Annotated in this window: 95 protein-coding genes and 3 pseudogenes; 50 read left to right on the forward strand and 48 right to left on the reverse strand. The window is 66.2% G+C overall.

What is annotated here, in order from left to right; translation table 11 throughout:
* Positions 1 to 550: 550 nt before the first annotated feature.
* The 5 genes from AC1DN0_RS28555 (at position 551) to AC1DN0_RS28575 (ending at position 3,789) form a co-directional block, all read left to right on the forward strand.
* Complete coding sequence (locus tag AC1DN0_RS28555; protein WP_441636391.1) at positions 551 to 922, forward strand: MBL fold metallo-hydrolase; 372 nt, start codon at positions 551 to 553, stop codon at positions 920 to 922.
* Positions 922 to 2,217: a F390 synthetase-related protein gene (locus AC1DN0_RS28560; RefSeq protein WP_477146183.1), complete on the forward strand. Its 1,296-nt coding sequence runs from the start codon at positions 922 to 924 to the stop codon at positions 2,215 to 2,217. Before AC1DN0_RS28555 ends, AC1DN0_RS28560 begins: the two co-directional genes overlap by 1 nt.
* 87 nt (positions 2,218 to 2,304) lie before the next feature.
* Positions 2,305 to 2,445, forward strand: a complete 141-nt coding sequence (locus tag AC1DN0_RS28565; RefSeq protein ID WP_441636395.1) for a hypothetical protein — start codon at positions 2,305 to 2,307, stop codon at positions 2,443 to 2,445.
* Between the two features lie 353 nt (positions 2,446 to 2,798).
* Positions 2,799 to 3,047: a hypothetical protein gene (locus AC1DN0_RS28570; RefSeq protein ID WP_441636397.1), complete on the forward strand. Its 249-nt coding sequence runs from the start codon at positions 2,799 to 2,801 to the stop codon at positions 3,045 to 3,047.
* A gap of 16 nt (positions 3,048 to 3,063) precedes the next feature.
* Positions 3,064 to 3,789, forward strand: a complete 726-nt coding sequence (locus AC1DN0_RS28575; RefSeq protein WP_441636399.1) for a response regulator transcription factor — start codon at positions 3,064 to 3,066, stop codon at positions 3,787 to 3,789.
* Between the two features lie 21 nt (positions 3,790 to 3,810).
* On the opposite strand, the gene AC1DN0_RS28580 is transcribed toward AC1DN0_RS28575, so the two are convergent.
* Positions 3,811 to 5,631, reverse strand: coding sequence for a phosphodiesterase (locus AC1DN0_RS28580; RefSeq protein WP_441636401.1), 1,821 nt, complete (start codon positions 5,629 to 5,631; stop codon positions 3,811 to 3,813).
* A gap of 269 nt (positions 5,632 to 5,900) precedes the next feature.
* Between AC1DN0_RS28580 and AC1DN0_RS28585 the strand changes: the two genes are divergently transcribed.
* From AC1DN0_RS28585 to AC1DN0_RS28600, 4 genes are read left to right on the forward strand one after another with little or no spacing between them, the layout of a single operon-like run.
* Positions 5,901 to 7,505 carry a methyl-accepting chemotaxis protein gene (locus AC1DN0_RS28585; protein WP_441636403.1) on the forward strand — a complete coding sequence of 535 codons (1,605 nt, stop codon included), beginning with the start codon at positions 5,901 to 5,903 and terminating at the stop codon, positions 7,503 to 7,505.
* Positions 7,506 to 7,542: 37 nt separating this feature from the next.
* A complete protein-coding gene (locus AC1DN0_RS28590) occupies positions 7,543 to 7,680 on the forward strand; it encodes a hypothetical protein (RefSeq protein ID WP_441636405.1) in 138 nt (45 codons plus the stop codon).
* Positions 7,677 to 9,230 carry a class I adenylate-forming enzyme family protein gene (locus tag AC1DN0_RS28595; RefSeq protein ID WP_441636407.1) on the forward strand — a complete coding sequence of 518 codons (1,554 nt, stop codon included), beginning with the start codon at positions 7,677 to 7,679 and terminating at the stop codon, positions 9,228 to 9,230. Before AC1DN0_RS28590 ends, AC1DN0_RS28595 begins: the two co-directional genes overlap by 4 nt.
* Positions 9,231 to 9,261: 31 nt before the next feature.
* On the forward strand, positions 9,262 to 10,080 hold the full coding sequence (locus AC1DN0_RS28600; protein ID WP_441636409.1) for an IclR family transcriptional regulator: 819 nt from the start codon (positions 9,262 to 9,264) through the stop codon (positions 10,078 to 10,080).
* Positions 10,081 to 10,137: 57 nt separating this feature from the next.
* Here AC1DN0_RS28600 and AC1DN0_RS28605 read toward each other — a convergent pair whose 3' ends face one another.
* From AC1DN0_RS28605 to AC1DN0_RS28620, 4 genes are all read right to left on the reverse strand, one after another.
* Entirely contained in the window at positions 10,138 to 11,211 is a 1,074-nt protein-coding gene (locus AC1DN0_RS28605) for an Ldh family oxidoreductase (RefSeq protein WP_441636411.1), read from the reverse strand.
* Positions 11,212 to 11,253: 42 nt separating this feature from the next.
* Positions 11,254 to 12,246 carry a Bug family tripartite tricarboxylate transporter substrate binding protein gene (locus AC1DN0_RS28610; RefSeq protein WP_035861276.1) on the reverse strand — a complete coding sequence of 331 codons (993 nt, stop codon included), beginning with the start codon at positions 12,244 to 12,246 and terminating at the stop codon, positions 11,254 to 11,256.
* 64 nt (positions 12,247 to 12,310) lie between these two features.
* Positions 12,311 to 13,735, reverse strand: coding sequence for an FAD-binding oxidoreductase (locus AC1DN0_RS28615; protein ID WP_441636414.1), 1,425 nt, complete (start codon positions 13,733 to 13,735; stop codon positions 12,311 to 12,313).
* A 76-nt stretch (positions 13,736 to 13,811) separates the two neighbouring features.
* A complete protein-coding gene (locus AC1DN0_RS28620; protein WP_477111210.1) occupies positions 13,812 to 15,512 on the reverse strand; it encodes a thiamine pyrophosphate-binding protein in 1,701 nt (566 codons plus the stop codon).
* A 314-nt stretch (positions 15,513 to 15,826) separates the two neighbouring features.
* On the opposite strand from AC1DN0_RS28620, the gene AC1DN0_RS28625 reads away from it, so the two are divergent.
* The 8 genes and pseudogenes from AC1DN0_RS28625 to AC1DN0_RS28660 all read left to right on the forward strand — a co-directional run bounded on the left by AC1DN0_RS28625 (position 15,827) and on the right by AC1DN0_RS28660 (position 23,205).
* The gene (locus AC1DN0_RS28625; RefSeq protein WP_477144187.1) at positions 15,827 to 16,861 is read left to right on the forward strand and encodes a Bug family tripartite tricarboxylate transporter substrate binding protein; all 1,035 of its coding nucleotides are present in this window, start codon (positions 15,827 to 15,829) and stop codon (positions 16,859 to 16,861) included.
* Between the two features lie 109 nt (positions 16,862 to 16,970).
* Entirely contained in the window at positions 16,971 to 18,065 is a 1,095-nt protein-coding gene (locus AC1DN0_RS28630) for a malate/lactate/ureidoglycolate dehydrogenase (RefSeq protein ID WP_441636085.1), read from the forward strand.
* Between the two features lie 47 nt (positions 18,066 to 18,112).
* Complete coding sequence (locus AC1DN0_RS28635; protein ID WP_441636083.1) at positions 18,113 to 18,487, forward strand: 5-carboxymethyl-2-hydroxymuconate Delta-isomerase; 375 nt, start codon at positions 18,113 to 18,115, stop codon at positions 18,485 to 18,487.
* A gap of 134 nt (positions 18,488 to 18,621) precedes the next feature.
* Complete coding sequence (locus tag AC1DN0_RS28640; RefSeq protein ID WP_477146184.1) at positions 18,622 to 20,160, forward strand: UxaA family hydrolase; 1,539 nt, start codon at positions 18,622 to 18,624, stop codon at positions 20,158 to 20,160.
* 57 nt (positions 20,161 to 20,217) lie between these two features.
* On the forward strand, positions 20,218 to 21,009 hold the full coding sequence (gene garL / locus AC1DN0_RS28645) for a 2-dehydro-3-deoxyglucarate aldolase (protein ID WP_477146185.1): 792 nt from the start codon (positions 20,218 to 20,220) through the stop codon (positions 21,007 to 21,009).
* 47 nt (positions 21,010 to 21,056) lie between these two features.
* Positions 21,057 to 21,983 (forward strand): annotated as a pseudogene (locus AC1DN0_RS28650) (2-hydroxy-3-oxopropionate reductase); the annotation flags it as partial.
* A gap of 19 nt (positions 21,984 to 22,002) precedes the next feature.
* Complete coding sequence (locus tag AC1DN0_RS28655; RefSeq protein WP_035861286.1) at positions 22,003 to 22,938, forward strand: LysR family transcriptional regulator; 936 nt, start codon at positions 22,003 to 22,005, stop codon at positions 22,936 to 22,938.
* 24 nt (positions 22,939 to 22,962) lie between these two features.
* The gene (locus AC1DN0_RS28660) at positions 22,963 to 23,205 is read left to right on the forward strand and encodes a hypothetical protein (protein ID WP_441636077.1); all 243 of its coding nucleotides are present in this window, start codon (positions 22,963 to 22,965) and stop codon (positions 23,203 to 23,205) included.
* A 119-nt stretch (positions 23,206 to 23,324) separates the two neighbouring features.
* Here the strand turns inward: AC1DN0_RS28660 and AC1DN0_RS28665 are convergent, their stop codons facing one another.
* Both AC1DN0_RS28665 and AC1DN0_RS28670 read right to left on the reverse strand, forming a co-directional pair.
* Positions 23,325 to 24,710, reverse strand: coding sequence for an FAD-binding oxidoreductase (locus AC1DN0_RS28665; protein WP_477146186.1), 1,386 nt, complete (start codon positions 24,708 to 24,710; stop codon positions 23,325 to 23,327).
* A 558-nt stretch (positions 24,711 to 25,268) separates the two neighbouring features.
* Positions 25,269 to 26,168 carry a LysR family transcriptional regulator gene (locus tag AC1DN0_RS28670; protein ID WP_441636073.1) on the reverse strand — a complete coding sequence of 300 codons (900 nt, stop codon included), beginning with the start codon at positions 26,166 to 26,168 and terminating at the stop codon, positions 25,269 to 25,271.
* Positions 26,169 to 26,319: 151 nt separating this feature from the next.
* Here AC1DN0_RS28670 and AC1DN0_RS28675 point away from each other — a divergent pair, with 151 nt between their 5' ends.
* Positions 26,320 to 27,351, forward strand: coding sequence for an NAD(P)H-quinone oxidoreductase (locus AC1DN0_RS28675; protein ID WP_441636071.1), 1,032 nt, complete (start codon positions 26,320 to 26,322; stop codon positions 27,349 to 27,351).
* Between the two features lie 175 nt (positions 27,352 to 27,526).
* Here AC1DN0_RS28675 and garD read toward each other — a convergent pair whose 3' ends face one another.
* Together garD and AC1DN0_RS28685 are read right to left on the reverse strand one after the other, a co-directional pair.
* Positions 27,527 to 29,146, reverse strand: coding sequence for a galactarate dehydratase (garD, locus tag AC1DN0_RS28680; RefSeq protein ID WP_477146187.1), 1,620 nt, complete (start codon positions 29,144 to 29,146; stop codon positions 27,527 to 27,529).
* Positions 29,147 to 29,203: 57 nt separating this feature from the next.
* Positions 29,204 to 30,559, reverse strand: a complete 1,356-nt coding sequence (locus tag AC1DN0_RS28685) for an MFS transporter (RefSeq protein ID WP_441636067.1) — start codon at positions 30,557 to 30,559, stop codon at positions 29,204 to 29,206.
* 463 nt (positions 30,560 to 31,022) lie between these two features.
* Between AC1DN0_RS28685 and kdgD the strand changes: the two genes are divergently transcribed.
* Positions 31,023 to 31,937 (forward strand): 5-dehydro-4-deoxyglucarate dehydratase, encoded by a 915-nt coding sequence (kdgD, locus tag AC1DN0_RS28690; protein WP_441636065.1) that lies wholly within the window; start codon positions 31,023 to 31,025, stop codon positions 31,935 to 31,937.
* A gap of 321 nt (positions 31,938 to 32,258) precedes the next feature.
* Here kdgD and AC1DN0_RS28695 read toward each other — a convergent pair whose 3' ends face one another.
* A complete protein-coding gene (locus AC1DN0_RS28695) occupies positions 32,259 to 33,221 on the reverse strand; it encodes a LysR family transcriptional regulator (protein ID WP_441636723.1) in 963 nt (320 codons plus the stop codon).
* 100 nt (positions 33,222 to 33,321) lie between these two features.
* Between AC1DN0_RS28695 and AC1DN0_RS28700 the strand changes: the two genes are divergently transcribed.
* From AC1DN0_RS28700 to AC1DN0_RS28715, 4 genes are all read left to right on the forward strand, one after another.
* Positions 33,322 to 34,590, forward strand: coding sequence for a CaiB/BaiF CoA transferase family protein (locus tag AC1DN0_RS28700; RefSeq protein ID WP_477102075.1), 1,269 nt, complete (start codon positions 33,322 to 33,324; stop codon positions 34,588 to 34,590).
* Complete coding sequence (locus AC1DN0_RS28705) at positions 34,590 to 35,621, forward strand: NADPH:quinone oxidoreductase family protein (RefSeq protein WP_441636725.1); 1,032 nt, start codon at positions 34,590 to 34,592, stop codon at positions 35,619 to 35,621. The genes AC1DN0_RS28700 and AC1DN0_RS28705 overlap by 1 nt, the downstream gene beginning before the upstream one ends.
* Positions 35,597 to 36,643 (forward strand): tripartite tricarboxylate transporter substrate binding protein, encoded by a 1,047-nt coding sequence (locus AC1DN0_RS28710; protein ID WP_477146188.1) that lies wholly within the window; start codon positions 35,597 to 35,599, stop codon positions 36,641 to 36,643. Before AC1DN0_RS28705 ends, AC1DN0_RS28710 begins: the two co-directional genes overlap by 25 nt.
* A 91-nt stretch (positions 36,644 to 36,734) precedes the next feature.
* Positions 36,735 to 37,421, forward strand: a complete 687-nt coding sequence (locus AC1DN0_RS28715) for a helix-turn-helix domain-containing protein (RefSeq protein WP_477146189.1) — start codon at positions 36,735 to 36,737, stop codon at positions 37,419 to 37,421.
* A 9-nt stretch (positions 37,422 to 37,430) separates the two neighbouring features.
* Here AC1DN0_RS28715 and AC1DN0_RS28720 read toward each other — a convergent pair whose 3' ends face one another.
* From AC1DN0_RS28720 to AC1DN0_RS28745, 6 genes are all read right to left on the reverse strand, one after another.
* Positions 37,431 to 39,020 (reverse strand): FMN-binding glutamate synthase family protein, encoded by a 1,590-nt coding sequence (locus tag AC1DN0_RS28720; RefSeq protein ID WP_477146190.1) that lies wholly within the window; start codon positions 39,018 to 39,020, stop codon positions 37,431 to 37,433.
* 91 nt (positions 39,021 to 39,111) lie between these two features.
* Positions 39,112 to 40,086 (reverse strand): alpha/beta hydrolase, encoded by a 975-nt coding sequence (locus AC1DN0_RS28725; protein WP_441636713.1) that lies wholly within the window; start codon positions 40,084 to 40,086, stop codon positions 39,112 to 39,114.
* Between the two features lie 154 nt (positions 40,087 to 40,240).
* On the reverse strand, positions 40,241 to 40,708 hold the full coding sequence (locus tag AC1DN0_RS28730; RefSeq protein WP_035861317.1) for an HU family DNA-binding protein: 468 nt from the start codon (positions 40,706 to 40,708) through the stop codon (positions 40,241 to 40,243).
* Positions 40,709 to 41,010: 302 nt separating this feature from the next.
* The gene (locus tag AC1DN0_RS28735; protein WP_441636711.1) at positions 41,011 to 42,693 is read right to left on the reverse strand and encodes a class I adenylate-forming enzyme family protein; all 1,683 of its coding nucleotides are present in this window, start codon (positions 42,691 to 42,693) and stop codon (positions 41,011 to 41,013) included.
* A gap of 117 nt (positions 42,694 to 42,810) precedes the next feature.
* Positions 42,811 to 43,773 (reverse strand): cyclase family protein, encoded by a 963-nt coding sequence (locus AC1DN0_RS28740; protein ID WP_441636709.1) that lies wholly within the window; start codon positions 43,771 to 43,773, stop codon positions 42,811 to 42,813.
* A gap of 198 nt (positions 43,774 to 43,971) precedes the next feature.
* Positions 43,972 to 44,214 carry a hypothetical protein gene (locus tag AC1DN0_RS28745; RefSeq protein WP_441636707.1) on the reverse strand — a complete coding sequence of 81 codons (243 nt, stop codon included), beginning with the start codon at positions 44,212 to 44,214 and terminating at the stop codon, positions 43,972 to 43,974.
* A gap of 172 nt (positions 44,215 to 44,386) precedes the next feature.
* Here AC1DN0_RS28745 and AC1DN0_RS28750 point away from each other — a divergent pair, with 172 nt between their 5' ends.
* From AC1DN0_RS28750 to AC1DN0_RS28760, 3 genes are read left to right on the forward strand one after another with little or no spacing between them, the layout of a single operon-like run.
* A complete protein-coding gene (locus tag AC1DN0_RS28750) occupies positions 44,387 to 44,782 on the forward strand; it encodes a PepSY domain-containing protein (RefSeq protein WP_447430857.1) in 396 nt (131 codons plus the stop codon).
* A 5-nt stretch (positions 44,783 to 44,787) separates the two neighbouring features.
* Positions 44,788 to 45,453 (forward strand): response regulator transcription factor, encoded by a 666-nt coding sequence (locus AC1DN0_RS28755; protein WP_441637713.1) that lies wholly within the window; start codon positions 44,788 to 44,790, stop codon positions 45,451 to 45,453.
* A gap of 3 nt (positions 45,454 to 45,456) precedes the next feature.
* The gene (locus AC1DN0_RS28760; RefSeq protein ID WP_477111211.1) at positions 45,457 to 46,785 is read left to right on the forward strand and encodes a sensor histidine kinase; all 1,329 of its coding nucleotides are present in this window, start codon (positions 45,457 to 45,459) and stop codon (positions 46,783 to 46,785) included.
* Positions 46,786 to 46,803: 18 nt separating this feature from the next.
* Here AC1DN0_RS28760 and AC1DN0_RS28765 read toward each other — a convergent pair whose 3' ends face one another.
* Positions 46,804 to 47,823, reverse strand: coding sequence for a DUF1338 domain-containing protein (locus tag AC1DN0_RS28765; protein ID WP_441627729.1), 1,020 nt, complete (start codon positions 47,821 to 47,823; stop codon positions 46,804 to 46,806).
* Positions 47,824 to 47,957: 134 nt separating this feature from the next.
* Between AC1DN0_RS28765 and AC1DN0_RS28770 the strand changes: the two genes are divergently transcribed.
* Entirely contained in the window at positions 47,958 to 48,887 is a 930-nt protein-coding gene (locus tag AC1DN0_RS28770) for a LysR substrate-binding domain-containing protein (RefSeq protein ID WP_477146191.1), read from the forward strand.
* Here AC1DN0_RS28770 and AC1DN0_RS28775 read toward each other — a convergent pair.
* Complete coding sequence (locus AC1DN0_RS28775) at positions 48,868 to 49,365, reverse strand: Mpo1 family 2-hydroxy fatty acid dioxygenase (RefSeq protein ID WP_441627733.1); 498 nt, start codon at positions 49,363 to 49,365, stop codon at positions 48,868 to 48,870. The two genes, AC1DN0_RS28770 and AC1DN0_RS28775, sit on opposite strands and share 20 nt — an antisense overlap.
* A gap of 139 nt (positions 49,366 to 49,504) precedes the next feature.
* Between AC1DN0_RS28775 and AC1DN0_RS28780 the strand changes: the two genes are divergently transcribed.
* Positions 49,505 to 50,215 carry a Crp/Fnr family transcriptional regulator gene (locus tag AC1DN0_RS28780; protein ID WP_441627735.1) on the forward strand — a complete coding sequence of 237 codons (711 nt, stop codon included), beginning with the start codon at positions 49,505 to 49,507 and terminating at the stop codon, positions 50,213 to 50,215.
* Between the two features lie 66 nt (positions 50,216 to 50,281).
* The gene (locus AC1DN0_RS28785) at positions 50,282 to 51,139 is read left to right on the forward strand and encodes an arylamine N-acetyltransferase family protein (protein ID WP_477102082.1); all 858 of its coding nucleotides are present in this window, start codon (positions 50,282 to 50,284) and stop codon (positions 51,137 to 51,139) included.
* 17 nt (positions 51,140 to 51,156) lie between these two features.
* Here AC1DN0_RS28785 and AC1DN0_RS28790 read toward each other — a convergent pair whose 3' ends face one another.
* A complete protein-coding gene (locus AC1DN0_RS28790) occupies positions 51,157 to 51,930 on the reverse strand; it encodes a TraB/GumN family protein (RefSeq protein WP_441627739.1) in 774 nt (257 codons plus the stop codon).
* A 368-nt stretch (positions 51,931 to 52,298) separates the two neighbouring features.
* Here AC1DN0_RS28790 and AC1DN0_RS28795 point away from each other — a divergent pair, with 368 nt between their 5' ends.
* From AC1DN0_RS28795 to AC1DN0_RS28805, 3 genes are all read left to right on the forward strand, one after another.
* Complete coding sequence (locus tag AC1DN0_RS28795) at positions 52,299 to 53,063, forward strand: SDR family oxidoreductase (RefSeq protein ID WP_035861350.1); 765 nt, start codon at positions 52,299 to 52,301, stop codon at positions 53,061 to 53,063.
* A gap of 187 nt (positions 53,064 to 53,250) precedes the next feature.
* Positions 53,251 to 54,999: a class I adenylate-forming enzyme family protein gene (locus AC1DN0_RS28800; RefSeq protein ID WP_441627741.1), complete on the forward strand. Its 1,749-nt coding sequence runs from the start codon at positions 53,251 to 53,253 to the stop codon at positions 54,997 to 54,999.
* Between the two features lie 172 nt (positions 55,000 to 55,171).
* A complete protein-coding gene (locus tag AC1DN0_RS28805; RefSeq protein WP_441627743.1) occupies positions 55,172 to 55,978 on the forward strand; it encodes an acid phosphatase in 807 nt (268 codons plus the stop codon).
* A gap of 47 nt (positions 55,979 to 56,025) precedes the next feature.
* Here AC1DN0_RS28805 and AC1DN0_RS28810 read toward each other — a convergent pair whose 3' ends face one another.
* The 4 genes from AC1DN0_RS28810 to AC1DN0_RS28825 all read right to left on the reverse strand — a co-directional run bounded on the left by AC1DN0_RS28810 (position 56,026) and on the right by AC1DN0_RS28825 (position 58,264).
* Positions 56,026 to 56,784, reverse strand: a complete 759-nt coding sequence (locus tag AC1DN0_RS28810) for an SDR family oxidoreductase (RefSeq protein ID WP_441627745.1) — start codon at positions 56,782 to 56,784, stop codon at positions 56,026 to 56,028.
* A gap of 34 nt (positions 56,785 to 56,818) precedes the next feature.
* The gene (locus AC1DN0_RS28815; RefSeq protein ID WP_156177204.1) at positions 56,819 to 57,289 is read right to left on the reverse strand and encodes a CreA family protein; all 471 of its coding nucleotides are present in this window, start codon (positions 57,287 to 57,289) and stop codon (positions 56,819 to 56,821) included.
* A 16-nt stretch (positions 57,290 to 57,305) separates the two neighbouring features.
* Positions 57,306 to 57,791 carry an acyl-CoA thioesterase gene (locus tag AC1DN0_RS28820; protein WP_035861498.1) on the reverse strand — a complete coding sequence of 162 codons (486 nt, stop codon included), beginning with the start codon at positions 57,789 to 57,791 and terminating at the stop codon, positions 57,306 to 57,308.
* A 191-nt stretch (positions 57,792 to 57,982) separates the two neighbouring features.
* Entirely contained in the window at positions 57,983 to 58,264 is a 282-nt protein-coding gene (locus AC1DN0_RS28825; RefSeq protein WP_017226623.1) for an HU family DNA-binding protein, read from the reverse strand.
* A gap of 599 nt (positions 58,265 to 58,863) precedes the next feature.
* Here AC1DN0_RS28825 and AC1DN0_RS28830 point away from each other — a divergent pair.
* A complete protein-coding gene (locus tag AC1DN0_RS28830; RefSeq protein WP_045239764.1) occupies positions 58,864 to 60,066 on the forward strand; it encodes an ammonium transporter in 1,203 nt (400 codons plus the stop codon).
* A 232-nt stretch (positions 60,067 to 60,298) separates the two neighbouring features.
* Entirely contained in the window at positions 60,299 to 61,129 is an 831-nt protein-coding gene (locus AC1DN0_RS28835) for a mechanosensitive ion channel family protein (RefSeq protein ID WP_441627749.1), read from the forward strand.
* A gap of 67 nt (positions 61,130 to 61,196) precedes the next feature.
* On the opposite strand, the gene AC1DN0_RS28840 is transcribed toward AC1DN0_RS28835, so the two are convergent.
* Positions 61,197 to 62,417 carry a Bcr/CflA family multidrug efflux MFS transporter gene (locus tag AC1DN0_RS28840; protein ID WP_441627751.1) on the reverse strand — a complete coding sequence of 407 codons (1,221 nt, stop codon included), beginning with the start codon at positions 62,415 to 62,417 and terminating at the stop codon, positions 61,197 to 61,199.
* A 379-nt stretch (positions 62,418 to 62,796) separates the two neighbouring features.
* Between AC1DN0_RS28840 and AC1DN0_RS28845 the strand changes: the two genes are divergently transcribed.
* On the forward strand, positions 62,797 to 63,372 hold the full coding sequence (locus AC1DN0_RS28845; protein WP_035861368.1) for a hypothetical protein: 576 nt from the start codon (positions 62,797 to 62,799) through the stop codon (positions 63,370 to 63,372).
* Positions 63,373 to 63,455: 83 nt separating this feature from the next.
* Here the strand turns inward: AC1DN0_RS28845 and mdoH are convergent, their stop codons facing one another.
* The 6 genes from mdoH to AC1DN0_RS28875 all read right to left on the reverse strand — a co-directional run bounded on the left by mdoH (position 63,456) and on the right by AC1DN0_RS28875 (position 71,382).
* The gene (gene mdoH / locus AC1DN0_RS28850; RefSeq protein ID WP_441627753.1) at positions 63,456 to 66,005 is read right to left on the reverse strand and encodes a glucans biosynthesis glucosyltransferase MdoH; all 2,550 of its coding nucleotides are present in this window, start codon (positions 66,003 to 66,005) and stop codon (positions 63,456 to 63,458) included.
* A complete protein-coding gene (locus AC1DN0_RS28855) occupies positions 65,978 to 67,561 on the reverse strand; it encodes a glucan biosynthesis protein G (protein ID WP_477146192.1) in 1,584 nt (527 codons plus the stop codon). The genes mdoH and AC1DN0_RS28855 overlap by 28 nt, the downstream gene beginning before the upstream one ends.
* A 914-nt stretch (positions 67,562 to 68,475) precedes the next feature.
* Entirely contained in the window at positions 68,476 to 68,661 is a 186-nt protein-coding gene (locus AC1DN0_RS28860; protein ID WP_441627757.1) for a hypothetical protein, read from the reverse strand.
* A 173-nt stretch (positions 68,662 to 68,834) separates the two neighbouring features.
* The gene (locus tag AC1DN0_RS28865; RefSeq protein WP_441627759.1) at positions 68,835 to 69,386 is read right to left on the reverse strand and encodes a surface-adhesin E family protein; all 552 of its coding nucleotides are present in this window, start codon (positions 69,384 to 69,386) and stop codon (positions 68,835 to 68,837) included.
* 300 nt (positions 69,387 to 69,686) lie between these two features.
* Positions 69,687 to 70,598 (reverse strand): helix-turn-helix domain-containing protein, encoded by a 912-nt coding sequence (locus tag AC1DN0_RS28870; RefSeq protein WP_477146193.1) that lies wholly within the window; start codon positions 70,596 to 70,598, stop codon positions 69,687 to 69,689.
* 58 nt (positions 70,599 to 70,656) lie between these two features.
* Positions 70,657 to 71,382: a GntR family transcriptional regulator gene (locus tag AC1DN0_RS28875; RefSeq protein ID WP_441627761.1), complete on the reverse strand. Its 726-nt coding sequence runs from the start codon at positions 71,380 to 71,382 to the stop codon at positions 70,657 to 70,659.
* 208 nt (positions 71,383 to 71,590) lie between these two features.
* On the opposite strand from AC1DN0_RS28875, the gene AC1DN0_RS28880 reads away from it, so the two are divergent.
* Together AC1DN0_RS28880 and AC1DN0_RS28885 are read left to right on the forward strand one after the other, a co-directional pair.
* The gene (locus AC1DN0_RS28880) at positions 71,591 to 73,285 is read left to right on the forward strand and encodes a thiamine pyrophosphate-binding protein (protein WP_477146194.1); all 1,695 of its coding nucleotides are present in this window, start codon (positions 71,591 to 71,593) and stop codon (positions 73,283 to 73,285) included.
* 97 nt (positions 73,286 to 73,382) lie between these two features.
* Positions 73,383 to 74,381: a tripartite tricarboxylate transporter substrate binding protein gene (locus AC1DN0_RS28885; RefSeq protein WP_441627765.1), complete on the forward strand. Its 999-nt coding sequence runs from the start codon at positions 73,383 to 73,385 to the stop codon at positions 74,379 to 74,381.
* Between the two features lie 29 nt (positions 74,382 to 74,410).
* Here the strand turns inward: AC1DN0_RS28885 and AC1DN0_RS28890 are convergent, their stop codons facing one another.
* The 4 genes from AC1DN0_RS28890 to AC1DN0_RS28905 all read right to left on the reverse strand — a co-directional run bounded on the left by AC1DN0_RS28890 (position 74,411) and on the right by AC1DN0_RS28905 (position 81,847).
* Positions 74,411 to 76,432, reverse strand: coding sequence for a sigma-54-dependent Fis family transcriptional regulator (locus AC1DN0_RS28890; RefSeq protein ID WP_441627767.1), 2,022 nt, complete (start codon positions 76,430 to 76,432; stop codon positions 74,411 to 74,413).
* 367 nt (positions 76,433 to 76,799) lie between these two features.
* Positions 76,800 to 77,306: an acetone carboxylase subunit gamma gene (locus AC1DN0_RS28895; protein ID WP_477146195.1), complete on the reverse strand. Its 507-nt coding sequence runs from the start codon at positions 77,304 to 77,306 to the stop codon at positions 76,800 to 76,802.
* Positions 77,307 to 77,366: 60 nt separating this feature from the next.
* Positions 77,367 to 79,691 carry a hydantoinase B/oxoprolinase family protein gene (locus AC1DN0_RS28900; RefSeq protein ID WP_441627771.1) on the reverse strand — a complete coding sequence of 775 codons (2,325 nt, stop codon included), beginning with the start codon at positions 79,689 to 79,691 and terminating at the stop codon, positions 77,367 to 77,369.
* Between the two features lie 11 nt (positions 79,692 to 79,702).
* Positions 79,703 to 81,847, reverse strand: a complete 2,145-nt coding sequence (locus tag AC1DN0_RS28905) for a hydantoinase/oxoprolinase family protein (protein ID WP_441627773.1) — start codon at positions 81,845 to 81,847, stop codon at positions 79,703 to 79,705.
* A 392-nt stretch (positions 81,848 to 82,239) separates the two neighbouring features.
* On the opposite strand from AC1DN0_RS28905, the gene AC1DN0_RS28910 reads away from it, so the two are divergent.
* The 3 genes from AC1DN0_RS28910 (at position 82,240) to AC1DN0_RS28920 (ending at position 85,421) form a co-directional block, all read left to right on the forward strand.
* The gene (locus AC1DN0_RS28910; RefSeq protein ID WP_441627775.1) at positions 82,240 to 83,553 is read left to right on the forward strand and encodes a hemolysin family protein; all 1,314 of its coding nucleotides are present in this window, start codon (positions 82,240 to 82,242) and stop codon (positions 83,551 to 83,553) included.
* A gap of 250 nt (positions 83,554 to 83,803) precedes the next feature.
* Positions 83,804 to 85,132, forward strand: coding sequence for a GGDEF domain-containing protein (locus tag AC1DN0_RS28915; RefSeq protein ID WP_441627777.1), 1,329 nt, complete (start codon positions 83,804 to 83,806; stop codon positions 85,130 to 85,132).
* Positions 85,133 to 85,289: 157 nt separating this feature from the next.
* The gene (locus tag AC1DN0_RS28920; RefSeq protein ID WP_035861400.1) at positions 85,290 to 85,421 is read left to right on the forward strand and encodes an entericidin A/B family lipoprotein; all 132 of its coding nucleotides are present in this window, start codon (positions 85,290 to 85,292) and stop codon (positions 85,419 to 85,421) included.
* Positions 85,422 to 85,534: 113 nt separating this feature from the next.
* Here the strand turns inward: AC1DN0_RS28920 and AC1DN0_RS28925 are convergent, their stop codons facing one another.
* The 4 genes from AC1DN0_RS28925 to AC1DN0_RS28940 all read right to left on the reverse strand — a co-directional run bounded on the left by AC1DN0_RS28925 (position 85,535) and on the right by AC1DN0_RS28940 (position 90,303).
* Positions 85,535 to 87,193 carry a phospholipase D family protein gene (locus AC1DN0_RS28925; protein WP_441627779.1) on the reverse strand — a complete coding sequence of 553 codons (1,659 nt, stop codon included), beginning with the start codon at positions 87,191 to 87,193 and terminating at the stop codon, positions 85,535 to 85,537.
* Between the two features lie 86 nt (positions 87,194 to 87,279).
* A complete protein-coding gene (gene eda / locus AC1DN0_RS28930; RefSeq protein ID WP_441627781.1) occupies positions 87,280 to 87,924 on the reverse strand; it encodes a bifunctional 4-hydroxy-2-oxoglutarate aldolase/2-dehydro-3-deoxy-phosphogluconate aldolase in 645 nt (214 codons plus the stop codon).
* A gap of 102 nt (positions 87,925 to 88,026) precedes the next feature.
* The gene (locus AC1DN0_RS28935) at positions 88,027 to 88,962 is read right to left on the reverse strand and encodes a sugar kinase (protein ID WP_441627783.1); all 936 of its coding nucleotides are present in this window, start codon (positions 88,960 to 88,962) and stop codon (positions 88,027 to 88,029) included.
* 72 nt (positions 88,963 to 89,034) lie between these two features.
* A complete protein-coding gene (locus AC1DN0_RS28940) occupies positions 89,035 to 90,303 on the reverse strand; it encodes an amino acid deaminase (protein ID WP_441627785.1) in 1,269 nt (422 codons plus the stop codon).
* Between the two features lie 149 nt (positions 90,304 to 90,452).
* On the opposite strand from AC1DN0_RS28940, the gene AC1DN0_RS28945 reads away from it, so the two are divergent.
* The 8 genes from AC1DN0_RS28945 to AC1DN0_RS28980 all read left to right on the forward strand — a co-directional run bounded on the left by AC1DN0_RS28945 (position 90,453) and on the right by AC1DN0_RS28980 (position 97,377).
* Complete coding sequence (locus AC1DN0_RS28945; RefSeq protein WP_441627878.1) at positions 90,453 to 91,358, forward strand: MurR/RpiR family transcriptional regulator; 906 nt, start codon at positions 90,453 to 90,455, stop codon at positions 91,356 to 91,358.
* A gap of 2 nt (positions 91,359 to 91,360) precedes the next feature.
* Positions 91,361 to 92,854 (forward strand): N-acyl-D-amino-acid deacylase family protein, encoded by a 1,494-nt coding sequence (locus AC1DN0_RS28950; RefSeq protein WP_441627787.1) that lies wholly within the window; start codon positions 91,361 to 91,363, stop codon positions 92,852 to 92,854.
* Positions 92,855 to 92,957: 103 nt separating this feature from the next.
* The gene (locus AC1DN0_RS28955; protein WP_035861414.1) at positions 92,958 to 93,350 is read left to right on the forward strand and encodes a RidA family protein; all 393 of its coding nucleotides are present in this window, start codon (positions 92,958 to 92,960) and stop codon (positions 93,348 to 93,350) included.
* Positions 93,351 to 93,467: 117 nt separating this feature from the next.
* Positions 93,468 to 94,829: a GntP family permease gene (locus AC1DN0_RS28960; protein WP_035861417.1), complete on the forward strand. Its 1,362-nt coding sequence runs from the start codon at positions 93,468 to 93,470 to the stop codon at positions 94,827 to 94,829.
* Positions 94,830 to 95,083: 254 nt separating this feature from the next.
* Positions 95,084 to 95,413, forward strand: a complete 330-nt coding sequence (locus AC1DN0_RS28965) for a hypothetical protein (RefSeq protein ID WP_035861420.1) — start codon at positions 95,084 to 95,086, stop codon at positions 95,411 to 95,413.
* Between the two features lie 414 nt (positions 95,414 to 95,827).
* Entirely contained in the window at positions 95,828 to 95,998 is a 171-nt protein-coding gene (locus tag AC1DN0_RS28970; RefSeq protein ID WP_441627790.1) for a hypothetical protein, read from the forward strand.
* Positions 95,999 to 96,346: 348 nt separating this feature from the next.
* Positions 96,347 to 96,796, forward strand: a complete 450-nt coding sequence (locus AC1DN0_RS28975; RefSeq protein ID WP_441627792.1) for an HU family DNA-binding protein — start codon at positions 96,347 to 96,349, stop codon at positions 96,794 to 96,796.
* 83 nt (positions 96,797 to 96,879) lie between these two features.
* Positions 96,880 to 97,377, forward strand: coding sequence for an SRPBCC family protein (locus tag AC1DN0_RS28980; RefSeq protein WP_441627794.1), 498 nt, complete (start codon positions 96,880 to 96,882; stop codon positions 97,375 to 97,377).
* 40 nt (positions 97,378 to 97,417) lie between these two features.
* On the opposite strand, the gene AC1DN0_RS28985 is transcribed toward AC1DN0_RS28980, so the two are convergent.
* The 8 genes and pseudogenes from AC1DN0_RS28985 to AC1DN0_RS29020 form a co-directional block, all read right to left on the reverse strand.
* Positions 97,418 to 97,855 carry a universal stress protein gene (locus tag AC1DN0_RS28985; protein ID WP_441627796.1) on the reverse strand — a complete coding sequence of 146 codons (438 nt, stop codon included), beginning with the start codon at positions 97,853 to 97,855 and terminating at the stop codon, positions 97,418 to 97,420.
* 511 nt (positions 97,856 to 98,366) lie between these two features.
* Entirely contained in the window at positions 98,367 to 98,570 is a 204-nt protein-coding gene (locus AC1DN0_RS28990) for a hypothetical protein (RefSeq protein WP_441627798.1), read from the reverse strand.
* A 2-nt stretch (positions 98,571 to 98,572) separates the two neighbouring features.
* A complete protein-coding gene (locus tag AC1DN0_RS28995; protein WP_441627800.1) occupies positions 98,573 to 98,785 on the reverse strand; it encodes a hypothetical protein in 213 nt (70 codons plus the stop codon).
* A 44-nt stretch (positions 98,786 to 98,829) separates the two neighbouring features.
* Positions 98,830 to 99,036 (reverse strand): hypothetical protein, encoded by a 207-nt coding sequence (locus tag AC1DN0_RS29000; protein WP_441627802.1) that lies wholly within the window; start codon positions 99,034 to 99,036, stop codon positions 98,830 to 98,832.
* Positions 99,037 to 99,388: 352 nt separating this feature from the next.
* Complete coding sequence (locus AC1DN0_RS29005; protein WP_441627804.1) at positions 99,389 to 100,021, reverse strand: phosphoribosyltransferase; 633 nt, start codon at positions 100,019 to 100,021, stop codon at positions 99,389 to 99,391.
* Positions 100,018 to 100,716, reverse strand: coding sequence for a dienelactone hydrolase family protein (locus tag AC1DN0_RS29010; RefSeq protein ID WP_441627880.1), 699 nt, complete (start codon positions 100,714 to 100,716; stop codon positions 100,018 to 100,020). The genes AC1DN0_RS29005 and AC1DN0_RS29010 overlap by 4 nt, the downstream gene beginning before the upstream one ends.
* 44 nt (positions 100,717 to 100,760) lie before the next feature.
* The gene (locus AC1DN0_RS29015) at positions 100,761 to 101,072 is read right to left on the reverse strand and encodes a nitroreductase family protein (protein WP_441627882.1); all 312 of its coding nucleotides are present in this window, start codon (positions 101,070 to 101,072) and stop codon (positions 100,761 to 100,763) included.
* Between the two features lie 85 nt (positions 101,073 to 101,157).
* A pseudogene (locus tag AC1DN0_RS29020) lies at positions 101,158 to 101,394 on the reverse strand (nitroreductase family protein); the annotation flags it as partial.
* 534 nt (positions 101,395 to 101,928) lie between these two features.
* On the opposite strand from AC1DN0_RS29020, the gene AC1DN0_RS29025 reads away from it, so the two are divergent.
* Together AC1DN0_RS29025 and AC1DN0_RS29030 are read left to right on the forward strand one after the other, a co-directional pair.
* Entirely contained in the window at positions 101,929 to 103,473 is a 1,545-nt protein-coding gene (locus AC1DN0_RS29025; protein WP_441627806.1) for a methyl-accepting chemotaxis protein, read from the forward strand.
* 198 nt (positions 103,474 to 103,671) lie between these two features.
* On the forward strand, positions 103,672 to 104,847 hold the full coding sequence (locus AC1DN0_RS29030) for an ABC transporter substrate-binding protein (protein ID WP_477102100.1): 1,176 nt from the start codon (positions 103,672 to 103,674) through the stop codon (positions 104,845 to 104,847).
* Here the strand turns inward: AC1DN0_RS29030 and AC1DN0_RS29035 are convergent.
* Together AC1DN0_RS29035 and AC1DN0_RS29040 are read right to left on the reverse strand one after the other, a co-directional pair.
* Positions 104,828 to 105,445: a DUF6869 domain-containing protein gene (locus tag AC1DN0_RS29035; RefSeq protein ID WP_441627810.1), complete on the reverse strand. Its 618-nt coding sequence runs from the start codon at positions 105,443 to 105,445 to the stop codon at positions 104,828 to 104,830. The two genes, AC1DN0_RS29030 and AC1DN0_RS29035, sit on opposite strands and share 20 nt — an antisense overlap.
* Before the next feature lie 135 nt (positions 105,446 to 105,580).
* A pseudogene (locus AC1DN0_RS29040) lies at positions 105,581 to 105,721 on the reverse strand (ABC transporter ATP-binding protein); the annotation flags it as partial.

The following is a 105,721-nucleotide window of genomic DNA, read 5'->3' on the forward strand; positions in this document are numbered from 1 at the left end:
CGCATCGCCTTAAGGCGATACTCAAACATGGGTCCCTCTTTTCCGCTCTTTTCGCCGGATCCCGAGGCGCCCCATACGGCCTGGTACACCTTCACGGCTCGCTTCGCATCGCGGGTCGGTGTTTGCCGCCCCACGGGCGGTAAACACGGCTACACCAAATCGGGAGTTTGACGACGTTGCAGGGCCCTGGAATTTGAGGGCTTAAACTTCCTGTCTCCTGTCTCCTGTCTCCTGTCGCTATCCGCGACTAGGGGGCCGCGAGAGCTAGTCCGCCAAAAGCAATGACTGGTCGCCGTCTGCCGCGCTTGCGGGGGAGGTGAAACTGCCTTTGATTTCAGGCCTTTGAGCCGTTGCCGTGAAGTCAAATTCCTGCATTTGCCGCCAAAAGCCATCCCCTCGCCGCCGACTCATTACAATACGCACCTCCAATCACATCCATCACCTGCGCGATTTTCCCGATACACGGTTTTACTGCTCCGGCGCCGGATGGCAATCCACGCGCTCGCTGCGCGGTATCGGCGCGCTGCGCCGGGGCTTCGTACCGGGACTGATGCCGGCGGATTTCGAGCAACGCGTTGGCTTTGTCGAGGTCTTCGGGCGCCAGCCGCTGCCCGCGGCGCTGACGCCGTTCCACCAGGGCTATGCCTTGCCGGACAGCGCCGGCGAAGTCTTCCTGGTGGAACTGCCAGGACATGCCGCCGGCCATCTCGGCGCCTTCGTGCACACGCCTGAAGGCTGGGTGCTGCTGGCCTCGGACGCGGCATGGTCGCCGACCAGCTACCGGGAACTGATCGGTCCGTCGCCGATTGCCAACCTGATCATGGAGAACCCACGGACCTACCATGCCACGCTCAGGCAATTGCATGCCCTGCATCGCAACGGACAGGTGGAAATCCGGCTGACTCATGAGGGGGCGCTCTGATGCAGTTGCCACGCATGCTCGGGGCCTACTGGCACGCGCGCCGGTTGCGCTTTGCCGGCCGCGCCGAACTGGAGGCGCACCAGACCCGGCAGATGACCCGTTTCCGCCAGCGCGTGCTGGTCCGCAGCCCCTATTTCGCGCCCTGGCTTTCGCGGCCGATGCAGGACTGGCCACGCATGGACAAGGCTGTGCTGATGGCCAACTTCGACCGGATCAACACCGCCGGACTACGCCTTGACGATGTCCTGGCGTGCGCCCGGCGCGCCGAGGCATCGCGCGATTTCAGTCCCACCTTGCAGGGCTATAGCGTGGGGCTGTCCTCCGGCACCTCCGGCGGCCGTGGCGCCTTTGTGGTGAGCCGGCCGGAACAGGCGCAATGGGCCGGCACCCTGCTGGCCAGGCTGCTGCCGCGCGGGCTGCTGGCGGGCGAGCGCGTGGCGCTGTTCCTGCGCACCAACAGCAACCTCTACACCGCGGTGCGCAATCCCTGGCTCTCGTTCGCGTTTTTCGACCTGTTCACGCCGTTCGAGGACCATCTTGCGCGGCTGGAGCGCTATGCGCCCACCATCGTCGTGGCGCCCGCGCAGGTGCTGCGGGCTCTCGCGCTGGCGCGGCAGGCGGGCCGTAGCGCGCTGCGGCCGGCACGCGTCGTTTCGGTAGCCGAAGTGCTGGAAGACCGCGACCGCGCCTTGCTGGCCAGCGTGTTCGGCGAGCCCGGCGAGGTCTATCAGGCCACAGAGGGTTTTCTCGGCGTGACTTGTGCCCACGGCACGCTGCACCTCAACGAGGAGTTTGTCCATGTCGAGCCGGAATGGCTGGATCACGAACGCTTCGTTCCCATCGTGACTGACTTCACCCGCACCACCCAGCCCATCGTCCGCTACCGGCTCGACGATGTGCTGGTACGGCGCRCCGGCGCTTGTCCGTGCGGCAGCCCAGCGCTGGCGCTGGCCCGCATCGAAGGCCGCTGCGACGACATGCTGGTACTGCCGGGCAGGAACGGGGAGCCGGTCAAGGTCTTTGCCGACGTGCTGTCGCGTGCCTTCGCACAGGCCTTGCCGCTGGCCGCGGACTACCGGCTGCGCCAGACCGGGTCGAACGCGCTATCCCTTTATGCCGAGGGCGGCAGCGTCGTGGAAGCGGCCTGCCGCTCACGGCTGGAGACGGTGCTTGCGGAGCTTGGGGTCGCCGTTGTCGGGCTGGACTGGCAATACGACGCCGCGCCGCCACCCGCCGATTTCACCACCAAGCGCTGCCGCATCGTGCGTCTGCGCTCGGTCACGCACGACGCATGAATAACGGCATGCACGGAGCGGCCGCGCCGGCTTCGGCATGGTGGTGCTGCCGGCAAGGATGCGGGGAATCCCGCGCGGCGCCGGCCCATGCCGGACCTCCTGATCGGCCTGGCCGGCCCACTGCTGGAACCCCGCCCCGATTGGCTCGGCGCCCTTCTTTACCTGGGCTTGCTGTTGCATGGCATGGCCACCCTGCCCCGATCGCTGCTGCGCGCGCAAGCGCGCTGAGCTCGCCCCCGGCAACTGTCACCCGTTGGCCGTCTGCCACGGCACTGTCCAAAAATTAGGCAGACCGATACATAACCGCCACTATTGGGCGAACGCGACGCACCGGACTTGGTTATCCACACAAACTGTGGATAACGCGATCTGGCAATTGTGGACAAATTGTGTACGTGCGTCGCAGCAATCCGCGCTGCGTTTGCGCGGCCATGCGCAATGCCGGGAGACGTTGGGATCACGCCAATCCCGCATCGGGAAGCGTGCGCGAGAGCTTGTGGATTCACGCTGCATGGGCTTTACCCCCTTCATTTAGGACGGGTCCGATTTTATTGGCGCCATGCCGCCAGTAAACTCCCGACATGCTTTTCGCCGCCGCATTCCTTCCCACCAACATCCATGCCTTGCAGGCGATGGGGCGCGCGTATGCCGAAATGCCAGGCGAACTCGACGAGCGTATCGCTTTGCTCGAGTCCGGGCTATTGGCCTCGGCGACCGGGATCGGGCACCTGAAGCGTCAGGTCGCCAAGCTGCGCCTGGAAGAACTTCTCTTCGACCAGGCGCAGGCCGCGCCTGAGGCGGACCGGTTCGCCACCATCAAACCTGCATAACGCTTATGACACTTCTATGAAGATCGCACTGCTAGCGGACCTATCGGTTCAGGCCAAGGCCTTTGCAGACTCCCTGTCGCGCGCCGGCGTCTATTGCCACACCTACCACGCAAGCCAGGAACTCTTCCACGGCATCGACCAGTCCGGATACGACGTCCTGCTGATCGACCACGAACTGGCGGACATGCCCGCCGTGGATGCCGTGCGCGCGGTACGTGGCGCCTGGCGCTGCGAGGTGCCCGTCATGGTGCTATCCAGCCGGCGAGACGAAGACTCCGTCGTCAATACCCTGCAGGCCGGCGCCGATGACTACATGATCCGCCCCCTGCGCTCACGGGAACTRGTGGCCCGGCTGTATGCGCTGCAGCGCCGCACTGCCTCGCGCGGGCAATCGCTTGACCGTGTCGTCAAGGTCGGCCCTTACGCACTGGATTGCCTCTCGCACCAGGCCGTATTCCAGGGCCGGCGGCTGCCGATGACGCCCAAGGAGTTCGATCTCGCCTCGCTGCTGTTTTCCAATGTAGGACGCGTCCTATCGCACACGCATATCGAGCTGGCGATATGGGGCTACCCGCTGCCGCCGTCGTCGCGCGCGCTGGCGAGCCTGGTTTCGCGCCTGCGCCGCACGCTGCGGCTCTGTCCCCGCAACGGCCTGGTCCTCACCGTGATCTATGCCCAGGGCTATCGCCTCGATCAAACCGGTCCGGGCCTGGCCGCGCCGAGCCCTCAAGGGTTCGGCTGACCGCTGCCGCGGCGGCGCCCGTCAGGTCCCCGGCCGGCTGCTTGGCATCAGGTCGCGCAGGTCGATCACGGCAAAACCGCTGGCGGCCTTCTTGGCTTCGCGCTTGGCCATAGCCGCGGCCGCGCCGATATGGCTGCTGCCCAGGCGGGGCAGCCCGGCAATACCTTCCAGCACCCGTGGCCCGACCCGCACCGCGCCAGCAGCCATCGACACGGCGGGGAAGAACACGGCCTGCCCGCCGCGATCTTCGCCATGGATGCCGCCTGCCGCGCGGTCGGCGTCGTCGTACATCTCGCGTGACGCACGATTGAAACGCGCAATCGCCGAGCACGTGCGTTCCGCCCAGTCGGGGCTCTGGTACAGCACCAGGAAATCGTCTCCTCCCACATGGCCCAGGAAATCTCGCGTGGGATCGCAAGTTTGCGTGAGGATGGCGGCCGCTCCCTTCAGCATTTCGTCGCCCTTCCAGTAGCCGTACTGGTCGTTGTAGGGCTTGAAATGGTTGAGGTCCACATAACAGGCATGGAACTCCGCGCCCGCTTCGATCAGGCGATCGATATGGCGGTTCAGGGGCATGTTGCCCGGCAGGAAGGTCAGCGGGTTGGCGTAGCGCGCCGCCTTCATGCGGATCTCGGTCACCGCGCGGATCAGGTCGGCGCCGGTGCCAAGGCCGGCGTAGCGCCCCCGCTCGGTGATGATGAAGCCGTCGGCCAGCGGACGCTGGTCCTCGCCCGACAGCGCCTGCGCCATTTCCTCGATGCTCGCGCTCAAGTCGAAACAGAGCGGCGCGCGATTGGCCATGCCGATGCAGGCTTTCCTGCCATACAGCTCCCGATGGAACGGCACCGCGAAGCGGTCGATGAAGTAGTGCCGGTTGACGATGGCCAGCGGTGTGTCGTCCTCGCTCACCACCGCCACCGCATGCAGTCCCGCATGCGCATGAAACAGCGCCAGCAGTTCATTGTTGCTGGTGGCCGGGCTCACGGCGGGAGCGGACCGCAGCAGCTTGCCCGCCGACACCCCGGGATGCGCCGAACGCACGGCCTGCGGAAACACGGCGATCTGCCTGGACACCAGCGCCTGGCGGGCCTGCTGCCCGACTTCCCGCAGCGGCTGCGGCTCCGGCCGTCCGAGGTAATAACCCTGGCCGAAGGGCACGCCCAGGTCGCGCAGCACCGCCAGTTCGTCGGCGTCCTCGATGCCTTCGGCGATTACCGCGCCCCCCATTGCCTTCACCAGGGCCAGCAGCGTGCGCACGACCTCGAGCCGGCGCGAGCAGGTGCCGATACCGCGCACCAGCGACTTGTCCAGCTTGGTGAAGTGCGGTGCGAGAAGAATCAGCCGGTCGAGATTGGCGTGGCCGGTGCCGAAATCGTCCAGCGCGCATTGCATGCCCAACGCATGCAGCACAGCCATGGCCTGGCCAAAGCGCTCGGCGTCCTCGATGGGCGTCTGCTCGGTGACCTCGATCACCACCCGTTCCGGCGCGATGCTGTCCGCTATCAGGGTCCGCATCGCGCGGCCGTCTTCGGCCAGCAGGTAGCGCAGCGCCATGGTGCTGAAGTTGAGGAACAGCTTGCCGCGCAAGCCGCGCGCCAGGCAGCTGGCTAGTCCGGTGCGCGCCGCCTGCAATTCGATCTGGACGGTTTCGGCCTCGTTGCGGGCGAGACGGAACAAAGCGTCCGGCATGGCCAGCGGCGAGTTGGACGGGCCGCGAACCAATGCCTCATAGCCCAGGATCTCGCCAGTGCTGAAGGCGACGATAGGCTGGAAGACGGCGTGCAGCGGCGGCAAACGCAGCCGCGGCACGGGCGCGCCGGCCAGGGGAGAGGCAAATTGCATGGACGGAGTGAACGTGACGTGGGGAAAGCGCGGCGCCAGGCGCGAAAAGCCGGTGAGCCAAAGTGACTCGCCCTCTATTTCATGTCAGGAATGTGTCGCCCGGATGACAAAATCGATTACCCCCTCGCGCGGCCGGGATGTCATGGATGCGTCACAGATGCCGGCCAGCATGCGGGGAAAATCCAATTCATGCCGTCGCCCGCCGCAAGCGCGGGATGGCGGTACCCCAGGGTCAGCAAGTGGGCCGCCTGGTCCATCGGAGTCTCAACGTGTCGCAAACCATCAAACTCAGTTTTCCACGCCGCACGGGCTGGCGCATCCCGTCCTGGCTGGGCCGGCTTCCGCTTGCCGCGCGCATGTGCGCCGCGTTCGCGCTGGTCTATGTGTTTGGTGCCGTGGTCGGGCTGACGGGCATCTTCAGTCTGGTTTCGGTCAAGCAGATGACAGATACGCTTTACCAGCGGGATATGCAGGGCGCCATCGCCGCGGAACGCGCGCAATCGGCGCTGGCCCGGCTTGGCCGTGCCCAGCTGGCGCTGACCATGGCCACCAGCGGCAGCGAGCGCGATGGCGCGGTGGCCGATATCGATAGCGCTCTCGGTGGCCTCGACCAGGCCCTGTCGATCGTTCGCAACGCGGCGCCCGCGCAGGCTCAGGCGTTGCAGCAGGAGCGCGACAGTGCCGCGGCAATGCTGCGGGATTACGTCGCCCTGCTGCGCAAGCAGCCGCTCGATGCGTTGCAGTTCGACAGTTCGGTCTCGGTCGATGGTCATTTCCTGGGCGAACAGCTGCAAAAGCTGGCCGAGCTGGTCGAAGTCACCCGCAAGCAGCAGGAGCGGCAGGCCGCCGATACGGTCGCCACGGTGGCCGCCAGCCAGTTGCGGGCCCAGGCCGTGATGGCGGCCATGCTGGTGGCGAGCCTGGCGGCGGCGGCCGCGCTGGCCTGGTTTGCTTCGCGCCTGCTGCTCTCGGAGCTGGGCGGCGAACCGGCCGACGCGGCCAAGGTGGCGAGCCGCATCGCCTCGGGGGATTTGCAGCAGCCGGTGCGCGTGCGGGCGGGCGACGAGCACAGCCTGATGTGCCTGCTGGCACGCATGCGCGACCAGTTGGCCGGCGTACTGGAAGGCATCCAACTTTCCGGCGCCGAAATCGCCGCGGCCAGCGAAGGCATTGCCCATGGCAACCAGGATCTGTCCCGCCGCACCGCACTGCAGGTTGCGGCGCTGGCCGCCGCCGCCGACAGCGTGGCGCGCCTTACCGCGCTGGTCGGGCAGGCCCACGCACAGGCCACCGAATCCAGCGCGATGGCGCTCCGGGCACGCGAAGCCACCGACCGTGGCATGGCGGTGGTCGGCCAGATGAGCGGCGCCATGGAGGCGGTGAACCAGCACTCGCGCAGCATCACGGAAATGGTCGAGGTGATCGAGAGCATCGCCTTCCAGACCAATATCCTGGCGCTCAATGCTGCCGTGGAAGCCGCGCGCGCGGGCGAGGCCGGGCGCGGCTTCGCGGTCGTGGCCCAGGAAGTGCGCGGGCTGGCGCAGCGCAGCGCAACCTCCGCGCGCGAAATTCGCGCCACCATTGGCCACGCGGGCGAGGAGATCGCCCGCGGGGCGCGCCTGAGCGGGCAAGTGGTCAGCGCAATGGGCGGCATCGAGCAGGCGGTGGCTCAAAGCCATGCGCTGGCCGAGCGGCTGTGCGGCGTGGCGGACGAACAGGCACGCGGCATCCGCTCGGTCGGAGAGGCCGTGGCCCAGCTCGACCAGACCACCCGGCAGAACGCCGAACTCGTGGAAGCCGTCACGGCGCAGGCCGCCAGCCTGGATCAACAAGCGGCCGGGCTGGCGGCCGGGGTGGCTCGCTTCCGGTTCTGAGGGTGGCTATCAGGCGGCGGTCAGCGTAGCAGGTGTCATGGCAATCGAACTGCAGTTCTGCAATGCAGAACTGCAGTTCCACCCTGCAGTTGACGCGCAAGGCGATCGGTGGGAATATCCGGCGATCGAACAATCCGGCGGCCCACGCCGGAAGCCTTACACGGAGACTGTATGAGTCGCACTCCCATGCCCGGCGCGCACGCGCCGGCTGCCGCCCCCTCCTCCTCGTTTACCCGCCTGCACCAGACCTTTGGCCCCTGGGTCCAGAGCCATCCCGAGCGCGTGGCGCTGATGGATGCCGAGCGGTCGCTGCGCTACGGCGAACTGGACGGCGCCATTGCCGAGACTGCCCGCGCCCTTGCGGCCCAGGGCGTGCGCGGCGGCGATCGCGTGGTGCTGGTGACGGAGAACAGCGTGGGCTGCGCGGTGCTGATCCTGGCGCTGAGCGCACTCGATGCATGGGCCGTGCCGGTCAACGCCCGCCTGTCCGCCCGCGAGATCGACAACATCGTCGAGCATTGCGGGGCGCGCATCGCGCTGTACCTCGACAGCGCCCATCCCGAAGCGCGCGAGCACGGCCTGGCACGCGGCGCACAGCCGGCCGAATGGCCGCACGTGGGCCGCCTGCTGCTGGGCGCGACCGACCAGGCCGCCGTGGCCGAGCCGGTGGAAGCGGCGGCGCGCGACCAGGTCGCGGCGCTGATCTACACCACGGGCACCACCGGCGCCGCCAAGGCCGTGATGCTGACGCATGCCAACCTGATGTTCATTGGGCGCTCCAACCGGCTGCAGGCGCGCGTGCAGCCGGGTGACCGGGTCTACGGCGTGCTGCCGATCTCGCATGTCTATGGGCTGTCGGTGCTGCTGGTCGGCCCGCTCTCGAACGGCGCCACCGTCTATTACGAGCCGCGCTTCCGCCCGGAAAAACTCGCGCACGCGCTGGTCACGGAGCAACTCACCGTGCTGCACGGCGTGCCCGCCATGTACGCCAAGCTGATCGAATGGAGCCGCGCCCAGGCCACGCCGCTGCAGGCGCCCGCGCTGCGCATGGCGCAATCCGGCGGCGCGCCGCTGACGGCCTCGCTCAAGGCCGCCTTCGAAGCCAGCTTCGGAATCATCCTGCACAACGGCTACGGCATGACCGAAACCTCGCCCACGGTCTGCCAGACCCGGGTGGAAGCCCCGCGCACGGACTGCTCGGTGGGCCCGGTCGTGCCTGACGTAGAGATCCGCCTGGGCGAGCCGCTGCCCGACGGCAGCGGCGAACTGCAGGTGCGCGGCCCCAATGTGATGAAGGGCTATTACCGCCGCCCCGACCTGACGGCGCAGGTGATCGATGCCGACGGCTGGCTGCATACCGGCGACCTGGCCCGCATCGACGCGGACGGCGCGGTGTCCATCGTGGGCCGCTCCAAGGAAATCATCATCCATTCCGGCTTTAACGTGTACCCCGAGGAAGTCGAGCAATCGATCAACGCCTACCCGGCCGTGCTGCAGTCCGCGGTGGTCGGGCGCGCGGTGGAAGGCAATGAGGAGGTCATCGCCTTTATCGAAGTGCGCGACGGCATGGAAGTGGACCAGGCCGCTCTGCGCGCTTTCCTGCGCGAGCGTCTGTCGCCCTACAAGATGCCAGCCGAGGTCAGGGTCGTGGCCCACTTGCCGGCCGCGCCGTCGGGCAAGATCCTCAAGGCCAGGCTGCGCGAGCTGCTGGCCAGCGCGGGCTGAAGCACAACCCTGACGCCGCCGAGGCCACCGCATGTCCGAACCGCAGAGCGAACCGCAGACCGACGAGGCGCACCAGCACAAGGAAGACCGGCATTTCGTGACCGCGCTGGCGCGCGGCCTGGACGTGCTGGCCTGCTTCCGCAGCTTCGAGACGCGCCTGGGCAATGCCGAGCTGGCGCAACGCTGCGGCCTGCCCAAGTCGACCGTGTCGCGCCTTACGCATACGCTGACCGAGCTTGGCTACCTGCGGCCGGACCCGGAGCAGCTCAAGTACCAGCTCGGCAGTTCGGCGCTGGCGCTGGCGCCTGCGGCGCAGCGCGGCGTCGACGTGCTCGCCGTGGTGCGGCCGTATATGCAGGAGCTGGCCGACCTGTCACAGGGCGTGACTTCACTGATCGTGCGCGACCGCGCGCAGATGCTGATCTACGAGAATTGCCAGTCCGAGTCATACCTGACGTTGCGGGTAGCGGTCGGCACGCGGATTTCCGGCCTGACCTCGGCTGCCGGGCGCGCCTATCTGGAGGCCCTGCCCGCTGGCGAACAACGCCAGGCCCTCGCTGCCTTCCGGCACCAGGACGGGATGGATGCCGCCAGTGCCGAGGCCATCGTCGCGCGCAGCCGCGCGGACGTACTGCGCCTGGGTTGCACCACATCCTTCGGCGAATGGCTGCCAGACATCAACTCGATCGCCGCCGCCTTCCGCCCCGGCCCGGCGCTGCCGCCGATGACGCTGTCCTGCAGCGGCCCGACGGCCATCCTGCCAGCCACGCAATTGCTCGAGAAGGTGCGCCCGCGACTGGTCGAGCGCATTCGCGAGATCGAATCGGTGCTGCGCGCACAGGACCGCTAAGCCACGGCCCCGGCGTTGCCTTGGCTGTCCTCCATCCCAGGCAGCCGCCCGCCCGCATCAAGCCAACGGCGCGGGTGCCGCCATGCCGTATTTTTCCAGCCACGGCGCCAGCTGCGGCAGGATGACGGGGTTGAGCGCCACGCCATCGCGCAACTGGCGCGCCTTGCGCTCCAGCGCGCCCTGCCCTGGCAACCGTACGCGCTTCACACCGGGCCGCGGCGGGTTGCCGGTACAGGCGCGCGCCACCCAGCCCATCTGGGTGGCGAAGGCCTCCTCGCCGGCAAAGGCTGCCGGATCCAGGATCTGCAGGAACACGGTATTGCCCCAGCGCTTGCCTGGATCGTCGCGGCCATGGCCCGTCAACCCGGCGGTCAGCGCTTCCACCATCAGCGACAGCGCAAAGCCCTTGTGGCCGGCATCGAGTCCGCCCAGGGGCAGGATCGAACCCGAGTGCGGCGGGAACAGCACCGCCGGATCGTCGCTGGCATTGCCGTGTTCGTCGATCAGCCACTGGTGCGGCAGCCGCTTGCCTTCCTTGTACAAGCGGCCGGTCAGGCCATTGGTGGTGATGGAAGTGGAGACATCGATCAGCACCGGGCCCTCCGGCGTGGGAAATCCCACCGCCAGCGGGCTGGGGGAAAACACCGGGCGCATACCGCCAAAGGGCGCCACGGTGGCCGCGCCGGGCGCCGAGGAAAACAGCAGCATGACGAAGCCGGCCTTGGTTGCCCGTTCCAGGTAAGCCGCCAGGCAGGCGATATGGTGGGAGCGGCGGATCGTGACCGTACCGGTGCCGTAGTCGCGTGCCCGGGCCATCGCGGTTTCCATGGCGCGCAGCGTCAGCCACGGCCCTGGCAGGCGCTTGCCGTCCCAGGTGGCCACGGCGGCGCGATTGGCCAGCACCTCGTAGTCTTCCCTGACCGCCATGCTGCCGCTTTCGATCTCGGCCAGGTAGGTAGGCAGCAATTGCAGGCCATGCGTATCGTGGCCCATCAGGTCGCCTTCGACCAGGATGTCCGCCACGTCGGCGGCTCGCTCGGCGGGCATGCCCGCGCGCTCGAACATGGCCTGCGCCATGCTGCGCAGCGCAGCGGCATCATGGCGCGCAATGGCTGTGGATTGGCTTTGCATAGTGGCTCCGTCAGGTCGGGCGTGCCGGGCACGCCTCTGGTTTTACTCGTTGACCGATACGCCGGCGGCCTTGACCACCTTTTCCCAGCGCACCTTCTCGGCCAGGGCGAAGGACTGGAATTCGGTGCTGGGCCTGGGATCGGGCTCGGCGCCGGCATTGACCAGCTGCTCGCGGAACTCGGGCCGGCGCATGGCTGCCATCACGGCGTCGCTGACCTTCGCCACGATCTCGCGCGGCGTGCCGGCCGGGGCGAACAGGCCGAACCAGGAGCCGGTGACAAAGCCCGGCAGGCCGGCCTCTTCCATGGTAGGCACGTCAGGCAGCGCGGCCATGCGTCTGGCGCCGGTGACCGCAAGCGCCTTGAGCTTGCCGGACTTGACGAACGGCAGCGAGGTCGGCGCGTTATCGAACATGATCTGCACCTGGCCGCCCATCAGGTCCGTCACCGCCAGCGCGCTGCCCTTGTATGGCACGTGCACCATCGCGGTTCCTGTCATCACCTTGTACAGCTCGCCCGAAAGGTGGATCGAGCTGCCCGCGCCCGACGAGGCAAAGGTGGCGCGTCCGTTCTCGCTCTTCACGAACTGCGTAAGCTCCTTGACGTTGCGGGCCGGCACCGAGGGATTGACCACCAGGATGTTCGGCACCGAAGCGACCATCGCCACGGCCGTGAAATCCTTCGCCGTATCGTAAGGCATCTTGCGATAGAAACTGGCGTTGATGGCGTTGGTACCGACCGTGCCCATCAGCAGCGTGTAGCCGTCCGGCGCGGACTTGGCGACAATGTCGGCGCCGATATTGCCCGAAGCGCCGGGGCGGTTCTCCACCACTACGGGCTGGCCCAGCGCCTTCTGCAGGTCGCGCCCGATCAGGCGGGCCACGATATCGGTATTGCCGCCGGCGGCAAACGGCACCACCACGCGGATCGGCCTGGAGGGATAGGTATCCGCCTGCGCGGGCAACGCCGCGCAGGCGGTGGCCGCAGCCAGTGCCGCCAGCAGCGCGCGGCGCGAAGGCTTGAAGCTTTGATGCATGGTTGTCTCCTTTGTGGTTCTTGTAGTGGCCATGCTGCCGGCCCCAGGATCATGCGAAGTGCGCTCAATGAGACGGATCCGGCAGCAGCCGCCCCGGATTCATCAGCCCGTGCGGGTCCAGGGCGTGCTTGATTTTCTGCATCAGCGCCATTTCCACGGCGGATTTGTAGTGCGCGTTCTTGTCGACCTTGAGCTGGCCGATGCCATGCTCGGCCGAGATCGAGCCGCGCGCGCGGTGCACCGCCTCGTACACCAGCGCGCTGATCGCCGCGCCGTTGGCCCGCACGAACTCCGGCTGCGGCATGCCCTGCGGCGCGCTGACGTTGTAGTGCAGGTTGCCGTCGCCGAGGTGGCCGAAGGCCAGCACGCGCGCGCCCGGATGCGCGGCCACGATGGCGGCGCTGGTGTGGGCGATGAACTCGCCGATGGCCGAGATCGGCACCGAGATATCGTGCTTGAGGTTGTCGCCCTCTTGCGACTGGGCCTCGGGCAGGTGATGCCGGATCCGCCACAGGCCATCGGACTGCGCCAGCGAAGCGGCAATGGCTGCATCGGCCACGATGCCGGCCTCGAAGGCCTCCTCCATCAACTCGCCGAAGGCTTGCGTGGCATGGGCTTCGCTGTGCGGGTCGCTGCTTTCCAGCAGGACGTACCAGGGATGCGCCTGGTCGAACGGCGCGCGGCAGTCCGGGAAATGGCGTGCCACCAGTGCCACGCACACGCCGCTCATCAGTTCGAACGCGGTCAGCGTGGCAGCCAGCCGGCGCTGCGCGAGTTCCAGCAGGCGCAGCGCCGCATGCGGGTTGCTCACCGCGGCCAGCGCGGTCATGCGCGCGGCCGGCCGGGGGAATAGCTTGAGGGTAGCGGCGGTAATCACGCCCAGGGTGCCCTCGGCGCCGATAAAGAGCTGCTTCAGGTCGTAACCGGTGTTGTCTTTACGCAGGCCACGCAGGCCGTCCCAGGTCTCGCCGTCGGGCGTGACCACTTCCAGGCCCAGGCATAACTCGCGCGTATTGCCATAGCGCAGCACCTGCACCCCGCCCGCGTTGCTGGCGAGGTTGCCGCCGATGGTGCAACTGCCCTCCGCGCCCAGCGACAGCGGATACAGGCGCCCCGCCTCCTGCGCCGCCTGCTGGACGGCGGCCAGGATGCAGCCGGCCTCGGCGGTCAGCGTGTTATTGAGCGGATCGATCTCGCGGATGCGGTTCAGCCGCGCCGTGGAGAGCACCAGCGCGCGCCCGCCGCCATCGGGAATGGCGCCGCCCACCATGCCGGTATTGCCGCCTTGCGGCACCAGCGGCACCCGCCGCGCCGCGCACCAGCGCACGATCGCAGCCACATCCCCGGTGGTGTCCGGCTGCGCCACCGCGAGCGCGCGGCCGGTCCAGCTGCGGCGCCAGTCGGTGAGGAACGGGGCTGTGTCCTCGGGCGCGGTCAGCAAGCGGCCGGCAAACCGGCTGCGCAGGTCGGCCAGCGTGGCATCGGTCATGGCGTGTCTCCTGTTTTTGTCTTATGTGGGGTGTCTTCTCGTACTGGCAGTGCCAATGGCAGTGCTAATGGCGGTGCTAATCGGCGATGCGCATCGCCGGCGTGATCTGGCGCGGATCCGTCACCAGTTCCAGCAACGCAGGCTTGCCCGCCGCCTGTGCCCGCGCGAAGGCCGCGGCAAAGTCCTCCGTCTGCGTCACGCGTTCGGCCCAGGCCCCGCACGACTGCGCCATCGCCACGAAATCCGGGCTCGGGATCGCCGTGCCGCTGACGCGGCCCGGATAGCGCTTTTCCTGGTGCATGCGGATGGTGCCGTACATGCCGTTGTTGACCACCACCACGATCAGGTTGACGCCGTACTGCGCGGCGGTGGCCAGTTCCTGCGGATACATCAGGAAACAGCCGTCGCCGGCGAAGCACACCACGGTGCGCCGCGGGTCGCGCAGCTTGGCGGCAACCGCCGCGGGCAGGCCGTAGCCCATGGCGCCGCAAGTCGGCGCCAGCTCGGTGCGCGGCTGGCGGTAGGCGTAGAAGCGATGGAGCCAGACGGTGTAGTTGCCCGCGCCGTTACTCAGCACGGCGTCGTCGGGCAAGACGCGGTCCAGGTGCGCAATCACCGCGCCCATGTCCACGCCCGTGAGCTGCGGGTGCGGCCTGGCCGGCATGGCGAAGGCGGTATGCGCGGCGCGCGCGGCGCTGGTCCATTCGCCCCAGCGCACGGCGGCGGGCGGCGTCAGCGCGGCCAGCATGGCGGCGCCGGGTTCGATGCCCGCATGGATGGCCAGCTCGGGCTGGTACACGCGGCCAAGCTCGGCGCTGTCGGCATGCAGGTGGATCAGGCGCTGGCGCGGGCGCGGCACTTCCAGCAAGGTGTAGCCATCGGTGGCGATGTCGCCCAGCCGCGTGCCGAAGGCCAGGATCAGGTCGGCGTCGCGCACGCGCTCCGCCAGCGCGGGATTGACGCCAAGGCTGAGGTGGCCGACGTAGTGCGGGTCGCGGTTGTCGAACACATCCTGGCGGCGGAAGGCGCATGCCACCGGCAGGTTCCAGCGCTGCACGAAGGCGGTGAAATCGGCCGCCGCGCGCGCGCTCCAGTTGGCGCCGCCGGCGATCACCAGCGGACGCTGCGCGCCGGCCAGCGCCACGGCCAGCGCTGCCGCGTCGGCCGCGTGCGGCGCGGCCTCCACCGGGCAATAACATCCTGTATCGGCCACTTCGCACAGGCCATCCAGCACGTCCTCCGGCAGCGAGATCACCACGGGACCGGGCCGGCCGGAGGTAGCGCACTGGAAGGCGCGGGCTACCAGTTCGGGGATGCGGGCCGGATCCTCGATCTCCACCACCCATTTGGCGATGGAGCCGAACATGGCGCCATAGTCCACCTCCTGGAAAGCCTCGCGCCCCTTGTGGCCGCGTGCGATCTGGCCGACGAAGAGCAGCATCGGCGTGGAATCCTGGGCGGCGATATGCACCCCGATGCTGGCGTGGGTGGCGCCCGGCCCGCGGGTGACGAAGCAGATGCCGGGGCGCCCGGTGAGCTTGCCGTCGGCCTCGGCCATATTGGCCGCCGCGCCCTCGTGCTTGCACACGATCAGGTCGATGGCGGGCTGGTCATGCAAGGCGTCCAGCACGTCGAGGAAGCTCTCGCCCGGCACGCAGAAGATGCGCTCGGCGCCATGGATGCGCAGGGCGTCCACCAGCACGTGGCCACCGGAACGGGCCAGCCTGGCGGGCGATGACGGGGAAAGCGCGGTGGCTGCAACGGATTGGCTGGTCATGATGATACGGAATGGTGCGGTGCAATCGGACAGATGCCGGGCGCTGCCTTGGCACGAGCGCATCGGAAAGCGTCCGGCGAATCCGGAAAAGCCGGGACTGCATGGATTGTTATGCCGCGAGTGCCTTGTGCGCCTGGCATACGCCGCATTTCTGCTATGCGTAAAACGCAAGGCTGCGCTTGCCGGGCGCGTGTAGATTGTTGCCAGGCGATCTCGCCCTGCCCCCGCGTCCCTTGCCCATGCATGGCGGTGCGGCGAGGCAGCGGAAAGGAAGATGGCTTCGACAAAAACGATCAGGAGACCCAGATATGCCCATGCGCCCGCAACCCGGCCAGTCACTCCAGCCTTCCCGCCGCTTCGCCAGGCTTTGGACCTGCGCACTGGCCGCACTTACCGCGCTGGGCACCCTGGCCAGCGTCCTGCCGGCGTATGCGCAGGACGCGTGGCCGACCAGGCCGGTCAACTACGTCGTGCCCTTCGCCGCGGGCGGCACCACTGACGTGCTGGGGCGCCTGATCGGCCAGCGCCTGTCGCAGATGATCGGCCAGCCGGTGGTGGTGGAAAACCGGGCCGGCGCGGGCGGCAATATCGGCTCGGACTACGTGGCCAAGGCGGCGCCTGACGGCTACACCCTGGTGGGCGGCACCATCAGCTCGCACGCGATCAATGTGAGCCTGTACCCGAAGATGCCCTACGACCCGATCAGGAATTTCCAGCCGGTGGCCCTGATCGGCACACTGCCCAACCTGCTGGTGGTCAATGCCAACAGCCCGTGGAAGAACGTGCAGGACGTGATTGCGGCGGCCAGGGCCAAGCCCGGTACGGTCTCCTTCGGCTCGGCGGGTAATGGCACCTCGCAGCACCTCGCCGGCGAATTGTTCGCCAACATGGCAGGCGTCAAGCTGCTCCATGTGCCATTCAAAGGCAGCAGCCCGGCAGTGCAGGCGCTACTGGGCAACCAGGTGGACGTGCTGTTCGAAAACAGCGTGGCCGCCATGCCGATGATCCAGTCCGGCAAATTCCGCGCCCTGGCCACCACCGCCGCCAAGCGCGCGCGTGAGTTGCCGGACGTGCCAACGGTGGCCGAGGCCGGCGGGCCGAAACTGCAGGGCTACGAGATTGTTTCCTGGCAAGCCGTGTTCGCCCCCGCCGGCACGCCCGCGCCCATCGTCAACCGCCTTGCCACCGACATAGGCAAGATCATCCAGGAACCCGACATGCGCGCCCGCCTCGCCGCGCTGGGGATCGAGCCGTCCGGCGCGGGCCCGGCCGAACTGGGCGCTTTCCAGAAGAGCGAAGTGGCCAAATGGGCGCAACTGATCAAGACCGCGAATATCCGGCCGGAATGACGCCAGCGCATGGCTCGCGTGCCTTGCCGGGTACCCAAGCGGGGCCCGGCGGCTTATGATGGCCAATTGATTTTGCCTGTGACCCCTTCCCTCTTCCCCCCCGAAGCCCATGAGTGAACACCGCATTCCGACCGCCGCCCTCCACCAGTGGGTAGTCGATCTCTGGCTCGCCGCCGGTTCCGACGCGCGCGAGGCCCGCCTCACCGCCGATCACCTGGTCGGCGCCAACCTGTCCGGCCACGATTCCCACGGCGTCGGCATGATCCCCAAGTACGTGCTGTCCTGGCTGGGCGAGCAGCTCCAGCTGAACCAGCACGTGAGCGTGGTGCACGAGGCCGGCGGCATCCTGAGCCTGGACGGCAACCGCGGCATGGGCCAGGCGGTGACCGAGGAGGCCATGGGCCTGGCGATCGAACGCGCGCGCGAGCACGGCGTATGCGTGCTGGGCCTGCGCCGCTCGCACCATCTGGGCCGGGTCGGGCACTGGGCCGAGCAGGCCACCGCGGCCGGCATGATCTCCATCCACTTCGTCAACGTGTTGTCCAAGCCGATCGTGGCCCCGCACGGAGGCTACGAGGCCCGCTATGGCACCAACCCGTTCACCATCGGCGTGCCGGTGGCCGGCGCCGAGCCGCTGGTGATGGACTTCGCCACCAGTGCGATCGCGCTGGGCAAGGTGCGCGTGGCCAACAACAAGGGCGTGCCGGTGCCGCCGGGCTGCCTGCTGGATGCGCAAGGCCAGCCCACCGACGACCCCGCCGTGATGTTCCCGCCCGCAGGCGATCCGCAAGGCGCGCTGCGCGCCTTCGGCGAGCACAAGGGCTATGTGCTGGCGGTCATGTGCGAACTGCTGGGCGCTGCCGTGACGGGCGGCCACACCATCCGCCCGGAGACCCTGACCCACGAGCATGCGGTCTGGAACAATATGCTGGCCATCGTGTTCGACCCGGCGCGCCTGGGCAGCAGCACCACCTTTGGCCATGAGGTGCAGGCCTTCGTCGACTGGCTGCGGTCCTCGCAACTGCAGCCCGGCACCGATGCCATCCTCCTGCCCGGCGAGCCCGAGCGCGCATGGCGCCGCGCCCGCGCGGCGTTCATGCCCGTGGACAGCGGAACGCTCGCCCAGCTCGACGATGCCGCGGCACGCGTGCAGGCCGCGCGAGGGAAATCGCCCGGCCCGCTATCGCGGCTGGCGGTGGACTGATCCGCCCTGTTCCGGGCGATAAACCGACAACCCAAGGCCTAGCCACCATGCCGCACCTAATTATCGAAATCACCGAAAACACGCGCCTGACCTGCTCGCAGGAGGAACTGCTGGACGAAGCCAATGCCGCGTTGCTGGCATCCGGCCAGTTCAACGAACCCGACATCAAGTCGCGCTGCATTACGCTGACTTCCTTCCGCCAGGGCACCGAAGCACGCGAACGCGCCTTCGTGCATGCGCGCCTGCACATCCTGGACGGCCGCGAACTGGCGGTGCGCCAGGCGCTCAGCAAGGCGGTCTGCGACGTCATCGCCGAAGCCGTACGGCCGGGCGACGCCGAAGACAGCGTGCAGGTCAGCGTGGAAGTCGTGGAGATGGAACGCGCCAGCTTTGCCAAGCAGATCGTCAGCGGCGCACGCTGAGGCTGCGCCAGGGCCGCCGCGGCGGCCCGCCGGGAACCGGCAACAACGATGGCCTCGACGCCTGCCGCACCAGCGGCGGGCGGCAACGAAAGGCCACGCCATATCCAATCGCGAAGAAGCCCCCAGGAGATAACGTGTCCGCTACCCAACCCGCCGCCCCGGTGATCCGCCTGCACGCGCAGGACAACGTACTGATCGCGCGTACCGAACTCAGCATCGGCACGCCAGTGCCCGGCGAGGCGTTCAGCATCCGCAGCCAGGTGCCGGCCGGGTACAAGATCGCGGCGCGCGCCATCGCCAGGGGCGAGCCCATCCTCAAGTACAACACCACGATCGGCTTTGCCGGTGCCGACATTGCGCCGGGCGCGCTGGTATCCGGACACAATATCGAGTTCCGCGAGTTCGACCGCGACTACGCCCATGCGCGCGACTTCGTGCCGGTAGCGCTGCTGCCCGAAGCGGAACGAGCCACCTTCGACGGCATCGTGCGCGAGGATGGCCGCGTGGCCACGCGCAACTTTATCGGCGTGGTCGCCACCGTCAACTGCTCGGCCACCGTGGTGCACAAGATCGCCGAATGGTTCACGCCCGAGCGGCTGGCCGACTATCCCAACGTGGACGGCGTGGTGGCCTTCGCCCACAGCACCGGCTGCGGCATGGAGATGAGCGGCGAGCCGATGGCCATGCTGCAGCGGACCCTGGCCGGCTATATGCGCCACCCCAACCTGGCAGCCGTGCTGGTGGTCGGGCTGGGCTGCGAACGCAACCAGATCAATGCGCTGCTGAAGGCCGAAGGACTGGAGCCCGGGCCCCGGCTGCATGCGTTCACCATGCAGGACACCGGCGGCACCCGCAAGACCATCGCCGCCGGCGTGGCCGCGGTGCAGGCACTGCTGCCGGATGCCAACCGGGCCGTACGCCAGCCGGTGCCGGCCAGCCACATCAGCATCGGCCTGCAATGCGGCGGTTCGGACAGCTTTTCGTCGATCACGGCCAACCCGGCGCTGGGCGCGGCCATGGACATCCTGGTGCGCCACGGCGGCACGGCCATCCTGTCGGAAACGCCGGAGATCTATGGCGTCGAGCACACGCTGACGCGCCGCGCGGCCAGCCGCGAGGTGGGCGAGAAGCTGGTCGAGCGCATCCGCTGGTGGAAGGATAGCTACGCCGCCGGCCGCGATGTGCAGATCAATGGCCGCGTCAGCCCCGGCAACCAGGCCGGCGGGCTGGCCAATATCTTCGAGAAATCACTGGGGTCGTCGATGAAGGGCGGCACCGGCCCGCTGATGGGCGTGTATCGCTACGCCGAACCGATCACGCAAAAGGGCTTCGTCTTCATGGACTCGCCCGGTTTCGACCCTGTATCGGCCACCGGGCAGATCGCCAGCGGCGCCAACCTGATCTGCTTCACCACCGGGCGCGGCTCCATGTTCGGCRCCAAGCCGGTGCCATCGCTCAAGCTCGCCACCAACTCGCCGATGTACCAGCGCCTGGAAGAAGACATGGACATCAATTGCGGCGAGATCCTCGACGGTACCGCTACCATCCAGAGCATGGGCGAACACATCTTCGCGCGGATCCTGGCGGCGGCCTCCGGCCAGCGCACCAAGAGCGAGTTGCTCGGCCTGGGCGACCATGAGTTCGCGCCGTGGCAGATCGGCATCACCGGCTGACGCAGCCCCCATCCGCTATCGCGCGCCGCGCCTCAATAAACAGGAACACTAAACGACATGTCAACGCTGCCGAATTCGAACTTGCCCTCCCCGCTGCCCAACCGCTTCCGTGCCGACATCCTCGCGCGCAAGCGCGTGATCGGCTGCTGGTGCTCGCTGGGCAATCCCACTACCACCGAGATCCTCGGCCTGGCCGGCTTCGACTGGCTGCTGCTCGACGGCGAGCACTCGCCCAACGATGTGCTCACCTTTATTCCGCAGCTGATGGCGCTGCAAGGCAGCGTGAGCGCGCCTGTGGTGCGCCCGCCGGTAAACGATCCGGTGGTGATGAAGCGCCTGCTGGACATCGGTTTCTATAATTTCCTGATTCCCTTTGTCGAAAGCGCCGAACAGGCCGGGCGCGCCGTCAGCGCCACCCRCTACCCGCCGGCCGGTGTGCGCGGCGTGTCGATGGTCCAGCGCAGTAACCGCTACGGCACCGTGCCGGAGTACTTCAGCCAGATCAACGACAATATCTGCGTGCTGGTACAGATCGAAAGCCGGAAAGGCGTCGATGCCGCCGATGCCATCTGCGCCGTGGAAGGCGTGGACGGCATCTTTATCGGCCCGTCGGACCTGGCTGCAGCCTGCGGCCATCTCGGCAACCCCAACCATCCCGAGGTGCAGGCGCAGGTGGCGCGCATCTTTGACGCCGCCAATCGAGCGGGCRAGGCGGTCGGCACGCTGACGCCGGTGGAAGCCGATGCGCGCCGCTACCTGGATATGGGCGCGAGCTTCGTGGCGGTGGGCCTGGACCAGAATATCTTCCGCAGCGCCACGCAGGCGCTGCGCGATCGCTTCGCCGGCTAGGCGCGGCATCCGCCCGAAGCCGCGCCGCGCGCGGCCCCAACGTACGACAGACGACAGACGAGGGGACTGACATGAGCAAGATCGGATTTATCGGACTGGGCGTGATGGGCACGCCCATGGCGCAACACCTGCTGGCCGGCGGCAATACGCTCTATGTCCACTCCCGCAGCGGGCCGCCAAAGGCCCTGCTCGATGCCGGCGCCCAGGCCTGCGCCAATGCCACCGAAGTGGCGCGGCAGAGCGATGTGATCTTCCTGATRCTGCCCGACACGCCCGACGTGGAGCGCGTGCTGTTTGGTGAAAACGGCGTGGCGCAAGGCCTCTCCAAAGGCAAGGTCGTGGTCGACATGAGTTCCATTTCTCCGATAGAAACGCGCGTCTTCGCCGGAAGAATCGAAGCGCTCGGCTGCGACTACGTGGACGGCCCCGTCTCCGGCGGCGAAGTCGGCGCCAGGGCCGCCACGCTGTCGATCATGGCCGGCGGCAAGCAGACCGTGTTCGACCGCGTGCTGCCGTTGCTGCAACTGATGGGCAAGAACATCACGCTGGTGGGCGGCGTGGGCGACGGGCAGGTGGCCAAGGTGGCGAACCAGGTGATCGTCGCGCTGACCATCGAGGCCGTGGGCGAGGCCCTGGTGCTGGCCGCCAAGGCAGGCGCCGACCCGGCCCGCGTGCGCGAAGCGCTGATGGGCGGCTTTGCCAGCTCGCGCATCCTGGAAGTGCATGGCGAGCGGATGATCAAGCGCACCTTCGATCCGGGCTTCCGCATCGAACTGCACCAGAAGGACCTCAACCTGGCGCTGTCGACCGCGCACAAGCTGGGCGTGAGCCTGCCGAATACCGCCTCGTGCCAGCAACTGTTCAATGTGTGCGGCGCGCTTGGCGGCGCCAGATGGGACCATTCCGGCCTGGTGCGGGCGCTGGAACACATGTCCGGGCACGCCATCGGCGACAAGCCCGCCGCCAAGGCCTGAACTTGCCCGCACACACCGCATGACCGCGCTCAACTCCGAGGACCTCGCCTGCTTCGTCTGCGTCGCCAACACGCAAAGCATCTCGCGCGCGGCGCTTGAAATGGGCGCGGACCAGTCCACCGTCAGCCGACAGATCGCCCGGCTGGAAGCGGCGCTGGACACCCGCCTGTTCCACCGCAGCGGGCGCGGCGTGGTGCTGACCGAAGCCGGCCAGACCCTGATCGTCTACGCGCGCCAGGTAGCGGCCACGCTGGCGGAAGCGCGCGAAGCCATTCGCGCGTCGTCGGCGCAGGGTCCGGCGCAGTTGGTGATCGCGGCGCAGCCTACCATTGCCAACACTGCGTTCGCCAGCATCGGCACCGCGCTCAAGCAGCGCTTTCCCGCCACCAGGGTTCGCTTTGTCGAAGGGTTGGCGAGCCCGTTGCTGGCCTGGCTGGCGGCGGGCGAGATCGACGTCGCTCTGCTCTATCTGCCCGAGCAGCAAGGCGCGCTGAAGGTCGACATCCTGCTGGAAGAAGACCTGACCCTGGTCACGCCAACCTCGTGGAGCCATCTCGGCCCCACCTTTCCGGTGCGCCGGCTGGGCGAAGTGCCGCTGATCCTGCCCAGCACCGGACACGGCCTGCGCGTACTGGCCGAGTCGCTGGCGGCCAGGGCCGGCACGAGCCTGCAACTGGCGCTGGAATGCGATGCCTCCAATACCGTATCGATGCGGCTGGTGGAAGATGGCTGCGGCGCCACCCTGCTGCCCTTTGCCGCGGTGGCCGACCGCGTGGCGCAAGGTCGGTTGCATTCGGCGCGGCTGGTGGATCCGGTGGTGACGCGGCAGGTGGCGCTTGCCACCGCGCGAAACCGCACGCCGGTGCCTGAGTTGTGGGACATCATGCAGACGGTCAGGCAGTCGGTGCGGAATATCGTGATGTCGGGGGCGTGGCCGGGGGCGCGGTTGATTTGACCGGCATCAAAGCCCGCCAAGGCCATGGGCAATGCCAAACGCGAGGAGACTATCCATGAACGCCGACCAATTCCGTACCATCCAGGCTCCGAGTACCTCGAGCACCCCGAGGCCGCCTCGGTCGCGCTGCGCGATGCGCGCGTGCTCGTGGAAGGCGACCTCGATTTCCGCGGCACGCTTGGCGTGAGCAAGGAAACTGCCGTGGGTTTTCAGGCGATCCGGCTGCGTCTTGAACTGGATACGGACGCTCCGGTCGAGCAGGTCTAGACCCTGCTGCGCCTGACGGAGCGCTACTGCGTCGTCTGCCAGACGCAGGCCCGCGGAACCCCTTTGGCGGTCGGCCATGCTGTCGGCGGCGAGCCGGCGGCAAGGCCAGGTTCCCCCCGCTACGCAGGCTTGATGTTCTGGTTGTGGCGGAACAGGTTGTCGGGATCGTACCTGCGCTTGACGTCGGCCAGCCGCGCGTAGTTCGGCCCGTAGGCCGCGCCAACGCGATCGCCCTCTTCCTGCGTCAGGAAGTTGACGTACACCGAGCCCTGCGCGTACGGCGCCGCCGCCTGGAAGACCTCGCGCGACCAGGCGATGCAGGCATCGTCGTCGGCCGGGTCGGTCCAGCGTCCGTGCACGTTCATGACGAAGTTGRCATCGCGGCTGGGATAGGCCGTGGCATCCACCGCCACCCGGTTGGTCTGGCCGCCCAGCGAGCCGATGAATATCTCTGTGTGCGGGGAAGGCAGCTTGTTGATGTAGTCCGTCAGCAGCGTGATCAGGCCGTCGTCGAGCCCGGCGAAGTTGTGCGATTTCCAGTAATTGCGGGCGCCGGGCGTCAGCAAGGGATCGAACGCCTGCTGCCACGCGGTGAATGGCATGGGCCCTACGTGCTCGCCGTAGGGCGTGCCCAGTTTCCGCAGGGGCTCGGCCAGTCGCGGCCCGTCCGCCACCGGCCCGATATAGCAGATAGCCAGCGCCACGATGGGCTTCCCATGCGCTTCGGGCGGGAGGAACGGCAGGGGCGGCGCCAGCCGCATCACGGCCCAGACGGTCAGTTCGTCCGGCATGCCGGCGAAACGGTCGCGCAGTGCCTGCAAGACCGTAGCTGCCTGTGACAAGGGATAAACGATCAGGCCACCGAACACTTCCGGGCCGACCGGATGCAGCGCGAACTCGAACAGCGTGACCACGCCAAAATTGCCGCCGCCGCCGCGGATGGCCCAGAACAGGTCGGCATGCTCGGAGGCGCTGGCGCGCACCAGCTTGCCGTCGGCGGTGACGACCTGCGCCCCGACGAGGTTGTCGACCGACAAACCGTACTTCCGGCTGATCCAGCCAAAGCCGCCGCCCAGCGTCAGGCCGGCCACACCGGTAGTCGAGTTGATGCCCAGCGGCGTGGCGAGGCCAAAGGCCTGGGCCTCGTGGTCGAAATCGCCAAGCGTCGCGCCAGGCTCGACATAGGCGCGCAGCGCGGTAGGGTCGATTCGCACCGACTTCATGGCAGACAGGTCCAGCGTGATCCCGCCCTCGCATATCGCCAGGCCGCCGATATTATGGCCACCGGCGCGTACCGAGAGCAGCAGGCCGTTGTCTCGCGCGAACGCCACGGTATGCATGACATCGGCTGCGCCCGCGCTTTGGACGAYGAGCCCGGGGCGCCGGTCAATCATGGCGTTCCAGATGCTGCGGGCCTCGTCATAGCCCGCATCGCCAGGCTGCAGCGCCTGGCCTCTCAATTTCGACTTCAAGCCTTCGACCAGCTCGCTGGACAGATCAGCCATGATGCACCTCGCGACGGAATCCCCGGCTACGGGTTCGGCCGCGTTACCGGCAAGGTGCCACAAAGCACGGCTTGATCCGTCTCCGGCGTCATGTCTCCAGGGAGGACGGCATGGCGGACTGAAGGGGGAAAAGCGGCTGCCGGCTGGCTTGAGGAAGGCTGGGAGGGGCCGAATCCTTCCTCATTTAAGGTTGATCCCCGGGTAATGTAAAGCAACCGGGACACTGGTCCCGATAGTCGCTTCTCGCTTCGACGATCACACTTGCGCAGGAGAAGCGTATCGCCGCATTCGACGCGCCAGCGAGCGGCAACAAGTACTCGCAACAGCACATCATCGAAGTTGGCGACGTGCCTGGCACAAGCTGCGGCTGTTCGAGTTAGTGCGCAGTGATGGCGGTAAAGATCAGGCAATTGAGGTCGTCGGCCTCAAAGAGGCCGTTATCCGTGGCACCAGCGACCTGACCGACTTGAATGGGCCCGGCTGCGGCTCGCATTGAACGGCTGACATTCCGCATAAATCGGCCGCTCGGGCAGGTAGCGCGACACGCAGCAGCCGCAGCTAAGTCGTGCGCGACCATTTTGTGTGGGTTGTGTGATCTTCGAACGCGGAGACGATGCCGTCAATCATTGCTGTGATGCGCGCGGTATGCCGAAGGTCTTGATGCGTGACGAGCCAGATTTCGTAGACCGCCCCACGTGCGGGTTCCGGCCATACCTGCACGAGGCCGTCGTGTTCAGCCAGATGGATCGGAAGCTCACCGATGCCGAGGCCTGCCTTTACCGCGGTACGCAGCATGAGGCTGGAATTGAAGGTCGATACGATGCGCCCCGCGTGTATCGGTTCGCCAGCAAGCGTCGGTGATCGATTACCGGTCCAGTTTCCCTGATAGCAGACAAGATCGTGGCCCGCGAAGGCGGAGCCAGCAGCGGGCTTGCCGTGGCGCTCGAGATAAGCATTCGATGCAAAGAGCGCCATGGGCCAGCGAGCCAGGCGCCGCGCGACTAGATCGGGATTTTCCGGCCTGACTGACCGGACCGCGATATCCGCTTCACGCTTTGCCAGATTTAGCATGCGCGTCGACGTGTCCAGCAGGATGCGCACTTCGGGATGCGCAGCATGCAGGCGTTCGATGGCGGGAAGCAGGAATTCGAGCGCAATCGAGTCGGTGCTGGTGACTCTTACGTCCCCCGCAAGCCGTGTATCCGTGCCTTGAGTTCGTCTGACGAGTTCGTGTGCGGAGTGTTCCATTTTCTCCGCCGATCTCAACGCGGCCTCGCCTGCGGCGGTCAACGCGTAACCCCCAGAGGTGCGCAGGAAGAGCGTTGCACGTAGGGCATGCTCTAGTGCCGCGATCCGTCTGCCGACCGTCGCCTGATCGAGGTTGAGCGTCCTGGCCGCTCCACGGAGCGTTTTTTCGCGCTCCACCGCGAGAAACACTCGCGCGTCATCCCAGTTCATCGTGCCGCCCTCATGATGCAAATTTGCATCTGTCAGATTGAATAATGCTGCACATATTCATCAGCGTCGAGGCCTAAACTGAACGCAAGAGTTCCTCGTTCAATGATCCGCCCGGATCAATCGAGCCTCATCTATAGAAGGATTGGTATCCATGTCTGCTTCAACTTATCATGTGCCGCCGTCCATGACGGCCGTTGAGATCAAACAGCCCGGCGGTCCTGAGGTCCTGGTTCCGACCATGCGCGCGGTGCCGATGCCGGCCGCCGATCAGGTTCTGATCCGCATCCACGCAGCTGCCGTGAACGGTCCAGACGTTTTCCAGCGCAAAGGGCTGTATGATCCGCCCCCCGGCGCTTCGGACATTCCAGGGCTGGAAGTGGCAGGTCAAGTGGTTGCCGTTGGCCCCGACGTGTCCCAATTCCGGATCGGCGAACTGGTGTGTGCATTGATTCCCGGTGGGGGCTACGCAGAATATGCAGTCGCGCACGCCTGCAACACGATGCATATCCCCAAAGGCCTGACGTTGGTGGAAGCGGGGGCAATGCCCGAAACGTTCATGACGGTATGGCTGAACCTGTTCCAGCGCGGCAAGCTGGTTGCCGGCGAATCGGTGTTGATCCATGGCGGCGCGTCAGGTATCGGTACCACGGCGACCATGCTGGCGAAGGCTTTCGGCGCAGCGAAAATCATCACGACAGTTGGCTCGCAGGCGCATCGGGAGGCAAGCCTGGAGCTAGGTGCAGACCTCGCGATAGATTACCGCGAGGAAGATTTCGTCACCGAGGCGAAGCGGTTTACCGATGGAAGAGGCGTCGACGTGATCCTCGACATCATTGCCGGCGACTACGTGGCTAGAAACTATGACGCCGCAGCCATGGACGGACGGATCCTCCAGGTGGGCGTGATCAAGGGGCCGGCGAAGGATCTCAACGTCTTGCCGATGTTGACGAAGCGTCTGACGCATATGGGCTCGACATTGCGATCGCGCACATCCGCGGACAAGGCGGCCATCATCAATGAACTGGAGCGGCAGGTCTGGCCGCACATCGAGAGCGGCAAGATCAAGCCGGTTGTCTACAAGACCTTTGCGCTTGCCGACGCTCGCGGCGCTCACGAACTGATCGATTCCGGCACACACTTTGGGAAGATTGTCCTTACGACAGGTGCCGATCTCATTGGCTGAAGCCTGGCTTGCCGGTTTCAGGCCACTAACACGGGATTGAAGTGAGTCCAATGGCACAAAAATAAAGCAAATCGCTGGGTTTCGAGTCATAAAGCGAATCGACCGAATTGCCCAGCGAATTGGTTTGGCTGACAGATAGCCGCCGCCCGCCCGGATGTCCCGGAGCGCCCTTCGCTCAGGTCACTGGCGCCGGATTGAACAGCGCCAGCGAATTGTGCAGTTTATGGTGTTCGGCCCAGGTCTTCTTGCGGCCGCTCGCTACATCCAGCATCAGCCGGAACAGCTCCCAGCCCACGTCCTCGATGGTGGCTTCGCCAGTGGCGATGCGGCCCGCATTCACGTCCATCAGGTCGTGCCAGCGGCGTGCGAGATCGCTGCGGGTGGCGACTTTGATCACCGGCACTTCGGCCAGGCCGTACGGCGTGCCGCGGCCGGTGGTGAACACATGCAGGTTCATGCCCGCGGCCAGTTGCAGGGTGCCGCAGATAAAGTCGCTGGCCGGCGTGGCGGCGTAGATCAGACCCTTCTGCCTGAGCTTTTCACCGGGTGAGAGCACGCCGGTGATGGCGGTGCTGCCCGACTTGACGATCGAGCCCATCGCCTTCTCGACGATATTGGACAAACCGCCCTTCTTGTTGCCCGGCGTGGTATTGGCGCTGCGGTCGACGCGGCCTTTTTCCAGGTAGCGGTCGTACCAGTCCATCTCGCGGATCATCGCCTGCGCCACTTCCGGCGTGGCGGCACGCGCGGTGAGCTGGTCGATGCCGTCGCGCACCTCGGTGACTTCCGAGAACATCACGGTGGCGCCCGCGCGCACCAGCAGGTCCGTGGCAAACCCCACGGCGGGATTGGCGGTCACGCCGGAGAATGCATCGCTGCCACCGCATTGCACGCCAACCACCAGTTCGGAGGCCGGGCAGGTTTCGCGGCGGCGCTGGTCGAGCCTGGCCAGATGGGTGTGCGCCATGGCCATGATGGCGTCGATCATGCTCTCGAAGCCCACATGCTGGTCGTCCTGCAGGCACACCACGCCAACCTCCACGCTGCCCGCGCCGGTCTGTACCGRCATGGTGCCGGGCGGCATCAGGCGTTCGGGCTGCAGTTTCTCGCAACCCAGGCTCACCATCATCGCGGTGCCGCCGAAGTTGGGGTTGAGGGCGATATTGCGCAGCGTGCGGATCGGCACGATGGCATCCGGCGCATCGATGGCCACGCCGCAGCCATAGGTATGCTCCAGGCCCACCACGTCATCCACATTGGGGTACTTCGGCAGCAACTCGGCCTTGATGCGGCGCACGGCATGCTCCACCACGCCCGACACGCATTGCACGGTCGTGGTGATGGCGAGGATGTTGCGGGTGCCGACGGAGCCATCCGGATTGCGGAAACCTTCGAAGGTGTAGCCYTCCAGCGGCGGCAGCGGCGCCGTCACGCGGGTGCCGATGGGCAAGTCGTCCAGTCCGGGCGCCACCGGCATCTCGATCACTCGCTCATTGACCCAGCTTCCCCTTGGCAGGTCATGCAGCGCATAACCGATCACCACGTTGTAGCGCACCACCGCATCGCCGGCCGCCAGGTCCGCCAGCGCCACCTTGTGGCCCTGGGGTACCCGCTCGCGCAGCGTCAGTCCGCAGGGAAACACGGTTCCCGCCGGCAGGCCGCCATCGTTGGCGACGATGGCCACGTTATCCAGCTCATGGATGCGGATATACAGCGGGGTGCCTTGCGCCTGCGTGCCAGGCTGCGAACCGGCGGACTGCCCTACTTGCTCTACTTTGATATCGATAACCGACATGTTCTCTTTCCTTGCGAAACGCTTCCGGTAGCCTGGCCACGCAACACGGCATGGCCATCAGGGATGCTTGAGTTCTACGCGCTTGATTTCCTTGACGATCACCAGGTAGCTGATCACTGTCACCAGCGCGTTGGCGCCGACGAACACCAGCGCGCCATTGAAGGAACCGGTGGTGGCAAGGATATAACCGATCACGATTGGCGTTACGATACCCGCGATATTGCCGAACATATTGAAGATGCTGCCGGCCAGGCCGATCACTTCCTTCGGTGCCGTATCCGCCACCACGGCCCAGCCCAGCGCGCCGATGCCCTTGCCGAAGAAGGCCAGTGCCATGAAGCCCACCACCAGCCATTCGCTATCCACATAATTGCAGGCCACCATGCTGACCGACAGCAGCATGCCGGCGACGATCGGCACCTTGCGGGCCACCGTCAGCGAATAGCCGCGGCGCAGGAAGCCGTCGGACATCACGCCGCCCAGCACGCCGCCGAGGAAGCCGCAAATGGCCGGCAGCGACGCGACGAAGCCCGCCTTCAGGATCGACATGCCGCGCGCCTGCACCAGGTACACCGGGAACCACGTCAGGAAGAAGTACGTCAGCACGTTGATGCAATACTGGCCCAGGTACACACCCAGCAGCATGCGGTTGGACAGCAACTGGCGCACATAGAACCAGCGGGCGCCCGCGGGTTCCTGCTCCTTCTTGCCGGCGTCGCCGCTCATCTCGACAAGGCCGCCGCCCTGCCGGATATGCTCCAGCTCGGCGCGGTTCACCCCCGGATGGGTAGCCGGGCTGCGCACCACCTTGAGCCAGAGGCCGGCCAGCACCATGCCCAGCGCGCCCATCCACAGATAGACATGGTGCCAGCCCAGCGCGTGGGTCAGCCAGGCCATCAGCGGCGTGAAGAGCACCGCGGCAAAGTACTGGGCGGAATTGAAGATGGCCGAAGCCGTGCCGCGCTCGGCCGTGGGAAACCAGCTGGCAACCACCTTGGCATTGGCCGGAAACGCCGGCGACTCGGCCAGGCCCACCGCGAAACGCAGTACGAACAGCGTGGTGACGGCAGCGCCAACCGTGGCGAACGCGCCGATAAAGCCCTGCAGCAGCGTGAATAACGACCACAGGAAGATGCTGCAGGCATAGATGCGGCGGGCGCCGAAGCGGTCGAGCAGCCAGCCGCCGGGGATCTGCGCCATCACATAAGCCCAGCTGAAAGCCGAGAAGATAAAGCCCATCTGCACGGCGTCGAAGCCGAACTCCGCCCGCATCGCGGGACCGGTGATGGAAAGCGTGGCGCGGTCGGCGTAGTTCACCGTCGTCACCACAAAGATCATCAGCAGGATCCAGTAGCGGACATTGCTGCGGCGGGTGGCCTGCCCGGCCACGCTGAGGGTATTGCTTGGATTCATGGGGTCTCCGGCGCCGGCCGCGACGGATATGGGCGGCACCCTTATCCGGCTACCGGCCATCCCGAAGCTTTCATGGCCGCGTGATATGTCGTCGTATGACTCGGATTATAGGCAACGGGTTTCTCACGCAGCATTCAGTGTTTACCCGAGGTGAAGTGTTTGTGGAAAATCGATGCGCGCTCTTGTTGCGCGTTCAACGGTATGTCGGCCGCACGCTGTTCGAAGCTAGCTTTCAAGCAGCTTTCAGGCCGGCCCAGGTATTTTGCAGCGTTTTGCCATGACCCCGGCGCTCATGGGCAGGCCATCGGGATTTCGTGCGGCGCCCTGCTGGTGCCAAACAAATCCACTTGCACAATCGCCAGCCTACTTGTACGATGACGTATCTCGAAAATGTGCGGACCTCCGGAAAGCACCAGAGCCACTGCCCTAAACCCTGCCCTTGCGGCGCTCAGGACCAGCCACCATGACCACACCACAAGAACTCAAGCAGATCGTCTCGCAAGGCCTGCTCTCCTTCCCCGTGACCGACTTCGACGCGCAAGGCAACTTCCGTCCCGAGACCTACGTCGAGCGCCTCGAATGGCTGGCCCCCTACGGCGCCACGGCCCTGTTCGCCGCCGGCGGCACCGGCGAGTTCTTCTCGCTGACGCCGGACGACTATTCCAATGTGATCCGCACCGCCGTGGAAACCTGTGCGGGCAAGGTGCCGATCCTGGCCGGCGCCGGCGGACCTACCCGCATGGCCATTGCCTACGCCAAGGAAGCCCAGCGTCTCGGCGCCAAGGGCATCCTGCTGCTGCCGCACTACCTCACCGAAGCCTGCCAGGAAGGCATTGCCAACCATATCGAGGAAGTCTGCAAGTCGGTTCATATCGGCGTGATCGTCTACAACCGCGGCAACTCCCGCATCAACGCGGAAATGCTGGAACGCCTGGCGGACCGCTGCCCCAACCTGATCGGTTTCAAGGACGGCGTGGGCGAGATCGAGAACATGGTACGTATCCGCCGCAAGCTGGGCGACCGCCTGTCTTACCTGGGTGGCCTGCCCACCGCCGAAGTCTATGCCGCTGCCTACAAGGCGCTGGGCGTGCCGGTGTACTCCTCGGCCGTGTTCAACTTCATCCCCAAGACGGCGATGGACTTCTACCGCGCGATCGCGGCCGACGACCACGCCACCACCAACCGCCTGATCGACGAGTTCTTCCTGCCCTACTTGGACATCCGCAACCGCCGCGCAGGCTACGCGGTGAGCATCGTCAAGGCCGGCGCCAAGCTGGTCGGGCACGACGCCGGCCCGGTCCGCGCGCCGCTGACCGATCTGGACGAGCAGGAACTGGCGATGCTGGACGCGCTGATCAAGAAGCTGGGCCCGCAGTAAGAGGACCGCAGAGCTACGCCGGCGCGTCAGCGCCGGCGTTAGTCATGCCAGTCACCCGGGCGATGCCGGGGAAGCGGACCTGACCACGCCTGTGGCGTGCCAGCGCAAGATCGCATCCCCGGCCAGGCCCAGTTCCGCCAGGACCTCCATGTTATGTTCGCCCGCGCCACCGCATCCGCCGCTCGCCACGCCAGATCCGCCTGCCGGCGCTGCGCGACGCCGCCGGCAGGCGGATCTGGCGTGGCGCCGGCCTTCCTGGGCGCCGCAAGGCGCCAGCAGGGCAACCCATCCGGTGCACGTTCGCTGGTGTGAGCCGCCAACCTATCGAGCGGCCGCGGCCTCCCCACCGGCCCCACGCCCAACCCAGTTGCCCGCCTGGCTCTCCAGCCGCGCCCGGATGAAATCCATCAGGGTGCGGGTGGCCAGCGTGGGAAACCGGTTCGGCGCCGTCAGCATGTAAATGCTGTCGCCCACGCCTTCGGGTTCGTATTCGGGCAACACCTCCACCACTTCGCCGCGGCCGATCTGCTGCCACACCGCATAGCGCGGCAACAGAGCAACGCCAAGCCCAGCCATCATCGACTCGAACAGGAAGGGATAATCGCCGGACTGGATGCGCGGGGCGACCCGCAGGATCAGCGGCGTGCCGGCCAGTCTCAGCTTGAGATCAAAGCGCCGCCCGAGCGATGCCGGCGCAATCAGGTCGCAATGGCCAAGATCCTCGGCGCGGCTCACTGGCCCATGCTCAGCCAGGAAGGCCGGCGCTGCGCACAGGCACCAGCCTACCCCGCAAATCCTGCGCGCCACGTGGTCCTCCGGCGGCAGGGAGGTGATCTTCAGCGCCACATCCACCTCGGCGGAAATCAGGTCGCCGATGTAGTCGTTGATCAGCACGCGCAAGGAGATGGCCGGGTATTGCCGGGCAAATTCCAGTAATACCTGCGCCAGGTAGAGATGCCCGAGTCCGGTGGGCAGGCGGATCCGCACGTCGCCGCGCACGGTCTGGCCAAGGCTGTCGATCGAGGTGCCCGCCGCCTGCAGTTCATCGAGCATGCGAACGCCGTGCGCATACAGCAGCCGCCCGGCCTCGGTCAGCTCCACATGGCGGGTGGTGCGCCGCATCAGTTGCGCGCCCATATGCTGCTCAAGGGCCTTGAGACGGCGCGAGACATTGGAGCGGGTCATGCCGCCGCGCGCGGCGGCGGCCGTGAGCGTTCTGGATTCCACGAGCGTGACGAACAGCCGGATCAGGTTCAGGTCGAAGCTGGGATTATTGTCAATCATGAGTCAACACGGGTGGCACAGGCCGACGGATTGTCACGGCCAGGAGTACGCCCTAGCATAAGCCATCCGACGCCACCTTACGACTCTCAGATCCCTGCCGATGGCCCAGACCGACCTGCAATCCGCATTAGCTTCACCTACCGCCTCTTCATCCGAAGCGGTTGACGAACTGCCCTTCTCTGGCCTGCGCATCCTGGATATCAGCCAGGGCATTGCGGGCCCGTATTGCGCGCATATCCTCTGGCAACAAGGCGCCGAGGTCATCAAGGTCGATCCGCCGGCGGGCGACTGGGGCAGGCATGTGGGCGTGGTGCGCGGGGAGCACAGCGCGCTGTCGATCGCGTACAACGCAGGCAAGCGCGGCGTCTGCATCGATGCGGCCACCGACGCCGGCAAGGCGCTGCTATTCGACCTCGCGCTGCAAGCGGATATCGTGGTGCAGAACTTCCGGCCGCAGGTTGCCGAGCGGCTCGGCGTGGGCTATGCCGCGCTGTGCGCGCGCAATCCGGCGCTGGTCTATGTGTCGATCAGCGGCTACGGCGCGGACGGCCCCTATGCCGACTATCCGGCCTCGGACTCGGTGATGCAGGCCGACAGCGGCCTCATGCACACCAACCGCATGGCCGACGGCACGCCGCGCCGCATCGGCATGCTGCTGGCGGACGCGGCCACCGGGCTGTATGCGGCGCAAGCCTGCGCCGCTGCCTTGTGCAGGCGCTTTCGCCGCGGCCTCGGCGCGCATGTCGAGCTAAACCTGTTCGACGCCTGCGTAGCGCTGCAGGCCAACAATATCCTCGAGTACGCCATCCAGGGTGCCGTGGCCGCCGGGCCGGTGAGCGCGCCGAATGGCGTGTTTGCGACCAGCGACGGCAGCCTCACCTTGCTGGCGCTGAACAACGCGCAGTTCGGCAGGCTGTGCCTGGCGCTGGATCGCCCGGCGTGGGCGGACGATGCGCGCTTTGCCGACAATGCCAGCCGCATGGCGCACGCGGCGTGGCTGCAGGACGCCGTGGCTGCGGTGCTTGCCGGCAAGAGCACGGGGCACTGGCTGCGCATCCTTCAGGCGCACGATATCCTCCATGCGCCGGTGCGCGACTACCGGCAAGTGCTCGACCACCCGCAAGCCGCGCAGCAGGAGACGTTCCAGACGGTAGCGCAGCCTGGCCTGGCTACCCTGCCGTTTGCCGGCATCCCGGCCAAGGGCATGCGGCGCGTGCCCACCGCAGCGCCGCGTGTCGGCGAACACACCGAAGCCGTGTTGCGCGAATGCGGCATAGCGCCTGACAAGCTCGCCCGATTGCTGGAGTGTGGTGTTGTCAGGCAGGCTAGCCCTTTGGCTGGCCAAAACACGGCGGGAGCCACGGCATGATGCGCGCCCTGCTCTGCGAGCACTTCGGCAAAGCGCAAGACGTCCGCCTGGCGAGCATCCCGCGGCCGGCGCTTGCGGATCCGCACGCGGTCACGCTTGCCGTGGAATATGCCAGCGTGAGCCACGCCACCGGCCTGATGGTCGCGGGACGCTACCAGACCAAGCCGCCGTTGCCGTTCGTGCCCGGCACCGAGGCGGTCGGCCGCGTAGTGGCTTGCGGCGCGGCCGTCACGCGCCTGCGCCCCGGCGACCGCGTGGTGGCCATTGCCGACTGGGGCTGCTTTGCCGACGAAGTCACGCTGCCGGAGTACACCGTCTACCCCATACCCGATACGCTTGACGCGCTGCAAGCCCTGCCGGTCCCGCTCTCCTACGGCACCGCTTACTGCGGCCTGGTGTGGCGCGGCGCCGTGCAGCCGGGAGAAACGGTGCTGGTGCTCGGCGCCGGCGCCGGCGTGGGGCTGGCCGCGGTGGAAATCGCCCACCAGTTGGGCGCGCGGGTGATCGCCTGCGCCAGCACCGAATCGAAACGCGCGGAAGCCCTGCTGCGCGGCGCTCAGCATGCGCTGGCCCCGGAAGACCTGGCCGCCACAGTCAAGCGCGTAACCGGCGGGCATGGTGCCGACGTGGTGGTGGATCCGGTAGGCGGCGACCTGTTCGACCAGGCGCTGCGCGCGGCCGCTGCCAATGCGCGGATTCTCAGCATCGGCTTTGCCAGTGGCCGCATCCCGCAAGCGCCGCTGAACCTGCTGCTGGTGAAGAACCTGACGCTGCATGGATTTTTTGTTGGCCGCTATATCGGCTGGACCCCCGCCAACGAGCGGGCACAGCATGCGCCTGCGCTGCAGGCCGTCATGCGCACGCTGTGTGCCTGGGCCAGCGAGGGCAAGATTCGACCGACCGTGTCGAAGGTGTACCCGATGAGCGGGCTGGCCGAGGCGCTGGGCGCCCTGGAAGCCAGGCAGATCGTCGGCAAAGTCGCGATAAAAATCAAGGAGACAAATTCATGCCATTCCGATTCAGGGTCCTGAACACGCAACACGGTACACACCGCACCAAGCATCGCCGTTGCGCACGCCATCTGGTCTTGCTCGCGACTCTCGCCACGGCTGCCATTGCCGCCTTGGGCGCATCTCCCACCCGTGCCGCCGACGATTTCCCGCAACGCCCCATCCGCATGGTGCTGCCTTACCCGCCGGGCGGGCCAACCGACTTGCTGGCGCGCGTGGTCGGCGTCAAGATGGGCGACACGCTCGGCCAGACGGTGGTGATCGACAACAAGCCGGGCGCCAGCGGCATGATCGGCGCGGAAGTGGTCGCCAAGGCCGCGCCCGACGGCTACACGATTCTCGCCAATGCCTCGCTGCATGTGATCAACCCGAGCATCTACCCCAAGATGCGCTACGACGCGTTTCACGATTTTGTGCCCATCACGCAGTTGGCCGAAGTGCCACTGGTGCTGGTGGTCAACAACGATTCGCCCGTCAAGACCGTGCAGGACCTGATTGCCTATGYGAAGGCCAAGGGTGGCAGCATCAACTTTGGTTCGGCGGGAAATGCGTCGGCCCAGCAACTGGCCGGCGAGTCGTTCAAGTTCGCCGCCAATGTCTCGATGCAGCACGTGCCGTACAAGGGCAGCTCGCCCGCGCTGACCGACCTGATGGGCGGCCAGATCCAGTTGATGTTCGATTCCATGCCATCGGCCATGCCGTTTATCAAGGCCGGCAAGCTGCGCGCCGTGGCCGTCACCACGCTCAAGCGCGCGCGTGCCCTGCCGGACGTGCCCACGGTGGCGGAGTCGGGCTTGCCTGGCTTCAATATCAGCACCTGGTACGGGTTATGGGCACCGCGCGGCACGCCGGCCCCGATCGTGGCGAAGCTGGCGGCCCACGCCGCGCAGGCGCTGCGGCAGCCCGATGTGCAGCGCCAGTACGCCGACATGGGCGCCGAGCCGGTAGGTTCCTCCCCCGCCGAGTTCGCGCGCTACACCGTGGCGGAGGGCAACAAGTGGGCCGAGATCGTACGCAAGTCGGGCGCCAAGGCGGATCAGTAGCCATCGCTGCGCTGCCATGGCAAGCGGCAGCGCGGATGGACAGATCCGCCCCCTGGCGGGACAATTGGCACCCCGGTGCCGCCCCTGCCCCATGAAAACCGTCCCGACCTACTCGCTCTACGGGGTCAACTCCAACGACATCGTGATCACCATGACCGATCACTACCTGCACACGCTGCTGGCTGGCGTGCCGGATGCGCTGCCGCTGTTCGAGCGGCCCTACCACGACCAGTTCGGTGACCCGGCCCGCGGCGAGCGCGATGACGCCACCGTGCTCGCCGGAGCGCTGGAACTGTTTCGTGCGGAGATGAACGCGGTCTCGCTGTGGCGCGGCGCGGCCTTGTCGGCGCTGCTGTCCTTGCTGCTGGTGGGTATTGCCCGGCGCGCTTCGGGCGCGGGTGCAACCGGGGCGCAGCCGGCAGGCAGGACCGCACGCCATTTTCAGCAGTTCCAGCAACTGGTGGAGGCTCGTTTTCGGAACCACCAGGATCTGGCGGGCTACGCCGACACGCTCGGCATCTCGCCCACCCAGCTCAACCGCATCTGCCAGCAGCTTGCCGGCAGGAGCGCGCTGCAGCTGATCCATTCGCGCCTGATCGTGGAGGCGCAGCGCGATCTGCTCTATAGCGATCTCGATATCAAGCAGATCGCCTCGACGCTGGGCTTTGCGGATGCCGCGTATTTCGCGCGCTTCTTTGCCAAGCATGTTGGGCAGGCGCCCAGCGCATTCCGCCAGCACGGGCGCGCCCGCCTGCCGGCGCCGCAAGCCGCGCGCTAGCGCGGCGCTTTACATCGAGAAACTGTCGGAGCGCGCCAGCGGCCAATACTTCTCGTAGAGCTGGTAGCGGAAATTCCCGTTGATCAGGTCTCCCGGCGTCAGGAACTTGAGCAGTTCGGACATCAGCCGCACTTCGTTGGGCGAGATACGCCGCACGATATGGTGCGGCTTGAGATCGGCAGGATGATGCAGGCCGGCTGCCTGCAGGATTTCCAGCAACGCATGCAGCGTCTGGCGGTGGAAGCTGGCTACGCGATCCGCCTTGTCCGGCACCACGATGGCGCGCTGGCGCACCGGATCCTGCGTGGCCACGCCCACGGGGCAGCGGTCGGTATGGCATTTTTGCGCCTGCACGCAGCCGAGCGCAAACATGAAGCCGCGCGCCGAGTTGCACCAGTCGGCACCGGTGGCCAGCGTGCGTGCCACGTCGAACGCGGTAATGATCTTGCCGCTGGCGCCGATGCGGATCTTGTCGCGCAGGTTCACGCCGACCAGCGTGTTGTGGACCAGCAGCAACCCCTCCTGCAGCGGAACGCCGATRTGGTCGRYGAACTCCAGCGGCGCMGCGCCRGTRCCGCCTTCSKYGCCGTCSACCACGATGAAGTCCGGCAGGATGCCCGWTTCCAGCATGGCCTTGACGATACCGAAGAACTCCCATGGGTGCCCGATGCAGAGCTTGAACCCGGTCGGCTTGCCACCGGACAGCGTGCGCAGCCGGTCGACGAACTGCAGCAGGCCCAGCGGCGTGGAGAATTCGCTGTGCGTGGCCGGCGAGATGCAGTCCTCGCCCATGGCGATGCCGCGCGTGGCGGCAATTTCCGGCGTGACCTTGGCCGCCGGCAGTACGCCGCCATGGCCCGGCTTGGCGCCTTGCGAGAGCTTGACCTCGATCATCTTGACCTGGGGCGAGCGCGCCTGCTCGGCGAACTTGTCGGGATCGAAGCCACCGTCCGCGCGGCGGCAACCAAAGTAGCCGGAGGCCACCTCCCAGATCAGGTCGCCGCCTTCGGCGCGGTGGTACGGGGAGATCGAGCCTTCGCCGGTGTCGTGGATAAAGCCGCCAAGCTTTGCGCCCCGGTTGAGCGAACGGATCGCGTTGCCGGACAGCGCGCCGAAGCTCATCGCCGAGACGTTGAAGATCGATAACGAGTAAGGCTGGGCGCGGCCCTCGCCCACGGTGATGCGGAAGTCGGCGGAGGGGATGCGGGTCGGCGCCAGCGAATGGCTGATCCACTCGTGGCCCGCCAGGCGCACATCGATCTCGGTGCCGAAGGGCCGGCTGTCGACCTCGTTCTTGGCGCGCTGGTAGACGAGGCTGCGCTGCTGGCGCGAGAACGGCATCTCGTTGGTGTCGTCCTCGATGAAATACTGGCGGATCTCCGGGCGGATGAACTCGAAGAAGAAGCGCAGGTRGCCCCAGACCGGATAGTTCCGCAGGATGGAGTGGCGCGACTGGCCAATGTCGTACAAACCGACCAACAGCAGCGCGACCGGCGCCGCCAGCCATGCCGGGGAAATCCGTTGCATGGCGGCGAGCGCCGCCAGCGCGAGCAACGCGAGCACGGTCAGCCAGACCGCGCCGTAACGACGAGAAAACATGGGGACTCCTAAAGGCCGGCAGTTGGCCGGCAACCCCGCGATTATCGCCGTTCCTCGCGGCCTGCGCTCCCGCCGGGTTGCACCCCGGGCGCTACCGTTGCCCTGCGTGGTCCGCGGTTTCCGCTTCCGCGCAGAGCGGGGCCAGGCCCGGCGGGTGCCGCTGTGCGCTGTCGTCGGCCTGCACGGCGGCTACGATCTGCGCGAACGCTGCGTCGGCTTCCGGCATCGGCAACAGCATCCACACGTGGAACATGCCCTCGTATTCGTAGTACCGCAGCGGCAATCCCTGTTCCTGCGCGAGCAGGCGGAAGGCGCGGCAGTCGGGCAGCAACACGTCATGGGTGCCGATGAACAGCGTCACCGGCGGCAGGTCACGCAGGCTGCCGTAGATGGGGCTGACCTGCGGCAGCGTGACGGGATCACCGCCGGCATAGACCCGGCCGCACTCGATGCCGCCTGGCTTGGACAGCATCGGGTCCAGCGGTTCGAGCGCATCGATGCCCGGGTTGCTCCCTGTCGCGTCCACGAACGGTGACATCAGCACCAGCCTGCCGGGCAGCGCGCGCCCGGAATCGCGCGCGATCTGCGCCAGCGCGAGCGCCATGCCGCCGCCGGCCGAATCGCCCATCACGGTCAGGCTGGCGGGCGGCTGGCGCTGCACGATCTGGTCGTAGAGCGGCAGCATCCCGGCAAACACGTCGCGGTAGGTATGTTCCGGCGCCAGCGGATAGATCGGCACGATCACCGTCGCGCCAAGGGCATCCACCAGCTTGCCGATGAAGTCCCAGTGCTGGCTGACGATATCGAATACGTAGCCGCCGCCGTGCAGGTAGAGAATCTGGCGGCCGCTGTCGGCGCCCCGCGGGCGCACGGTGTAGACCCCCACGCCGGCAACCAGTTCCATGCTGATTTCATGGCGCGCCAGCAAGCGCGGCGAGGGATCCGCCCGGCCGATCTTGCGGCGGCGGCGAATCTCTTCGTGCAGCGCCTGCGCACTGGAAAAACGGTGTTTGCGCCGGACCAGGCGCAGGGCTAGCCGCCACAGGCGGTACTGGATGCTTGGCATGACGATCTCCCGGAGTATTGCACCGGCTTCATTCACTGCCGGCTGAGGCGCCGCGGCGCACCTGCGAATGCACACGGCATGCCCGCAGTGCAAACGCCAGATACAAAAAAGGAGCCGGCTAGCGGCTCCTTTTCAAGCTGGAAACAGGCCCCGATCAGGCAGCTGCTGCGTCCTTCAGCTTCTTCAGCGGGCGCACCTTGACCTTGACGCTGGCSGGCTTGGCCGGGAACCAACGCTCTTCACCGGAGAACGGGTCCTTGCCGAAGCGCTTCTTCTTGGCGGGCACTTGCTGGGCCGTAACCTTCATCAGGCCGGGCAGCGTGAACTCGCCTGCGCCCTTCTTGTGCAGCGCGCTGACGATGGTGTTTTCCAGATGAGCCAGCACCGTCTTCACGGCTTTGGCCTCCAACTGGGTCTGTGCTACCAGATGAGCGACCAGGCTCGACTTGTTGAAGGTTTCCTTCAGCGGACGCGGGGTTACCGCGGCAGCTGCGGGAGCAGCCTTCTTGGCCGGCGCGGCCTTCTTGGCAGCAGCCTTTACAGGTGCAGCTTTGGTTGCCGGTGCCTTCTTGGCAGCGGTCTTGGTTGCAGTCTTCGCGGTCGGATTCGCTTTGGTCGCCATATCTATAAAGATGAGTTGAACAGAATGATGTCGCACGGGATGTGGCATCCGATGTCGCTCGACGCTTCGTCGATCGACTATCGGCGTGCGGCATCGACTGAATCATAGCGGAAACTACGGGTCGTCAAGGGGTTTTCGCACATGCCAACGCAAAAACCGGGGTTTTCCCCGGGGTTTTTTGAGGTTTTGTCTCTTGCGGCCTGCCGTTCTGTCGCGCGGACGCAGCAGTGGATAGGTCGCCGGACCCTATATACAAGGGCTAAACGCGTGTTTTTATCTTTTTTGCCACGCGCGCTCCGGCCTCAACCGCGCAGCTCGCGCCGCAGGATCTTGCCGGTCACCATCTTCGGCAACTCGTCGATGATTTCCACCACGCGCGGGTATTTATAGGCCGCCATGCGCTCCTTGCACCAGGCCTGCAGTGCTTCCGGCGTGACGCTCGCCTGCGGCTTGAGGCTGACGACGGCCTTCACCGTCTCGCCGCGATAGGCGTCTGGCATGCCCACCACGGCCGCCTCGCGCACCGCGGGATGGGTGTACAGAACATCCTCCACCTCGCGCGGCCAGACCTTGTAGCCGCCGGCAACGATCATGTCCTTCTTGCGGTCGACCAGGTAGAACCAGCCTTGCGCATCCATGAAACCGACGTCGCCAGTGTGAAAATAGCCGCCGGCCATGGCCTTGGCCGTCTCTTCCGGCTTGTTCCAGTACCCCGGCACGATCATCGGCCCGCGCGAGATGATCTCGCCGACTTCGCCCACGGGTACCGGTTCGCCCGCGTCGTCGCCGATAAAGGAATCGACGTTGAAGGCGGGCAAGCCGATCGCCAGCGTGCCGGACGCGGGGTCCACCGGTGCCTCCCGGCCCAGCGGCACCACATGGGTGGGCGAATTGGTCTCGGTCAGGCCGTAGCCGTTGTGGATATAGTGCCCAAACTTGCCGCGGAACTGCGCCACCACGCTCGGTGGGATCGGTGCGCCGCCCGAATAGATCTTGTCCAGCGTGGCGAAATGCGCGCGGGTGGCATCGGGATGGTTCATCAGCGCGATGAACACCGTGATCGAGCCGATCGTGAACGCCACCCGCCGGTCGCGGATGGCTTCCAGAATCACGCCCGGCTCGAAGCGGCAGGCCAGCACCAGCGGCGCGGCGCAGATGAAAGCCGCGGCGATGTGGCCCACCAGGCCGGTGATATGAAAGAGCGGCGCCACGCCCAGGATCGGACCGCCTTCGCGCAAGCCGATCCAGTCGCGGTACACCTGCGCATTGAAAGCGACATTGCCGTGCGTGTTCATCGCGCCCTTGGGCACCCCGGTGGTGCCGGATGTGTACACCAGCATCGCGATATCGCTGGCCGCCGGCGTGAGCGGCGCCGGACGCTGGCCGTGATGCGTCTGCACCAGCGCCAGCATGTCGGGCACGCCTTCGGCGGGCTGGCGCCTGGATGCGGCAAACAGGCGGGAATCGTTGCGCGTCTGGAAATCGAGTTCGGAGGTGGTGATCACCGCCGGCAGCGCAAGGGGCATGCCGGCATCGGCCTGGCCGCCGCGCTCCGCTTCGAACAGGCCCTTGACCACGTCCGCGTAGAGGGATTCGTGGCAAATCAGTACTTTGGCGCCGGAGTCCGCCAGCACCAAACGCAGTTCACGCGCGCGGTTCATGGGGTTGACCGGCACCGCGATGGCGCCGAGTTTCCACGCGGCGACCAGGCCGATAACGAACTGCGGTACGTTCTGCAAGTACAGCGCGATACGCTCGCCACGCGTGCAGCCGCGCGATGACAGCGCTACTGCCAGCGCGTCGGAAAGCGAATCGAGCTCGCCATAAGTGAGCGTGGCATCGAAATAGTGAATCGCCGGGCTTGCCGGCGCGCGGCTTGCGGCAGCCCGGAAAATGGTCAGCGCATCGGTAAATTGCGGGGTAATGATGTGCGGCTGGCCGGCGTTGTAGCTGGAAAGCCAGGGCTTTTCTTCATAGGGCGTCATGAGGCACCTCGATATGCGCGGCGGGTAGTGTCAGGATAGCGCTTGGCCGGAACGGAACTGACGGCCGCCCGGCGTGGGATGCCCGTTGGGCACCGCCGCCTGGCAGGCCGCCGGGCCTTACTTGATCACCACCGGGTTGACCGGTGCGCCGCTCCCGTTTACGACCTTGAGCGGTGCAGCCGTATAGAGGAAGGCCCACTGCTTGTCTTCGGCGCAATCCGTCGCCAGCGGATCGAGCTGGGCGATCTCGGTCAGCGTGACGCCCAGGTTGCGCATCAGGGCGTTGTGCAGCGGCAGGGTCACGCCCGATACCGGGTCCACGGTTACCTCGTTGGCGATGGTGTCCGTGACGAGGTTGGGGATTTCCATGCGATGGAACCACTCGACCAGCTCCGGGCTATAGGTCAGGCCCGGCTCGACGAAATTGCGGTAGAACTCGGCCTGGTCGCGCTTGTAGAAAGAGCCGATCCAGCCGGTGCGGATCACCAGGATGTCGCGCTTCTCGATGCGCGCGCCCTGCATTTCGGCGGCGGCCAGCAGGTCGTGGTGGGTGAAGGTTTCGCCAGGGTCGAGCACATCCTTGCCGCGATGCCGCGCCATGTCGATCAGCACGCCCCGCCCTACCACGCCACGCTCCGCGATCGGCAGGACGCTGGCCTTGTCCAGCCCGCCGATGGTGGACCTGGCATCGTAGCCGCTCCACAGCTGGTCGCCGTACCAGACATGGCCCAGGGCATCGTACTGGGTCGAGCCCTGCAGGTACATGATCATCATGTCGTCAGCGTACTCGCCTTCGCCCGGAAACTTCGGACCTTTGCCGCAAAGGTAATGGCCCTTGTCCATCACGTTCAGGCGGCGCGCCTGCGAGCGCCCCGGCCAGACGGGGTCGCCGGCGGGATTGCCCATCTGGATCTGCAGGGTGAAGGTCTTGCCGGAGCGCACGGAGGCCACGCCGCGCAACACCTCCGCCTGGGTGAGATAGTTCAGCGAACCGACCTCGTCGTCCGGGCCCCATTTGCCCCAGTTTTTCGGCGCATCGCGCAACAGCTCGGCAACCAGCGGGACGTTCTTTGATTCCATGCCATGTCTCCTTGGTGGATTGACCCTGTGGAATCGCACTTCGCGGTCATGCCCGGCGTGCATGGTCCATCATGCTCGGAGCCAATAAATGCGAACGGTCGTGCGTTTTTATTGTGGGTCGAGTGTAGGACCAGGGAACGAACGTTGTCCATACATGGAAAACCCGCCGGAAATCCAGGGAATCCCAAGGGTGCGCGCTCAGTCGTCCAGCCCGAAAGCCAGCAGTGGTCCGAGCACCAGCGCGCCAAGCACGATCATCGACAGGCCGCTGTCCATGTGCTTCCATTCGTGCAGCACAGCCCGGGCATCGGCCTGCGCCCAGAACAGCGCGACAACGCCCGCGAGGACGACCAGCACGGCCGCGGCCAGCGCGAGACCATCGCGCGTGGCGCGGTGGTCGATGCCGGAAGGACTATCATTGGGGATGCGGACGCTTTGCATGGCCTGACTCCTGTTTAGCGGTGAGCGTGACGATGAACGGCGTCCATTGTGGTAACCCCAGCCTGAACCGAGGCTGAGCACGCCGTTCAGCTTCCGTTCAGGCAGGCCCCGGCACACTGCTCCGATCGACCAAGGCTTGCCCGCTCCCGTATTGCCCCGCTTCCTTACACCATTGCTTCCATTCCGCGGCGCGCGTCCTGCGCGCACTGCCTCCTCGCCCACCTGGCCGCCGCGCGCGGCGCGTGCGCTGCTGCCGCTGGCGGCGGCCCTGGCTTTGCTGCTGGCGGCCGCGCCGCCAGCCCATGCCGACAAGGATGCCGACCGCGCCCGGGCGGCCGTGCAGTCCGGCGAAATCCTGCCGCTCACGCGCATCCTGGAAGCGGTATCGGCCCAATACGCGGGCGATGTGATCGGCGTCAAGCTCGACCGCGACGACGGCGTCTGGCAATACGAGGTCAAGCTGCTGCTGCCGGGCGGCTCGGTGGCCAAGCTGGAATACGACGCCAAGACCGCCACGCTGCTCAAGGCCAAGGGACACGGCCTTGAGCAGGCCCGCAAGAAATCCTGATCCCCATGCGCATCCTCCTGGTAGAAGACGAACCCACGCTGGCCGCGCAGATCCATGCGAGCCTGGTCGACGCGGGCTACGCGGTCGATACGGCGGCCGACGGCATCGATGGCTGGCACCTGGGCGCCGAAGAGCCCTACGATGCCGTGGTGCTCGATCTTGGCCTGCCCAGCCTTGACGGGCTATCCGTGTTGCGCCGCTGGCGCGCGGCGCAGGTGAACCTGCCGGTGCTGATCCTGACCGCGCGCGATAGCTGGACCGACAAGGTGGAAGGCATCGATGCCGGGGCCGACGACTATCTCGCCAAGCCCTTCCGCATGGAAGAGTTGCTGGCGCGCATCCGCGCCCTGATCCGGCGCGCCCACGGCATGGCCGCGCCCGAACTCGCCTGCGGACCGGTGCGCCTGAACGCACGCACGGGCGTGGTGACGGTCGATGGCGCCGCCGTGGTGCTGACCGCGCATGAGTTCAAGGTGCTCGATTACCTGATGCACCACCCGGGCGCGATCATCAGCAAAGCGGTGCTGACCGAGCACATCTACGCGCAGGATTTCGATCGCGACAGCAATACGATCGAAGTGTTCGTCGGCCGGCTGCGGCGCAAGCTCGGCGTCGACGTGATCGAGACGGTGCGCGGCCAGGGTTACCGGCTGCGCCCGCCCACCGCCTGATCCATGCGCCACTCCTTAGCCATCCGGCTGCTCGCGGTCGCGGCTATCTGGCTGGCCGCCGCGCTTGGCGGCACCGGCTGGCTGCTCTCCACGCTGTTCGCGCGCCATGTCAACGAGACCTATGTGCGCCAGCTCGACAACCAGCTCACCAGCCTGGCCGCCGCGCTCGACTGGAGTCCCGACGGCAAGCTCGCGCTGACGCGCGCGCCGGCCGATCCGCGCTACGAACTGCCCTATTCCGGCGCCTACTGGCAGGCGCAGGCAAAGGGTGCCACGTTGCGCTCGCGCTCGCTCTGGGATGCCGAGATGCCTGCCACGGTGGGCAACCAGGTGGCGGGCAGTCACGCGGAAATCCGGCCCGGGCCCAACGGGCAATCGTTGCTGGTGGTATCGCGCCCGATCGTGCTGGCGTCGGCGGACACGCCGGTGACGCTCTCGGTCGCACTGGACCGCACCGAGCTGCGCGCCGCGCGCCAGGCCTTCAACCGGTTGCTGGGCTGGTCGCTGACGGCGCTCGGCGCCGGACTGCTGCTGGCGGTGGCGGCCCAGGTGAAATTCGGCCTGGCGCCGCTGGCGCGGTTGCGCAGGGCGCTGGCCGCGCTACAGGCACGCCGCGAGACCCGGCTAGGGGGGACGTGGCCGACCGAAGTGGTGCCGCTGGTCAATGAAATCAATACCTTGCTGGCGCGCAACGCCGATGCGCTGGAGCGCTCCAGGCGCCAGGCCGCCGATCTCGCCCATGCGGTCAAGACACCGCTTGCCATCCTTGCCAACGAAGCCGGGCGGTTGCCCGGCGAGGCGGCCCGCGCCGCCGCCGCGCAGGTCGAAGCGATGCGCCGGCAGGTGGATCGCCACCTGGCGCGCGCACGCGCGGCCGGTGCGGCCGGTGCTCGCGGTGCCCGTATCGAGGCCGGTCCGGCGGCGGCCGAGCTGGCGCGCGCGCTTACGCGCCTGCACAGCGGGCGCGAGATCGTCATCGAAGTGGAAGGCAGCGGGCACTTTGCCGGCGACCGCCAGGACCTGATCGAGATCCTCGGCAACCTGCTCGACAATGCCTGCCAGTGGGCCCGCTCGCGCGTTCGCGTCAGGCTCGCGGAGCAGGCAGGCATGCTCGAAATCGTGGTGGAAGACGATGGTCCGGGCATGCCGCCCGAAGCGCGCGAACTGGCTACGGCCCGCTTCGGGCGCCTGGATGAGTCCGCTGCCGGCAGCGGACTGGGGCTGGCCATCGTCAGCGAGATGGCAGCCCTTTACGAGGGAGGACTGGCGCTAGGCGGCAGCGACCTGGGCGGGCTGCTGGCCCGCCTGCGGCTGCCGGCGGGCCAGGCATGACAGGCCCGCCCTTGCCTGTCAGCAGGCAGCCGTCATCTTGAAGATGCCTTGGGCATTGCCGGCATCGAAGGACAGGTCCAGCGTGCCGCCCGCGGCTTCCGAGGCGGGCACGAAATCGCGCGTGATGAACTCATAGAACGAGCCCGGCACGGTGCGCTTTACCACGGTGCCGTCGGCACCGACAAACCGGCGCTCCACCGGGTCCGCCTTGAACGCCGTCTGCAAGACCCGCCCGGAGCGCGACACTTCCACCGTATCCTTGATCGGACGACCCAGGCCGCGTTGCGCGTCGGCCACGGCGCGCACGTCCGCCACGCGGTCGGTGGCATGGTTGAACGCATTGCCCTCGGTGGAAATCCAGGCCATCTCGGCCGATTCCTTCAGCAGCAATTCATAGTCGGCCAGCGCCGGCTCGGCATGATGACGGTCGAAGCAGGCGGCCAGCTTGGGCACCAGCCGAGCCGCGTCGGCCATCGGCAGGCTGGCATCGCGCTCCAGCACGGCCAGCTGCGCCACGGCATCGTCATCGAGGGGGTCGGCGGACGCCGACACCACGCGCGATACCGCGGCCTGGAATGCCGCGCTGAAACGCTCGGGGTGCAGTTCGCTCAGGAAGTACTGCGCGATGTCGTCCGGCAGGTCGGCATGCGCGTAGGAGCGGCCCGTCATGCCGATGCGATCGAGCGGATAGGTGCCGTTGAGGCGGTAGCCCAGCGGTGCGAGGATGCGGGTGAAGGCGATCTCGCCCGCAGGCAGGTCGCCGCATTCCCACTTGACCGTGCGCAGCGCGCCGTGGTCGAACACTACCTGGCCGCCCGCCTCGATGACGTCGCGCGTATAGGCCATGCCCGTCGGCACGCGTTCGAGGATGCCAGCGAACAGCACCATATTGAGCGCCTGCGCTACTTCGGCACGGCTGGCTTGTTGGCTGCTGGAAGACAGCAGTTGCGGCGAAACATTCATCAATTGCAGCAACTGTGCTGCTTGTGTCTCGCCACAAACGGTCTCGAGGAGGCGTTGCAGATTCGGCTTCGTCATGGTCAATGCGCTGGAATTCGTTTGTTTTCAGGGGATAGCGGGAGCCGACGGCCCCCGGGCGGGTCTTATTGTGCGACCGCGGCAGACTTCGTACAATTGATAACTTCGCACCAACTTCCTTCCAAAAACGCATTATGCGCAAAGGCATTCCCAGTCTCACGGCGCTGCAGATGTTCGAGGCCGCGGCACGGCTTGGCAGTTTTACCCGCGCCGCGGACGAACTGGCGGTAACGGAAAGCGCGGTATGCCGTYAGATCGCCGGCCTGGAAGCGCGGCTGGGCGTGCCGCTTTTCCACCGCATCCGCAAGCGCATCGTGCTGACGCCAGCGGGCGGGACCTATGCCGAGGAAGTGCGGGAGCGGCTCGACCAGATCGAGCAGGTCACGCTGGATGTGATGGCCCAGCGTCCGCGCGGGCGCGCCATCGAGCTGGCGATCGGGCCCACCTTTGCCAGCCAGTGGCTGATCCCGCGCCTGCCGCTGCTCGCCCGCGCCCTGCCTGACCTGACGCTGCACCTGTCGGCGCGCACCGAGGCATTCGAGCTTAGCGATACCGCTTTCGACGCGGCGATCTATTACGGCGAGGGATTGTGGCCGGGGACCGAAGGCGAGCGCATCCTGGAAGAAGGCCCTTCGGTCCCGGTGTGCAGTCCGTCCCTGCTGGGACGCCGCAAGCAACTGGGCCTGGATCAACTGCTTGACCTTCCGCTGCTCCACCTGAACACGCGCTTGCGCGCCTGGAGCGACTGGCTTGCCGCCGCGGGCGCGGCGCAGCCGGCGCAAGCCTTGCGCGGCCCGCGCTACGACCTCTACACCATGCTGGCGCAGGCGGCGGCGGCCGGCGTCGGCGTAGCCCTGATCCCACGCATCCTGATCACCGAGGAACTGGCGCAGGGCCGGCTGGTGGTGCCATTCACCGCGCTGCCGGCCGGCATCGACAATCGCAAGGCCTATTACTTCGCTCACCGGCGCGGCCTGGCACCCGACGACAAGGTCCTGCAGCTACGCGGCTGGTTGCTGGAGTGCGGCGCGCAGGGGGATCCTGTCATTGCGCGTGGGCGATGACGGCCTCGCGTGTCTCCCGCGCCAGGCCTGCGGCAAAGGCGGCTTCCGCCACCAGGAACAGCGGCCCGATCAGCAGTCCGGCCAGATCGTCCACAAACGCCGGCTTGCGGCCTTCGTAATAGTGGCCGACAAACTGGATCAGCCAGCCCGCCACGAACAGGCCGACGCCCCAGGCCAGCCACACGCCGGTGGATAGCGCCGCGATCGCGTCGCCGAGGTACACGAAACCGGCCAGGATCAGTGTCATCGCCAGCCCGAAACCCGCCGACAGGCGCAGGTAGAACAGGCAGGACAACCCGTACACCACCATGGCCGGGGTCAGGTACGCCGGGCCTTCGCCGAGCGTCATGGCCGGGCGGGCCAGCAGCGTGGTCACGGCCAGCACAATCATGGGAATGCCGATGAAATGGGTGAACACGTTGCGCGCGTTGCGGTGATAGGCTGCGTAGTTGGCCAAGTGGTCGATCAGGGTCTTCACGGGGCTCCTCCTGCCAGGGCATCGTTATCGCGGCTGCTTTATGGTGGCCGCCTGTTGTGGCCGTATAGTAATAGGCAGGGAAAAGCCCGTCTGTCCGGTTTCTGACAATCCGGCATGGCGCCGATAAAAGGAGATCATCATGCGCTTGGCGCCCCGCGAACGGCAGGAGCCGTCCCCGGATCCGCTGCGCGTCCTGCGTGGCGGCAGCTGGTTCGGCACCTTGCCGGCGGCTCTGCAGGACACCCTGCTGCGGGACGCCGTCAGCCGCAAGCTCGCGGCCGGCCAGTTGCTGTTTGCCCGTGGCGACGCCTTTGATGGCATCTACGCCGTGGTGGCCGGCACGGTGCAGATCGACACCCACAGCGAGTCGGGCAAGGCGGCCCTGCTCGGCCTGCTGGAACCGGGCAACTGGTTTGGCGAGATCTGCCTGTTCGACGGACTGGCCCGCACGCACGATGCCCACGCCACCAGCGCGGCCACCGTGCTGCACCTGCAGCGCGACAGGCTCTATGCGATGCTGTCCGCGCATCCCGAATGGTGGCGCGAATTTGGCAAGCTGCTCGCAGCCAAGACCCGGGAGGCGTTCCATTACGTGGAAGAAACGCAATTGCTGCCCCCGCTCGCGCGCACCGCGCGCCGGCTGGTGGCCATGGCGCAGGCTTACGGCAACCAGCCCGGACTGGAGCGCCGCTCCGTACACATCCCGCAGGAACAGCTTGGCCAGATGCTCGGGTTGTCTCGCCAGACGGTCAACCAGGCTCTGCGCGAGCTCGAAACGCGAGGGCTCCTGCGCCTGCATTACGCGGACATCGAGCTGCTCGACCTGCCGGCGCTGCTGGCGCTGGAATGAGCCCGCCATGACTTCCCGACACTTCAGCCTGCGCGGCTAGCGCAAGGCAAACATCGACATGACCACATGACTACGCTAGACGACATCCGCCTGCACGCTTATCTCGAGCGCATCGGCCATCCGCAGCCCGGCCAGCCGGACCTTGCGGCGCTCGACAGCCTGATTGCCGCGCACCTGGAGCATATTCCGTTTGAAAATGTCGACGTGCTGCTCGGGCGCCCGATCCGCATTGGCCTGGACGCAGTCTTCGACAAGCTGGTCACGCAGGCGCGCGGCGGCTACTGTTTCGAGCAGAACACCTTGCTTGCCGCCGTGCTGCGAACGCTTGGCTATGGCGTTACAGCGCTCGCCGCGCGGGTGCGGTGGAATGTCCCTGACGATGTGCCCACCATGCAATCGCATATGCTGCTGCGCGTGGAAGCGGCACATCACAGCTATATCGTGGACGTGGGCTTCGGCGGCCCCAACCCGTATCGCGCGATGCCGCTGCCGCAGACGGAGCGAGCCGATGCAGCATTCCCTTACCGCCTGGCAGCGGTGGATACGCCAGGCGCCGCGTTTCATCTCTACGACCTGGAAGTCGGCGGCGCAAATGGCTGGCTCAAGCTCTACCGATTCGATCTTTCGCCGCAGCAGGCGATCGATTTCGAACCGCGCAACTGGTACACCTCAACCCATCCCGACAGCCTGTTCCGCAACGCACTGACCATGGCGCGCTCGCAGGGCGGCAGCCGGCTGACGCTGGTCAACGACGACCTTACCGTACGCGCTGGCGATGGCAGCGCGCAACGCCAGCGCCTGGAAACCCCGGCGGCAATCATCGAAGCGCTGGCGGACAGCTTCGGCCTCGCGCTGGATCCTGCCGACCGGGATCAACTAACGCGGATGCTGCCCGCGTTGATCGCAGCGCGGCGATCAAGCTAGGCGCGCTTCAGCCGGCTTCAGCCAGATTCAGAGCGTACCTCGAAGCCTGCCGCCTCAAGCAGCGCCGGCAGGCCCGCGTCCCCGACCATATGCAGCGCGCCCGCCACGATCAGGGTCGGCACGCGGTCCGCGATCAGCGACCGGATCTTCGGCATCCATTGCCGGTTGCGCGCGTCGACCAGGACCGCCAGCGAGCACGGCCACTGTGCCCGGCGCTGCGCAAGCAGCCTGGCGAACGGTTCGGCTTGCCCCTGCCGCCACCATCGCACCATGTCGGCCGGCTCCGCGGCGGCGAGTTCGGGTTGCTCGGCGAAGAAGGCCAGCATCGACATCTGCTCATCAAGCGGCACGCCCTGCAGCATGCGCAGCGCTTCGGTACCGTCTTCCAGCGCATCCGTCGCCCGTCCTTCCGCCGTGGCGCGCGTCCACAGGAAACGATCGACGCCATGCTGCGCCAGGATGCCGTGCCGCGCGGCCAGCGCGAACTGCAGGTGCATTGCAGCAAACACGGGACGCAGGTGTTCCAGTTCCGCACCGGGCAGCCCGAAGTCCAGCCATAGCGCCCGCACCTGTTCGAACGTGGCAGGCGGCAGATGCTGGCTGAGTCCATCGCCGTCCGGGAAATACGCCGCGCCGAAATCCGGTTGCCGGTCCAGCGCTACCTCGAAGACGATGCGGGCCGACGCGTGCCAGGCTTGCTCAGCGGCTCGCTCCAGGGCCGATAACGGCGCATCCAGCACGTGGATCGCCCCGAGCAGGTAGACCTCGGTATTCCTGATTTGCCAGAGCATGTGGCGCTTGCCTTGTCCTGAATGATTGGTATGGCCGGGCGACGCGTTGCACGCCGGGCACGCTGCAAGCATACCCTTGCGCGCGCATCGCACGCACGTTATGCACCGCGCTCATTGCCAAAAGAAAAAACGCTGATAAGCCGGGCCAGGCGCGGATTTGTGTGTGGACTGCGCGATAGCGCCCAACCATAATGTACCGGGCGGTAGGATTGCCGGACGCGCGATCAGCGGCCTGGCCGCACGGCACCGCCGCATGATCCGCTGTGCAGAACACGCATCCGGCGATGCTGCCAATAGGAAGTTTCGATAGCGCCCTTTACAGAACATCTGGTCCCGCCCCGCGAGGACCAGGACACCAGGAGACACGCATGTCATTGTTCGACCTGACCGGCAAGGTTGCCGTCGTCACCGGCTCTTCACGCGGCATTGGCCGTGCCATCGCGGAGCAGATGGCGGTACAAGGGGCCAAAGTGGTGATTTCCTCGCGCAAGGCCGAGGCCTGCCAGGAAGTCGTCGATGCCATCAATGCCAGGCATGGTGCCGGCACCGCCATCGCCGTACCGGCCAATATCTCCTCCAAGGAAGATCTCCAGCACCTGGTCGACACAACCAACAGCACGTTCGGCAAGATCGACGTGCTGGTCTGCAACGCCGCCTCCAATCCCTACTACGGCCCGATGAGCGGGGTCACCGACGAACAGTTCCGCAAGGTGCTGGACAACAACGTCATCTCCAACCACTGGCTGATTCAGATGGTCGCGCCGCAGATGATCGAGCGCAAGGACGGCTCGATCATCATCGTGTCGTCCATCGGCGGCCTGCGCGGCTCGCCCACCATCGGCGTGTACAACGTTTCGAAGGCGGCCGACTTCCAGCTGGCGCGCAACCTCGCGGTGGAGTTCGGTCCGCACAACGTGCGCGTGAACTGCATCGCACCGGGCCTGATCCGTACCGATTTTGCCAAGGCGCTGTGGGAAGATCCGGAGCGCTACAAGCTGTCGACGCAGGGCGCGCCGCTGCGCCGCATCGGCGAACCGGTGGAAATTGCCGGCGCCGCGGTGTTCCTGGCCTCGGCTGCCAGCACCTTCATGACCGGCCAGGCCATGGTGGTGGACGGCGGCGTCACGATCTGAGCCACGCCGCACCCGTTGTTCCCTTTACGGGCTCGCTCCAAGCCTGAAGCTTGAGGCCTGAGCCGGGGCGCACCGTGCCCGCACCCATTGCCGCCCGGCTCTCCGGGTGGGCGATGCGCGCGGGCACGCGTGCCTCGCCGGCACGCCAGAGCGCTGCCCATCCTGCCATGCAGTCAGGGAGGCATCGATGTCGAACAACCCGCAAACCGCTAAGTCCTGGCCGGCCATCAGCCTGGCCGAAGCGCACGCCCGCCTTACCGCTCCCGGCGCCCCTTTCGAAACCGAAACGCGCGTGATCCGGGGCATCTCCACCACCGTCTGGAAAAACGCGCCGGCCACGCTGCGCGACCTTTTCCTGCAAGCCCGCGCGCTGGGTGACAAGACCTTCGTCGTCTATGAAGACGAACGCGTGTCCTATGACGCGTTCGGCCGTGCCGCGCTGACCATCGCGCATGCGCTGATCCGCGACGGCGTGCGCAAGGGCGATCGCGTTGCGCTGGCCATGCGCAACCTGCCGGAATGGCCGGCGGTCTTCTACGGCGCCTTGCTGGCCGGCGCCATCGTCACGCCGCTCAATGCCTGGTGGACCGGCGCCGAACTGGAATACGGCCTGGCCGACTCCGGCAGCAAGATCGCCATCGTGGATGACGAGCGCCTGGGCCGCATCCTGGAGCATCTGCCGGGCTGCCCCGCGCTGCAAAAGATCTACGTCAGCCGCGCCACCGCGCCACAGGCCGACGCGCGCATCGCGGCGCTGGAAGGCCTGATCGGCACGCCCGCGCAATGGGCCGCGCTGCCCGGGTTGCCTGTGCCGGACATCCCGCTCCACGCCGACGACGACGCCACCATCTTCTACACCTCGGGCACCACCGGCAAGCCCAAGGGCGCGCTTGGCACCCACCGCAATGCCACAAACGTGGCGGTGGCCGCCGCGTTCAGCCCGATGCGCAATTGCCTGCGCCGCGGCGAAGCCATCCCGGCCCCTGACCCTGCCGCACCGCAGAAAGGCATGCTGCTGTCGGTGCCCTTCTTCCACGTCACCGGCTGCATGGCGGTGCTAAACGGCGCGCTGGCCAGCGGCACCAAGATCGTACTGATGCGCCGCTGGGACGTGGTGCGCGCCATGGGACTGATCGAACGCGAGCGCTGCACGGCGGCTGGCGGTGTCCCCACCATCGCGTGGCAGATCATCGAGCATCCGGAGCGCGAGCGCTTCGACTTGTCCTCGCTGGAAAACGTCAATTACGGCGGCGCACCCGCGTCGGCCGAACTGGTGCGCCGCATCACCGAGGTGTTCCCGCACTCGGCGCCCGGCATCGGCTGGGGCATGACCGAGACCTCGGCCACCTTCACCAGCCACAGCGCCGAGGAATATGTAGCGCGCCCGGAAAGCGGCGGGCCGGCACTGCCCATCGGCGAGATGAAGGTGGTGGATGGACGCGGCCGCAGCTTGCCCACCGGCGAAACCGGCGAACTGATGGTGCGAGGCGCCAATGTGGTGCGCGGTTACTGGAACAAGCCGGAAGCCACCGCGCAGACGTTCATCGACGGCTGGCTCAAGACCGGCGACATTGCGCGGCTGGACGAGGAAGGGTTCGTCTATATCGTCGACCGCATGAAGGACATGCTGATCCGCGGCGGCGAGAACATCTATTGCATCGAGGTCGAGAGCGCGCTGTACGATCACCCGGCGGTGATGGACGCGGCGCTGGTGGGCATCGCCCACCGCACGCTGGGCGAAGAACCGGCGGCGGTGGTCAGCCTCAAGCCGGGTGCGCAAGCGACGGAGGCCGAGCTGCAGGCGTTCGTGGGCGAGCGGCTGGCAGCCTTCAAGGTACCGGTGCGGATCGTCTTCTGCCCCGACATGCTGCCACGCAATGCCAATGGCAAGATCCTGAAATCGACTCTGCGCAAGATGTTCGACGCGGCGGCCTGAGGCCGGGCTTTAGCCAGGCACGCATAGCAACCCGGTCGCCGTGAAAGGGGGCACGTCGGCCAGGCTTGCCGGTGCCACGCCGGTCCGACGGGAATAACAGGGAAACACCTATCAGATGCAGACAAGCCATTCATCCAGGCATTTTTCGCCATTCATCAACCGGATCGCGACTTTGTCCGTCCTGTCCGGCGCGTTGATCGCAGCCGGATGCGCCAGCCAGGGGCAAGGTAGTGCCGCGGCCCCGGTGCCGGAGATCCGGCCCGGGATTCTTGCCGGCTACCTGCCGGCGCAGGCACGGCCCGACAGCCTGGCACTCGTACCGCCACCGCCCGCCCCCGGCTCAGCCGCCCAGGCGCTGGACGACGAGATCGCGCGTGCCAACCTGCCCCTGCGCGGTACGGCGCGCTGGCGGCTGGCGGTCCAGGACGCCAACCTGAAATTCCCGCAGGCCGCCGATGTCTTCTCCTGCGCCCTGGACGCACCGGTATCGCAGGAGCAGACGCCCAGGCTCTACCTGCTGCTGCGCCGGACCCTGGCCGATGCGGGACTATCCACCTACGGCGTAAAAGACAAATATGCGCGCGCCCGGCCCTTCAGGGTGAACCATCAGCCGACTTGCACGTCCGCCGAAGAGCCCATGCTTTCCAAGGACGGCTCCTACCCGTCGGGGCATAACGCCGTTGGCTGGGCATGGGCACTGATCCTGGCGGAAATCGCGCCCCAACAGTCGAATGCGATCCTGGCGCGCGGGCTGGCCTATGGGCAGAGCCGGCTGGTCTGCAATGTGCATTGGCAAAGCGATGCGATGCAGGGCCGCATCATGGGCGCAGCCACCGTGGCGCGGCTGCATGCCGACCCCGCTTTCCTTGCGGATCTGGCGGCTGCCAGGTCGGAGCTTGCCGACGTCCGCGCCAAGGGCCTGAAGCCCACCGGCGACTGCCGGGCCGAAAGCGAGGCGCTGGCGCCGCTTGCCAACTAGCAAGCCGCCTTGCCCGCGGCAGGCGGGCAAGGCGGCCGGGGCGATGTTCAGCCGCGGCCGACGAAGGGCATCTTGGTGGCCATCACAGTCATGAACTGCACATTCGCATCGAGCGGCAGGTTGGCCATATGGAGCACCGAACTCGCTACGTGCGCCACGTCCATCAGCGGCTCGGGCGCGATCTCGCCATTGGCCTGGGGCACGCCGCGCGCCATGCGCGAAGCCATGTCGGTGGCCGCGTTGCCGATGTCGATCTGCCCGCAAGCGATATCGAAGGCGCGGCCATCCAGCGAGAGGCTCCTGGTCAGCCCGGTGATGGCGTGCTTGGTGGCCGTGTACGGGACCGTATTGGGGCGCGGCGCATGCGCCGAGATGGAGCCGTTGTTGATAATGCGGCCGCCGCGCGGGCTCTGCGACTTCATCAGCGCGAAGGCGGCGCGCGAGCACAGGAAGACGCCGGTCAGGTTGGTGTCCAGCACCGCCTTCCATTGCTCCACCGACAGTTCGTCGATCGAGACCGCCGGCGCATTGATGCCGGCATTGTTGAACAGCACGTCGAGCCGGCCGAACTGTTCGCGGACCTGCGCGAACAGTTGATCCACCGAAGCCGGATCGCTCACATCGCACCGCACCGCCAGCGCCGTATGGCCATCGGCCCGGGCTTGCGCGGCCAGCGCCTGGAGCGGTTCGGCGGTACGTCCGGCGAACACCACCCGGTAGCCCGCCACCAGCAGCGCCTGCGCCACCGCCTTGCCGATGCCGCGGGCGGCGCCCGTGACCAGCGCTACCTTGCCTTGCTGACTCATGCTGTGTTCTCCGGATGGGATTCTTGGTTGCCGACTATTTGACCGGAATCGGCGTTTCCGCCGCCACCGGCACCGCGGTCACGCTGTTCTGCGGGCTGCCGGAAACGATGCGGTCCGAGTAGGTCAGGTAGACCAGGGTATTGCGCTTGCGGTCGACCGTGCGCACCACGTGCAAGGTCTTGAACAGGATCGACATGCGTTCGGAAAATACGTTGTCCTGCTGGCGCAGCGGGCCCTTGAACGTGATCGGCCCGACCTGGCGGCAGGCGATCGAGCTTTCGGGCGGATCTTCGGCCATGCCCAGCGATCCCTTGATGCCGCCGGTGCGGGCACGCGAGACATAGCACGTCACGCCCTGCACCATCGGATCGTCATAAGCCTCGATCACCACCTTGTCGGAGCCGGTCATGCGGAAATTGGTGCTCACGCTGCCGATCTCCTCGGCATGCGCGGCCGGCGCCAGCAGCGCCAGCGCCGCTAGCAGGCGCATCAGGCTGGTATGCATGCGTGCCCCTTCCACCTCAGGACACCTTGCCCGTGATTTCGTCGTGCCGTTTTTCCATTTCCTGGCGAAGCTGGCGGCGCAGCTGGGCCGCGGCAAAGCGCTGGCGCTCGACTTCGTCACGCGGCACCAGCGCCGGCACCTCGGCCGGGGCGCCATTATCGTCCACCGCCACCATGGTGAAATAGCAGCTATTGGTATGGCGCACCAGCTTGCTGCGAATGTTCTCGGTGATGACCTTGATGCCGATCTCCATGGAGCTGCGCCCGGTGAAATTGACTGCTGCCAGGAAGGTCACCAGTTCTCCCACGTGGATGGGCTGGCGAAATACGACCTGATCGACCGACAAGGTCACGACATAGCGCCCCGCGTAGCGGCTGGCACAGGCATAAGCCACCATGTCGAGATACTTGAGGATGGTGCCGCCGTGCACATTGCCGGAGAAATTGGCCATGTCCGGCGTCATCAGCACGGTCATGGAAAGCTGGTGGGACAGGTCGTTCATGATGAAATCCGGAATCTGGAAGCGGCCGGGCGGACCCGCGAAGCGGGTCGAAAGGCTGGTGCCGACGATCGGCAGTTTAACCCGGAACGGGCCCCTTGCCTTGTGGCGGAGCACGTCCCGGCGCACCCCGGCGCCAACAAAAAAGCGGCCTTTCGGGCCGCCTTCTTATCAGCGCTCAAGGCGCGGACTGCTTACTTCTTCTTGTTCACAGCGTCCTTGAACCCTTGGCCGGCAGAGAACTTGACCGTCTTTGCGGCCGGAATCTTGATGGTCTCGCCGGTACGCGGATTGCGGCCGGTACGCGCGGCGCGCTTGCCGGAGCTGAAGCTGCCGAAACCCACCAGCGTTACCGAATCACCCTTGGCAACCGCCTTCTTAATATTGTCCAGAGCCGCATTCAGTGCGCGCTCTGCCGCTGCATTGCTCAATTCGGCGTCCGCGGCGATGGCAGATACCAGTTCACCTTTATTCATGGCTGATTTCCCTTGTTGGTCGTCTTGATCGGAGTGTCTGCCACGCGGCAAATTACCGATCGGCGCAGTCTAATCCGCGCTTTACGCATTGGGCAATCCCCAGTGGCACCAATGCAACGAAAAAAGCCGCAAATCCTTGAGTCAAGCGCCTTTGCGGGGAATTTACCCCCCTTTTCCGCCCTTTCAAATGCGCCCGTTGAGGCTAGGCAGAATTCGAACGCGCGTACGGGCGACGCGCATCCCTTGTGGCGCGATGCGGCTTTGCTTCGTCCGCTCGCTACCACCGCCGGTGCGATGCGCGGATCACAGGCGGCGGCATGCCCCGATTCTGGGCAAGAGCGGTGCAATCTCCCATTATGGTGCATGGGTGTGAGAGGGCTACGCCCCAAATCAATGCGGTGCATCATTTTGGCGCAGGCTTTTGCCTGTCCCCACAGGGACTGCAAGGCGATCGCCCTCGCTGCTATCAACGGGGCAGCCCCCGCAGGCGCGACAATCCGGTGCAAAAGCACCCAACACGGTGCAGATTCCCCGCCAGGATGCCCCACACTGGAATGCTTTTTGCATACCAGTGCTCCCATTTTGAGCACGAGGAATGTATGGACAATTGGAAAAGCGGCACCGACGCCCTGTTCATCCTGCTGGGGGCGATCATGGTGCTCGCTATGCACGCGGGCTTTGCGTTTCTTGAGTTAGGCACGGTGCGCAAGAAGAACCAGGTCAACGCCCTGGTCAAGATATTGGTGGATTTCGCCATTTCCACCATCGCCTATTTCTTCATCGGCTACACCGTGGCGTATGGGGTCGAATTCTTTACCAGCGCCCATGAACTGGCGCAACGAAGCGGCTATGAACTGGTGAAGTTCTTTTTCCTGGCAACTTTTGCGGCCGCCATTCCCGCCATCATTTCCGGCGGGATTGCCGAGCGCTCGCGTTTCAATCCGCAACTGGTGGCAACCTTCGTCCTGGTTGGCCTGGTGTATCCCTTCTTCGAAGGCATCGCCTGGAACAACCGGTTCGGCGTGCAAGACTGGATCACCTCCGTCGCGGGCGTGCCCTTCCACGACTTCGCCGGCTCTGTCGTGGTTCACGCCATGGGCGGCTGGATCGCGCTGCCGGCAATCCTGCTGCTGGGCGCGCGCCGCGGACGCTACCAGAAGGACGGCCGCATCAGCGCCCACCCGCCCTCCAATATCCCCTTCCTGGCGTTGGGCGCCTGGGTGCTGGCGGTGGGGTGGTTCGGCTTCAATGTCATGAGCGCGCAGACCGTCGACAAGATCAGCGGGCTGGTCGCCATCAATTCGCTGATGGCCATGGCGGGCGGTACCCTGGCCGCCTGGGCGGCGGGCCGCAACGACCCCGGCTTTGCCTACAACGGCCCGCTTGCCGGCCTAGTGGCGGTCTGCGCGGGCTCGGACCTGATGCATCCGTTGGGTGCGCTGGTGACCGGGGCCATCGCCGGCGCGCTGTTTGTTTACCTGTTTACGCTGGCCCAGAACAAATGGCATATCGACGACGTGCTGGGCGTCTGGCCGTTGCATGGGCTGTGCGGTGCCTGGGGCGGCATTGCCGCCGGTATCTTTGGCAGCCAGGCGCTGGGCGGCATCGGCGGCGTCTCCCTGGGCGCGCAGACGATCGGCACGCTGCTTGGCATCGTCATCGCCCTGGTGGGCGGCACCGTGGTCTACGGCACATTGAAGAAGCTGGTCGGCATCCGGCTCGATGCCGAATCGGAATACAACGGCGCGGACCTGTCGTTGCATCGCATCTCCGCCACGCCGGAGCGCGAAACCAACTGGTAAGCCGCGGCGCGCAGGGGGCTTGCCCCCCCGCGCCATCCGCTGCCGCGGATCCCCGGCCGTTGGCGGCCAGTGGCGCGCTGCGCTCGTGGCGGCCATTTTGTGCTTGAACTTCCGCACGCGGCGTAGCAATAATGCGTTGCCCGCACTCGTGTCTTGCCCCCGATGCGCCCGGGAATCCGCTGCACGATGTTCGTTGCCCGTGTACCTGCCGAGCCAGCAAGGGAGAACCGCGATGGATGCTACAACGCTGCAGAAGCTTCAGGACGTAGTGATTGCCTATGCGACCGAATTCGGGATCAAGATACTTGCTGCCCTCGCCTTCTGGGTGATCGGCCGGTCGCTGATTCATTTCGTGGTGCGGCTGGTGCAGGGGGCGCTGGCCAAGCAGAAGGTCGATCCGACCTTGCTGCGTTACGTCGGGTCCATCGTCACGGTCACGCTCAATGTCGTGCTGGTGATCGGCATCCTGGGCTATTTCGGCATCCAGACCACCACCTTCGCCGCGCTGATCGCCGCGGCCGGCGTTGCCATCGGCATGGCCTGGTCGGGCTTGATGTCCAACTTTGCCGCGGGGGCTTTCCTCGTGGTGCTGAGGCCATTCAAGGTCGGCGATTTCGTCACGGTGGGTGGAATCACCGGCACGGTCAGGGAGATCGGCTTGTTCTGCACCACGCTGGATACGCCCGACAATGTCCTGACCGTGGTCGGCAACAACAAGATTTTCGCGGACACCATCCAGAACTTCAGCGCCAACGCCTACCGCCGCGTTGAACTCAAGGCGCAGCTGGCCGGCAGTACCGACCACATCGCCGCCGCCGCGCTGCTCAAGGAACGCATGGCCGCACTGCCCAACGTGCTGACTGAACCGCCGCCGGACGTGGAGATTCTCGAATTCAACCTGGTCGGCCCCGTCCTTGCCGTGCGTCCATACTGCCATACCGATCATTACTGGCAGGTGTATTTCGACACCAACCGCGTGATCCGCGAGAGCTTCGGCGAGGCCGGATTCTCCGCGCCGATGCCAGCCCAGCTGGTGGTGCTGCAAAACAGCGCGGCCACGTAACCGTGCCGAGAAAGGAGGCGCCGGAAGCGTGGAACCAGGCCGCCCCGCTACGCTACGGCGGCAGCAGTCAGCCGGCGCCGTGCGCCGGTTTGCCTGAACGGCCGAAGACGCGCATCAGTACCGCACCGGTACCGCAAATACCCATGACTACCGCCAGCGGCAATGCACTGCCGTCGCGCCAGAAGCTGACCCCGGCGCCGGCCAGGGTGCCCAGCCCGAATTGCAGCGTCCCCATCAACGCGGACGCTGTGCCGGCCCGCTGGCCCTGCTCGGCCATGGCCAGGGCCGACGCGTTCGGCAGGATGCATCCAAGGCTGGCGATAAACACAAAGAATCCGGCCAGCAACACCGGCAACGGCGCCAGTCCGGCCAGCACCGCGGCGGCCAATGCCAGGCCTGCCGCGCACGGCGCAACCAGGGCGCCCCCCAGCACGTGGTCAAGCGTGCGGTTGCGCACCAGGCGCGCGTTAAGTTGCGACATGCCAATCAAGCCCAACGCGTTGGCACCGAATACGAAGCCGTAATAAGAGGGATCGATGCCATGCAACTCGATCAGCACGAACGGCGACCCCGCAATATAGGCGAACATCCCGGCTTGCGCACAGCCGGCAGACAGCGAATAGCCGACGAAGCCCCGGTCTCGCAGCAGCTCGCCGTAGTTGGCGAGTACGCGGCCAAGGCGCAGTGGCATGGCATTGACGGTGTCGAGCGATTCTTCCATGTACCGGTGGACCACCCACAAGATCAACAGGCTGCTGGCGCAAAGCAGCCAGAAGATGGCGCGCCAGCCGAAGGCCGCGAGCACGGCCCCGCCAATGATGGGTGCCAGGATCGGCGCCAGGCCCATCACCAGCATCAGCGAGGAGAAGGCGCGCGCGGATTCGTGCGCCTCCAGCCGGTCGCGGATCACGGCACGGGCCATTACCATGCCCGCACAGCCGCCCAGGGCCTGCAAGAAGCGCCACAGCATCAGCGCCTCGACGTCGCGCGCGAGCGCGCATCCGGCCGCTGCGAGCGCATAGGACAGCAGGCCAATGTACAGCGGCGGCTTGCGGCCAAAGCGGTCGCTGATCGGGCCATAGAAGGCCTGCCCCACCGCCAGTCCCACCAGAAAGGTTCCCAGCGTGAGTTGCACACGCCCGATATCGACCCCAAGATCGCCGGCCAGCGCAGGGAAGCTCGGCAGGTACATATCAATCGAAAGGGGCGCCAGCGCAGTGAGCGAAGCGCATACCAGGAGCCAAAGCGGGAAACGCGCGGACTGTGGGGCGCGGGCGGAGCGAGTCATCGAAACATCCTGAGGAACAACGGGGCGGCCGGAATGGCCACCTGCGCCAATGCGTCAGCGACGCGAGCGGCGCGGGAGCGGTAAGAAGCGTAATTGTTGCATAGCGTAACAAGCCGCGCACCCGACACGCCGCGCGGCGATGATGCAGGCGCGCATCCGCCTGGACGCGCGCAACTGTGATGACAGGCCCGACGGTGCCGGGACATGCCGGCGGCAACGGGCCTCGCTTCGCCGCGGATCGGAGGAGTGCGTGGCTTTCAACCGCAGTAACGCCAAGGGTACAATGCCAGCCTGTCGGACGCCCCGGGCGGACGATCGCGCAGCCCGACGCACCGCGGAAGCCCGGCCACCGAAACGGCTTCCGGCAACGTTTTCCTGCATGAGAACAAGATACACACTGCTTTCTGTCTTACTTACCCTGGCCGCCGGCGCGGCCGGTTTGCCGTGGGCGCAGCAAGCGCGCGCGGCAACGCCGCCAGTCAGGGCCGCCGCCTCCGCACCCGTCGTGGTGGACGAAGCCGATGCGCTGGCGCAAATGCTCAAGGGCGCGGCCACTGGCCAGAACACCGGCGCAGCGGGCGTACCGGAATTGCTGCGCAACACCGCGCGGCCGGACAACATACTGTCGCGGGCCTGCCGACAACTCAACGATGCGCTGCCCATCGAAATCGATGGCGAGACGCGCCTGCGCCGCTGCCAGTCGGTACCGGGCAAACACATCCTCTTCCAGCTTGAGCTGACCAAGTATCGAGGCCCCATGCTGGACCTCGCCAGCTTCGAGCTCAGCTATGCCGCGCCCCTGCAGCGCAATATCTGCGCCAACCGGGATGTGGAAATCCTGACCAAGCTGGGCATCAGCATGATGTTCCGCTATATGACGCGCAACGAGCGGGGCGAGCGCCGCGTGGGCGACGTCTACATCAACGCGCCCATCTGCTCTTCGGCGCTGCGTTAAACCGTTTGATTTCCTTGCCGCGACACCCTGGAGTGCCGGGGCCGGCGGGCGCCCGTTGCGGGCACCCGCTCCCCTCGCAAGACTCAGGCAAGCCGCGGCCGCAGCGGCACCACATTGGCAGCGCGCCGGGGCAACACACGGGTTTCCTTCCATCCCGAATGCGCCAGCGGCGAACCCCAGACCAGTTCATGCAGACTGGCCAGCGCAAAGGGATCGCCCAGCAGCACGTGCTTTTCGGCGGCGCTGAGGCCATCTGGCCCGGCGGTGAGAGCCTGGTGCACCAGCGCGGCATGTTCCTGTTGCGTGGCCTGCGGCTGTACCACGCGGGGCGAGCCGGTGGCGCACATCAATGCATTGGTCACGGGATCGACCACGGCATCGATAAATGCCGGCGGTTCGCCCGCGGCCTCGACGTGCTTCTGCATGGCGGCCATTTCGCGCGGCGGCGTGGCCTCCTCCGGCGTCACGAACAGCCTGGCGCGGCGCAGCGCACGGCCAAACGAAACCCGCGACAGCCACACCGAGAGCGGAATCGAGAAGGCCAGCGAGCCGACGATCGGCAGCAGCCACCAGACAAAATTTGGATCCAGCCACAGCACCAGTCCGCCCCATGCAAGCCCTAGCAAGGTATGCATGCCATGACGGCGAAATGCTTCGCCCCAGGTCGTCTCCGCATCCTCGCGCGGAGGCGATTTCCAGGTAATCCCCCAACCGCTGTATGCCGCCGCCACGAACTTGGTGTGGAACAGCATCCGGACGGGGGCCAGCAAGGCCGACATCACCACCTCGATCAGCATCGAAGCGACCAGGCGCAGCGGCCCGCCATAGTTGCGCGAGTCTTTCATCAGCAGCAGCACGCTGGCGACCTTGGGCAGGAACAGCAGCGTGGCGGTAGCCGAGAACAAGGCCAGCGCCTTTTCCGGATGCCACTCGGGCCAGGTCGGGAACAACTGGTAAGGCTGCGTGAAATACTCCGGCGGTACCAGTGCGTGCTTGGCCAGCATGATGGTGGACAGCACCAGGAACAGGAACCACAACGGCGCCGAAAGATAAGCCATCACGCCAGTGAGGAACACGGCGCGGTGCACCGCGTGGAAGCCCTGCTTCATCCACAGGCGGAAGTTCATCAGGTTGCCCTGGCACCAGCGGCGATCGCGCTTGACCTCGTCAAGCAGGTTCGGCGGCAGTTCCTCGTAGGAACCCTCGAGATCATAGGCAATCCACACGCCCCACCCGGCCCTGCGCATCAGGGCGGCCTCGACGAAATCGTGCGATAGGATTTCCCCCGCCAGGGGCCCCTTGCCGGGCAAGGGCGCCAGCGCGCAGTGCTCCATGAAGGGCAGGATGCGGATGATGGCGTTGTGGCCCCAGTAGTGCGATTCGCCAAGCTGCCAATAGTGCAGTCCTGCGGTGAACAGCGGACCGTACACGCGCGTGGAGAACTGCTGCACCCGCGCATACATGGTCTCGCGCCCCACTGCCAGCGGTGCGGTCTGGATGATGCCGGCGCCGGGGTTGCCTTCCATCAGCTTGACCAGCGTGGTCAGGCATTCGCCGCTCATCACGCTATCGGCGTCAAGCACCACCATATAGCGGTACGCACTGCCCCAGCGGCGGCAGAAGTCGGCCACGTTGCCGGTCTTGCGCTTGACGCGGTGACGGCGCCAGCGATAGAAGATTCGGCCAAAGCCATTGACCGCGCGGCAGGTTTCCATCCACGCATCGGTCTCGGCGGTACGCAGGTCCGGGTCGCCGCTGTCGGACAGCACGAAGAAATCGAAGCGCGCCAGTTCGCCGGTGCGCTCCATCGACTCATAGGTCGCGCGCAGCCCGGCGAAGACCCGGTTCACGTCCTCGTTGCAGATCGGCATGATGACTGCCGTGCGCGCCTCTTCCGCGATGGGTCCGTCCACCGCTGCCGAACGCGAAATCAGATGGCGGTCGCCGCCCTTGGCCAGCACAAGGAAACCCATCATCGCGGTCCAGAAACCCGCGGACACCCACGAGAACAGGATAGCGAAGAGCGCCAGCACGGCGATCTCGAGCGGGTCGGTGCCGTGATAAGGCAGCACCTTTGTCATGAAGTAGGTGGCCAGTGTGGTCTGCCCGGCCACTAGGCCAAGCAGCACCCAGCGGCGATGCGCGCCCGCGGGATGCCACTTGCCCTCGGCGTCGGGACCATCGTGCAAGGTGTCCCAGGTTTCAGGCACGGGTGGGCGGCCAAGCACGCGCCGGCCCAGGTTGCGAAGGAAACCGGTGACGATGTGCGGGGGCCATGCCCGCGGCACCATCGAGCCGCGCTCGGGGGCCGGGCCGGTGTCGATATGCACGGTGCCATCGGCGCGGCGTTGCACCAGGGGCTCGCCCGCCGCTTGCGGGGCGCCGTACGCGAGATTGAGGCGACGCCCTACCGAACCGTAGGTAGCGCCCGCCGGCGACTGGCCAGCGTCTTTAGCCGCGAGTTTTTGCTGCAGCGAATGAATGGCCGATTCGGGATCCGCGTCATCGCCGCAAGCGACATTGTTGAGAAGCTCGCGGCGCAGGTCTGGAGAGACCGGCACGCGATCGAGATAGCGCTCGCATGCCGCCGGGGCCGTGCGCTGCTTTAGCCTGGGGGTAAGATGTAGCTCCACGTCTCGGATAGGGTTGTATTGCCGTTGCGAAGATAGCCGCGCAATTCGACCGGTTTGTTTTCGTCCTTGCGGCGCACGACCATCGTCATGCGCCAGCCGCCGGTTGCTTCATTGCGCTGCGTCGAAGTGTTCAGCAGCTCCCCGTTGCTGTCGGCCGAGATCACCGGATCGATCCGGGTATCCGCAGCCAGTTTCTTGAAGACTGGGCCTTCAAAATCCACCACCAGCGAAAAACTGGTGTCGTCCTGCTTGCGGCTCAGCCCCTGGCCACGCCGCGTTTGTGTCACCCACGACAGCGGCGGCTGTTTTTCGCCGTCCTTCTGCCACAGCAGGCGATATTCGAAATCGAAAGCTTGTTTGGGCTTGGGTGGGTTATCGGGCACCCAGTACGCCACGATGTTGTCGTTGGTCTCGTCCGGAGTCGGGATCTGCACCAGCTCGACCCGGCCCGAACCCCAGTTGCCCTTGGGCTCCACCCAGGCGCTCGGGCGGCGCTCGTACCACGCGCCGATTTCCTGGTAATTGCCAAAATTGCGGTCGCGCTGCATCAGGCCGAAGCCCTGCGGATTGGTCGCCGCGAACGAGGTCACCAGCAGGCGCTTGGGGTTGCTCAACGGCCGCCACAGCCATTCGCCTGTGCCGAGTTGCACCGAAAGACCGTCGGAGTCATGCACCTCGGGCCGGTAGTCCTGCACCGCCGAAGGCTGGTTYTCGCCAWACAGGTACATGCTGGTCAGCGGCGCCAGGCCAAGCTTGGTGACGTTCTCGCGCATGAACAGGCGCGACTTCACCTCCATGGCGGTTTCCGCGCCCGGCCGGATCACGATGCGATAAGCCCCGCTCATGCGGCGCGAATCCATCAGGGCATAGATGGTCAGTTGCTTGTCCGCCGGTGAAGGCCGCTCGATCCAGTATTCGACGAAACGCGGGAACTCCTCGCCCGAATTGAGCGCGGTATCCACCGCCAGGCCACGCGCCGACAGGCCATACCATTGGTCCTTGCCGAGCGCACGGAAGTAACTGGCGCCCAGGAAGGAAACGACTTCGTCCTTGCTCTTGGCGTTGTTGAGGGGATAGAGCACCCGGAAGCCGGCGAAGCCCAGCGGCTTGAGCTTGGCGGCATCGACCTTGTGCGGGCCATAGTTGAAGGCGGCCGGATCGAAACGAATCTCGCGCGCGCTGCCGCTCACCACTTCGTTGATGCGCACGGGCTGGTCGAACACCATGCCCTCATGGAAGAACGAAAGCTCGAAGGGAAGCTTGGCATTACGCCACTGGAATCGCTCGGGCTTGTACTCGATCTCGCGATATCGCTCGTAGGACAGTTCGCGAAGTTCGCGAGGCAGGTTCTGCGCAGGCGCCTTGTAAGGCGTTCCGGCCAGCTGGCGCGCGCGCGCCGCCACGGTATCGAAGTCGAACGCGTGCGCGGCCATCGCGCACACCGCCAGCATGCCGCCGCACAACCACCTGCCCAGACGCATGGCGCCCGCATTGGCGCGTGCCGCTGTATGGGGTTGGGCAGATTGGATGGTTGGCAGGGTAACGGTTTCGGACATGGATGCCAGTGACAGGCAGAGTTGGAAAATCGGGGTCGATCAGTCACCGCAGCAAAAGGCGGGCCACCATGCGGCCGCGATGACAAAAGCAACGGCGGGATGCTGGCCGCGAAGATACCGGGAAGCACGGATAAGGATCTTGCGGCGCATTGTTTTCACTTGATCAAGCGTATATCGGGCTTGTTGCAATGCGCAAAAGAACCTTAACAATTCGAGCCTGGGAAGTCACGTTTCGATCACGCAACGTTTGCAACAAATTGAAACCCCGGTCGTCCGGACGCCGCTTTCGGTGCCGATCCCGTGCTGGGGCGTCACATGGACAACATCGCTGGATCAGCGCGCGGTGCCGCACAGGGCACGTTGTGTACGCAGCCATTTCTACAGCCCCTTCCCTGGCGCTGCCGCCAGGTCTGATAGCCGGGGCGAGCATCTCGCCGTCGTCTCGCATGCCGCTGCACCCCGCTTCGCTACTTGAGGCCGACGTCCGAATCTGCAACGCTAGGACATGGATTGGACGCCGTCAATGCGCGCGGCGTGGCCCCGTACGGCACTGGAACGGCGCATGGCGCACCTGCGAAATCGTGCACTGCACCCGGATCAGGCCTGCGAACGTTTGAAGCAGACGTTCGGGAAAGTCGGACCAGCTGTCAGCTGGCGTTGTGCGACGGGAAGCCGGTGTGAATACATCCGGGCAAAAAAAGAGAGGCCGCAGCCTCTCGATCAGGTTCCGCCTCGATGCCAGTCCCCCCGGAATGGCGCATGGCGCCGCTGGACATCGGTACCGGGCACGCCGCACCGCGTGATGCAACGCGCGGTGCGGCGGACGCGGGCGGCGTGGCGAACTAGCCCGGCCAGCGCATGCGCGCGGTGGCGCAATGACGCAAGGGCTGCCTGTCGCCTTTCGCTATCGGCGCTCAGGCGCCTTTATTCATCATCTTGTCGCTATCGGGAGGTGCGTGGTTCTTTTTCGTCTTGGCGGGCTTTGTCGCCTTGCTCGAGCTTGCCGCGGCAGGCTTATCGCCGGCGGCGGGAGCCGACGCCTGCGCATATGCACCCGCGCCAAACATGGCCAGCGACAACATCACGATCCACTTCTTCATATCAGCCTCCTGGTCAGCTGTGGAAAGAAGCCTGGCCGTGGCCCTTGGCGGCCACAGGCACCCCGCTTCATCACCATCAACAACGGCACAAGGTCGGGATGGGTTGACGCATCAGCACGCCCATCGACACTGCGGCGCAGCATTGGATGCATCCAGGTGCGCCGGCAAAGGCCTCAATGGCACAACCGGCCCAGCAGTTCGCCGGCAATGGTGCCGGCGTTGGCCGGCTGCGGCATGCCGGCTTGTGGCGCGCTGATGGTGTAGAGCGATTCGCCGCGCGCGTAGCGTTTGGCATAGAGCGTCTGCTCGACCACCGCGTACATGGACGTGGCGCAGTTGAAGACCATGCGCCTGAGCGAGGAGCGGATCGGTTCGCCACTGGCGGTGCGAATCACGCCGGCCGGCGCGTTACGCATGACGGCCACGCCGACCTCGGGCCCCCGGCGGCGCACCGAACTCTTGTCAAAGTAGGAGACCACCCCGTTTGCGCCCGTCAGGGGCAGCCAGCGCTGCGGGTCGGGCGCCGAAGGATCCGGCGCGGCCACCATCGCGCAACCCTCGCGCGGCGTGGAACGGAACACCGTGCCCCCATTGGGAGCCTGGCACTCATATAAACCCGCGGCGGCGGGGCGAACCGTTGCGGTAACCGGTTCGGCATACGCGGCAAGACAAATGCTACTGCCGATCAGCACGGCGGCAGCATGGAATAAGGCGCGCAAGGACATGGACGGACCCTCGTGTAGACCAAAAAACAGCCCGCATTGTCGCATACCGTGCCGCGGCCGCCTTCCGGCAGGCAGCTAGCCCCTCGCTTCAGCCCCATCGAAGGTGCGTTGCCGCATCATGGATGCAGCGCGATAGCGGCACGCACTCTGCCCGGAGAGTTGAATCAATAATCGCTCAATCCCGATTATTAGGAAAATCCTCAAATCGAAAAAGCCATGGGATTTTGGGGAATTTCTCAATGGCAATAGACCATAGCCACTGACTTTCACCCCTTTCATGACCCTATGCCACGCGCTACCTCATGCGCTGCCAACAGCCACGCCCCGGTGGGCACTGGAGGGCGGGCTTTCGGACGTCCRCTTCGACAGCGCCTCCAGCGCGGCGCGCGAGGCATCGTCGGCCGGGAAAAAGCACTCGATGCGCATTTCCTGCAGCGTGACATCCTGCGGGATGCCCAGCGTGGTCAGCGTCGAGAACAGCGAGGCGCGGAAACCTTCGGCCGCCAGCGCCACCGGCAACATCGGCGGTGGCGTGCGTTCCGCGGCTTCGTCATCGAACAGCGGGACGCCGGCCGGGCCGACCATGTCGGGATGCCATCCGGCAATCCGGTTGAAGATTTCGCGCGCGGTCTGGTCCTGCGCCTGCGTTTGCAATTCCTGCCAGACGCGCCGCAACAGGTAACGCCCCACCTGCCGCGCGTTTTCGATGACCGGCCACAGGCCATCCGGATTGAAGACGGTGAGCATCAGGTTGATGCGCCCGCTGTTCTCCTCCAGCACGGATGGCGCGCGATCGCCCAGCAGTACCCCGATCATGCGGCGGTATGCCTGGTTGGCATCGAGCATGTTCCAGAAGCGATCCAGCACCACCGCCGGATACGGCTCTTGCTTGGACAGGATCAGCGCGACCGCCTGTTGCACCATCTGCAGCGCGGGCGCGGCCAGCCCGTGCTCGCTGTAGGCCGGCGCAAACCCGCCGGCCAGCAGCAGGCGGTTGCGCTGCCGCAGCGGCACGCCGAGCCGGTCGGCCAGCGCCAGCACCATCTCGCGGCTGGGCCGGGCGCGGCCGGATTCAAGGAAACTGATATGCCGCTGGGAGACCCCTGCCGCCAGTGACAGCGCGAGCTGGCTGTAGCCGCGTTTGCCGCGCCAGTAGCGCAGCAGGCCGGGGAAGTCGAGTGCGGTTTCGGAGCTGGGGGTCAGGGTGTCCATGGCCGTATTACAGCATGGCGATGGCCACCTGGCGACTACCTCCGAGGTAATCGCAGGTTCAACGCCCCGTGTCGGGCGACTCCGGCGAGCGTGCGTCCTCGGCGGCATCCGGCAAGTAGATCCTCGCCAGCCCTTTGGTAATGGCTTCGACGATCTGTTCGCGCCGCAACGCGATATGCGCGCTGAGATAGCGCTCGCCCGCCTCCCAGTTCTGGTCCGCCAGGGCGCGCACGATCTCGGCATGTTCGCGCTGGGTGGAATCGCGGCCGATGTTCTCCATGTCGATCCACCGGATGAAGCGGATGCGCTCGTTGAGGCTGGCGAGCATGCGCCTGAGCTCGGCATTGCCGGCCATGGCGGCAATGCGCATGTGAAAACCCTCGTCGAGCTCGACCAGTTCGCGCACCGGCGTATCCGGCGGGACCGATTTGCTCCGATCGAGATAGGCGCCAACCTCCGCGATAGCGGACGGCGTGGCACGCGCGAACGCCAGGCGCAGGCATTCCCGCTCCACCGCGACACGGGCCTCGTACAGATCCAGCATTTCCTGGATTTCGAGCGGGCGGCGCATATAGCCGCGGCTCGATTCCACCAGGAAACCATCCGTGGCCAGCCGGGTAAGCGCTTCGCGCACCGGTGTACGGCTCACGCCCAGCCGCTCGGCCAGTTCAATCTCGTTGAGGCGCTCGCCAGGCCTGAGTTCATACGAAATCGCCATCTCCCGAAGCGTGGTGAACACGTCGGAACCGCGTCTTCGCCTGACGGTGGAAATAGGCGTCTTCATGCTGTTGTCTGCTTCGCTTCGAAAGGATGGGCGCTGGATCATACCGCGTGCCCGTGGCACGTCCGGCCCGGCGCTGCAATTTTAAGTATACTTAACTGTATTCTAATGTGTATCCTTTGCGCATGCCTGCTCAACTGCAACGAAGACAGGCATGCGCCCGGCCCGCAACCAGGGCGGCGCGCGGCCCCTGGATTTGGAGATTCCCCGGATGACTAAGATGAATGGCGCCGAAGCCATGGTGCGGATGCTTCAACTCAACGGCGTGAAGCACGTCTTCGGCCTGTGCGGCGACACCAGCCTGCCCTTTTACGATGCCCTGGCGCGCCTGGACCACGGCATTGACCACATCCTGACCCGGGACGAGCGCAGTGCCGCCTATATGGCCGACGCCTATGCGCGCGTCACTGGCAAGGTGGGCGTCTGCGAAGGCCCGAGCGGCGGCGGGGCTACCTACCTGTTACCAGGGCTGGTCGAGGCCAATGAATCTTCCGTGGCCGTGTTGGGCATCACGTCGGACGTTTCGGTGGGTTCGCGCGGCAAATACCCGCTGACCGAGCTGGACCAGGAGGCACTCTACCGGCCATTGACCAAGTGGAATACCACCGTCGACCGTGCCGACCAGATTCCCGATGCGGTACGCGGCGCGTTCCGCGCCATGACCACGGGCAAGCCGGGTTCAGCCCATATCTGCCTGCCGTACGATGTGCAGAAGCACGAGGTCGATGYCGCCGACGTCTGGGCCCAGCAGGGGCACGACCGTTTCCCCGCCATGCGCTACGCCCCGGATCCCGCGGAAATCGAACGCGCGGCGCAAAAGCTGGTGGCAGCGCGCGCGCCGGTCATCATTTGCGGCGGCGGCGTGGTGATTTCCGGCGCCTGCGGCGAACTCGACGCGCTGGCCGTCATGCTGTCCGCGCCGGTCTGCACCACGGTCAGCGGCCAGGGCAGCCTGGCCGACACCCACCCGCTCAATGCCGGCGTGGTGGGCGCCAACGGCGGCATCATGGCGACCCGCGAGATTGTCGCCCAGGYCGATCTGGTGCTGTTCATCGGGTGCCGGGCCGGTTCGACCACCACCGAGCACTGGCGCTTTCCCGCCCGCAGCGTGCCGATCCTGCATATCGATGCCGACCCGATGGTGATCGCGGCCAATTACCGGACCGAGGTCGGCATGGTGGGCGACGCGCTGCTGGCCTTGCGCGCGCTGAACCCCGCCGTGCGGGACCGCCTTGCGCATCGCCCGGCGGACGCCGCCGACGGCGTGGCGCTGGCTGGCGCGGCGCGTGCCGCCAAGCTGGCCGCGTTCGCCCCCCTGGCTGCATCGCACGATACGCCGATCAAGCCCGAGCGCGTGGTCGATGCACTCAACCGCCTCCTGCCCGACGATGCCATCGTGGTCGCCGACCCCGGTACGCCTTGCCCGTACTTCTCGGCCTACTACAATGCCAGCCGGYCCGGCCGCCACTTCATCACAAACCGGGCGCATGGCGCGCTGGGCTTCTCCATGTCGGCGGGCATCGGCGCCATCGTCGGCCGCCCCGGCGCCACGGTCGTCTCGGTGATGGGCGATGGCAGCTTCGGCTTCACCTGCGGCGAGATGGAAACCCTGGTGCGGCGCAAGATCCCGCTGAAGATGATCGTGTTCTCGAACTCGGTCTACGGCTGGATCAAGGCCAGCCAGAAAGCCGGCTACGACAAACGCTATTTCTCGGTGGACTTCAACCGCACCGACCACGCCCGGGTGGCTGAAGCCTTTGGCGTGAAGGCCTGGCGGGTGGAAGATCCCGCGCTGCTGGATGCTGCCGTCCGGGCTGCGCTGGAGCATGATGGTCCGGCGCTGATCGATGTGATTTCACAGGAGTTGCAGGACTCCGCCGCGCCGGTGAGCCAGTGGATGGGCTGAGGCACAGGGCCGGCAAGCGCGGCCGCCGGCCAGGAAGGACCGCGCACGGGAAGTCACGGACGCCATCAGACGCCAACAGACCAAGGGAGAGGTATTCATGCATTGCCTACGTGTAGCATCCGTCAACCGACGTGCGCTGGTGGCCGGCGTCGCGCTCCTGGCCTGCCTGCTGCCGCTGGCCATCCGGCCCGCGCTGGCGGACAGCGCAACGCCACTGAAGCTGGTCGTGACCTTCCCGCCCGGCGGCAGCACCGACATCGCCGCGCGGATCATCCAGCCCAAGCTGGCCGAGGCGGCCGGCAGGCCGGTGGTGATCGAGAACCGCCCTGGCGCCGCCAGCCAGCTCGCCACCCAGTACGTGGCCCGCTCCGCCCCGGACGGCAACACCGTGCTGGTGAGCTTCGACACCCACGCCATCAATCCGATCGCCAAGTCCAAGCTGCCCTATGACACCTTCAAGGACTTCGTCGGCGTGACCCTGGCGGTACGGTTCCCGCTGGTCATCGGCGCCTCGCCCACCGTGCCCGGCAAAGACCTGCGGACCTTCCTGGACGCCGCCCGACAGGCGCCGAACAAATACAGCTACGCCTCCACCGGGCTTGGCTCGATGAATCACCTGGTCGCCGAGGACCTGAAGCGCCAGGCCAGCGTCGAGTTGCTGCATGTCCCCTATGCCGGCGGCGGGCCCGCCGTGCAGGCCGTGCTCGGCAATGTGTCAAGCCTGACGCTGCTGAGCTACGCGGCGCTCAAGGGCCAGATTGCCGCAGGCAAGATCAAGCCGCTGGCCGTCACCGGCAACCAGCGGCTGCCGGACCTGCCCGATGTTCCGACCGTGGCGGAATCCGGCTTTCCCGGCTTCGAGGCCTATTCCTGGATCGGCATCTTCGCCCCGGCCGGCACCCCGCCGGCGACGGTGCGCAAGCTCACCGAAGCGTTCCAGGCCGCGCTGGCGGACCCTGAAACACACCGCAAGCTGACCCAGGCGGGTTTCGAGGTCGTGGCCAGCGATGGCCCGGCGCTGGACCGCTACGCCCGCGACCAATACGAACGCTGGAATGCATTCGTCAAGAAAGCCAGCCTGAAACTGGAAGACTGAAGGTGCGGAAAGCGGTGAGTATCGCCGCCCTATGTCACCCTGCCGCGCGTTTCGCTCAGGGCCGCGCTCAACCCGTATTTGCGGATCTTCTGGTACAGCGTGCTCTTCGCGATGCCAAGGCGCGACGCGGTCCTGGTCAGGTTGCCGCCGCTGTACGCCAGGGCCTTGCGGATGGATTCCGATTCGGCCATTTCCAGCGAGTACACCGTCTCGGGCGCGCTGCTGGCAAGGCCCTTGGGCAAGCCGGTGGCGCCCGGCATGCCCACCGCGCTGATTTCGAGCGGCAGCTTGTCCATGGTGATCACGCCGCCTTCGGCCATCAGCAAGGAGCCCTCCAGCGCGTTGCGCAATTCGCGGATATTGCCCGGCCAGTCGTAGGCCAGCAGGCACCGGTAAGCGTCGTCATCGAACGAGGCCACCGGCAGGCCGTAGCGCTCGCATAGCTGCCCCAGCCAGTGCGTGACCAGGGCCGGAATATCGTCCTTGCGCTCGCGCAACGGCGGTATCGCGATATTGGTCACGGCGATGCGGTAGAACAGGTCCATGCGGAATTTTCCCGCGGCCACATCGTCGCGCAGGTTCCGGTGGGTGGCGGCGACCAGGCGAAAGCTGACCTTGCGCGGCGTGTTTTCGCCCAGCCGGTAAATTTCCCCCTCTTCCAGCACGCGCAACAGGTGCGGCTGGATATCGAGCGGCATTTCCCCGATTTCGTCCAGAAACAGCGTTCCCCGGTTGGCGGCCTCGATCTTGCCGGGCGCGCCCGATTTGCGTGCCCCGGTGAACGCCCCCTCGGCATAGCCGAAGAGCTCGCTGGCGAGCAGGTCCCGCGACAGCCCCCCGCAATTGAGCGCCACGAACGGGCCATCCGCGCAAGCGCTGGCCTGGTGAATCCCCTGCGCAAACAGTTCCTTGCCGACACCGGTCTCGCCCAGCAGCAGTACCGGCACCCTGGACGGCGCGAGGTGCTGCGCCTTCTCCACGGCGGAGCGCAAGGCAGCACTGCTGCCTACGATCCGTGAAAACGCCGGGGCCAGGCCCGGCCGGGCGGCCGGCACGCCGACAGCACCTGTTGCAAGACGATGCGGCGCGGCAGGGATCACCACGACGAAACCCAGCATCTCACCGTTGTCGCGGATCGCTTCGAAGCGGGTCAGGCGCAGCCATTCGGGGAGTGGTCCGGAGCCCGCGCCCGCCGCGCGGGCGTCCAGGCCGGGGACGGAAAACGCACTGTTCAGCGCCGTGCGCACACCCAGCCGTGCCAGTGCGGCCGGTGCCTGCGGATTGGCCTTGATCAGGCGCCCGCCCGCATCGAGGACGAGCACGCCATCGCTGCGCACCGAGGCAAAATGGCTCATGCAGCGATCCAGCAGGCGCAGGCGGCGCTCCATGGCCAGCTTGGCCAGCCGGCTTTCGATACGGCCGGCCAGCGACACCGTCAACGCCAGGCTATGCCGGCTGTAGGTCTGCGCCAGGCCGGACACATCGATGACCCCAAGCACGCCGCCGTCCAGCGGATCGCGGATGACCGTGGCCGAGCAGGTCCAGCGCTTGATGCCGGCGCAAAAATGCTCGGCGCCGTGAATTTGCACGGGCTGTTGCAAGGCCAGCGCGGTACCGATGGCATTGGTCCCGCAGTTGAGCTCGGTCCAGTCGCAGCCGGGAATCAGGCCCACTTCCCCGGCCGGCTCGACGATGCGCATATCGCCCTCCTGCTGGAGGATCATCCCGTCGGGATCGGCCAGCAGCATGATGGTGCCGGTCTGGGAGAGAAACTCGCGGGTCTGCTGTATCAACGGAAGGCTGGCGCTGAGCAGGCGATCGTTCTTCTCCCGCCGGGCGCGCAGGGCCCCTTCGTCAAGCGGTGGCGGCGCGGCACCGGCACCGGGATCGACCTGGCCCACCAGACAGCGGCGCCAGGAATCGTCGACCACGCAGCGCAATTCTCCGGCACTCGCCTCACCACCGTCGATCAAGTGTTCCCAGGCGGACATGATGCTGGCGTCGTGGTCGGGATGAGAAAACCAGTCCATCGGTGTGCCGGCTTCTTGCATTCCGTGTCTCCTTGCGGGGGCCCGCTCGATGCGGGCTCGGATGGCCGGTTCGCCGGCTCGTTCTCTTGTCTTGTCTTGTCTTGTCTTGTCTGCTTTGCGGGACCAGGGCCCGCTTCCTGCATGCTACTCCCGACGCTGCCGCCAAAGCCAGCCGGGACTTGCCTATGTGCAAGTTCCAGGCCACGCGCCAGCCATCGGCCGCGCGCCCTGCCGGGCCGCACGCGCGCCGGATCGTCCGCCAGCGACCGGCCGAAAACGAAACGGCCGTCCGAAAATCGAACGGCCGCCAGGCCTTCCGCCCGGGGATGGCCGCTCCATCCCCGGGCCAGAAAGTGGACAAACAATTACTTCCGTGCCGATGCGCGCATCAATCCACGCGCTCCGGCAGCGGCAACTTCACCCAGTCCGTGTAGAACGCATCGATATCCGGCTCGAAGTCGTGGATCACCGGATACCACGGCGTAGGCGCTTCCACGTCGTGCATGGTCCCGCATTTCGGGCAGTAGTACTCGCGGTACACCTGCCATTGGGTATCCGGCGCCATCAGTTGCGGATAGACCTCGGCCATGGCTTCGTCCGTATCGCGCACATAGACGTTGGCGTGCAGCTTCCAGTTCTCCCGATAGTCGCAGAAGACATGGCCGCAGTCGCATTGGGTCACCCAATTCCTGGTCTTGGCTTGCTGCACGATAAACATGTGCGGGCTCAGCGGCAGCACGATGYGATCGTCCCAATCGAGCTTCTTCTGCAGTGCTTCCACGTAAAGCTGGAAGCGCGCGGCATCCTTGGGCATCGACAGCATGCGCAAGGTGGTGTCCCAGTCGAGCTTGCCGTCGACCAGGTTCTTGACCTGTTCACTGGTGTAGGTGGACATATTGAATCCTCTCTGGTGGCGTATTGCCTGATGTCTGTGTTCGCTGGCGTGGGCCGGGCTTCATTCCTCGACCAGCACCACGGTGTTGACGTCGGGCATCTTGGACAGGTCCATGCGGTACTTGGAGCCATAGGTCGGCACGTCCAGTTCGTCCTCGGTCAGGGTCCACGAGTCCGGCAGATCCCAGAACGTACGGAACTGCTGCTCGAACTTCTTCGACAGACCGAAACTGGTGGCGAACATGTGCTGCACCTGGGTCGAAGCGTGCTTGACCAGGATCCGCTCGCGCTCGCCCTTCATCCATTCCTGGACGGGCTGCGAGCGCGCCAGGCGCTGGTTACGGATCTCGACGCGCAGCAGCGCCGTTTCCCTGGCATCCACCTTCCAGATGCCGTTGCCATCCCTGGTCGCCACGGCGCCGTAGACCTTCTGCGCGTACTCCGGCAACAGCAAGGCGTTGTTCAGGTCCCGCTCGATGGCTTCCGCCTCGCGGTCGAGCGGGTCGCCAAAGCCCGGGCCGCCGCGCAGGTAGTTCAGGTACAGGTCGTAGTTGTCGTAGCAGTCCTCGGTGGTCATGCACTGCTGGTCGCGCTTGACTACCGCGCCGGCGTTGAGGTGGTTCTCGTAATCCGGCAGGTCCGGATTGGCATCGCCGCCCAGCGGCAGGCTGTCGCCGGCGGCAATGCGCTCCTTCAGGCCGGTCTTGTGGGCCTCGAAGCGGTAGCCGGTGGCGGCCGGATAGCCGCCCATCAAGCCCCAGTCGCTGTTCATATAGCCATTGCCCATGAAGAACATGGTCCAGTCCTGCGCTTTCCACACCATGCGCAGCGTCTCGAAACCACAGCCGCCCCGGTACTTGCCGTAGCCGCCGGAATTGGCCTTGGCATTGCGCCCCAGGTAGAGCAGTGGCTCGGCCATTTCCCAGATCTCGATGTCGCCCATGTCGCCTTCCGGGTTCCAGATCGCCGCGGCATGATTCAGCCCATCCTTGATGGCGCTGGCGCCGGTGCCGCACGAGGACGCCTCGAAACTGTTGACCGCGTGGATCTCGCCGTCCTGGTTGATGCCGCCGCCCTGCAGCCAGTTGGAGGTGTTGGCGTTGCCGGCATTGACCTCCTCCAGGTAGCCACGGCTGAAGTAGGCCTGCGAGAGGCCGCGCCACATCGCACTCCAGCCTGAGACCAGGAAATGCCAGGCATAGGCATGGCCGGTGCGGCGGTCGTCCGGGTTCATCCAGGTACCCTTGGGCAGATGGAATTCCGTACCGAAGTAAGCGCCGTCGTTGATGCGCTGCGTGGGCACCAGGGTCTGCGTCATCATCACCCAGATGCCGCTGGTAAAGGCCACCTGATGCGCGTTGTACGAGTGCCAGCCCCAGCGGCTCGCGCCCTCGAAATCCAGCCGCCACGAGCCGTCCTTACGGATTTCCATTTCCACCGGCGAATGCATGATCGAATCGAGCTTGGCGAAAGCCGATGAGGTCTGCACGTCCGGATGGTTGTATGGCACGTCGACGAAGGCGACCTTGCGGTACTTGCCGGGCAACGTCATCGCCTTGATGCGTGTCTGCAGGCCGCGCCGCCCCTCCTCGATCACCTCGTAGGAGAACTCTTCGTAGGCTTCCAGTCCTTCGTCCTCGATCACTTCTTCGATCAGGTCGCGGATCATGTGGCAGCCCGCAATGCGGGTACGCTCGTCCAGGATCCAGTATTTCGGCGTGCGTACCGAGCGCTGGCTCTCATGCAGCCAGTCGCGCAACGGGGTGTCGTTCACCCCGGTCTTGCGGCAAGTGATCATGTAGCCGTCGCCGAAGCGCTGCACCTGCCCGGTCGACATCGATCCAGGCGTCACCGCGCCGGTGTCGATCACGTGGGTCACGCCGCCCACCCAGCCGACCAGCTTGCCGTGCGCGAAGATCGGCACGATGGTGGCGATGTCGCAAGGATGGACATTGCCGATCGAGCAATCGTTGTTGGTGAACATGTCGCCGGGATGGATGCCGGGATTGGCCTCCCAGTTGTTCTCGATCATGTATTTGATCGCCGCGCCCATCGTGCCGACGTGGATGATGATCCCGGTCGAGGTCAGCACGCAATCGCCCGCGGCGTTGTAGAGCGTGAAGCACAGTTCGCCCTCCTGCTCGACGATCGGGCTGGCGGCGATCTTCTTGGCGGTTTCGCGCGCATGCACCAGGCCGCCGCGCAGCTTGGAGAAGAGCTTTTCGTAGCGGATCGGGTCCCGCTCGCGGAATTCAAGGCGCGTGAGCCCGTTGTAGTGGCCGGTTCTGGCTGTGCGCTCCAGGATGGCGTCGCGGAACTGCTTGAGCGTTTCGCCGGTCTTGAGCAGGTCGGCGAGGCCGACTTCCTTGCTGGACATCATGTTCATGGCGTGTCTCCTTACTTCACTTCTTTGAGGTGGAAGAGGCGATGCTTGTCGAGCGTGGTGGCAAAGCCCTCGGGCACCACGAAGGTGGTCGCGTCCGACTCGATGATGGCCGGTCCGGTAATGATGTTGCCGGGCTGCAGCGCCTCCATCTTCCACAGCACCGCGTCGCGCCACTGCTTCTGGCGGTACAGCGGGCGCGTTCCCAGGCGGGCTTGCGCAGGCGGCTTCGGCCCGCCTTCCGGGTCTTCCGGCAGCACCGGTTTCTGGGTAATCACCATGCCGCGCATGATCGCGCCGGTGACGGAGAAGCCCAGTTCCGGCGAACGCGCCGAGCTGGCGTACACCCTGCCGTAGGTTTCCTCGAAGGCGTCGACGATCTGCTCCCAGTCCCCGGCCGTGGCGGCACTGACGATAGGCGAGCTGATTTCCAGGTCGTTGAGCTGGCCCATGTACTGCATGCGGTAGCCGGGGCGCAGGATCACGTCTTCGGGCTTGAAGCCGTTGATCTTGAACTCCTCGATCACCTTGGCGGCCAGGTCCGACCACGCCTTCTGGATGGTCTGGGCCGCCTGGGCCTTGTCCGCCTCGGCGGCGTCCTGCGGCAGCGCCAGGTCGACGCTCTTGTCATAGCGGTATTCGAAGTCCGCGCAGGCGCAGCCGAATGCCGAGAAGCCCGCCGCCCACGCCGGCACGATCACGTCCTTGAACCCCAGGCCTTCGGTGTAGCCATAGGTATGGACCGGCCCTGCCCCGCCATAGGAGAAGCAGACGAACTCGGTCGGGTTGTAGCCCTTGGCGCTTACATTGGAGCGCAGGTACTCGCGCAGTTGCAGGTCGAGCAGTTCGATCACGCCCGCTGCCGCATCCTCCACCGACAAACCCAGCGGATCGGCGATCTGCGCCTTGATATGCTGGCGCGCCCGCTCGACGTCCAGCTTGATGGCGCCGCCAAGGAAGTTGTCGGGATTGAGGTAGCCCAGCACCACATGGCAGTCGGAAACCGACACCGTGTCCAGCCCGCTCTCCGGCCAGCACGTACCGACGCGGTATCCCGCGCTGTCCGGACCGAGCTTGATGGCGCCGCTATAGGGATCGAGCCGCACGAAGCTGCCCGCGCCGGCGCCCACCGAGTCCATCGTCACCAGCGGCAGCGACAGCACCAGGCGCGCCATGTCGGGATCGGCGGCAATGGCAAAGTTGCCCTTGGTGATGAGCGCCATGTCGAACGAGGTGCCGCCGATGTCGGAACAGGCGATATTGTCGTAGCCCAGGGTCTCGCCCAACAGCTTGGAGCCGATCACGCCGCCGATCGGGCCGGAGACGATGGTGCGTGCCAGTTCCTTGGCCTTCCAGCTGATGGTGCCGCCGTGGGTGGCCATCACCCGCAGGTCGAACTTGGCGCCGTGCTTCCTGAAACGGTCGCTGACCTTCTTGAGCGTTTGCCGCGAGGGCTCGGCCGCGTAGGCTTCGAGCACCGTGGTGTTCATCCGGTGGCTTTCCTTGCGCTGCGGGTAATAGTCCACCGAGGCGAACACGGGGAGATCGGCGCCCAGCTTCTTGAGTTCCTCGCGCACGATGTCGCGAGCTTGCTGCTCGCTGGTGCCGTTCTTGTGCGATTGCAGGAAGCAGATCACGATGGCCCTTGACCCGGCCGCCACCAGTTCGCGCGTTGCCTGGCGCACTTCGTTTTCGCGCAGCGGTATGACGATCGCACCCTGCACGTCGGTGCGTTCGGTCACGCCGCGGGTACGCGACAGCGGCACCAGCGGTTCGTCGTAGCGGTGCGTGTTGAGATGGATACGCTCCTCCAGCGCGTAGCCCAGGTAGCTCTGGATGGCCCGCCCCATCGAATGGACGTGCTCGAAGCCTTTGTTGACCATCAGGCCCACGTCCAGTCCCTTGCGCTGCACGACGCGGTTGAGCATCGCGGTACCCGAGTACACGCAGGTCAACAGTTCGGGATACACGTCGTCGACGCCGCGCTGCCAGTGCGCAAGCGCGTCCTCCGAGGAGTTGAAGATGGCCAGGGATTCGTCTTCCGGGTTGCTTTGGGCCTTGCCGACGACGAACCGCCCGTCGGCGCGCACAAAGAAGGTGTCGGTCATCGTGCCGCCGGCGTCGATGCCCATCACCTGGACTTGTGATTGCACTTCCATATCCTTGTCTCCTTGCTTTGACAGCGTTCACGGCGGCTGCCAGGCAGCGCCGTTGCCAGACTCACCGCGTGGCACGGTGGTCCGGTGTCTGTATCGCAACCGCTGTGCCAGCCCGCGGAGACAAGCGTTTTTTCTTTTTATATCAATGGGATATCGAATATTCCCGGGCTACGGAAAGTGGGAACAAGCGACTTGCACCGTCTCGAACGTCGTGAATTCGAACGGCGCATCGTTCGGTTTTCGCGCTGCGCGGGGGGCGGCGGCCCGTTCGGCCGCAGATACCGCCGGGCGATGGATAAGCCACTCTGTGCAAGGCCGGAAGCGGTCCTGACACACAGCGATGTTATGCTTTGGGCCTCGATAACTCCTGCGCGCACAGGGCGCGCACCCTGATGGAAATTGCCATATTACTGGCGCTGATTCTGATCAACGGCCTGTTCGCGATGTCCGAAATCGCCCTGATGACGGCTCGCAAGGCCCGCCTGCAACGGCGCATCGAAGAAGGCGACCGCGGCGCCATCGAGGCGATCAAGCTGGGCGAAGACCCCACCCGCTTCCTCTCGACCGTGCAGATCGGCATCACTTCGATCGGCGTGCTTAACGGCGTGGTTGGCGAGTCCACCCTGGCCCAGCCGCTCGGTGTGTGGCTGCAAGGCCTTGGCTTGCAGGCGTCGACCGCCGGTTACGTGGCAACCATCATCGTTGTGGCGGGCCTGACGTACTTTTCCATCGTGCTTGGCGAACTGGTACCGAAGCGTCTCGGCCAGATGGCGCCGGAAACCATCGCCCGCCTGGTGTCACGCCCGATTTCCTTCCTGGCGCTGGCCTCCACGCCCTTTGTCAAGCTGCTCTCCAGCTCGACCCGGCTGGTGCTGCGCATGCTTGGCGTCAAGAGCGGCCGTGGCCCGGCCGTCACCGAAGAAGAGATCCATGCGCTGCTGGTGGAAGGCTCGGAGGCAGGCGTCATCGAGCAGCACGAGCACACCATGGTGCGCAATGTGTTCCGCCTCGACGACCGCCAGCTCACCTCGCTGATGGTGCCGCGCGGCGACGTGGTCTGCCTGGACGTGGAAGTCCCGCTGGAAGAAAACCTGCGCCGCATCGAGGAGTCCGATCACTCGCGCTTCCCGGTGGTGCGCGGCGGCATGCACGACATGCTCGGCGTGGTCAGCGCGCGCCAGTTGCTTGCGCGCCGCCTGCGCGGCGAGCCCACCGACCTGGCCGCCGTGGTGCAACCTCCGGTTTTCGTACCGGAGAGTGTGACCGGCATGGAATTGCTGGAGAATTTCCGCATCTCGGGTGGCCAGATCGCTTTCGTCATCGACGAATACGGCGAGGTGCTGGGCCTGGTCACGCTGCAGGACCTGATCGAAGCCATCACCGGCGAATTCAAGCAGGACGGCGTCGGCGAGGAATGGGCGGTGCAGCGCGAGGATGGCTCCTGGCTGCTCGATGGCCTGATCCCCATCCCCGAGCTGAAAGACCGCATTGGCCTGCGCCACGTGCCGGAAGAGGACAAAGAGCGCTACCACACGCTCTCCGGCATGTTGTTGCTGTTGCTGGGCCGGCTCCCGCAAACCGGCGACACGGTGCGCTGGGCCGACTGGAAGTTCGAGATCGTCGACATGGATGGCAAGCGCATCGACAAGGTATTGGCCTCGCGCGTGCCGCCCGAGGACGGCGCCGACGCCGAAACCACCGGCTGATCACCCTGCCCGCCAGGCCTGGTTACGCCAGGCGCCGGATTTTGAGCTCCGTCAAGCCCCCGCGAATCCGCACTATCCCTGTATCCGCAGCTCTTCGGGCGGCGCCTGCCGTGCCGTATGATCTGGCTGTGCCGTGCCACTCCTGACTGCGGCTTGAGGACAAGATCCCCAGGCCGGGGCACGGATGGCATGGCGGTTGGTGCGGTCACGGCATGGCCGGATCGTGCCCGGATCACGACAGGGACCCCCCATGCATCCTGACGCAGACGACGATGTCCGCTCGGCGGAGGTGGACCCACGGGAAACAAGCGATTTCGCTTGCGCTCTGGCAGCGCGCCGGCAACTATCGCCCGCCACGCAACGATTCGCGGTCCTTGTTATCCACCTGGACCGCTTTACCCACGCCAGCGAAATGCTCGGCGCGCATCTGGCCGGACGGTTGCGCGCGCAGGCAGTGGCGCGTGTAGCCGCGCTGGCGCCCCCGGCGGAGATGACGTGGCTGGGGCAAGCCGACATCGGCGCGGCTGTGCCGCTACCCCTGGCGGCGACCGATTACATGGAAGCCGCGCTGCGCCTGGCACGCGGCGTGGCCGCCGGCCTCGCACGCCCCTTCCTGCAGGATGGGTTCGAATTGTTCCTGGCCAGCAGCGTCGGCGTGGCGCTTGACGAACCCGACAAGCCGGCCGAGCGCAGCCTGCGCGAAGCGTATGACGCGATGCTGCGTGTGCGCAAGCGCGGCGGTGACGGCGTTGCCGCCAACGCTGCCACAACGTCCCGGCCGCTTTCCACGCCGCTGCTGGCTGCCCTCCCGCACGCGCTGGCGCGAAGCCAGCTTGCTCTGAACCTGCAGGCACGGGCATCGTTGTCCACGGGCTGCGTGACAGGCTATACAGCCAGGCTGCGGTGGCAGAGCCCCGAGTTCGGGCGTGTTGCGCCACAGGACTTCCTGCCTGCGCTGGAATCGCTCGGCATGATGGGCGACGTCGCGCGGTGGCTGATGGAAAACGCCCTGCCCCTGCTGAACTGCCCGGGCATCGGCGAACCGGTGGAACTCTCCTTGCTGGTGTCCAGCGCGCAGATGCACGGTACCCCCATGATCGATACCCTGCTGCGCACGCTGGAACGCCGGCATCTGGACCCGGCCAGGATTTGCCTGGAGATCCCCCCCGGTGCGTTGCTCGCCACCGACCGCGTGGCTGCCGCGAAGCTGGCCACGCTGCGGCGCGCCGGCGTGCGCTTTGCCTTGAGCGACTTTGCCGACGCACCTGGCGGCAGCGCGACCCTGGAGCGCCTGCGCCCGGATCTGCTGACCTTCGATGCGCGCTGCATCGGCACGACCGCGCAGCCAAACCAGGAGAGCGCCGGCGCCGCCCGGCTGCAATCCGCCTGCGAGCAGGCACAGCGCCTTGCGTTGCCAGTCTGCGCCAAGGGCATCGAAACGCGGCACCAACTGGCCGAGGTGCGCAACTGGGGCTGCAGTGCCGTGCAAGGCTACCTGCTGGCCCAGCCCTTCCCGGCCCAGTGGCTGGCCCAGACACATGCGGCCATTTGCGCCCGTGCGCGCGAGCTGCTGGCGTAGCCAGGCCGCCCCTGCTGCCGCCTCGTCCCCGGAATGCGGCGTCCTGTTGCACGTTTCGCCGGGCACGAACGGTTACAAAATGGCGGGAGTCGCGCTTCATAGTGCCCCGCGACAACGGTAGAATTGCGGCGAATTCAATGATCGAAAGGAGTCTGGCGTGAAAAAAGGATGGATCTTCTGCATTCTGTTTGCCACCCTGCTGGCTGGCTGCAACACCATGGCCGGGCTCGGCCAGGATATTCAGAAGGGCGGCCAGAAGCTCGAAGGCGCGGCGGATCGCAGCAAATAGGATGTGTCGCCGGCACCGGCTCCGGTGCCTGGCGGCGTGGGCCTGGCATGGCGCGACCCGCCCGCCTCCACCCGCCGCCTCGCTCGTCATCCCCGGCCAGCGCGCCGGGGGTGTTACAGCAGCTCCTCCGGCGTGAATGGCGCGAGCACGTCGATCCAGGTGCGCTTCGACCAGCTGGTATCCGGCTCGGTATCCAACACCACTGCCTTGTCTCCCTTGCCATCCACCCATTGCACCGCGCCCTGTCCGGACAAGCGCAGCAGGTAGCTGTTGTCATCGATCGCCCCGGCAAATAGCTGTGCGACTTGCTGCGCCAGCTTCGGGCTGTGGATGATCAGGCCAGTCTCGGTGTTCTGGCTGGCCGAGCGGGGATCGAAGTTCATCGAACCCACGAACAGGTTGGTACGGTCCGCGACCGCGGCCTTCACATGCAGGCTGGCCTGCGACGACGTGTAATCCCCGATGATTTTCTGCGGCCGGCCGGGTCGCGACTTCAGCTCATGCAGTTCCACGCCCGCGCGCAGCAGGTCGGGCCGGTAGCGCCGGTAGCCGACGTGGACGATGGGCGCATCGGTGGCGGCCAGAGAGTTGGTCAGCACGCGCACTTTCACGCCGCGCTTGACCAGATCCGCCATCCACGCCACCCCGCGGTCGCCAGGGATGAAGTATGGCGAGATCAGGATGATCTCCCGGTTCGCCCCGCTGAGCATGCGGCCCAGTTCTTCACCCATGGTCTCGCGGGCGGCGGGCGCCTGGTCCGGCGACACCTTGCTCGGCGCATCCACCATCACGCTGGCGGATGCCCATTCGAGCGCCAGCTTGCCACCACCCGCGAACTGGCGCCCAAGGAAGCTGGCGCGTGCGTCGATTGTGCCGGGCGGCGTCATACCCTGTGCCTCGATGCGCTTGCGCTCGGTTTCCGCGTCGACCAGGGTCCGCTCGGGCCGTGCCGCGCTGGCGCCACCGGCGCTGGCGGCCGCGTCCGCCGTCTCGGCCGGGGTCGCGAGTGTTTCCACCGATACCGCCAGCGGGTTGTTCCAGTATTGGTCAAAGGCAGCGGAGAGCCGGCGCACGGCGGGCCCGGCCGCGATCACGTCGAGATCGACGAAATTGGTATCCGGCGCCCTCACGAAATAGGCGTTGCCTATGTTGCGCCCGCCGGTCATGGCCAGTGCGTTGTCGGCGATAAACGCCTTGTTGTGCATGCGCCGGTTCAGGCGCCGGACGTCGGTGGCGGAAGAGAGCATCCGCGTGAACTTGGAAAAGCGCCCCGCCGGGAACGGGTTGAACATGCGCACTTCGATATTGCGATGTCCCGCGAAGCGCAGAAAGGCCCGGTCCTCGCCATCGCTGTGCAGGTCATCGACCAGAACACGCACACGCACGCCCCGCTCGGCGGCGGCCCGCACCTGGTGCAGGATTTCGCGGGAGGATTCGTCGGCCTCGATGATGTAGTACTGGAGATCCAGCGTGCGCGTGGCATGTTGCGCCAGCGAAATCAGGGTGCCGTAGGCTTCCTCGCCGGAAGCGATCACGTGGAAGCCGGACAGGGCCGGGTCGGGCGAGCTTTCCGCGACCAACCGCCCCAGGGCGGTGGTGGCAGGGTCGGACAGGGCGGCGGTTTGCTCGCGTGGAACTGACGGTGGCAGGCTGGCGCAGGACTCGGCGAACAGGACCAGCGCGCAAACCAGCGCGCGGCGCAGCCGGCGGGCCCCGCTTCCCGCGGAGCTTGCCGCGCTACCCGCCGCCTTTCCCGCCAATCGCGCAAACATGCTGCCTCCAGCAGTCCGGATAAGGCAAGCTTAGAACCTGGCGAGGCGGCGTGCTATCCGCCTTTGTCCGACGCCCCAGGCAGGCGTCAGGCGCTCTTGCGCAGCGCGGCAGCCTCCTGCGCCAGCGTACGCACCCGCGCCCAGTCGCCCTTGGCCACGGCGTCCTTGGGTACCACCCAAGAGCCGCCCACGCACACCACATTGGGCAGAGCGAGATAGCTTGGCGCACGCGCGAGATCGATGCCGCCGGTGGGGCAGAAGCGCAACTGCGCGAAAGGTCCGTAGAGCGACTTGAGCATCGGCACCCCGCCCGACGCTTCCGCCGGGAAGAACTTCAGGAACTTGAAGCCGGCCTCCATGGCCGCCATCGCTTCGCTGGCGGTGGCCACGCCAGGCAGCAGCGCCACGCCGGCGCCCTGCGCAGCCACGGCCAGTGCCGGCGTGAGCCCGGGCGAGACCGCGAATTGCGCGCCGGCATCGCCTACGGCCTTGAGGTCCGCCGCTGTCAGCACCGTCCCCGCGCCCACGCAGGCCTGCGGAAACGCAGCCGCCACGGCCTTGATGGCGTCCAGCGCCACGGGCGTGCGCAGCGTGATCTCCAGCACCGGCAGGCCGCCGCCGACCAGGGCTTCGGACACATGCAGGGCTTCGTCGACGGAGGAAAACTCGAGCACCGGGATCACCGGCACGTTAACAAGGCGTTCGATCAGCGAGGGAGATTGAGTTTGCATGGCAGTGGGTGTTCGGTAAGGTCGGACGATGGGACTTGGCGCTTGGGGTTGCAAGCCGGCCTGCCCGGCCGCCCGTTGGGCGGCGCCGGGCGCCAGGCGGTATCAGGCAATCACGGAAACCGACTGGGCCATTCGCGCCAGCACGGTTTCGATAAACGGGATCGGCGCCACGGCGCCGTAGCCGGTGGTGGACAGCGCGGCCGCGACGTTGGCATAGCGCGCGGCCTCGAAGGGATCGTCGCCAGCGGCCAGGCGAGCGACGAAACTGCCGCCGAAGCAGTCGCCGGCGCCGGTGGCATCGAGCGGGCGCACCGGGTACGGCGGCACCAGCGAGCGGGCGTCGGGGGTCGCCACATAGGCACCCTCCTCGCCCAGCTTCAGCGCCACCAGCCCGATGCCGCAGCCCAGCAGGTAGTCTACGATGGCGTCGCGGTCGTTGAGACCAGTCAGCACCGTGATGTCGTCCCAGCTTGGCAGGCATACGTCGGTCAGCGCAAAGGCCTCGCGCATGATGCCGCGTGCGCGTGCGAGCGTCCAGAGCCGCAGGCGCAGGTTGGTGTCGAGCGTGACCTTGCAACCCGCCTTGCGCGCGTGCTCCATTGCCGCCAGGCCGGCGTCGCAGGCGTTGGTGCTGATCGCCAGGCTGATGCCGGAAACATGCAGGTAGCGCGCCTCGGCGATGGCGTGGTGCGGCAGGTTCTCGTGGCTGTAGTGGCTGGCCGCGGAGCCGCTGCGCAGGTAGTCGAAGCGGTGACCGTGCGCGTCGTGCGTGACGAAGTACACGCCGGTCGGCGCACCGGCATCGACGCGCACGTGGCGCGTATCGACCCGCTCCTGCGTCCATAGCGCCAGCAGCCGTTCGCCGAAGGTGTCCTCGCCCACCGCGCTGATATAGCCGGCATGCGCGCCCTGCCGCGCGGCCGCGATGCAGAAGTTGGAAGTGTCGCCGCCAAACCCTTGCAGGTAGCGCGTGGGATCGTCGGGCTGCTGGTTGAATTCAACCAGTGCTTCGCCGAAAGCGAGAATGTCGATGCTCATGGTGCAAGCGTCCCCTGTCGTTGCTGTCGTTGCTGTTCGTTGCTGCTCGTCACTGCTGCCTGCGATGCCGTTTCAGAAAAACGTCTGCACGAGGTCGATCACGCGCAGGTCGCCGTCGAGCACCGGGATATGGCGCCATTTGTCGAAGGTAAGGCATGGATGCGAAATATCAAAGGCAACCATGTCGCCGACCTTGAGATCGTCGCCCGGCCGGATCTGCAGGTATGCGTGCTGGTCCATCATGCCGGTGACTTCCCAGTGCACGGGCACCGGCACCGGGGCCTCCGTGCCGGGGCGGTACACCTGGGCGGGCAGCGGCATGCCGGCGTCGAAGGCGGCGTCGCGCTTGCCCATGCCGATGATGGCGCGGTCAGGCTCGGGAATCGACTGCACATAGGCCCACAGTTGCAACGCCGGGAGCAGGCCTTCGCGCATCTTCTGCGCGACCGGGTTGCTGGCCAGGATGCGTTGCTGCGCGGCGCGGTAGATGCCGACGTCGTGCGTGAGGTAACAGCCGGGGCGCAGCACGATGTCGATCGGCGTGCCGATGTCGGTGCGGGCGAACTCCTCCGCCACTACGTCGTACCAGGCCGAGCCCGCGCCGGACATCACCACCGGGTTGCGGCCGAAGCGCCTCGCCGCGGCCAGTTCGCGCGTCACCGCGACGGTGCGTTGCAGGAACGCGCGGATGTCGGCCTCTTCCTTCAGCACCCCTTCGTAGATTTCCACGCCGGCCAGCGACAGCACGCCGGGCCAGCGCGCCAGCGCCGCCAGCACCGCCTCCTGCTGCCGCGCGTCGCGCACGCCGGTACGGCCGCCTGTCACGCCCAGCTCCAGCAAGACCTGTAGCTGCTGCCCGCGGCCACTGAAATAGGCGCCGAGTTGGTCCACCAGTTCAGGCGAATCCACCAGCGTGAAGAACTCGAAATCCGGATCGCGCAGCAGGTCGGCCACGATTTCCATATTGCGGCGGCCAACCAGCTGGTTGGCCATCATCACGCGCCGCACGCCGTGCGCATACGCGGCGGCGGTCTGGTGCGCGGTGGCCAGGGTGATGCCCCAGGCGCCGGCGGCAAGCTGGCGCGCGAACAGCTTGGGCGCCATGGTGGTCTTGCCATGCGGCGCCAGCTGCACACCGTACTCGCCCATGAAGCGGCGCATCCACTCCAGGTTATGCACCAGGCGCTCTTCATACAGCACCGCCGCCGGCAGGCTCAGGTCTTCGGCCAGCAATTTCCAGCCTACCTGGCCAGCGTCATCGGGCGCCAGCGGCGCCTCGAGCTTGCCCAGCGCCTTGTTGAGCGGATCGATCGTGCCGGCTTGGTACTTTATTTCACGCATGTTGCCATCATCCTGAAAAATTCCGATTGACGTAATGATAGCCTTGAAATTACGATATTTCACCCTTGTTATAAAGTAACATTCAAAGCTGGCTCCGGGGCAACATCGGCCCGATGGACCCGCTTGCCTCCACCACCGACCTGCCAACCATGTCCGCGCCCTTCGACATCCTGACCCGCATTGCCGAGCGTGGCCCCACGCTGCGCCTGGCCGAGCAGAAGGTCGCGCAAGTGATCCTGCAGGACCTGGCTGGCGCGGCGGCCACCAGCATCAACGAACTGGCGCGCCAGGCCGGGGTGAGCGAGGCCAGCGTGACCCGTTTCGCCAAGGCCATCGGCTGCCGCGACGTGCGCGACCTGAAGCTGCGCCTGGCGCAAGCCACCGCGGTGGGCCAGCGTTTCCTGCAGGCGGAAGTCGCCCGCGCGGCGGAGCCGTCCCCGGCCACGCTGGCCGACAGCATTCATGCGGATATCCTGGACTCACTTGAGGTCAACCGCAAGCTGATCGACCCCGACCATATGGAGCGTGCGGCGCGCCTGTTGCTGGAGGCACGCATGGTCTACGCTTTTGGCATGGGTGGCGGCTCGTCCTTCATGGCCGACGAGGCGCGTTACCGCCTGGCCCGCCTGGGCCGTCCCGTGGCCAGCTACCAGGACGCGCTGCTGCAGAAGATGGTGGCGGCCACCTTGCAAAAGGACGATGTCGTGCTTGCCTTCTCCGCCACGGGCAATGTGCCCGAGATGCTGGCCAGTTGCGATATTGCCCGCGAATACGGCGCGAAGCTGGTCGCGGTGACCGCGCTGGGCTCGCCGCTGGCGGCACGCGCCGACGTGCTGTTGCCGGTGCGCACGCTGGAAACCGATTTTATTTTCAAGCCCTCGGCCTCGCGCTACGCGATGCTGCTGGTGATGGACGTGCTGGCTACCCAGCTCGCCCTGCTCCAGCAGGACCAGAGCCAGGAGCAATTGCGGCGGCTCAAGTACGTGCTCGACGCGCACCGCGGCAACACTGCCGGACCGGATGCCCCGGAAAGCCGCCAGCCGCTCGGAGACTGACCATGCCTGAACTGTTTGACACCCTGATCCGCGGCGCGACCCTGCTCGACGGCTCCGGCGCCGAAGCGCGCCTGGCCGACGTGGCGCTGCGCGCCGGGCGCATCGCCCGCATCGCCATGCTCGAGGACGGTGCCGACGGCATCGATCCCGGCAGCGCCGCGCATGTGGTGCAAGGCGAAGGGCTGGTGCTGGCCCCTGGCTTTATCGACGTGCACACGCACGACGACACCAATGTGATACGCCAGCCCGAGATGACGCCCAAGCTGTCGCAGGGCGTCACCACCGTGATCGTCGGCAATTGCGGCATCAGCGCGGCGCCCGTCGCGCTGCGCGGCGAACCGCCCGATCCGATGAACCTGCTGGGCACCGCCGATGCCTTCCGCTATCCCGATTTCGCCGCCTACGCGCAAGCCGTGCAGGCGGCGCAGCCGGCCGTCAACGTGGCGGCCCTGGTCGGCCATACCGCGCTGCGCAGCAACCATATGGACCGGCTGGACCGCACCGCCACCGCGGCCGAGATCGCCGCCATGCGCGCGCAGCTTGAGGAAGCGCTCGACCATGGCGCGCTTGGCCTGTCCACCGGGCTGGCCTACGCCAATGCGTTCTCCGCCACCACCGACGAAGTGCTGGCGCTGGCCGAACCGCTGGCCCGCGCCGGCGCGCTCTATGCCACCCACCTGCGCAGCGAGTTCGCCGAGATCCTGGAAGCGATGGACGAAGCCTTCCGCATCGGCCGGCACGCGCGCGTGCCCGTGGTGATCTCGCACCTGAAATGCGCCGGCGTCGACAACTGGGGCCGCAGCGCCGAGGTGCTGGACACGCTGGAGCGGGCCCAGCGCTGGCAGCCGGTGGGATGCGATTGCTATCCCTACACCGCCAGTTCCTCCACGCTCGACCTCAAGCAGGTCACCAGCGATTTCGACATCATGGTGACCTGGTCCGAACCGCACCCGGACATGGGCGGCCGGCTGCTGGCCGACATCGCCGCCGAGTGGGAGCTCGGCCTGGAAGACGCCGCGCGCCGCCTGCAGCCGGCCGGCGCGGTCTATCACTGCATGGAAGACGCGGACGTGGACCGCATCCTGAGCCACCCCGCCACCGTGGTGGGTTCCGATGGCTTGCCCAACGACCCCCTGCCCCACCCGCGCCTGTGGGGCGCTTTTCCGCGTGTGCTTGGCCATTACGCGCGCGATCGCGAGCTGTTCCCGCTGACGGTAGCGATCCACAAGATGACGGGGCTGTCGGCCGAACGCTTCGGCCTGACTGAACGCGGCTTCGTGCGCGAAGGCTACTGGGCGGACCTGGTCCTGTTCGACGCCGCCACGATTCGCGATGCGGCCAGCTTCACCGACCCCATGCAACCGGCCGAGGGCATCGCCGCGGTGTGGGTCAACGGCGAGTTGTCGTGGCAACAGCGCCGGCCCACCGGCACGCGCGCGGGCCGCTTCCTTGCACGCGGCAAGCCCGCAGGGGCGAACGCCGCAACGCCACAGTAACGAGGCCGCGCGGCCGGCAATCCGCGTGGTGAATCCCGGCCGCGCGCCCCGTGCCGCGCGGCCAGCAATAAACCCAATCTGCAATTTGCTTCAGGAGTTCCCCATGGATATCAAGCGATTTGGCGTCGAAGGCGGCGCCGGCACCGGTGGCCAGCACATGCCCTTTGCCCGTGCCGTGCAAGCCGACGGCTGGCTCTACGTGTCCGGCCAGGTGCCGATGGTGGCCGGCGAGGTGATCGACGGCGGCATCGTGCCCCAGACCCACCAGGCCATCAAGAACGTACTGGCCATCCTGGCCGAAGCCGGCTACGGCACCGAGCACATCGTGCGTTGCGGCGTCTGGCTGGACGACGCGCGCGACTTCGCCTCCTTCAACAAGATCTTCAAGGAATACTTCGGCGCCAACCCGCCGGCGCGCGCCTGCGTGCAGTCGAGCATGGTGGTCGACTGCAAGGTGGAAGTGGACTGCATCGCCTACAAGAAGCCGGCGGCCTGAACCCAGGCCAGCCTGCCACGAACAACCTGAACCGGCCGCCGCCAGCGCGGCCCTTTTCATAGCGGACGCGGGGGAGCCCCGCCGGGCCACCGGCGGACCCCGCACAAAGGAGACAATATGGGCGCCGTAACCGGAACCACACTCTTGCTTTACGCGCTGATCGCCGTGATCGCACTGGTCGTGCTGATCGCGAAGTTCAAGCTCAACCCCTTCATCACACTGGTTGTCGTGTCGGTGCTGCTCGGCTTTGCCGTGGGCATGCCGATGGGCGACATCGTCAAATCGTTCGAGGCCGGCGTGGGCGGCACCCTGGGCCACATCGCGCTGGTCGTGGGCCTGGGCACCATGCTCGGCAAGATGATGGCCGAATCCGGCGGCGCCGAACGCATCGCGCGCACGCTGATCGATGCCTTCGGCGAGAAGAACGTGCACTGGGCCATGGTCACCATCGCCTTTATCGTCGGCTTGCCGGTGTTCTTCGAGGTGGGCTTCGTGCTGCTGGTGCCGATCGCCTTCAACGTGGCCAAGCGCACCGGGACCTCCATGGTGCTGGTGGGCATCCCGATGGTGGCAGGCCTGTCGGTGGTGCACGGGCTGATCCCGCCGCACCCTGCCGCGCTGCTGGCGGTGACCGCCTACAAGGCGGACATCGGCAAGACCATCATGTACGCGCTGATCGTCGGCATCCCCACCGCCGCCATCGCCGGCCCGCTGTTCGCCAAGCTGATGGACCGCTACGTCAAGCTGCCGGATATCAATCCGCTGGCCGAACAGTTCACCGAGGAAGACGAGAGCGTCAAGGCATCGCACCAGTTGCCCGGCTTCGGCATCACGCTGTTTACCATCCTGCTGCCCGTGTTCCTGATGCTGATCGGCAGCTGGGCGGATGTCATCAGCACGCCCAAGACCTTTTTCAATGATTTCCTCAAGCTGATCGGCAATTCGGTGATCGCCCTGCTGATCGCCGCGCTGGTGAGCTTCTACACCTTCGGCAAGGCCCGCGGCTTCAACCGGGAAAACATCCTGAAGTTCACCAACGAGTGCGTGGCGCCCACCGCCATCATCACGCTGGTGGTCGGCGCCGGCGGCGGCTTTGGCCGCGTGCTGCGCGATTCGGGCATCTCCAACGCCATCGTCGACGTGGCCACCGGCGCGCATGTGTCGGTGCTGCTGCTCGGCTGGCTGGTCGCGGTGCTGATCCGAATCGCCACCGGATCCGCCACGGTAGCCATGACCACCGCAGCCGGCATCGTCGCGCCGATCGCCGCCAGCGTGCCGGGCACCCGGCCCGAACTGCTGGTGCTGACCACGGGCGCCGGATCGCTGATCCTCTCGCACGTGAACGACGGCGGCTTCTGGCTGGTCAAGGAGTATTTCAACATGACCGTGGCCCAGACCTTCAAGACCTGGTCGGTCTGCGAAACCCTGATCTCGGTGATCGCGCTGCTGCTGACCCTGGCGCTGGCCACGGTGGTCTGACCATCCGCGGGGCGGCAGCCACAGAAAAGGGGAGGCGCACGCAGTGCCCCTCCCCTTTTTTCATGCCCCGTGCCCCGGTGCCAGTGGTGCCGGCCCGGGGATTCCGTGCCGCGATGTGCTATGGTGTGCACCGCAGCAAATCGCTGGGTGGCGAGGCTGCCCTGCTCGCGGCTGTCATGAATCTTTCATATTTGGAAGCAGGCCCCGCTTCTGCCCCAGCGATAGAATCGAGCCCCAACCGGAGGAAAAGAACTATGCCCAAAAAGCTCAGGAAGACCGAGGAAGCCGTGCCGGCCACCACTACGGCGCCAGGCCTGATCGCCCTGCTCGACCATATCGCCAACGCCACCGCCCAGGGCCAGCTCGACCCCGAGTTCGCCCGCAAGCTGGGCAAGCGCGCCCGCAAGGAGGCCGACGCCCTGATTGAAGACCAGGCCTTCTCCGCCGCCCACGGCGCGCAGATCAAGGCAGCGCTGGCAACGCTGGAAGCCGCGGTATCCGATAGYGAAGGCGGCCTGCTGGGCAAAGCCGTCAAGCGGCTGCGCGACGCCGACAAGCGCGCGGCGGAAGCGCCCGCCAAGTAAGGCGTCTTTCCTGCCGCGCCAATGGCGTGCACATGGCGCGCCGCCGCGCGTGGTTGCCAGGCGCGTAACCGGATCGCGCATTGCCCGGCATGCGCGCCTTCGCTCCCTTCCGATGCGAAGCGTGCCGCCGGCTCATCGCAGTGTCGATGCAGGACAGCAAAGCCCCAGGTCTCGCGCACGCCGTAATCCAGGATGGCGAAATCGTCCTCCTCAAGGGCTACGGGGTGCGCGACACCAAGACGCACGCGCCCCGAAACCATTGCCTTGCACCAGGCGCCACTGGACTTGCCACACTGGACAAGTCAGAACCGGCCTACGTCAATCTCCGCGATCCTCCGATAGCCGACAGCGGACCCGCCGACTAAATTGCTCCTATGCCGCGACGGTTCGCGGCGCTTTGCAAGGAGCTGCCTCATGTCGTTCGCGCTCTACCTGGTAGGACTGCTGCTGCTCGTCGGCGGCATAGCGTGGGGTCTCGTTACCGCTGGTGTGGCACAGGTCTATGTGGGCATCGTGTGTATCATCGCCCTCGGCCTGGGCATCATGGGAGCCGTTTCGCGTACGCGTACCAAAGATCCGTCGTAGGCTCGGCAGTGCTTGCGCAGAATCGCGGTCGCCGCTTCGGCCTCGGCGCCAAAGCGGACCAGCAACTGCCAACGGTTGCATGACCTGCCGCCGTGGTTGGCATGCGGAGCCGCTCCGCCTGACCACCGCGATCCGCGTCGGATCGTTCGCATTTTAATAGCCTTATTCACCACATCCGCGGACCGGAGCGCCTGCAAGCCATGATCCGCGCGGCCATCGACGGCCGTGTCAGCCTGAATCGCGCCGATGGCGCGCGTTTGGCATGCGCCGCGCGGAGTGCTATGCTCGCCGCGCGCCTGCTGCCGTCGGCAGCAGGCGGCAATTCAACGAACACAAGATTCAAGACCCATGGCTACCAAAGCAAATGCTGTCGTAAAGACCACCGCCAAGCCTGCCGCCAAGAAGGCAGCGCCGGCAAAGAAAGCAGCACCGGCAAAGAAGGCCGCGCCGGCCAGGAAGGTCGCAGCAGCCGCACCGGCGGTGAAACCCCTGAAGGACACCTTCAACAAATCCAGCCTTGTCGCCCACCTCGTCGCCCAGACCGAACTGGATGCCAAGACAGTCAAGACCGTGCTGGCCCATCTCGAAAACACGGTGCTCAGCGCTGTCCACAAGAAGGGCGCCGGCGAGTTCACCCTGCCGGGCCTGCTCAAGGTCGTCGCCACCCAGGTTCCCGCCACCAAGAAGCGCTTCGGCAAGAACCCCTTCACCGGCGAAGACCAGTGGTTCGCCGCCAAGCCGGCAACCGTCAAGGTCAAGGTACGCCCGATGAAGAAGCTGAAAGACGCCGCACTGTAAGCCGTGCCGGCCTGTTGAACGAGGGGAGCCCGCGCGGCTCCCTTTTGTTTCCTCCAACCACTATCCGCAATCGGGCACAGGTTATGGAGATCAAATCCGAGTGGATTTTCGAATGCGAGCCGCGGCATGTCTGGCCGCACTTCCTGCATGCGCGCATGGATACGTCGCGCCCGTTGCTGTTCTGGTTCGGAATTCCCAAGCCAGTGAGCTGCCGGGTCCTGGAAGGCACCGCCGCGGTCGGGAATACGCGCCAATGCACCACGGACCGCGGCACGATCAACCAGCGCATCCTGCAACTGGAGCCGGACCGGCTGCTGCAGTACCAGATGCTGGAAAGTACCGTCTGGTGCCGCGCCTGGGTTGGCAGGCTGATCGACACCTTCACCCTTGAATCGCTCGGGGATGGCAGGACACGGGTCCGGCGCACGACGGAATTCGAAGCCAGAGGCTTGCTGAAGAGACTCAGGCTGGTCGGTCTGTGGGCAGCATTAAGGCAAGCCCATGCCTATGCAGCGAAGAACTGGAGGCGGCTCGCGCAGGGCAGCGTGAGCGAAGGAATCGGTACCCGCCAAGCCGCCTGAAGGCGGTGCGCTTCAGGCGCTGTCAACCGGGCACGATCCCTCAACGATACACAAGAACCGGGATCGTGCCATGCGTCAGGACTTTCTGGGTTTCACTGCCGATCAGCAGCCCCTGAATGCCAGATCGGCCGTGCGAGGCCATGACGACAAGGTCGCAGCCCCGCTCCTCCACCGCCAGGAGGATCGCCTCATAAGGATGGTCGCCGGTTACACAGACCGTTTCGCACTCCACCCCTGCTTCCTTCGCGGCTTGCGCGATCACGCCCAGGTATTGCGCCGCATGGTGTTCAGCCCTTTGGGCAAAGCGCTCCTGCGCATCCTCGAGCATGTCGACGCGATGGGTAAAGACGCGAAACTCGGGAATGACGTGAATGCCTGTTACCTTCGCCTGGAAGTCCCTGGCGACCAGCATCGCCATTCTGACTGCGGTTTCGGAGAGCGGGGATCCGTCCGTGGGTACCAGAAGATGCTTGAACATGGCTGCCTCCTCGCGACTAGGAAAAGCGGCGTTGCGTAGCGCGGACCTGCCTATGCCTGCGAGTGTGGCAGGACCCCATAAACATGCCCGCACTCATTACAGTGAACGACAACGAAGAGGGGAACATTGCTGTGCGAGAGCTGATGACGGTGGGCAATCTTATCCATCCCTTGCGCGCCGCATGACGGGCACTTGGGCATAACCTGGGGTGTAACAGGCGCGGTCATGATTCCCTCCGGTTGGTCAGGTGAGCGTCTACTTTATCCAGCATACTCAGCATACGCGCGGCCGCTCATCTCTTGCGTACAAAAAGCGGATGGCTTCGCGCAGTGAAGCCGAGCTCACGAGGCGATATGGCCGGATATGGCAGGAAGACCGTCCTGATGCGCCATGCTTGCGACACCGGTCGCCGCGCCGTGCCAGGAACAGGCGGAGGTAATTTGGACCGCACCTCCATCGCACCCCGATAGCGAATGAAGCAACCCGACGGCGGCGTTGTTGCGGCACGGAATCAGTCCAGCAACTGGTCGGCAGGCATGTACTCGTAGGCCAGCGCCGTGGCCACTGCCTTGTACGTCACGCGGCCCTCGCAATCGTTCGAGCCTGCCTTCAGGTGCCTGTCCCGCGCCAGCGCGCTTCCACCCCTTGTCCGCCAGTGCGTCCGGATGTCATTGAGATCCGGCCAGACGCCGCCGAGGTACCGGCCCCGCCTCATGCTCAAGAATTGCTGTCTATCCACTGCCTCGCCCATCCGTAAGCCGCCGCCTTCGCATCCGCGGCAGTGGCGGAGTTCCGGCCAATCGATCTGGCATCGTGCACGACAGCCGCGTCTTCCCAGATTTCGCACGATGCCGTGTACGAGCCATCCTTGATCATCTCGCAGAAGACATGGATGACGAACCCCTTGTACTCCATGGTGTCGCGATCCATTGGCTGCCTCCGCTGCCGTCGATCAATCCCGGCTTGTGATGACGCTAGTCATTGTCCTCTTCCGACAAGCGATCAATGACTTTCCGGGCCGCTTGAAAAGCGCACTCCACCGCAACATCTTCCGACCGGGCAAGCGCATCGGCATGCCGCCTGGTTTCGACGCCGTGGATGACGTAAGACCAATCCCAACTATCGGGGGCGGCCTTGAGTGTGTGGATGGAGACGGTTCGGCCTTTGTATTTCAATTCCATGTTTCGCACCCCCACTTCATCGCCCGCGTTTCGATCGCTTCCTTGCAGGCGTCATTCCACTCAGTAAACTTCGGATGGGCATAAAAATCCAGACGCCTCCCACATGGATGGAGGGCGGGTCTCCGCACAAGAGCGTCAGGCAAAACCGCGCAGGTGCTGACCGTGCCAGCATGGATTCGTTTTCAATATTGGCGGCGCCTGATACCCAGCGTTGACGCACGTCGACCGCCCGATAGTTGCCGCGCCGCCGCATACCTCCGAAGGCCCCAACGCACGGCGCCGGCCTTTGCGGCAGCACGTTGCAGCAATGCGGTTTTCAGCGCACAGGCCGCCGCCGATGCGGCTGGTACATTCATCCCCCACCCTCCGCCAGGCAGGCGACCACCTCGGCGTCGTCGATCTGCGGAAACTCCCTGTAATGCGCGCCAACCGCACGAAAATTAGCGGGCGCGGCCAGGCAGACCACTTCATCCGCATAGTCCTCCACCAGGGCCAGGGAATCCGGAGCGGCCACGGGCACGGCGCAGATCAGCCTCGCAGGCTGCTGCTGCCGCACCGCGTGCAGCGCGGCAATCATGGTGGCACCGGTGGCCAGGCCGTCATCCAGCACAATGACCGTGCGGCCGCCCAGCGGAGTTGCGGTGCGCCCGGGCGTGTAGAGCGCACGCCGCCGGCGCAGCAGTTCCAGCTGCTCTCTGCGCGCCTCTGCGATATAGGCCGGATCGGCGCCAGTCTGTTCGGCGAAGGGCGTGACATAAACCCAGCCGCTCTCATCCACCGCACCCACTGCCAGTTCACGCTGGAATGGCGCACCCAGTTTCCTGACCAGCACCACATCGAGTTCGCCGCCAAGCTGGTCGGCCAGGATCCTGCCCATCGGTACCGCCCCGCGTGGAACGGCCAGCACCACGGGATGCGTGCCGCGGTAATTCGAAAGCGCTTGCGCCAGCCGCGTGGCGGCTTCGGTCCTGTCCTGGAACATCATGATGTCTCCTGTTCACCGGTTGCCGGGTCCGCGCCCCGCCGCCCTGCCAGGTGTGTGGCGAACCACCCGGCAGCCAGCCGTGCCGCCACTTCCAGTGCGCCCGGTTCCTCGAACAGATGGGTCGCGCCGGCAACGATCTCGAAGTGCTTCTCGCAGGACATCCATGCGTAGGCACGCTCATTCAGGTGCAGCACCTCGGTATCCGCGCCGCCGACGATCAGCAAGGTCGGCGCGGACAACGCCGCGAGGGCGTCATGGCCCGCCAGATCCGGGCGGCCGCCGCGCGAAACCACGGCGTCGATCCGATAGCCGCCACCAGTCATCGCGGCGGCCCGGATTGCAGCCGCAGCACCAGTACTTGCGCCGAAGTACCCCAGCCGCAGTCGCCCAAGCTGCGCCATGCCGCGAACGGCGCGGGTGATACCCTCCAGGCGCGCGGCCAGCAGGCCAATATCGAAACGCCGCGCCAGCCCGACGTCTTCCTCGGCAAGCAGAAGGTCGGTCAACAGGGTGGCAATGCCGGCGTGGTTGAGATGGCCGGCGACATAGCGGTTGCGGGGACTGAGCCGCGAACTGCCGCTGCCATGCGCGAACAGCACCAGGCCGGTAGCAAGCGGCGGACAGACCAGGTCGCCGGGCAGCACCACACCGCTCAGATCGATGTCGATTTGCTGCTGCGAGGTTGTGCTCATCATGCGCTCCAATAGATAGCCGGCTCGCAGACGCTCGTTGCAGATCGTCATGCCGGATGCCCGGCCGCCCCGTTCGCCGAGGCAAAGCCGACGCTTTGCGCCAGCACCACGCGCTGGTCCGCATCGAGACGCATCGCGCCCGCCATGGCGCGCCTGTCCAGCAGGCCGCGCGCCACCGTCGCCAGCCCGGCGGAAGCACAGAACAGGTACACGTTCTGGCTGATGTATCCGGTGTCCAGCCCCATGTAGAACTGGCGCACCGGTTTTGCCTGCTCGTCCATCCTGGACAGGCGAGCAACAAACACCAGGTCCAGCGGCGCCTGCACCACGTAGTCCTGCAGCCCGGTGGTTGCGCGCACGTCCCCCCCCGCTAACCAGGCGCAGGCGCCAGGCCGCTGGTTCCAGCACATAGAGGCCATCGGCGAGCGCGAGGTACAGTTCGATTTCCTGCCAGTTGCGCGCCGACGGGGCGGTACGCCGGCCCGTTTCCGGTTCGCTGATGCCGTATGCCGCCCATAGCAGGCTGGAGAGCAACTCCGGCGCCAGCGGCTCACTGGTGAAGGCCCGGGTGGAGTGCCGCATGCGCAGCGCCTGCATCAGCGGCATGCCGCCTTCCATCTGCGGAGCGAGCAGTTCGACATACTCCGGCACGGCGTCGGATGTCACGATGGGATGGGTCATGCTGATCTCCAGGCATCATCGGGCGGCGCAGGATGGCTGCGCTCAGGCCCGATGACAATGAAAACGTGTGCGCTTGCCTGCGCTGGCGCGGCAGGCAGCGCTTGGCCGTCGGGCCTATCCAGCAAGACGGCCCGCGTGTTGAGTTGCTCCAGGGGCAGTGCCGACATCGTGGCATCCCGAGCGCGCCGATGCGCTTTTACTCAATTTTGCGATGGCGTCAGGTGTTTGATTTGCGCTGGATCAAGCGTTGTGACGTCGCCCGGCAATTACGCCTGCCAACGCCGGGCCACCCGCCCGCAGGGCTTGCGGAAATGCGGACAAGGCATTCTGCCTGGCGGCACAGCGTTTCGATCCAGCCCGTGCCTCCCCGATCCCGCCGGCATGATCGGCACTCAAGTCTGTCTCCCGCCCGCCGTTATTCACCATTGCCTACAGGTGCGTTCGTGATAGCACGGTGCGGCAGACAAAAGAGCGAATGGGCGCCCAAGGCGCCAGTATTTCGCCACCATTGTTATTTCCATTCAGGTAGAAGAAATGAAAAATCTTGGAATTGGGGTACGTCTCGGTATTGGCTTCGGCGTGGTGCTGCTGCTGTCAACGTTCATGACGGTGTTCAGCGTCATGGGCTTGCAGGAAGTCGCTCAACGCACGCACGACATGATGCAGCAGCCGCTGGCCAAGGAGCGCGTCGTCAGCGACTGGTATCGCCTGATGCACACGAGCGTGCGGCGCACGACCGCGGTGGCGCGGAGCGCGGACCCGGGCCTCGGCGCGTTCTTTGCCGCGGAGACGAAGGGCTCCGTCGAAGCCATCGCCGCATTGCGGGACAAGATCGAGCCGATGCTCTCCTCGGAAGCGGAAAAGGCGGCATTCCAGACGATCCAGACCGTGCGCAAGCCCTATAACGACTCCCGCGACAAGATCACCAAGCTCAAGGAAGAAGGCAGCACGGACGAAGCCAACCGGGTGCTGGAAGCCGAGTTCGTGCCTGCCGGCAACGCCTATCTCGCCGAAATCCAGAAGCTGCTCGATATCCAGCGCACCAGCATCGATGCGACCGCGCAGCACATCAACGGGATTTATGAAACCACGCGGAACCGCCTGATCGTGCTTGGCCTGCTGGTGCTGGCGATCGGCGTGGCATTTTCGCTGTGGCTGACCATGGGCATCACGCGGCCGCTCCATCGTGCCGTTGGCTTCGCCCGGAAAGTGGCGGCCGGCGACCTGACCAGCCGCATCGACGCGGATAGCAAGGACGAGACCGGCCAGTTGCTGCAAGCGCTGAACGAGATGAACGGCAATATCCTGCGCATCGTCACCCAGGTACGCACGGGCACGGAGTCCATTGCCTCCGGCACGAGCCAGATTGCCGCTGGCAACACCGACCTGTCCCAGCGGACCGAGGAACAGGCGTCGTCCTTGCAACAGACCGCTTCCAGCATGGAGGAACTGACCAGCATCGTCCGGCAGAACGCCGACAACGCAAAGCAAGCCAGCTCGCTGGCGGTCAATGCTTCCGAAATCGCGGTCAGGGGAGGCGAAGTGGTCGGCCAGGTGGTCGACACCATGGATGAGATCAACGGCGCGTCCAGAAAGGTGGTCGATATCATCGCCGTGATCGAAGGCATCGCCTTCCAGACCAACATCCTCGCACTGAATGCCGCTGTGGAAGCCGCCCGCGCCGGCGAACAAGGCCGTGGCTTCGCGGTGGTGGCCGGTGAGGTGCGCAGCCTTGCCCAGCGTAGCGCGACAGCCGCCAAGGAGATCAAGACACTGATCGGAGATTCCGCCGAGCGCGTGGAAAAGGGCTCGCAACTGGTGGGGCAAGCCGGCCACACCATGGAAGAGATCGTGGGCGCGGTCAAGCGCGTAACCGACATCATGGGCGAGATCAGCGCGGCCTCGGCCGAGCAGAGCGCCGGCATCGAGCAGGTCAACCAGGCGGTCACCCAGATGGACACGGTGACGCAGCAAAACGCCGCGCTGGTGGAACAAGCCGCAGCCGCAGCGGGATCGCTGGAAGAGCAGGCCCAGCGCCTGCAGCAAGCGGTTTCCTCGTTCCGCCTTGTTGCTGCCTGACGCGGACAACCGGCGTTAGCCGGCGCCTCTGCGCGAGGTTCCGCTGGCCAACGCCGGACCGAGACGGCCGCCATGAATGCGCGGCCCTCCCCGATTGCACCAAATCCCCCATCCCCCTAAACTCCACAGCCAGTGCCCGCGCCGGCACGCGCCCGGCCTGGCGCCGGGATCAGGGCGCACCCAACCAGGAGACCATCGATGACCTTTGCCCCCTTGCTGCGCGCCCTTGCGGCGTGCAGCGTGCTTGCCGTGGCGCCAACGCTCGCCCACGCCGCCGACCCCGTCAAGATCGGGCTGATCGCGCCCTTTTCGGGCAGCTTCGCCGACTACGGCAAGCAGATGGAGGGTGGCATCAAGGCGTTCCAGAAGCTCAACGGCGACACCGTGGCGGGCCGCAAGGTGCAGATCATCAGCAAGGACACCACCGGCCCCGCGCCCGATGTGGCCAAGCGCCTGGCGCAAGAACTGGTGGTGCGCGACAAGGTCGATGTGCTGGCCGGCTTCGGTCTCACGCCGGAGGCGCTGGCGGTGGCGCCGGTGGCCGAGCAGGCGAAGAAGGCAATGGTGATCTTCAACGCTGCGTCGTCTTCGGTGACCACCAAGTCGGGCTATATCGCGCGGGTTTCGATGACCTTGCCGCAGATCTCGGCGCCGATGGCCACGTGGGCCATCAAGAACAAGGTCCGCAAGGTGGTGACGCTGGTTGCGGACTATGCGCCGGGCATCGATGCGGAAACCGCGTTCAAGACCAATTTCATCGGCGGTGGCGGCCAGGTGATCGAATCCATCCGGGTGCCGCTGCGCAACCCGGAGTTCGCCCCGTTTATCCAGCGCATCAAGGATGCCAGACCCGAGGCGGTCTTCCTCTTCCTGCCCGCGGGCGAGCAAGGCGTGGCGTTCATGAAGGGCTTTCGCGAGCGCGGCCTGGCCGAGGCGGGCATCCGCGTGATCGCCACCGGCGACCTTACCGACGACCACGTGCTGCCGGCCATGGGTGACGCCACGCTGGGCGTGATCACGTCCTTCCACTATTCGATGGCCCACGATTCGCCGGAAAACAAGGTCTTCCTGAAGGCGTTCGCCGAAGCCAACCCTGGCGCCGGCCGGCCTAATTTCATGGCGGTAGCCGCCTACGACGGCATGCGCGCGATCTACGAAGCGCTGAAAAAGACCGGCGGCGCGACTGACGGGGACAAGATGCTGGCAGCGCTCAAAGGCATGAAGATCGCCAGCCCGCGGGGCCCGATCCTGATCGACCCGGACACCCGCGACGTGGTGCAGACGGTCTATATCCGGCGCGTGGAGAAGGTCGGTGGCGAACTCTACAACGTGGAGTTCGACAAGTTCGACAACGTCAAGGATCCGGGGAAGTAGCCCGCGCGCCGGGGCGCGGTGGCTTAGTGGTGATGGTGCCCTGCGCGCCCTGGCGCTCCTGGCGGGGAGACTGCGGTTTCTCGATGCGGGCAGGCACTTTCTCGGGTGCACGCTGCGTCTGCGCAAGGTCCGCCGTGGCGCCGCCAGGCGCCGGCCCGTCCGGCAGCCCGATGCCCTGCAGGTCGTAGCACATCCACATCGCGCGCTGCGGCACTTCATTGAAATTGCCATCGCTGGCGGCCAGGATACGCGCCCAGACCTGGGGCGTGGAACTGCGCCAGACGCCGCACAGCAGGCGGCGGAAGCGCGGGTCGCGCCCGGCCTGCCGCTCGATGCGCTCGATAAACGCCGGGCCGTGGTATTCGATCAGGTCTTCGAGTTCGCCTGCGGCGAGCGCGCCCAGCACGCGGGGACTCTCCGTATGGGCAAGGACCTCCAGCACCAGCCGCCACAGCCCTTCGGGATCGTTGACGCACAGCCAGTCGCAGGCCTGCCAGACCCAGAATGAGCGTACCTCGTGCCGACCGATGGCCGGGTCGTACCGGCTGTAACGCTTGATATAGGCGCTGACCAGCCGCTTCTGCTCATGGGTTTCCATAGTCCCCCGTCACTACCCGTCTGCAAACATGGGCATAGCCCGATTGCCGGCCACGGCTTTGCCGCCCGTGCCGGCGTGGTTCATCAACGGCCGCCAACCAACGCCAGCCCCCGGTTGACCATGCCGTGGCCTGGCTCAGGCGACCGTCAGCAACCTGTCCAGCGTGACCTTGTCCGCCAGCAACTCCGTGCTGGTCGAAGCATGTACCACCTTGCCCCGGTCGAGCACCATCGCGCGCCGGGTCATGCCAAGCGCCAGGCGCGCGTGCTGCTCCAC

It is taken from the genome of Cupriavidus sp. 05N39, assembly GCF_056397325.1.

What these genes read in the sequence shown, in the direction of transcription:
- AC1DN0_RS28700 (WP_477102075.1), top strand. Translation starts at nt 33,322, where the DNA reads ATGGCCCAGACCGACCTGCAATCCGCATTAGCTTCACCTACCGCCTCT.
- AC1DN0_RS29000 (WP_441627802.1), bottom strand. Translation starts at nt 99,036, where the DNA reads ATGGAATTGAAATACAAAGGCCGAACCGTCTCCATCCACACACTCAAG.
- AC1DN0_RS28760 (WP_477111211.1), top strand. Translation starts at nt 45,457, where the DNA reads ATGCGCCACTCCTTAGCCATCCGGCTGCTCGCGGTCGCGGCTATCTGG.
- AC1DN0_RS28830 (WP_045239764.1), top strand. Translation starts at nt 58,864, where the DNA reads ATGGACAATTGGAAAAGCGGCACCGACGCCCTGTTCATCCTGCTGGGG.
- AC1DN0_RS28615 (WP_441636414.1), bottom strand. Translation starts at nt 13,735, where the DNA reads ATGACCGATGCCACGCTGGCCGACCTGCGCAGCCGGTTTGCCGGCCGC.
- AC1DN0_RS28715 (WP_477146189.1), top strand. Translation starts at nt 36,735, where the DNA reads ATGAAAACCGTCCCGACCTACTCGCTCTACGGGGTCAACTCCAACGAC.
- AC1DN0_RS28900 (WP_441627771.1), bottom strand. Translation starts at nt 79,691, where the DNA reads ATGAACATGATGTCCAGCAAGGAAGTCGGCCTCGCCGACCTGCTCAAG.
- AC1DN0_RS28835 (WP_441627749.1), top strand. Translation starts at nt 60,299, where the DNA reads ATGGATGCTACAACGCTGCAGAAGCTTCAGGACGTAGTGATTGCCTAT.
- AC1DN0_RS28875 (WP_441627761.1), bottom strand. Translation starts at nt 71,382, where the DNA reads ATGAAGACGCCTATTTCCACCGTCAGGCGAAGACGCGGTTCCGACGTG.
- AC1DN0_RS28625 (WP_477144187.1), top strand. Translation starts at nt 15,827, where the DNA reads ATGCGCCCGCAACCCGGCCAGTCACTCCAGCCTTCCCGCCGCTTCGCC.
- AC1DN0_RS28885 (WP_441627765.1), top strand. Translation starts at nt 73,383, where the DNA reads ATGCATTGCCTACGTGTAGCATCCGTCAACCGACGTGCGCTGGTGGCC.
- AC1DN0_RS28915 (WP_441627777.1), top strand. Translation starts at nt 83,804, where the DNA reads ATGCATCCTGACGCAGACGACGATGTCCGCTCGGCGGAGGTGGACCCA.
- AC1DN0_RS28925 (WP_441627779.1), bottom strand. Translation starts at nt 87,193, where the DNA reads ATGTTTGCGCGATTGGCGGGAAAGGCGGCGGGTAGCGCGGCAAGCTCC.
- AC1DN0_RS28890 (WP_441627767.1), bottom strand. Translation starts at nt 76,432, where the DNA reads ATGCAAGAAGCCGGCACACCGATGGACTGGTTTTCTCATCCCGACCAC.
- AC1DN0_RS28695 (WP_441636723.1), bottom strand. Translation starts at nt 33,221, where the DNA reads ATGATTGACAATAATCCCAGCTTCGACCTGAACCTGATCCGGCTGTTC.
- AC1DN0_RS28990 (WP_441627798.1), bottom strand. Translation starts at nt 98,570, where the DNA reads ATGAGGCGGGGCCGGTACCTCGGCGGCGTCTGGCCGGATCTCAATGAC.
- AC1DN0_RS28785 (WP_477102082.1), top strand. Translation starts at nt 50,282, where the DNA reads ATGACTACGCTAGACGACATCCGCCTGCACGCTTATCTCGAGCGCATC.
- AC1DN0_RS28600 (WP_441636409.1), top strand. Translation starts at nt 9,262, where the DNA reads ATGTCCGAACCGCAGAGCGAACCGCAGACCGACGAGGCGCACCAGCAC.
- AC1DN0_RS28985 (WP_441627796.1), bottom strand. Translation starts at nt 97,855, where the DNA reads ATGTTCAAGCATCTTCTGGTACCCACGGACGGATCCCCGCTCTCCGAA.
- AC1DN0_RS28975 (WP_441627792.1), top strand. Translation starts at nt 96,347, where the DNA reads ATGGCTACCAAAGCAAATGCTGTCGTAAAGACCACCGCCAAGCCTGCC.
- AC1DN0_RS28635 (WP_441636083.1), top strand. Translation starts at nt 18,113, where the DNA reads ATGCCGCACCTAATTATCGAAATCACCGAAAACACGCGCCTGACCTGC.
- AC1DN0_RS28905 (WP_441627773.1), bottom strand. Translation starts at nt 81,847, where the DNA reads ATGGAAGTGCAATCACAAGTCCAGGTGATGGGCATCGACGCCGGCGGC.
- AC1DN0_RS28565 (WP_441636395.1), top strand. Translation starts at nt 2,305, where the DNA reads ATGCCGGACCTCCTGATCGGCCTGGCCGGCCCACTGCTGGAACCCCGC.
- AC1DN0_RS28845 (WP_035861368.1), top strand. Translation starts at nt 62,797, where the DNA reads ATGAGAACAAGATACACACTGCTTTCTGTCTTACTTACCCTGGCCGCC.
- AC1DN0_RS28655 (WP_035861286.1), top strand. Translation starts at nt 22,003, where the DNA reads ATGACCGCGCTCAACTCCGAGGACCTCGCCTGCTTCGTCTGCGTCGCC.
- AC1DN0_RS28800 (WP_441627741.1), top strand. Translation starts at nt 53,251, where the DNA reads ATGTCGAACAACCCGCAAACCGCTAAGTCCTGGCCGGCCATCAGCCTG.
- AC1DN0_RS28955 (WP_035861414.1), top strand. Translation starts at nt 92,958, where the DNA reads ATGGATATCAAGCGATTTGGCGTCGAAGGCGGCGCCGGCACCGGTGGC.
- AC1DN0_RS29035 (WP_441627810.1), bottom strand. Translation starts at nt 105,445, where the DNA reads ATGGAAACCCATGAGCAGAAGCGGCTGGTCAGCGCCTATATCAAGCGT.
- AC1DN0_RS28605 (WP_441636411.1), bottom strand. Translation starts at nt 11,211, where the DNA reads ATGCAAAGCCAATCCACAGCCATTGCGCGCCATGATGCCGCTGCGCTG.
- AC1DN0_RS28860 (WP_441627757.1), bottom strand. Translation starts at nt 68,661, where the DNA reads ATGAAGAAGTGGATCGTGATGTTGTCGCTGGCCATGTTTGGCGCGGGT.
- AC1DN0_RS29010 (WP_441627880.1), bottom strand. Translation starts at nt 100,716, where the DNA reads ATGATGAGCACAACCTCGCAGCAGCAAATCGACATCGATCTGAGCGGT.
- AC1DN0_RS28910 (WP_441627775.1), top strand. Translation starts at nt 82,240, where the DNA reads ATGGAAATTGCCATATTACTGGCGCTGATTCTGATCAACGGCCTGTTC.
- AC1DN0_RS28725 (WP_441636713.1), bottom strand. Translation starts at nt 40,086, where the DNA reads ATGCCAAGCATCCAGTACCGCCTGTGGCGGCTAGCCCTGCGCCTGGTC.
- AC1DN0_RS28970 (WP_441627790.1), top strand. Translation starts at nt 95,828, where the DNA reads ATGTCGTTCGCGCTCTACCTGGTAGGACTGCTGCTGCTCGTCGGCGGC.
- AC1DN0_RS29030 (WP_477102100.1), top strand. Translation starts at nt 103,672, where the DNA reads ATGACCTTTGCCCCCTTGCTGCGCGCCCTTGCGGCGTGCAGCGTGCTT.
- AC1DN0_RS28555 (WP_441636391.1), top strand. Translation starts at nt 551, where the DNA reads ATGCCGGCGGATTTCGAGCAACGCGTTGGCTTTGTCGAGGTCTTCGGG.
- AC1DN0_RS28765 (WP_441627729.1), bottom strand. Translation starts at nt 47,823, where the DNA reads ATGACGAAGCCGAATCTGCAACGCCTCCTCGAGACCGTTTGTGGCGAG.
- AC1DN0_RS28580 (WP_441636401.1), bottom strand. Translation starts at nt 5,631, where the DNA reads ATGCAATTTGCCTCTCCCCTGGCCGGCGCGCCCGTGCCGCGGCTGCGT.
- AC1DN0_RS28940 (WP_441627785.1), bottom strand. Translation starts at nt 90,303, where the DNA reads ATGCGTGAAATAAAGTACCAAGCCGGCACGATCGATCCGCTCAACAAG.
- AC1DN0_RS28745 (WP_441636707.1), bottom strand. Translation starts at nt 44,214, where the DNA reads ATGCAAAGCGTCCGCATCCCCAATGATAGTCCTTCCGGCATCGACCAC.
- AC1DN0_RS28660 (WP_441636077.1), top strand. Translation starts at nt 22,963, where the DNA reads ATGGGCAATGCCAAACGCGAGGAGACTATCCATGAACGCCGACCAATT.
- AC1DN0_RS28865 (WP_441627759.1), bottom strand. Translation starts at nt 69,386, where the DNA reads ATGTCCTTGCGCGCCTTATTCCATGCTGCCGCCGTGCTGATCGGCAGT.
- AC1DN0_RS28590 (WP_441636405.1), top strand. Translation starts at nt 7,543, where the DNA reads ATGGCAATCGAACTGCAGTTCTGCAATGCAGAACTGCAGTTCCACCCT.
- AC1DN0_RS28620 (WP_477111210.1), bottom strand. Translation starts at nt 15,512, where the DNA reads ATGACCAGCCAATCCGTTGCAGCCACCGCGCTTTCCCCGTCATCGCCC.
- AC1DN0_RS28840 (WP_441627751.1), bottom strand. Translation starts at nt 62,417, where the DNA reads ATGACTCGCTCCGCCCGCGCCCCACAGTCCGCGCGTTTCCCGCTTTGG.
- AC1DN0_RS28630 (WP_441636085.1), top strand. Translation starts at nt 16,971, where the DNA reads ATGAGTGAACACCGCATTCCGACCGCCGCCCTCCACCAGTGGGTAGTC.
- AC1DN0_RS28570 (WP_441636397.1), top strand. Translation starts at nt 2,799, where the DNA reads ATGCTTTTCGCCGCCGCATTCCTTCCCACCAACATCCATGCCTTGCAG.
- AC1DN0_RS28810 (WP_441627745.1), bottom strand. Translation starts at nt 56,784, where the DNA reads ATGAGTCAGCAAGGCAAGGTAGCGCTGGTCACGGGCGCCGCCCGCGGC.
- AC1DN0_RS29005 (WP_441627804.1), bottom strand. Translation starts at nt 100,021, where the DNA reads ATGATGTTCCAGGACAGGACCGAAGCCGCCACGCGGCTGGCGCAAGCG.
- AC1DN0_RS28815 (WP_156177204.1), bottom strand. Translation starts at nt 57,289, where the DNA reads ATGCATACCAGCCTGATGCGCCTGCTAGCGGCGCTGGCGCTGCTGGCG.
- AC1DN0_RS28610 (WP_035861276.1), bottom strand. Translation starts at nt 12,246, where the DNA reads ATGCATCAAAGCTTCAAGCCTTCGCGCCGCGCGCTGCTGGCGGCACTG.
- eda (WP_441627781.1), bottom strand. Translation starts at nt 87,924, where the DNA reads ATGCAAACTCAATCTCCCTCGCTGATCGAACGCCTTGTTAACGTGCCG.
- AC1DN0_RS29025 (WP_441627806.1), top strand. Translation starts at nt 101,929, where the DNA reads ATGAAAAATCTTGGAATTGGGGTACGTCTCGGTATTGGCTTCGGCGTG.
- kdgD (WP_441636065.1), top strand. Translation starts at nt 31,023, where the DNA reads ATGACCACACCACAAGAACTCAAGCAGATCGTCTCGCAAGGCCTGCTC.
- AC1DN0_RS28795 (WP_035861350.1), top strand. Translation starts at nt 52,299, where the DNA reads ATGTCATTGTTCGACCTGACCGGCAAGGTTGCCGTCGTCACCGGCTCT.
- AC1DN0_RS28595 (WP_441636407.1), top strand. Translation starts at nt 7,677, where the DNA reads ATGAGTCGCACTCCCATGCCCGGCGCGCACGCGCCGGCTGCCGCCCCC.
- AC1DN0_RS28790 (WP_441627739.1), bottom strand. Translation starts at nt 51,930, where the DNA reads ATGCTCTGGCAAATCAGGAATACCGAGGTCTACCTGCTCGGGGCGATC.
- AC1DN0_RS28825 (WP_017226623.1), bottom strand. Translation starts at nt 58,264, where the DNA reads ATGAATAAAGGTGAACTGGTATCTGCCATCGCCGCGGACGCCGAATTG.
- AC1DN0_RS28820 (WP_035861498.1), bottom strand. Translation starts at nt 57,791, where the DNA reads ATGAACGACCTGTCCCACCAGCTTTCCATGACCGTGCTGATGACGCCG.
- AC1DN0_RS28980 (WP_441627794.1), top strand. Translation starts at nt 96,880, where the DNA reads ATGGAGATCAAATCCGAGTGGATTTTCGAATGCGAGCCGCGGCATGTC.
- AC1DN0_RS28935 (WP_441627783.1), bottom strand. Translation starts at nt 88,962, where the DNA reads ATGAGCATCGACATTCTCGCTTTCGGCGAAGCACTGGTTGAATTCAAC.
- AC1DN0_RS28685 (WP_441636067.1), bottom strand. Translation starts at nt 30,559, where the DNA reads ATGAATCCAAGCAATACCCTCAGCGTGGCCGGGCAGGCCACCCGCCGC.
- AC1DN0_RS28675 (WP_441636071.1), top strand. Translation starts at nt 26,320, where the DNA reads ATGTCTGCTTCAACTTATCATGTGCCGCCGTCCATGACGGCCGTTGAG.
- AC1DN0_RS28780 (WP_441627735.1), top strand. Translation starts at nt 49,505, where the DNA reads ATGCGCTTGGCGCCCCGCGAACGGCAGGAGCCGTCCCCGGATCCGCTG.
- AC1DN0_RS28755 (WP_441637713.1), top strand. Translation starts at nt 44,788, where the DNA reads ATGCGCATCCTCCTGGTAGAAGACGAACCCACGCTGGCCGCGCAGATC.
- AC1DN0_RS28995 (WP_441627800.1), bottom strand. Translation starts at nt 98,785, where the DNA reads ATGGATCGCGACACCATGGAGTACAAGGGGTTCGTCATCCATGTCTTC.
- AC1DN0_RS28960 (WP_035861417.1), top strand. Translation starts at nt 93,468, where the DNA reads ATGGGCGCCGTAACCGGAACCACACTCTTGCTTTACGCGCTGATCGCC.
- AC1DN0_RS28670 (WP_441636073.1), bottom strand. Translation starts at nt 26,168, where the DNA reads ATGAACTGGGATGACGCGCGAGTGTTTCTCGCGGTGGAGCGCGAAAAA.
- AC1DN0_RS28950 (WP_441627787.1), top strand. Translation starts at nt 91,361, where the DNA reads ATGCCTGAACTGTTTGACACCCTGATCCGCGGCGCGACCCTGCTCGAC.
- AC1DN0_RS28740 (WP_441636709.1), bottom strand. Translation starts at nt 43,773, where the DNA reads ATGGAATCAAAGAACGTCCCGCTGGTTGCCGAGCTGTTGCGCGATGCG.
- AC1DN0_RS28735 (WP_441636711.1), bottom strand. Translation starts at nt 42,693, where the DNA reads ATGACGCCCTATGAAGAAAAGCCCTGGCTTTCCAGCTACAACGCCGGC.
- AC1DN0_RS28705 (WP_441636725.1), top strand. Translation starts at nt 34,590, where the DNA reads ATGCGCGCCCTGCTCTGCGAGCACTTCGGCAAAGCGCAAGACGTCCGC.
- AC1DN0_RS28945 (WP_441627878.1), top strand. Translation starts at nt 90,453, where the DNA reads ATGTCCGCGCCCTTCGACATCCTGACCCGCATTGCCGAGCGTGGCCCC.